Annotated in this window: 74 protein-coding genes; 43 read left to right on the top strand and 31 right to left on the bottom strand. The window is 73.0% G+C overall.

The genetic code is table 11. The annotated features are described in order from the left end of the window. From CUT83_RS13780 to CUT83_RS13790, 3 genes are all read left to right on the top strand, one after another. Positions 1-889: Hsp70 family protein (locus CUT83_RS13780; RefSeq protein ID WP_158239009.1), on the top strand; the 889-nt coding region annotated here is incomplete at its 5' end. Between the two features lie 223 nt (positions 890-1,112). Next, positions 1,113-3,323: a SpoIIE family protein phosphatase gene (locus CUT83_RS13785; protein WP_240957661.1), complete on the top strand. Its 2,211-nt coding sequence runs from the start codon at positions 1,113-1,115 to the stop codon at positions 3,321-3,323. A 165-nt stretch (positions 3,324-3,488) separates the two neighbouring features. Then, positions 3,489-4,610 carry an NADH:flavin oxidoreductase gene (locus tag CUT83_RS13790; RefSeq protein WP_101256135.1) on the top strand — a complete coding sequence of 374 codons (1,122 nt, stop codon included), beginning with the start codon at positions 3,489-3,491 and terminating at the stop codon, positions 4,608-4,610. A gap of 77 nt (positions 4,611-4,687) precedes the next feature. Here CUT83_RS13790 and CUT83_RS13795 read toward each other — a convergent pair whose 3' ends face one another. Beyond that, positions 4,688-5,059 (bottom strand): cupin domain-containing protein, encoded by a 372-nt coding sequence (locus tag CUT83_RS13795; RefSeq protein WP_101256136.1) that lies wholly within the window; start codon positions 5,057-5,059, stop codon positions 4,688-4,690. A gap of 105 nt (positions 5,060-5,164) precedes the next feature. Then, the gene (locus CUT83_RS13800; RefSeq protein ID WP_101256137.1) at positions 5,165-5,872 is read right to left on the bottom strand and encodes a formylglycine-generating enzyme family protein; all 708 of its coding nucleotides are present in this window, start codon (positions 5,870-5,872) and stop codon (positions 5,165-5,167) included. A gap of 245 nt (positions 5,873-6,117) precedes the next feature. On the opposite strand from CUT83_RS13800, the gene CUT83_RS31595 reads away from it, so the two are divergent. The 3 genes from CUT83_RS31595 (at position 6,118) to CUT83_RS13815 (ending at position 8,145) form a co-directional block, all read left to right on the top strand. Next, positions 6,118-6,426 (top strand): con-10 family general stress protein, encoded by a 309-nt coding sequence (locus CUT83_RS31595; RefSeq protein WP_093850261.1) that lies wholly within the window; start codon positions 6,118-6,120, stop codon positions 6,424-6,426. Between the two features lie 241 nt (positions 6,427-6,667). After that, positions 6,668-6,925: an acyl carrier protein gene (locus tag CUT83_RS13810; RefSeq protein ID WP_158239010.1), complete on the top strand. Its 258-nt coding sequence runs from the start codon at positions 6,668-6,670 to the stop codon at positions 6,923-6,925. Continuing rightward, the gene (locus CUT83_RS13815; protein ID WP_101256192.1) at positions 6,922-8,145 is read left to right on the top strand and encodes a beta-ketoacyl-[acyl-carrier-protein] synthase family protein; all 1,224 of its coding nucleotides are present in this window, start codon (positions 6,922-6,924) and stop codon (positions 8,143-8,145) included. Before CUT83_RS13810 ends, CUT83_RS13815 begins: the two co-directional genes overlap by 4 nt. A gap of 98 nt (positions 8,146-8,243) precedes the next feature. Here CUT83_RS13815 and CUT83_RS13820 read toward each other — a convergent pair whose 3' ends face one another. Genes CUT83_RS13820 through CUT83_RS13835 form a run of 4 tightly spaced genes read right to left on the bottom strand, consistent with a single transcriptional unit; the run spans position 8,244 to position 12,497 of the window. After that, positions 8,244-8,924: a sterol desaturase family protein gene (locus CUT83_RS13820; protein WP_101256139.1), complete on the bottom strand. Its 681-nt coding sequence runs from the start codon at positions 8,922-8,924 to the stop codon at positions 8,244-8,246. Then, the gene (locus CUT83_RS13825; protein ID WP_101256140.1) at positions 8,921-9,955 is read right to left on the bottom strand and encodes an NAD-dependent epimerase/dehydratase family protein; all 1,035 of its coding nucleotides are present in this window, start codon (positions 9,953-9,955) and stop codon (positions 8,921-8,923) included. The genes CUT83_RS13820 and CUT83_RS13825 overlap by 4 nt, the downstream gene beginning before the upstream one ends. After that, entirely contained in the window at positions 9,952-11,274 is a 1,323-nt protein-coding gene (locus tag CUT83_RS30115) for an N-acetyltransferase (protein WP_158239011.1), read from the bottom strand. Before CUT83_RS30115 ends, CUT83_RS13825 begins: the two co-directional genes overlap by 4 nt. Further along, on the bottom strand, positions 11,271-12,497 hold the full coding sequence (locus CUT83_RS13835; RefSeq protein ID WP_101256141.1) for an aminotransferase class I/II-fold pyridoxal phosphate-dependent enzyme: 1,227 nt from the start codon (positions 12,495-12,497) through the stop codon (positions 11,271-11,273). Before CUT83_RS13835 ends, CUT83_RS30115 begins: the two co-directional genes overlap by 4 nt. 409 nt (positions 12,498-12,906) lie before the next feature. On the opposite strand from CUT83_RS13835, the gene CUT83_RS13840 reads away from it, so the two are divergent. From CUT83_RS13840 to CUT83_RS13850, 3 genes are all read left to right on the top strand, one after another. Beyond that, positions 12,907-14,331: a wax ester/triacylglycerol synthase domain-containing protein gene (locus CUT83_RS13840; protein WP_101256142.1), complete on the top strand. Its 1,425-nt coding sequence runs from the start codon at positions 12,907-12,909 to the stop codon at positions 14,329-14,331. A gap of 29 nt (positions 14,332-14,360) precedes the next feature. After that, entirely contained in the window at positions 14,361-14,753 is a 393-nt protein-coding gene (locus tag CUT83_RS13845) for a DUF2267 domain-containing protein (RefSeq protein ID WP_101256143.1), read from the top strand. A 176-nt stretch (positions 14,754-14,929) separates the two neighbouring features. After that, positions 14,930-15,577: a hypothetical protein gene (locus CUT83_RS13850; RefSeq protein ID WP_101256144.1), complete on the top strand. Its 648-nt coding sequence runs from the start codon at positions 14,930-14,932 to the stop codon at positions 15,575-15,577. A gap of 48 nt (positions 15,578-15,625) precedes the next feature. Here the strand turns inward: CUT83_RS13850 and CUT83_RS13855 are convergent, their stop codons facing one another. Continuing rightward, a complete protein-coding gene (locus CUT83_RS13855; protein WP_101256145.1) occupies positions 15,626-16,081 on the bottom strand; it encodes a tellurite resistance TerB family protein in 456 nt (151 codons plus the stop codon). A 407-nt stretch (positions 16,082-16,488) separates the two neighbouring features. Here CUT83_RS13855 and CUT83_RS13860 point away from each other — a divergent pair, with 407 nt between their 5' ends. Then, positions 16,489-17,841, top strand: coding sequence for a hemolysin family protein (locus CUT83_RS13860; RefSeq protein WP_101256146.1), 1,353 nt, complete (start codon positions 16,489-16,491; stop codon positions 17,839-17,841). After that, complete coding sequence (locus CUT83_RS13865; RefSeq protein ID WP_101256147.1) at positions 17,838-18,860, top strand: hemolysin family protein; 1,023 nt, start codon at positions 17,838-17,840, stop codon at positions 18,858-18,860. The genes CUT83_RS13860 and CUT83_RS13865 overlap by 4 nt, the downstream gene beginning before the upstream one ends. A gap of 96 nt (positions 18,861-18,956) precedes the next feature. On the opposite strand, the gene CUT83_RS13870 is transcribed toward CUT83_RS13865, so the two are convergent. The 6 genes from CUT83_RS13870 to CUT83_RS13895 all read right to left on the bottom strand — a co-directional run bounded on the left by CUT83_RS13870 (position 18,957) and on the right by CUT83_RS13895 (position 24,372). Continuing rightward, positions 18,957-19,415, bottom strand: a complete 459-nt coding sequence (locus CUT83_RS13870; protein ID WP_101256148.1) for a hypothetical protein — start codon at positions 19,413-19,415, stop codon at positions 18,957-18,959. Between the two features lie 81 nt (positions 19,416-19,496). Further along, positions 19,497-20,348 (bottom strand): hypothetical protein, encoded by an 852-nt coding sequence (locus CUT83_RS13875; RefSeq protein WP_240957660.1) that lies wholly within the window; start codon positions 20,346-20,348, stop codon positions 19,497-19,499. Positions 20,349-20,595: 247 nt separating this feature from the next. After that, entirely contained in the window at positions 20,596-22,053 is a 1,458-nt protein-coding gene (locus CUT83_RS13880; protein WP_101256150.1) for a serine/threonine-protein kinase, read from the bottom strand. Then, positions 22,050-22,799, bottom strand: coding sequence for a hypothetical protein (locus CUT83_RS30975; RefSeq protein ID WP_101256151.1), 750 nt, complete (start codon positions 22,797-22,799; stop codon positions 22,050-22,052). Before CUT83_RS30975 ends, CUT83_RS13880 begins: the two co-directional genes overlap by 4 nt. A 231-nt stretch (positions 22,800-23,030) precedes the next feature. Further along, entirely contained in the window at positions 23,031-23,477 is a 447-nt protein-coding gene (locus CUT83_RS13890) for a hypothetical protein (RefSeq protein ID WP_143688551.1), read from the bottom strand. Between the two features lie 82 nt (positions 23,478-23,559). Further along, positions 23,560-24,372, bottom strand: coding sequence for an inositol monophosphatase family protein (locus CUT83_RS13895; RefSeq protein WP_101256153.1), 813 nt, complete (start codon positions 24,370-24,372; stop codon positions 23,560-23,562). Positions 24,373-24,668: 296 nt separating this feature from the next. Here CUT83_RS13895 and CUT83_RS13900 point away from each other — a divergent pair, with 296 nt between their 5' ends. The 15 genes from CUT83_RS13900 (at position 24,669) to CUT83_RS13970 (ending at position 39,767) form a co-directional block, all read left to right on the top strand. Continuing rightward, the gene (locus CUT83_RS13900) at positions 24,669-25,310 is read left to right on the top strand and encodes a DUF4352 domain-containing protein (RefSeq protein ID WP_101256154.1); all 642 of its coding nucleotides are present in this window, start codon (positions 24,669-24,671) and stop codon (positions 25,308-25,310) included. 130 nt (positions 25,311-25,440) lie between these two features. Continuing rightward, positions 25,441-25,830: a hypothetical protein gene (locus CUT83_RS30545; RefSeq protein WP_206606926.1), complete on the top strand. Its 390-nt coding sequence runs from the start codon at positions 25,441-25,443 to the stop codon at positions 25,828-25,830. Positions 25,831-25,966: 136 nt separating this feature from the next. Further along, on the top strand, positions 25,967-26,518 hold the full coding sequence (locus CUT83_RS13910; protein ID WP_143688552.1) for a hypothetical protein: 552 nt from the start codon (positions 25,967-25,969) through the stop codon (positions 26,516-26,518). Positions 26,519-26,744: 226 nt separating this feature from the next. Next, entirely contained in the window at positions 26,745-27,140 is a 396-nt protein-coding gene (locus CUT83_RS13915; RefSeq protein WP_241524795.1) for a nucleotide pyrophosphohydrolase, read from the top strand. A gap of 109 nt (positions 27,141-27,249) precedes the next feature. Then, positions 27,250-27,798: a DUF6099 family protein gene (locus CUT83_RS13920; RefSeq protein ID WP_240957659.1), complete on the top strand. Its 549-nt coding sequence runs from the start codon at positions 27,250-27,252 to the stop codon at positions 27,796-27,798. A gap of 21 nt (positions 27,799-27,819) precedes the next feature. Then, positions 27,820-28,743: an LLM class F420-dependent oxidoreductase gene (locus tag CUT83_RS13925; protein WP_101256193.1), complete on the top strand. Its 924-nt coding sequence runs from the start codon at positions 27,820-27,822 to the stop codon at positions 28,741-28,743. A 7-nt stretch (positions 28,744-28,750) separates the two neighbouring features. Continuing rightward, positions 28,751-29,761 (top strand): homocysteine S-methyltransferase, encoded by a 1,011-nt coding sequence (gene mmuM / locus CUT83_RS13930; RefSeq protein WP_101256158.1) that lies wholly within the window; start codon positions 28,751-28,753, stop codon positions 29,759-29,761. Positions 29,762-29,830: 69 nt separating this feature from the next. Continuing rightward, the gene (locus CUT83_RS13935; protein WP_101256159.1) at positions 29,831-31,303 is read left to right on the top strand and encodes a 3' terminal RNA ribose 2'-O-methyltransferase Hen1; all 1,473 of its coding nucleotides are present in this window, start codon (positions 29,831-29,833) and stop codon (positions 31,301-31,303) included. Continuing rightward, positions 31,300-33,936: a polynucleotide kinase-phosphatase gene (locus tag CUT83_RS13940; RefSeq protein ID WP_101256160.1), complete on the top strand. Its 2,637-nt coding sequence runs from the start codon at positions 31,300-31,302 to the stop codon at positions 33,934-33,936. Before CUT83_RS13935 ends, CUT83_RS13940 begins: the two co-directional genes overlap by 4 nt. Positions 33,937-33,985: 49 nt before the next feature. Beyond that, positions 33,986-34,291: a hypothetical protein gene (locus tag CUT83_RS13945; RefSeq protein ID WP_101256161.1), complete on the top strand. Its 306-nt coding sequence runs from the start codon at positions 33,986-33,988 to the stop codon at positions 34,289-34,291. Between the two features lie 65 nt (positions 34,292-34,356). Further along, positions 34,357-35,646, top strand: a complete 1,290-nt coding sequence (locus CUT83_RS13950) for an arginine deiminase (protein ID WP_101256162.1) — start codon at positions 34,357-34,359, stop codon at positions 35,644-35,646. A 165-nt stretch (positions 35,647-35,811) separates the two neighbouring features. After that, positions 35,812-36,816, top strand: coding sequence for an ornithine carbamoyltransferase (argF, locus tag CUT83_RS13955; protein WP_101256163.1), 1,005 nt, complete (start codon positions 35,812-35,814; stop codon positions 36,814-36,816). A gap of 136 nt (positions 36,817-36,952) precedes the next feature. Further along, the gene (locus CUT83_RS13960) at positions 36,953-37,654 is read left to right on the top strand and encodes a pentapeptide repeat-containing protein (RefSeq protein ID WP_101256164.1); all 702 of its coding nucleotides are present in this window, start codon (positions 36,953-36,955) and stop codon (positions 37,652-37,654) included. Positions 37,655-37,890: 236 nt separating this feature from the next. Then, positions 37,891-38,907, top strand: a complete 1,017-nt coding sequence (locus tag CUT83_RS13965) for an ATP-binding cassette domain-containing protein (RefSeq protein ID WP_101256165.1) — start codon at positions 37,891-37,893, stop codon at positions 38,905-38,907. After that, a complete protein-coding gene (locus CUT83_RS13970) occupies positions 38,904-39,767 on the top strand; it encodes an ABC transporter permease (protein ID WP_101256166.1) in 864 nt (287 codons plus the stop codon). The genes CUT83_RS13965 and CUT83_RS13970 overlap by 4 nt, the downstream gene beginning before the upstream one ends. 44 nt (positions 39,768-39,811) lie before the next feature. Here CUT83_RS13970 and CUT83_RS13975 read toward each other — a convergent pair whose 3' ends face one another. The 5 genes from CUT83_RS13975 to CUT83_RS30120 all read right to left on the bottom strand — a co-directional run bounded on the left by CUT83_RS13975 (position 39,812) and on the right by CUT83_RS30120 (position 44,003). Beyond that, positions 39,812-40,711 (bottom strand): hypothetical protein, encoded by a 900-nt coding sequence (locus tag CUT83_RS13975; protein ID WP_143688553.1) that lies wholly within the window; start codon positions 40,709-40,711, stop codon positions 39,812-39,814. Between the two features lie 123 nt (positions 40,712-40,834). After that, on the bottom strand, positions 40,835-41,386 hold the full coding sequence (locus CUT83_RS13980; RefSeq protein WP_240957658.1) for a SigE family RNA polymerase sigma factor: 552 nt from the start codon (positions 41,384-41,386) through the stop codon (positions 40,835-40,837). 79 nt (positions 41,387-41,465) lie between these two features. After that, a complete protein-coding gene (locus CUT83_RS13985; protein ID WP_101256168.1) occupies positions 41,466-42,275 on the bottom strand; it encodes an isocitrate lyase/PEP mutase family protein in 810 nt (269 codons plus the stop codon). 262 nt (positions 42,276-42,537) lie between these two features. Beyond that, positions 42,538-43,344 carry an ArsR/SmtB family transcription factor gene (locus CUT83_RS13990; protein ID WP_101256195.1) on the bottom strand — a complete coding sequence of 269 codons (807 nt, stop codon included), beginning with the start codon at positions 43,342-43,344 and terminating at the stop codon, positions 42,538-42,540. 86 nt (positions 43,345-43,430) lie between these two features. Continuing rightward, the gene (locus CUT83_RS30120; RefSeq protein ID WP_158239012.1) at positions 43,431-44,003 is read right to left on the bottom strand and encodes a hypothetical protein; all 573 of its coding nucleotides are present in this window, start codon (positions 44,001-44,003) and stop codon (positions 43,431-43,433) included. 131 nt (positions 44,004-44,134) lie between these two features. Here CUT83_RS30120 and CUT83_RS14005 point away from each other — a divergent pair, with 131 nt between their 5' ends. The 4 genes from CUT83_RS14005 to CUT83_RS14025 all read left to right on the top strand — a co-directional run bounded on the left by CUT83_RS14005 (position 44,135) and on the right by CUT83_RS14025 (position 49,143). Continuing rightward, positions 44,135-44,839, top strand: a complete 705-nt coding sequence (locus tag CUT83_RS14005; protein WP_101256170.1) for a response regulator transcription factor — start codon at positions 44,135-44,137, stop codon at positions 44,837-44,839. Beyond that, positions 44,836-46,290, top strand: coding sequence for a sensor histidine kinase (locus CUT83_RS14010; protein WP_101256171.1), 1,455 nt, complete (start codon positions 44,836-44,838; stop codon positions 46,288-46,290). Before CUT83_RS14005 ends, CUT83_RS14010 begins: the two co-directional genes overlap by 4 nt. A gap of 120 nt (positions 46,291-46,410) precedes the next feature. After that, positions 46,411-48,015, top strand: a complete 1,605-nt coding sequence (locus CUT83_RS30475; protein ID WP_206282576.1) for a CAP domain-containing protein — start codon at positions 46,411-46,413, stop codon at positions 48,013-48,015. A gap of 306 nt (positions 48,016-48,321) precedes the next feature. Continuing rightward, entirely contained in the window at positions 48,322-49,143 is an 822-nt protein-coding gene (locus tag CUT83_RS14025; protein ID WP_101256173.1) for a hypothetical protein, read from the top strand. An 81-nt stretch (positions 49,144-49,224) separates the two neighbouring features. On the opposite strand, the gene CUT83_RS14030 is transcribed toward CUT83_RS14025, so the two are convergent. Continuing rightward, on the bottom strand, positions 49,225-50,727 hold the full coding sequence (locus CUT83_RS14030) for a SulP family inorganic anion transporter (RefSeq protein WP_101256174.1): 1,503 nt from the start codon (positions 50,725-50,727) through the stop codon (positions 49,225-49,227). 364 nt (positions 50,728-51,091) lie between these two features. On the opposite strand from CUT83_RS14030, the gene CUT83_RS14035 reads away from it, so the two are divergent. The 4 genes from CUT83_RS14035 (at position 51,092) to CUT83_RS14050 (ending at position 55,966) form a co-directional block, all read left to right on the top strand. Continuing rightward, positions 51,092-51,475 (top strand): MerR family transcriptional regulator, encoded by a 384-nt coding sequence (locus CUT83_RS14035; protein ID WP_101256196.1) that lies wholly within the window; start codon positions 51,092-51,094, stop codon positions 51,473-51,475. A 129-nt stretch (positions 51,476-51,604) separates the two neighbouring features. Next, positions 51,605-53,290, top strand: coding sequence for a ribonuclease J (locus tag CUT83_RS14040; RefSeq protein ID WP_101256175.1), 1,686 nt, complete (start codon positions 51,605-51,607; stop codon positions 53,288-53,290). A gap of 57 nt (positions 53,291-53,347) precedes the next feature. Next, positions 53,348-54,100, top strand: coding sequence for a spermidine synthase family protein (locus CUT83_RS14045; RefSeq protein ID WP_101256176.1), 753 nt, complete (start codon positions 53,348-53,350; stop codon positions 54,098-54,100). 264 nt (positions 54,101-54,364) lie between these two features. Next, complete coding sequence (locus tag CUT83_RS14050; RefSeq protein ID WP_101256197.1) at positions 54,365-55,966, top strand: peptide chain release factor 3; 1,602 nt, start codon at positions 54,365-54,367, stop codon at positions 55,964-55,966. A gap of 146 nt (positions 55,967-56,112) precedes the next feature. On the opposite strand, the gene CUT83_RS14055 is transcribed toward CUT83_RS14050, so the two are convergent. Together CUT83_RS14055 and CUT83_RS14060 are read right to left on the bottom strand one after the other, a co-directional pair. Next, positions 56,113-57,387, bottom strand: a complete 1,275-nt coding sequence (locus CUT83_RS14055; protein WP_101256177.1) for an McrC family protein — start codon at positions 57,385-57,387, stop codon at positions 56,113-56,115. Beyond that, positions 57,384-59,231 carry a DUF4357 domain-containing protein gene (locus CUT83_RS14060; protein ID WP_101256178.1) on the bottom strand — a complete coding sequence of 616 codons (1,848 nt, stop codon included), beginning with the start codon at positions 59,229-59,231 and terminating at the stop codon, positions 57,384-57,386. The genes CUT83_RS14055 and CUT83_RS14060 overlap by 4 nt, the downstream gene beginning before the upstream one ends. A gap of 372 nt (positions 59,232-59,603) precedes the next feature. On the opposite strand from CUT83_RS14060, the gene CUT83_RS14065 reads away from it, so the two are divergent. Further along, a complete protein-coding gene (locus CUT83_RS14065; RefSeq protein ID WP_101256179.1) occupies positions 59,604-62,168 on the top strand; it encodes a hypothetical protein in 2,565 nt (854 codons plus the stop codon). A 422-nt stretch (positions 62,169-62,590) separates the two neighbouring features. Here the strand turns inward: CUT83_RS14065 and CUT83_RS30480 are convergent, their stop codons facing one another. Further along, on the bottom strand, positions 62,591-65,005 hold the full coding sequence (locus CUT83_RS30480; protein ID WP_101256180.1) for a hypothetical protein: 2,415 nt from the start codon (positions 65,003-65,005) through the stop codon (positions 62,591-62,593). 207 nt (positions 65,006-65,212) lie between these two features. Between CUT83_RS30480 and CUT83_RS14075 the strand changes: the two genes are divergently transcribed. Further along, a complete protein-coding gene (locus CUT83_RS14075; protein ID WP_101256198.1) occupies positions 65,213-65,806 on the top strand; it encodes a hypothetical protein in 594 nt (197 codons plus the stop codon). A 517-nt stretch (positions 65,807-66,323) separates the two neighbouring features. Here the strand turns inward: CUT83_RS14075 and CUT83_RS14080 are convergent. The 3 genes from CUT83_RS14080 to CUT83_RS14090 form a co-directional block, all read right to left on the bottom strand. After that, positions 66,324-66,707: a hypothetical protein gene (locus CUT83_RS14080; protein WP_101256181.1), complete on the bottom strand. Its 384-nt coding sequence runs from the start codon at positions 66,705-66,707 to the stop codon at positions 66,324-66,326. Positions 66,708-66,801: 94 nt separating this feature from the next. Further along, entirely contained in the window at positions 66,802-68,019 is a 1,218-nt protein-coding gene (locus tag CUT83_RS14085; RefSeq protein WP_143688555.1) for a S1 family peptidase, read from the bottom strand. A gap of 259 nt (positions 68,020-68,278) precedes the next feature. Next, positions 68,279-68,839, bottom strand: a complete 561-nt coding sequence (locus CUT83_RS14090; protein ID WP_240957655.1) for a TetR/AcrR family transcriptional regulator — start codon at positions 68,837-68,839, stop codon at positions 68,279-68,281. 283 nt (positions 68,840-69,122) lie between these two features. On the opposite strand from CUT83_RS14090, the gene CUT83_RS14095 reads away from it, so the two are divergent. Further along, positions 69,123-69,452, top strand: a complete 330-nt coding sequence (locus tag CUT83_RS14095) for a hypothetical protein (RefSeq protein ID WP_101256183.1) — start codon at positions 69,123-69,125, stop codon at positions 69,450-69,452. Positions 69,453-69,664: 212 nt separating this feature from the next. On the opposite strand, the gene tyrS is transcribed toward CUT83_RS14095, so the two are convergent. Beyond that, positions 69,665-70,933 (bottom strand): tyrosine--tRNA ligase, encoded by a 1,269-nt coding sequence (tyrS, locus tag CUT83_RS14100; protein WP_101256184.1) that lies wholly within the window; start codon positions 70,931-70,933, stop codon positions 69,665-69,667. 130 nt (positions 70,934-71,063) lie between these two features. Between tyrS and CUT83_RS14105 the strand changes: the two genes are divergently transcribed. Beyond that, positions 71,064-71,459 carry a hypothetical protein gene (locus CUT83_RS14105; RefSeq protein WP_101256185.1) on the top strand — a complete coding sequence of 132 codons (396 nt, stop codon included), beginning with the start codon at positions 71,064-71,066 and terminating at the stop codon, positions 71,457-71,459. Here CUT83_RS14105 and CUT83_RS14110 read toward each other — a convergent pair. Together CUT83_RS14110 and CUT83_RS14115 are read right to left on the bottom strand one after the other, a co-directional pair. Beyond that, positions 71,434-71,922 (bottom strand): ATP-binding protein, encoded by a 489-nt coding sequence (locus CUT83_RS14110; RefSeq protein ID WP_101256186.1) that lies wholly within the window; start codon positions 71,920-71,922, stop codon positions 71,434-71,436. The two genes, CUT83_RS14105 and CUT83_RS14110, sit on opposite strands and share 26 nt — an antisense overlap. Positions 71,923-72,136: 214 nt before the next feature. After that, positions 72,137-72,517: a hypothetical protein gene (locus CUT83_RS14115; protein WP_240957654.1), complete on the bottom strand. Its 381-nt coding sequence runs from the start codon at positions 72,515-72,517 to the stop codon at positions 72,137-72,139. A 320-nt stretch (positions 72,518-72,837) separates the two neighbouring features. Here CUT83_RS14115 and CUT83_RS14125 point away from each other — a divergent pair, with 320 nt between their 5' ends. The 5 genes from CUT83_RS14125 (at position 72,838) to CUT83_RS14145 (ending at position 76,940) form a co-directional block, all read left to right on the top strand. Further along, the gene (locus tag CUT83_RS14125; protein ID WP_093850304.1) at positions 72,838-73,371 is read left to right on the top strand and encodes a DUF6879 family protein; all 534 of its coding nucleotides are present in this window, start codon (positions 72,838-72,840) and stop codon (positions 73,369-73,371) included. A gap of 15 nt (positions 73,372-73,386) precedes the next feature. Further along, positions 73,387-74,235 carry a helix-turn-helix domain-containing protein gene (locus tag CUT83_RS14130; RefSeq protein WP_093850305.1) on the top strand — a complete coding sequence of 283 codons (849 nt, stop codon included), beginning with the start codon at positions 73,387-73,389 and terminating at the stop codon, positions 74,233-74,235. Positions 74,236-74,456: 221 nt separating this feature from the next. Continuing rightward, on the top strand, positions 74,457-75,578 hold the full coding sequence (locus CUT83_RS14135) for an adenosylhomocysteinase (protein WP_101256188.1): 1,122 nt from the start codon (positions 74,457-74,459) through the stop codon (positions 75,576-75,578). A gap of 190 nt (positions 75,579-75,768) precedes the next feature. Continuing rightward, the gene (locus CUT83_RS14140) at positions 75,769-76,125 is read left to right on the top strand and encodes an NUDIX hydrolase (RefSeq protein WP_338154111.1); all 357 of its coding nucleotides are present in this window, start codon (positions 75,769-75,771) and stop codon (positions 76,123-76,125) included. A 368-nt stretch (positions 76,126-76,493) separates the two neighbouring features. Continuing rightward, positions 76,494-76,940: a hypothetical protein gene (locus CUT83_RS14145; RefSeq protein ID WP_240957651.1), complete on the top strand. Its 447-nt coding sequence runs from the start codon at positions 76,494-76,496 to the stop codon at positions 76,938-76,940. A 90-nt stretch (positions 76,941-77,030) separates the two neighbouring features. Here CUT83_RS14145 and CUT83_RS31525 read toward each other — a convergent pair whose 3' ends face one another. From CUT83_RS31525 to CUT83_RS14165, 3 genes are all read right to left on the bottom strand, one after another. Next, positions 77,031-79,898, bottom strand: a complete 2,868-nt coding sequence (locus CUT83_RS31525) for a DNRLRE domain-containing protein (RefSeq protein WP_101256190.1) — start codon at positions 79,896-79,898, stop codon at positions 77,031-77,033. A 662-nt stretch (positions 79,899-80,560) separates the two neighbouring features. Further along, complete coding sequence (locus CUT83_RS14160; RefSeq protein ID WP_338154112.1) at positions 80,561-80,806, bottom strand: beta/gamma crystallin domain-containing protein; 246 nt, start codon at positions 80,804-80,806, stop codon at positions 80,561-80,563. A gap of 18 nt (positions 80,807-80,824) precedes the next feature. After that, positions 80,825-81,571, bottom strand: coding sequence for a transposase family protein (locus tag CUT83_RS14165; RefSeq protein WP_101254054.1), 747 nt, complete (start codon positions 81,569-81,571; stop codon positions 80,825-80,827). Between the last annotated feature and the right edge of the window lie 144 nt (positions 81,572-81,715).

Genomic DNA, 81,715 nt, shown 5'->3' on the forward strand with positions numbered 1-81,715 from the left:
CGGCAAGGAGGCGAACAAGGGCGTCAACCCCGACGAGGTCGTGGCCATCGGCGCCTCGCTGCAGGCCGGTGTCCTCAAGGGCGAGGTCAAGGACGTCCTGCTGCTGGACGTCACCCCGCTGTCCCTGGGCATCGAGACCAAGGGCGGCATCATGACCAAGCTGATCGAGCGCAACACCACGATCCCGACCAAGCGCTCGGAGATCTTCACCACCGCCGAGGACAACCAGCCCAGCGTGCAGATCCAGGTGTACCAGGGCGAGCGGGAGATCGCCGCGTACAACAAGAAGCTGGGCATGTTCGAGCTGACCGGGCTGCCGCCGGCGCCGCGCGGGGTGCCGCAGATCGAGGTCACCTTCGACATCGACGCCAACGGCATCATGCACGTGTCGGCCAAGGACCTGGGCACCGGCAAGGAGCAGCGGATGACCGTCACCGGCGGCTCGGCGCTGCCCAAGGACGACATCGAGCGGATGATGCGGGAGGCCGAGCAGTACGCGGAGGAGGACCACCGGCGCCGGGAGGCGGCCGAGACCCGCAACCAGGCCGAGCAGCTCGTCTACACCACCGAGAAGTTCCTGACGGACAACGCCGACAAGGTGCCCGGTGATGTGAAGTCCGAGGTCGAGGCGTCGGTGGCGGATCTGAAGGAGAAGCTCAAGGGCGATTCCGCCGAGGGCGACAACACAGCCGCCATCCGCGAGGCCTCCGAGAAGGTGGCGGCCACCAGCCAGAAGCTGGGCCAGGCCCTGTACGCGGACGCCCAGGGCCGGCAGGCCGCGGGCGGCGCCGAGGCCGGCGCCGGTGCCAGGGCCGGCGGCGCGGACGAGGACGTGGTGGACGCCGAGATCCTCGACGAGGACCGGGACGACAGGGGCAGGGCCGCGTAGCCGCCGGTCCGCCCGAACGGGTGCGGGCGCGCGGCGCGGACGGCCGAGGTCCTTCGGCATTTGCTGGACTTACCGCACCTCGTGCCGGAGCATCGAAGTACCGCCCGTTCGAGGCGGCCGGGCCCGGGGACGGACCCGGCCCCGCGCCAGGAGCCGGCAGGGGCCGGCCGGGACGAGTGGGCCGGGGCTCACAGCGAAGTGGGGAACGCCGATGAAGGGACAGGTGACGCGGACGACCGCCGTACCGTTCGGGGCCACCGCGGCGTCGGTGGACGGGGCGCGCCCCGTTCCGCCCGCCGCCGACGACATGCGCGGCCTGTTCCGTGCCTCCGACGCCGTCTTCGCCGAACTGTCGGGTCCGCGCCACGTCGTGGAGACGGCCAACCCCGCGTTCTTCCGGGCGCTGGGCCGGAAGGAGGCCACCGGCGTCCCCCTGGCCGAGCTGGCCCCCGAACTCGTCGAGCAGGGGATCATGGACCTGCTCGACGGCGTCTACCGCACCGGCCGCCCCTACACCGCCCAGGACGCCAGGGTCCTGCTGGGGCCGCCGGAGGCGATGAACGAGGCGTACTACGACTTCACCTACGAACCGCGCCGGGAGCCGGGCGGCCGGGTGGCCGGCGTCACCGCCCTGGGCGTGGACACCACCGCCGTCCGGCAGGCCCGGCAGCTCGCCGCCGAACAGCGCGCCCTGCTGGAGCAGATCGCCCTGGACGCGCCCATAGGGGACGTCCTGCGCGCCATGACCGCCGCCATCGAGGAGCTCGACCCCGGGGTCCTGGTCTCGGTGCTCCTCGCCGACGCCGACGGACGCCATCTGCGGCACGGCGCCGCGCCGAGCCTGCCGGACTTCTACAACCGCGTCATCGACGGCGTCGCCACGGGCGAGGGCGTCGGCTCGTGCGGCACCGCGGCCCACCGCCGCGAGACGGTCGTCGTCGCCGACATCGCCACCCACCCGTACTGGGAGAAGTTCCGCGAGCCGGCCCTGCGGGCGGGACTGGCCGCCTGCTGGTCCACCCCGATCACCGGGACGGACGGACGGCTGCTGGGCACCTTCGCGATGTACCACCGGGTCCCGCTCATGCCCCGCGAGGCCGACCTGGCCCTGGCCGCCGCCTTCGCCCGTACCGCCGCCCTGGCGGTGGAGCGCCACCAGACCAAACAGGCCCGCGAGCGGGCCGAGGCCAAGGAGCGGGCCGCCCGGCAGGACCTCGCCTTCGTCCTGGAGGCCAGCACCCGCATCGGCCGCGACCTGGACTTCGACGACAGCCTGCGCCGGCTGGCCGAGCTGAGCGTCCCGGCGCTGGCGCCGATGAGCGCGGTGGACGTGCTCGACGGCGGACGGCTGAGGAGGGTCGCCGCGTTCGACGCCGGGGACCGCGGCGGGCGGTGGGCGCGGGAGGCCGGGCGGACCGGGCTCTGCCCGGACGGCGAGACGGTCGCCCGGGTGCTGGCCACCGGGGTGACGGAGGTCGCCCGCCGTGTCCCGCCGTCCCCGGGACCCTGGCGGGAGCTGGGCGTCACCGGCTACGTGTGCGTACCGCTGAGCTGGCGAGGGGGTCCCTTCGCCGTGCTGACCCTGCTGTTCACCGGGGACCATCCCTTCCAGGGGCGCACGGTGGCCCTCGCCGAGGAGCTCGCCCGCCGCACCGCCGTCATCGCCCACAACGCACGCCAGTACACCGAGCGCGTCGAGCTGGCCCGCGACCTCCAGGCCGGCCTGCTGCTGCCCGAGCCGCCCGCCGTCCCCGGGGCCGAGGTCGCCACCTGCTACCGGCCGGCCGGCGAGGGGCTGGACGTCGGCGGCGACTTCTACGACGTCTTCCCGCTGGGCGGCGGCCGCTGGGCCTTCATGATCGGTGACGTGTGCGGGCGCGGGGCGTCGGCCGCCACCGTCACCGGGCTGGTCCGCCACACCGCCCGCGCCGTCGCCCGGCTCGTCGACGATCCGGCCCGGACGGTCGCGGAGGTCAACACCGCGCTGCTGGAGGGCGTACGGCACGGCAGCGCCTTCGTCACCCTCGTCTACGGCCGGATGACACCGGGCAAGGACGGGCTGGAGGTCGAACTCGTCCGGGCCGGCCACGTCCCGCCCCTGGTGCGGCGCGGCGGCCGGCGGGTGGAGGAGATCACGGCCGGGGGCATGCTGCTGGGCATCGTCCCCGATCCGGCCGTCCGCACGGTGCGGCTGACCCTGCGGCCGGAGGAGACCCTGTTCCTGGTCACCGACGGCTTCACCGAGGCCCGCTCGGCCGACGGCCGGTTCCTCGGCGAGGACGGCCTGGCCGCCGCCCTCGCCCGCGCCGGCCGTGAGGACGGCGCGGGCGCCCGGGAGCTCCTGGACGAGGTGGTCGCCTCCGTCGACCGGTTCTCGGACGCCGCCGCGCCCAGCGAGGACGACAGCGCGGCGCTGGTCATAACCGCCCGCTGACCGCCCGCCCGCCACCCGCCACCCGCCGGCCGTCGGCCGGTCCCGTCCGGCGGATGTCCGAAAACCCCTCCCGGCCAAGGGAATCGACCGGTGCCGGCATCGGTTGCACGGACCGTGCCGCGCCCCACCCGGACGTGGCCTTCCGACGACCGAAGGCGTATTTCCATGACCGACGACAGCCCGTCCGCGCGCGCCCGGAACACCCTCGGCCGCCCCTTCTCCCTGGGCGGCCTCACCCTCCGCAACCGCATCGTGATGGCGCCGATGACCCGCCAGTTCTCGCCCGGCGGCGTCCCCGGCCCGGACGTGGCCGAGTACTACGCCCGCCGGGCCGCCGCCGAGGTGGGCCTGATCGTCACCGAGGGCACCTACGTCGACCACCCGTCGGCCGGCACCAGCGACCGGGTGCCCCGTTTCCACGGCGAGGACGCGCTCGCGGGCTGGGAGAAGGTGGCCGACGCGGTCCACCGTGCGGGCGGGGCGGTCATGCCGCAGCTGTGGCACGTGGGCATGGTGCGCGCCGCCGGGGCGCCGCCGTTCCCCGACGCCCCGCGCACGGGCCCCTCCGGCATCCCCCTGGAAGGCACTGAGACCGGCCGTGCGATGACACGTGCCGACATCGACGACGTGATCGCCGCGTTCGCCGCCGGAGCCGCCGCGGCCGAGGCCCGCGGCTTCGACGGCGTCGAGATCCACGGCGCCCACGGCTATCTGGTCGACCAGTTCCTGTGGTCGCACACCAACCGGCGCACCGACGCCTACGGCGGTGACCTGGCCTCCCGCGTCCGCTTCGCCGCGGAGATCGTGGCGGCCTGCCGCGAGGCCGTCTCCCCGCACTTCCCGATCAGCTTCCGCACCTCCCAGTGGAAGGCGGGTCACTACCAGGCCAGACTCGCCGAGACGCCCGAGGAGCTGGAGGCCGTCCTGACCCCGCTGGCCGAGGCGGGTGCGGACGTCTTCCACTGCTCCACGCGCCGCTACTGGCTGCCGGAGTTCGAGGGCTCCGACCTCAACCTGGCGGGCTGGGCGAAGAAGCTCACCGGCCGCCCCACCATCACCGTCGGTTCGGTCGGCCTGGACAACGAGTTCTTCGCCGCGTTCCAGGGAGCGGACGGGAACCTCACGGACATCGACGCCCTGCTGGAGAGGCTGGAGCGCGACGAGTTCGACCTCGTGGCGGTCGGCCGCTCCCTGCTGGGCGACCCGGAGTGGGCGGCGAAGGTGCTGGCCGGCCGCTTCGGCGACCTGCGTTCCTTCGACGCGGCCGGGCTCTCCGTGCTCCACTGAGGTCCGCGGGCGCGGGCCGGGCCAGGAGGGGGCCGGGCCAGGAGGGGGCCGGGTGGCGGCCGGGTGGCGTTCCGGCCTCACTCCCGCGGCGGCAGCGCGTAGCCGGGGACGGAGGGCCAGCGGACCGTCAGCAGCGTCGAGTCCTCCTCGGCGACCCAGGAGTGGTCCACGCCCCGGCCCCACACCACGTAGTCGCCCCGCTCGGCCAGGACGACGCCGCGGCCGGGGAACTCGACGCGGAAGCGGCCCTCGATCAGCACCTGGAAGGTGGTGCGCTCCTCGCCGCGCACCCACTGCCGCCGCCGCTCGCCGCGCGGGTGGACACCCCACTTGATCTCCAGTGCCTCGCTGTGCCGGAGGTCGCCCGCGCCCTTGAAGTGGCCCAGCAGCCAGCCCCGGTCCAGCGCCGCGTCCGGCCCGGCGTTGCCCGTGTACACGTTGTCGTCCATGTGCTCGGACGCTAACACCCGCACCGGGCGGGCCGGTTCTCCATCACTTTCATAAAAAGTGTGCCAAGCGGTTTGTAGTACTGCCATATCCAGGTCCGGCCGGCGTCAGCGCGGAAGGGAGCGGGCGAGGCGGAAGCCCACGTCGTCGATCCGCAGGGTCGGATGGCTGCGGCGGCGCACCGAGGCCCGGCAGCTCCAGGGCTCGTCGAACCACCCGCCGCCGCGCAGCACCCGATAGGGGCCGTAGACCTCGGGGTCGTAGCGGTCCCAGCACCACTCCCAGACGTTGCCGAGCATGTCGTACAGGCCCCAGTCGTTGGGCCGCCTGCCGCCCACGGCGCGGACGCGCTCGCCGGAGTTGCCGCGGTGCCAGGCGATCTCGTCCAGCGGGCCGTAGCGCGGGCCGGTCGTGCCCGCGCGGCAGGCGTACTCCCACTCGGCCTCGGTCGGCAGCCGGTACCCGTCGGCGCGCTCGTCCCACTCGACGCCCGTGCCGTCGCCGTACCCGCCGTCGCCGTCCCCGTCGTCCGGGGGGAGGCGGTAAGCGGGAGCCAGCCCCTCGTGCAGGGACAGGGCGTTGCAGAACCGGACCGCCTCCAGCCAGGAGACGCCCTCGACGGGCAGTCGGCCGCCGTGCGCGGCCTCGGGCGGCGAGCCGGTGACCTGCGCGTACCGGGCCCGGGTGACGGCAAGGGCCGCGATCCGGTAGGGCGCGAGGTCGACCGGCCAACTGCGTTGTGTGCGGCGGTCCGACAGCGTCACCCGCCCCGGCGGGACGGCGATCAGAGCGCCGTCCCCGGTGTCGGTGTCCATGGGCGGGCGAGCCTAGCAAGGTGCTTGGGGAGGGCCGGTGTTCCAACGGATGCCGCGCACCGGTTTCGGCCGTCGCTCACCACGGGACCCCGGGTCCCGTGTATCGCAGGGGAGTTGACGGCATGTGGGAGGCGGCAACCCTGAAAACGACCACATTTAATGTTGTTTGCGGTGATTACTCCCAGATGGGTCGGGCACCCGATGTTGCGAAGGGACCTGCAAGACAACGAGTGAAGGGAGCAGTCATGGCTGCGTCCAGCAACTCCAACAACCCCGGTAACTTCGCCAACGACCGTGAGAAGGCCTCCGAGGCGGGCCGCCAGGGTGGTCACGAGAGCGGTGGCAACTTCGCCAACGACCCGCAGCGTGCCGCGGAGGCGGGCCGCCAGGGTGGTCACGAGAGCGGCGGTAACTTCGCCAACGACCCGCAGCGTGCCGCGGAGGCGGGCCGCCAGGGTGGTCACGAGAGCGGCGGTAACTTCGCCAACGACCGTGAGAAGGCCTCCGAGGCCGGCCGCAAGGGCGGCCAGAACAGCGGCGGCGGGCAGCGGTAGCTCCCGCCCCGCGCGAACCGCGCCCCGGGCGCGGACGCACACCACGGCCCCGGTTCCTCCGGCAGAACGGAGGGGCCGGGGCCGAGCCCGTGTGCGGCGGGGGCGCGGCCCGCTGCCTCGTACGGGTGAAATGCGCTTTGCGGGCCGCTCCGCTCCCGGCCCGGCCGTGCCGAGCCACAAGGATGGGGCGCGGAAGGGGGCCGGTTCCGGCCGGTCCGAGTTGAGCGCGCGAGGAGGCCCGATGGGCAAGGCATACGGCGTCGTTGCGGACATCCTGGTCGGCAAGTTCCAGTTCACCGAGGGCGAGCTGTCGCCCGGCGCCACGCTGGAGGAGATCGACCTGGACTCGCTGGGGCGGGTCGAGTTCGCCCTGACCCTGCGGGAGAGCACCGGCGTGCCGTTCGCGGACGACCAGATCACCCTGGACACCACGCTGGGGGAGATCGCCGACGCGGTCGAGGCCGCGTGGGGCGCGGGTACGGCGGTGGCTCCGCGGTGACCCGCCCCGACATCGCGGTGACCGGCCTGGGGGCGGCCACCCCGGCCGGGGCCGGGGTGGAGGAGACCTGGCGCCGGGTCTGCGCCGCCGAGCCCACGGCCTCCCGGGACGGCGAACTGGCCGGTCTGCCGGTGGACTTCAGTTGCCGCGTCCCCGAGGTGGAGGTCGCCGACCGGGCGCGCCGGCGGCAGTTGTGGCGGCAGGACCGTTTCACCCGGATCGCGCTGGCGGCGGCCGACGAGGCGCTGCGGGACGCGCGGCTGGACCCGTCCTCCTGGGACGGCGCCCGGATGGGCACGGCCGTCGGGTGCAGCCTGGGCGGCGCCGCCACCTGGGAAGCGGAGTTCGGCCGGATGCGGCGGGAGGGGCCCGAGGCGGTGTCGCCGGTGGTCATCCCGAGGCTGCTGCCGAACATGGCGGCCGGCGAGGTGGCGCTCGCGCTGGGGGCGCGCGGTCCGAGCATGGCGGTCTCCACCGCCTGCGCCTCGGGGGCCAGCGCGCTGGCGGTGGCCCGCGACTGGCTGGCCGCCGGTCTGTGCGACGTCGTCCTGGCGGGCGGTACGGAGGCCGCGGTCACGCCCCTGGTGGTGGCCGGGTTCCAGCGGGCCGGGGCCCTGTCGTCGCGCACCGGTGATCCGGCGGCGGCCTCAAGGCCGTTCGCGGCGGACAGCGACGGGTTCGTGATGGCCGAGGCCGCGGCCGTCCTGGTGCTGGAGCGGGCGGCGGACGCGCGGGCGCGCGGTGTGCGCCCGCGCGTCCTGCTGGCCGGCTGTGGCACCAGCACCGACGCGCTCCACCCCACCGCACCCCACCCCGAGGGCCGGTTCGCGGGGCTGGCGGTGATCGCGGCGCTGGCGGACGCGGGCCTGGAGCCGCGGGACGTCGACCACGTCAACGCGCACGCCACCTCCACTCCGCTGGGCGACGCGGCGGAGGCGAGCATGATCGCCAGGGTCTTCGGCCACGGCCCGAGCGTGACCTCGGCCAAGGGCGTCCTGGGGCACTCGCTGGGTGCCGCGGGCGCGGTGGAGGCGGTGCTCACGGCCTTGAGCATCGAGCGGTCCGCCGTGCCGCCGACGGCCAACACCGACGCGCCCGCGCCGGAGTTCGACATCGACCTGGTGACCAAGGCGGTGCGCGAGCAGCGCGTCGGCGTGGCCGTCAGCAACTCCTTCGGGTTCGGCGGCCACAACGTGTCCGTGGTACTCCGGGCCGTCTGAGCCCGGCCGGCTTCCGGGTCTCCGCTCCGGCGGTCCGTGTTCCGGGCCCGTGTCCGCCGCCGGGCCCGGAACACGGGCCGGGGGCGGGCCCGGTGTGCTCAGCGCGCCGCCGCCCCGCCCGCCGCCGCGGGCTCCGGGGCCGGAGGCTTCGGCGCGGTGCCGAAGACGTGGTCCCAGTAGGGGCAGCTCACCCCGAAGCCGCGGCTGTCGTCCTGGAAGTGGTGGCGCAGGTGGTGCCTGCGCAGCCGGCGTCCGAGCGCGGTGGGCGGGCTGGGGCGGTGCAGGAGGAAGTGCAGCTCGTCGTAGAGGACGTATCCGGCGGTGAACCCGGCGGCCACCGCGTTGGCCGCGCCGCCGTCCAGGGCCAGGTGGAGGGCGGCGAAGGGGAGGCCGGTCAGCAGCAGGCTGGCCAGGGGCGGCATGACCAGGCGGCGCGGGTCGTCGGGGTGGTCGTGGTGGACGCCGTGCACCATCCAGTGCAGCCGCCTGCCGCGCGCGCCGCGCGGGGTCAGGTGGAAGAGGGCCCGGTGCACCCAGTACTCCGTCAGCGTCCACAGCGCGTAGCCGAGCAGGATGTGCCCGGCCAGGGCCGCCCAGTCCAGGCGGGGCGCGGCCAGGGCGGCGAGCAGGACGGCCGGGGGGCCGTACAGGACGGCGGGCACGGCCGGGTGGACGCGGGTGAAGCGGTCCAGGAACGGGGAGCGGAACAGGGGCGGGGAGGCCCGCAGCCGTTCGGCCCGGCCGGTGCGGGGCCGGGTGGGGTGGGGCTGGGTCGTCAAGACGGGTTCCTCTCGGGGACGGGCTCGGGCACGGGAGTGGGTGCGGGCTCGGGCGCGGGGCGCAGGGCGTCGGCGAGACCCGCGGGCCAGACGGCCCCGGGGGTGAAGCCGAGGTCGCGGGCGGCCCGTTCGTGGCCGCAGACCCAGGCGGGGCGGGCCAGTTCGCGGACCTTGTCGCGGCAGAGCACCGACGGCCGCCCCCTGATCCGCGCCGCCGCCTCGGCGCACCGGGCGGCGGCGTACGCCAGAGGGAGGGGGAGTGGGACGGCGGCGGGCGGGCGGCGGCCGGTCGCCGCCGCCACGGCCGCCGCGAGGTCTTCGCCGCGGTGCCCGGCGCCGTCGCCGGCGTGGTAGATCCCGCGGGAGTCCTCACCGGGGCCGACGGTCGCGCCGCGGTCGGCCGCGGCGAGCAGCAGGCGGCACAGGTCGTCGACGTGGACCAGCGAGTAGCGGCGGGGCCCGAAGCCGCACACGGGTAGCACACCGCGGCGCACGGCGGCCAGCAGCGCGGGCAGGAAGTCGGTGTCGCCGGGGCCGTAGACGATCGGCGGGCGCACGACGGTGCCGGGCACGGCGCCCGCCACGGCGCGCAGTGCCTCCTCCCCGGCCAGCTTGCTGCGGCCGTACGCCGACACCGGCGCGGGCGGGTCGTCCTCGCGGCGCGGCCGGTCGGGCGGGGAGGGCCCGGCGGCGGCCAGGGAGGAGCAGTGGACCAGACGGGGCGGGTGCGGCAGGGCGGCCAGGGCCTCGCACAGGCGGCGGGTGCCTCCGGCGTTGACGGGGGCGTAGCCGTCCGGACGGAGGGCCCTGACGGCGCCGGCCAGGTGGATCACGCGGTCGGCGCCCCAGGCGGCGGCCCGGGGCAGGCCGCGGCCGTCCGCGAGGTCACCGTCCAGCCGCTCCACCGGTGCCGGGAGCCGGGCCCGGGCGGGATCCCGCACCAGGGCGGCGACGGTGTGGCCCTCGTCCAGCAGCCGGCGCACCAGACGGGTGCCGATGAAGCCGGTGGCGCCGGTGACCAGATATCTCACCGGCGGGCTCCGGAGACGTGCGGGGCGACGGGTGCGGGTACGGCCGTGGGCAGGGTTGTGGACGGGGCTGTGGGCGGGGTCGCGGACGAGGCCGCGGCGGCGGGACGCGGTCCGCCGCCGTCCGCGAGGTCGCGCCGGTAGAGGCGGTGCCTGCGGTGGAGGACGCCGCCGAAGGCCTCGGCGTAGCGGTTGGCGTCGCGGTTGTCCTCCAGCAGCCAGGAGAACTCGCTCTCGGCGTAGCCCAGGCGGAAGGCCGACCGCTGGGCCTCGGCTAGCAGCGCGGCGGTCAGTCCGCGGGCGCGGTGGGCGGCCCGGACGCCGGTGAGGATCACCCGGGCCCGGTCGATGCGCCGGGCGGCCCGGGCCGCGCGCAGCCGTCCCGGGGGCCTTCCCAGGGATCGCCCCAGGGGCGTGTCGCGGGCGGCGTGCAGCGCCTGGTTGACGTCGGGCAGCCAGAAGGTGAAGGCGGCCGGTTCGCCTCCCACCTCGGCGAACCACACCAGCTCCGGCCGCACCAGCGGGCGCAGCCGGTCCATCGCGTGGGAGAACTCGCGGCCGGTCATGGGGACGGAGGCGTAGTTGCCGGACCAGGCGTCGGTGTAGATGTCACGGACGACTGCCAGGTCCGCCTCCCGGCGGCAGGGGTCCAGGTGCCGCAGCCGTACGTCCGGCGCGTTCGCGGCCCAGCGGGCCGCGCGGGCGGCGGCCCCGGGCGGCTCGCCGCCGGGCGGCGCGGGGACGCGCCAGGACAGCAGGTCCTTGGCCTTGGCCAGCCCGCAGGCGGCGTACAGGGCGGGGTAGTAGGCGGGGTTGTACGGCATCATCACGGTGGGCGGGCCGTCGAAGCCCTCGACGAGGACCCCGCACTCGTCGTGGACGGAGAATCCCAGCGGGCCGAGCATCGTCTCCAGGCCGCGTTCGCGCAGCCAGCCGGCGGCCGCGTCGAAGAGGGCGGAGGCCGCCTCGGGGTCGTCGGCGCACTCGAAGAGGCCGAACAGGCCGCCGCGCGCGTCGTGGAGGGCCTGGTACCGGGAGTCGACGGCGGCGGCGATCCGCCCGACCGCCCTCCGCCCCCGGCGGGCGAGGAACAACTCGGCCGTGCCGACCTCGAAGAACGGGTTGCGCCGCCGGTCGACCAGGGAGCGCTGATCGCTCCTGGAGGGCGGCAGCCGGTACGGGTCGCCGCGGTGCAGGACGCGGGGGAGGGCGGTGAAGGCGGCGGTGTCCGCGCGCCCGCGCACCGGACGGACGGTCAGGGGCGCGAGTGCGGAGGTGGAGGCGGCTGCGGTGCGCGCGGGGAGCGAGGGGGAGGCGGTCACGCCACCACCGCCTCGGTGCGCCCCGGCCCGCCCGGCGCCGGCAGGAGCGGGCCCAGCCCGCGCCGTACCCGGGCGAAGGCGTCCAGGACGCGGGTGATGTGGTCGTCGGTGTGGATCGCCTGGGGGGTCACCCGGATCAGCGCCCGGTTGCGGGCCACGGCCGGCGCCACCACGGCGTTGGTGAACACCCCGGCGTCCAGCAGTTCCTGCCACACCCGCAGGCACAGCCGCGAGTCGCCCACGTACACCGGTACCACCGGGGTGGTCGAGTCGCCGGTGTCCCAGCCCAGCGACCGCAACCCGGCGAGCAGCCGCCGGGCGTGGCCGAACACCCGCTGCCGGCGCTCGGGTTCGGATTCGATGATGTCCAGCGAGGCCAGGGCGGCGGCCGCCGAGGGCGGTGGCATCGCGGCCGAGAAGAGGACGGAGCGGGCGCTGTGGCGCAGGTGCTCGACGACGGAGGCGGGGCCGATCAGCATCCCGCCGACGGAACCGAAGCACTTCGACAGCGTCCCGGTGACCAGGTCCACCTCGCCGGTGAGCCCGAAGTGCTCGGTCACGCCGCGTCCGCCGGCGCCCAGCAGGCCGATGTCGTGGGCGCCGTCCACCACCAGCCGGGCGCCGTGGCGCCGGGCCAGCTCCACCAGGCCCGGCAGCGGGCACAGGTCGCCCTCCATGGAGAACATGCCGTCGGTGACGATCAGACGGCCGCGGCCGGGATCGGAGGCGGAGGCGGCCAGCAGACGGCCCAGGTGGCCGAGGTCGCGGTGGCGGTAGCGGTGGTGGGCGGCGCCGCCGAGCCGGACGGCGTCCACCAGCGAGGCGTGGTTGGACATGTCGGCGAAGACGGCGTCGCGCTCGTCCAGCAGGGCGGCGAGCGCGAGGTTGGCCTGGAAGCCGGTGGTGGTCACCAGGGCAGCCTCGCCACCGACGAACGCGGCCAGCCGGTCCTCCAGTTCCTCGTGGAGGGCGAGCGTGCCGTTGAGCACGCGCGAGCCGGAGCAGGAGACGCCGTGGCGGCGCAGCGCGCGGGCGGCGGCCTCGGTCACCCGGGGGTCGGCCGACAGCCCCAGATAGTCGTTGCACCCGGCCATGACCACCGTGCGGCCGTCGATTCCGACCTCCGCACCCCGGGAGGAGAGAGGGCGGTAATAGGGCCGGGAGGTGCTCTGCGCCGCGAGGCGGTGGAGAGCCGACCGTTCTTTTCCGAAGACATCCGCCATGCTGTTCCCCGAGGAGTTCGCGTCGAGAGGGTTGCGTCGGTTTTCCGATGGGTGTTCGTGTTCTTGTGCGTCCGGCGTCCGGCGTCCGGCGACCGGAATCCGGCATCCGTGATTTCACGGGAAACGGCTCCGAGTTTCCTCCGGTGGGTCCGTGGACCGGGTTCGGCGCGGCGGCGGGCGGCTTCCGCGGTACTGTCCCGGCTGCGCTCTCACCGGTCCGGTCACCAGGCCGGTCACCGGTCCGGTCGCTGCGCCGTCCGGGGCCGGACGGGCGTCGGTCCTTTTTCGCCGGGCGTTCCGCCAGAATACTGACACAGGATCAGAAGAGGCGCGGACAGGTGACTCGTGTGTTTTCCGGGTGCGCCGTCGAAGGTTTGCGCGAGTTCTCGATGAGTGAGCGAGAAGGCGTATGGAGACGAGTACCGCCCTTTCACCGGTGGAGGAAGTCCACTGCGGTGCGCGGGGAGTTCCCGAAACGGTCGGAATGGCGGCGCTGTTCACCGGCGAACCGCCGGGGGCGGACGCGCTGCGGGCCCGGGTCGCGGAGCGCTGGGGCGCCCTTCCCCGGCTGCGGCGGGTGCTGCTGCCCCCCGCGCCGCCGGCCCGGCTGCGCGGACACCGCTGGCTGCCGCTCGACCGGTTCGACGTCCGCCGCCACGTCACCGCCGTCAACACCGCCGTCAACACCGCCGTCGCCACCGCCGACAGCACCGGCAGTGGCGACGGCGCCGCGTTCACCGCCCTGCTCGGCCGGCTCGTCACCCGCGCCCTGCCCGCCGGGCTGCCGCCCTGGCGGCTGACGCTGGTACGGGGGGCGGGCCGGGGGCGGTTCGCCGTCGTGCTGACCGCCCACCACGCCCTTCTGGACGGCCGGTCCCTGGAGATCCTGCTCAGCCGCCTGTTCGACGGCACCCCCGGGCGCGGCGCCCGCAGGGGCACGGGCGTGCGGGCGGTGGGAGCGCTCGGGGCGGCCGGCCCGGACCGCCCCGGCCCGCCCGCGGCGCCCGGCGCAGGATCCGGCCGGGCCCTGCCGCAGCCCCCGGGCCTCCGCCCGCGGCCGGACCTGGCCTGGACGGAGGTGGACGCGGACGCGGTACGGGCCGCCCGCCGCGCCCTGCCCGGCCTGGGCGCCACCCTCAACGAGGTGCTGCTGGCCGCGGCCGCGGGCGCCCTGCGCACCGTCCACGGGGACCCGGACCGCTGGCCCGGCGCGCCGCGCCCGCTGTACGGCTCCTTCCCGGTGGACCTGCGCACGCCGCGGGAGGACCGGATGCTCGGCACCGCCGTCTCGGCGGTGCGGGTGCCGCTCCCCGTGACCGCCGCCGACCCCGCGGAACGGCTGGCGGCCTGCCGGGGCGTGCTGGCGGCCTTCGGCCCCCTGCACGGCGGCCCGGACACCGTCCGCCGCACGGTCGCCGCCGCCGCGCGGCTTGGCCCCTGGGCGGTGCGCCTGCTGGCCTCGCTGAGCTGCGCGCCGGGCTTCTGCCCCGTGACCTGCCTGGCCTTCGGCTGGCCGCGCGGCCCGTGGTCCCTGGACGGGCGGCCGCTGGAGCGGATCGTCCCCCTGCCGCCCGTACTGGCCCCGGGGGCCGTCTGCCTGGCCCTGACCGACTACGCGGGCGCGTACACCCTCACCGCGGTCACCCACACCCTCCCCGGCGGGGCCCGGCCGCTGGCCGGCGCCCTCACCCGCGAACTGGCCCTCCTCGCCCGCCGGCCCGAGCCCGCGCCCGGCGCACCGGGCGGCCCCGCGGGGCCGGGCCCCGCGCGAACGTCCCGGGCCGGGCGGTTCGCCGGCGCGATCCGTGGAACGCGGAACGGGCCGCCGAGGTGACATCCGCCGACCGACGAGGAGGGGTGGCGATGAGGTACGACGAGTTCCTCGCCCGGGTTCGCGAGCTGGGGGAGTACGGGAACCGGCGGGAGGCCGAGGAGGTGACCACGGCCGTGCTGGAGGTGCTCGCCTCCCGGATCACCCCGGGGGAGACCGAGGACCTGGCCGCCCAGCTGCCCGGCCCGCTGGGCGACTTCCTGCTGGAGAGCAGCCCGGAGAGGCCCGAGACGTACGGCGTGGAGGAGTTCTGCCGCCGGGTGGGGGAGCGGACCGGGTCACGGCCCAGGACCGCGGAGTGGGACGCCAGTGCCGTGCTGTCCACCACCGCCGGGGCGATCTCCGGGGGCGAGCTCAACCAGGTTTTGAGCCAGCTGCCCTCCGGCTACGCCGTGTTGTTCGGCAAGCCGGAGCTGAGCGATTGAGCCCACCTGGCTGCGGACCTCGGGTGCCGGGCCGCCGGAGTCGGGAGGTGAGAGGCGGCGGAGTCGCGGCGCGACGGCGCGCGCCGCGCGCCGCGCCACCTCCCGCCGCACACAACAACCGCATTCGCTCTGCGTAATCACTTGTCACGCTGAGCTATCGGGGTCACCGTGGGGGCGTGACGAACGAACCCGCGACTCCCCCCGTCCGCTCCGGCCGCCCCGCCGGGTCCGTGCGGCATCTGCCGTGGCCCGGTGCGCGCCCGGCCGTGCCCGGTCCGGCGCGGGCCGTGCTCCGTCCGGGCCGGTGGGACGGGCGTGTGCGCGCCTACCGGGCCGACGTCACCGCCGAGGGGCCGGTGGACGGTGTCCCCGTCGCCGTACTGCTGGGCAGGTACACCGGCCCCAGCGGCGGTCTCGCACTGCGGTGGCTGCGCGGGCAGGCCCGCCGGATCGCCGACGGGCTCGACCCCGACCCGGTGACGGCCCGCTGGGCGGCGCGGGGCACGCTCGGCCGTGTGCCGGACCGGCCCGGACGGAGCGCCGACGTGCCCGCCGAGCTGCGGCGGTGGTGCGCGGACGAGGAGTCGCAGGAGGCCGCGGCCGAACGGCTCGCCGAGGGGCTGTCGTTCCGGCTCACCGCCACCGACCACACCGGGAGTTACATGCTGCGGGTGTGGCCCGTCGGCGTGGTCGTCCCCCGGTCGGGCGCGTCGCCGTTCACCTATGTGCGGTGGCCCCATCAGCTCCCGCCCTGGTCGCCGGAGCCCCGTCCCGCCGCGGCCTCCCCGCACCGGGCGACGGGATCGCGCCTCCGCTCCCGGTGACCGGGGCGGGCCCGGCGCCGGGCCCGCCCCGGGGGTGAGGCGGGCCGCTCAGAGCCCGAACTCGTGGAGCGGCAGGTCGAGCAGGTGGCAGACCTCGCGGACCACCACCAGCTCGGCCGCGTCGAAATAGCCGTCGGCCCCGCCGACGGCTATGCCGATACGGACGACGGCGCGGGCCTCGGAGGGCCTGCGCGCGGCTTTGGCGACCTCGCGCAGGGCCTCGGCCCGATTGAGGTCGAAGTCGGTGGTGAGCCGGTCCAGCCAGCCCTCGAAGCGGCCGCGCAGTTCGCCGGCGGGGAAGCTCCTCAGTACCTCGTCGTGCTCGATCAGCTGGGCGACGCGGCGGCGTTCGGCCGGGTCGATCGTCCCGTCCGCCGCGGCGACCAGCGCGCACATCGCCATGCTCGCGTCACGGAAAGCGCCGCCCGTCAGCGTGTTCCTCTTCGCCGCCAGCCGGCCCCGCGCCGTCCGGGCGGACTCCGCGAGGCGGTTCCACAGGGGCATGAACACTCCGGGTGTCGGGAAGGGGCCGGGCCGCGCCGACGCGGTCGGACGGAAATCGTAGGGGCTCGGCCCCGTCCCGCGTCCTCGCTTCCGATGTTTCTACAGAATCGTAGAATCAGGAGGGTGTCACGCTGCCGCGGGGGTGCCCCGAGGGGGCGGGGCGCACTCCAGGGCGCCCGGGACCTCGGTGCCGGGGCGGGGTCGGCGTCGAGGGATGGGCGGGCTCCGGCCCCGCGGTGTCACTTTGCCAATCCTTTACACTTCATCGGGAGGCCTCGGCCCGACCCGAGGTACCCGGACCCGAACCGACACAGAAGGAGCAGCACACCCGCCATGGGCGAACCTCCCAGTACCAGCCGTGCCATCCGCGGCCGCTCCGCGACGACCCCGGGAGCGGGGGTGGCACGGTGATCGAAGTCCTGCTCCTGCTGGCGGCCCTGGCCCTCGTTCTGGCCTGCGGGGTCTTCGTGGCCGCCGAGTTCTCCCTGACCACCGTCGAGCGCGGCGAGCTGGAACGCGCCGCCCGCCAGGGGGAGCGCGGCGCCGAAGGCGCGCTCAGGGCCGTCCGGCAGCTCACCCTCCAGCTCTCCGGCGCCCAGCTGGGCATCACCGTCACCTCGCTGGTCATCGGCATGCTCGCCGAGCCGTCCCTGGCCGCGCTGCTGCGCGGACCGCTGCGCGACGCCGGACTGGGCTCCGCCGCCTCCACGGTGGCCACCGTGCTGGGCGTGGCCGTCTCCACGGTGGTGTTGATGGTGGTCGGCGAGCTGGTGCCCAAGAACTGGGCCATCTCCAGCCCGCTGGCGGTCGCCCGCGTCGTCGCCGGCCCGCAGCGCGGCTTCACCACCGTCTTCGGGCCCTTCATCCGCCATCTGAACGGCACCGCGAACAGCTTCGTGCGCCGCTTCGGCCTGGAGCCCACCGAGGAGCTGGACTCCGCCCGCAGCCCGGACGAACTGGTCTCCCTGGCCCGCCGCTCCGCCAGGGAGGGCGCGATCGAGGAGGACTCCGCCGAGCTGTTCGTCCGCACCCTCCACCTGAGCGAGCTGAGCGCGGAGAACGTGATGACGCCGCGTGTGGACGTCCGCGCCCTGGAGGCGCACGCCACCGCCGCCGACGCCGAGAACCTCACCCTGGCCACCGGCCTGTCGGTCTTCCCCGTCTACCGCGACACCCTGGACGAGGTGATCGGCACCGTCCACATCCGCGACGTGCTGGCCCTCCCGGCCGGTCGGCGCTCCGCCACCCCCGTCACCGATCTGCTCGGCGAACCGCTGCTGGTCCCCGAGACCCTGCCGGTGGACCGGCTGCTGGAGCGCCTGCGGGCCCGCCGCACCATCGCCGTCGTCATCGACGAGTACGGCGGCACCGCCGGAGTCGCCTCCGTGGAGGACATCGTCGAGGAGGTCGTCGGCGAGGTCCGCGACGAGCACGACCCACTGGAGGAGCCCGACCTGCGCCCCACCGCCCCCGCCCCCGACGGGCGGGCGCGCTGGGAGGCCGACGGCGGCGCCCGACTGGACGAGCTGGCCGCGATCGGGCTGGCCGCCCCCGAGGGTCCCTACGAGACCGCCGCCGGCCTGATCGCCGCCCGTCTGGAGCGCATTCCCGCATCCGGCGACACCGTCGAGGTCGACGGCTGGGAGCTGCGCGTCCTCGGCGTCGAGCACCACCGCGCCGACCGCATACGGATCACCGCCCCCGAGGAGACCGTCTCCGCCGGGGCGGCCGGCCGCGCCCACCGGGAGGACGCCCGATGACCGCCCTGCAACTGACCCTCGGCGCCCTGATGATCCTGGTGAACGCCTTCTTCGTCGGCGCCGAGTTCGCCCTGATCTCGGTGCGCCGCAGCCAGATCGAGCCGCACGCCGAGAAGGGCGTCAGGCGCGCCCGCACCACCCTGTGGGGCCTGGAGCACCTGTCGGCGATGATGGCCACCGCCCAGCTGGGCATCACCGCCTCCTCCCTGGTGCTGGGCGCGGTCGCCGAACCGGCGATCGCCCACCTGCTGGAGCCGCCTTTCGAGGCCGTCGGCGTCCCCGGCGCCCTGGTCCACCCGATCGCCTTCGTCATCGCACTGGCCCTGGCGACCTATCTGCACATGCTCATCGGCGAGATGGTGCCCAAGAACATCGCCCTGGCCGCCCCCGTGCCCGCCGCACTGCTGCTCGGACCGCCGCTGGTCGCCCTCACCAGGGCCCTGCGGCCGGTGATCTTCGGCATCAACGCCTTCGCCAACGCCCTGCTGCGCCTGCTCAGGGTCGAGCCCAAGGGCGAGGTCGCATCGATCTTCACCGACGCCGAACTCACCCGCATGGCGCGGGAGGCCAGCGAGGCCGGACTGATCGAACCGGGCGGTCACGAGCGGCTGCGCGAGGCCCTGGAGCTGGGCAGCCGCCCGGCGTCCGAGGTGCTGGTGCCCCTGGCCGAGATGCACACCGTCGGCCACACCGTCACCCCCGACCAGCTGGAGCGCACCGCCACCACGGTCGGCTTCTCCCGCCTGCCGGTCACCGGCCCGGGCGGTGCGGTACTGGGATATCTGCACGTCAAGGACGCCATCGGCGTCGTGCACCGCGACCGGCCCTTCCCGCCCGAGGCGCTGCGCGCCGTCGTACGCGTCGGAGCCGACACCCCGCTGGACGACGTCCTCACCACCATGCGCGCCGGCGGCACCCACCTGGCCGCCGTCACCGGAGACCGCGGCGAGCCGCTGGGCTTCGTCACCATGGAGGACGTGCTGGAGAAGCTGGTCGGCCCGGCCCCGGCCGCGCACTGAGCGTCCGCTTTGGCCGCCCTCCGGCGGGGCCGCACGAGGAAGCACCGCCGCGCGGTCCGCCGGTACGGGACCGGTGGACCGCGCGGCCGGCCGGGCTCAGGTGAGGAAGCGGGAGCAGCTGTTCACCCAGCGGTGGGACGAGATCCGGTTGTCCACGATCTTTCCGGTGGAGAACCGGTTGTCGCTCAGGTCGTCCGCGTAGAGCTCACCCGGCGAGAGGCAGGTGTAGCCGCCCCCGTAGCCGGCCAGCCGGTAGAAGGCGACGATGTCGTTGCTGCCTCTGTAGCCGCTGTTCATCACGGACGTCGCCCGGTTGTCGTCCGATCCCTGGAAGGGGCCGGAGCTGTTGCCCCAGTCCGAGTCCCAGGACTGGGTTCCGCCGAGGTAGATGCCGGAGCAGTCCTTGAGCTGCCAGGCACGCACCATGCCGTCCCGGTTGTTCTCGCCGGGCCACTTGTCGTTGCAGACCGGACCCGCGTGGGCCGTGGTCGCGCCGGCTGAGACGCCGAGCATCGCCAGCCCCACAGCGGCGATCGCAGCACCCGTTCTACGCATGTTCATCCTCCTGTGTCCGCCTCTGGCGAGGCATGCTGATCCACGGCGGGACCGCCGCGGAAGCCGGTGGAAGCCGGCGGTTCACGGAACCGGTCGGGACCGAGCGCCGACGATCTTCCTGGCGCGGGCGAGCGCGTCCCGCTGGATCCGCCCGGCGGTGTCCAGGGCGGTGCCGTACTCGCCGCGCAGCTTGTCGATGTAGTGGGCCTCGCGCTCCTCGGCGACGGCCCTGAGCGAGGTCTCCCGGGCACACGTGGCATCCGCCGCGGCGATCTTCCGTTCCGCCTCGAACGCCTCGTCACGCGGTATTTCTCCGGCCTGCTGCCGCACCGCTTCCCGGGCCTCGCCCGGGTCGGCGTAGTGATGCCCGGCACGCTTCATGCACCGTGACCACTTCCCGACCACCGTGGTGAACCTCTTGTCGGCCAGTACGTCCCCCACGTAGAGGCCCTGGAGGTTGTCGGCCACCTTGTCGGCCGTGAACCAGGTCCCGAGATCGCCGTACAGCTGTTCCTCGGCCTCTCCCGAGCAGCCTCCCACCCGCTTGCGGATCGTGCCGCCCCCCGGCACCTCGGCGGAGAGCACCTTCGCCTCCTTGCCGCCGTTCAGGGCTCTGGCGTAGGCCCTGCTCCGCTTTGCGGACAAGGTCTTCCGGTAGGCGGCGTTGGGATTGTCCAGCCGGGCCCGGTTGCCCTTCTCCAGAATGCGGCTGCCGTACCCGTGCTTGCGGGCCCAGCCGACGTCGTCCTGCACATAGCCCACCGGGCGCTGTTCCTCCGGCGTCAGCCCTCCGCTCCTGTAGTAGGGGAAGCCGAGACGTGCCATGCAGCGCTTGATCAGCAGGTGCTCGGCGTCCGACAGCAGGAGTTCCTCGCGGTGGTTCAGCCTCCGAAGCCGCTCCTCCGGCCCGGTGGCGGCGGTGGTCGCGGTCACGCCGGTGTCCTGCGTGCAGCCGGCCGCGCCGACCGAGACAACCGCCGTGACGACCGCGCACGCGGCAGCGTACGCACGCTTCATCCCGTGTCACCCCCCTGATGGTGCGCCGCCCTTCCGGTGGCGCCCTCACACCATGGCCCGCGCCGGGGCCCGGGGGTACCTCGTACATCCGAGGACGGCCGGGGACGGGCGGGGACGGGCGGGGACGGGCGTGCGGGAGGGGGTGAACGGCGGGGCGGGCGTGTCAGCAGGTGTCGGCCCAGACGTGGGACAGGAGCAGGACCGGCGCGGGAAAGTCCTCCCTCGTGCCGACCTCGACGCAGCCCCGGCGGCTCCTCAGCCCGGCCTCCGCGTAGTAGACGACGTGCACGAACGTCTCACCCGTGCTGGTGTCGTGACCGTTGTTGAAGACGGACCGGGCGTGCTCGCGCCCCGCCCAGCTGCAGCGGATCTCTCCCCGCGGCCAGTTGGTGTCGTCGCCCTCCCAGGCGCACATGTCACCCTTGCCGCCCTTCTCGGTGAAGAAGCACACGGAGCCGGGAAGGCACCGGTCGTATCCGGTGGGTGTGGCGGACGGCCGGGCGACGGCCGTCTCACCGCCTCCGGTGCCCGGGCGGTCGTGCGCCGCACCTGTCCGGGACCCCGGGCCGGCCGCTTCGCCGTCGTTCGTCAGCGTGTGCACGCCGAAGCCGAGACCGGCCAGCGCGGCCACCGCCGCGGTCACGGCCAGCGGGACGCGGGCCCGGGAGCGCCGCCGGAACACCGGACGCCGCGGCGGCCTCGTGGTCCCGGTGGTGCCGGCCGCCTCCCCCACACGCCGCAGCAGGGACGCCGCGTCGTGCGCGGCACGGTCCTGGTGGGTGCGGGCCAGGCAGTCGGTGATGATCTCCCGCCATCGCTCCGGCAGTTCCGGGGAGAGGCGGAGTTCCTCCGTGCCGCGGGCGTAGCCCACCACCGCGTCCCTGCGGGCGGACGGGACGCTGCCGGGCAGCGGATGGGCGCCGGTGAGGACGAGGTGGGCGAGGACACCGAAGGCCCAGATGTCGGCGGTGGTGCGGATCTGCATCCCGCGTTCGCCGATCTCGGACCAGAGGAGTTCCGGCGGGGCGAAGTCGGGGGTGGCGAAGGCGGGGGAGTAGGCGTGCGTGCCCTCCAGTTCGGCCGCGAGGTTGAAGTCGCCCAGCCGTACGGAGCCGTCGGGCATCAGCAGCACGTTGCCCGGTTTGAGGTCGCCGTGCACCCATCCGGCCCGGTGCAGCTGCTCCAGTCCTGCGCAGATCTCGGCCAGCAGCGCGGGTCCGCCGGGCAGCGGACACCCGGGCGGGGTGTGTTCGAGCAGGACGCCCAGCGATTTCTCCGCGCGCTCCAGTACGAGGACGGTGGCCCCGTCGAGTTCCGGATGCTCCGGGTCGTCCACCGTCAGCGCCTCGTACATCCGGATCAGCCGCGGGTGCCGCAGGCGGCTCAGCAGGTCCACCTCGCGTTCGGCGAGCTCCCGGAGATGGCGTAACTGGCGCGGCGTACGGGTGCCGGTGGGGAGGAACTTCAGGGCCGCTTCGGAGGGCAGATCGGTGGAAGGGCCCGTGCGGCGGGCGGTGTACACGCTGCCGAACGCCCCGGAGGCGATCGGTGCGCGCACCTCCCAGACGCCCACCCGGTAGCCCTCCGGTACGGAGAGGAGGTGCCGGTCCCGGCCGCTCACCGGGCTCCCCCGTCCAGTAACGCCAGATCGTCCTCCCGCACGAGGTCGAAGCGCAGGGCGAGCGAGACCAGGCTCTCCTTCTTGTTGTTGAGCCGGGGACCGCCGTCCGGTGCCGTGTGGGGTGCCGGTTTCAGGCGCAGCTTGACGGCGAGGTAGTCGATGTTCCACTGCACCGAGGTCCGGGACGCGGTGGGACAGCTCGCGCGCAGCCGGTCGACGATCTGGTCGACGGTGGGCAGCGGGGCGTGCGGTTCGCCGCGCAGCCGGGGCGCGCACAGGGCGGCCAGGACGAGGAAGTAGCGCTTGCCGCGGTCCAGCGGGAAGGCGGGCGCGGTGGGCGCCCCGTCGCCTCCCGTGCCGTCGTGACCGGCCAGATAGTCGTGGCGCGGGGCCCAGACGTCGAAGCTCAGCAACTCGTTCCCGGCAGGCAGCACCACGCGCGAGAACTCGAAGGGGATCGGCGCCTGCACCCGGCCCGGCGCGATCTTGATGTGCTCTCCCGCGCCCTCCGGGTTGTCGACCACGTACGTCAGCGAGCGGCTCAGATTGGTCAGTGCCCAGTGGGCACCTGTCGCCGTGACCTCGCCGGCCGTCCGGGACACCCCTTCGTGCGGGATCACCAGGTGGCGCCCGTCGCTCGGCCCCCCGGGCGCCGTACGCCCGAAGCCCATGGATTCGCCGGGTGTGAGACGGATGTGGTCACGGGAGCCGGTGTGCCCGGCGGGTACCACGACGATGCTGTACAAGATCGTTTTCCTCCCCCGAGAGAACGCCCTCAGCGTAGGACGTGCGGCGTGTTCGCCCACAGGAGTACACGCCGGTGCCCACGTGCGGGGAGCCGGAGCCGCGCCCCCGCGTGAGGGAGAGCGGCCCCGCCCGCCGGTGGGTCCGTGCCGGGCGCGGGCCGGGCACGGGGAAGCGGGGCAGGACGTGGCGGGCAGGGCGCGGCGGGCAGGACGTGGGGGCCGGGCCGGCGTCTACCCCTTCCCTGTCCTCTCCGCCTCCTCGTCCCCCTCGTCCCCCTCGCCCCCCTCGTCCCCCTCGTCCCCCTTGTCCAGGTCGTTCCACTTGGCCACGTAGACCAGCGCATGGCCGTAACCGGGCCAGACCGCGGGGCAGGGCGAGCCGATGTGGACCTCGGTCGTGATGTCGGACCGGCCCTCGGGACTCCCCATCAGGAGCATCTTCAGTTCGGAGACGATCTCCTGCAGGTTCTGCGCGGCCTCGGGCGTCTCCCGGGAGACCGCCGCGTGGATGACGACCTCGCCGGGGCGCGGCTCCACCGACAGCCCCAGGACGTCCCCGCCGACGCGGCCCAGCGCGGCCTGGCAGGTCCGCAGGAGGAGTTGGTCGCGGCGGAGCAGTGCCCGTACCTCGTCGGACGGCAGACTGGGCGCGTAGTACAGCTCAGCGGGGTGGCGCATGCGCGTACGGTAGGGGCTCGCCGGGTGCTCCGCCATGGGAACGCCCGCATCCGTATCGCACTGTCACCGGGCCCGTACCCGGCTACCGGATCCGGGCCCGGCACAGGGCGGCCAGCCCCCGCGCCAGCGGCCCGTTCCCCGCCACCAGGACCGGGGCGCCGAAGGCGTACGGCCGCCCGTCGCCGTCCAGCACCGTCCATCCGCGGCGGCGCAGCAGCGCCACTCCGGCGGCCACGTCCCACGGCTTGGCGCCGACGCACACACAGGCGTCCAGCCAGCCCTCGGCCACGCCGATCAGGTCCAGGCTCATGCAGCCCTGCATCCGTACCCGGTAGGCCTTGTCCAGCAGTGCGGCCAGCAGTCTCCCGGACGGGGAGTCGACGCCCCCGGCGCCCGTGACGCCGACCACCGCCCGGGACACCTCCCGGGCGCCTTCCCCCGCCTCTTCCGCGCCCGGGGCCTCTTCCGTGTCGGGGCCCGTGCTCCAGCGGCGGTTCAGGGCGGGGGCGTGGAGCACGCCCAGCGCGGGCTCACCGCCGTCCACCAGCCCCAGGGAGACGGCGTACAGCGGGGCGCCGCGGGTGAAGTTCATCGTGCCGTCGATCGGATCCAGCAGCCAGCAGCGGGACGGTACCGAATCCCCCTCCTCCCGGTCGGTCTCCTCGCCGACGACCGGGATGCCGGGCGCGTGCTCCCGCAGCACCCGCGTGATGCGCCGCTCCACCTCGGCGTCGGCGTCCGTGACCTCCTCGCCCGACGCCTTGAACCTCCGTTTCGACCACTCGTCCCCCGCCTCCGCGAGCCACCCGACCCCGGCGTCGACGGCCGCCTCGGCGGCGCCGAGCAGACGGGCGAGCGGCTCACGGTCGGATCCCACATCAGGTTCGGTGCGCATTCCCCCAGTGTTTCCGAGGACCCGTCTCCCATCCTCGGCGGGCGGGCCGTGCGAGGGGAGGGGCCCGGCATGCGGCCGCACGTGCGCACAACGGGCATGCGTCCCTTTGGTTGACGCTGCATGACGTCTCTGTTGTTGTGAACTTAGTTTCCTTGTTCTATGCTCCTTCGTGAAGCGCACGCCCGTTGCTGTCGGCCGAACCGGCCGGGTGGGGTGTACCGGGGTCCGGCCCCGGCCGAGCGCCGTGTCTCTGAGGTCCGGAGGCAGAAGCACAGACAGGAAGAGGGGGTCCTCCGATGACCCAGCACAATCCCGGCCCGCAGTACCAGCAGTGGGGGCCCGGTCAGCCGCAGCAGCCGCAGCAGCCGATGCCGCCCGCGCCGCGGAAGAAGCCCGGCGCGGGGAGGATCATCGGCTTCGGCTGCCTCGGCGTCATCGCCTTCTTCGTCGTGATCGGCGTCATCGGCGCGGCTCTCGGCGCGGGCGGTGACGAGGGTGACGAGGGCGCGGAGAAGCCCGCCGCGTCGGCGGCGCCGAAGGAGCCCGGCGGCGAGGAGAAGAAGGAGAAGGACCAGGAGAAGCCGCGGGAGGAGCCCGAGGAGGAGGCCCACGCGCCGATCCAGGTCACGGCGGAGGCCACCGACTTCCGGCCCACCATCCTCGCCGACGGCGAGGATCACACCTCCGTGCTGGTCACGGTCGTCAACAACGGCGCGGAGGAGGTCGGCGTCAACCCGCTGTACTTCGAGGTCACAGCCGCGGACGGCTCCAAGTACGACGTCGAACTCGCCGCGGACGAGCGCCAGATCGACACGGTAGAACTGGCCGGGGGCGAGAAGGTCACCGGCACCGTCACCGTCAAGGGGAAGATCGAGCCGAAGACGGTCACCTTCACCGACGGCCTCTTCGGAGAGTCGATCAGGGCGGACGTCGGATAGCGGCCGAGCCGGGCCGCAGGTGCCCGCCCTCGCCTCAATGTCCTTTCGCCCAGCGCGGCTTGTACGGTGGCCGGAGGCAGGGGCGGCCGGACGGGAGCGCGGAGTGGGGCGGCGGGCGAGGGCGTACGCGGTGACGGCGGCGCTCGTGGTGGGCGGGGCCGGATACACGGCGACGGAGATCCTCAACCACAGCACCCGGTACGTCCCTCCGCCCGAGCCGGCCCCCACCGCCGACGGCGACCTCTACGGCGGGAGCGCGCGGTGGAGGGCGCTGTGCGAGGGGAAGGCGACGCTGGGGCCGGAACCCGGCCCGGACTCGAACTCGGAGCCCGGTCCGGCCCCGGCCCCGAGACCAGCCCCGACCCCGGCCCCGAGACCGGACTCGGACATGCAGCCGGACCCGAGCCCGGACCCGAGCGGCGACGGACGAGCGGGGCGGGAAATGGTGGCGGACACGCTGGTGTTGTTGTGCTCCGAGGGGCCGCTCGACTGGGAGGACCGCCTGGGGGAGTGGCGCTGACCGGCCGCCTCGCACGGCATCCCGGCGCCGCCGCGGCGGACAGCGCGTACAGCACCGCCCGCGGGCGCGTACACCACCTCCCTGGACGTGCGTGATCGCTTGTCCCTCCACGGTGGCGGCAGCCACCGTGGAGGGCGTGATCGACGTTTTCGGACCATCTGCCCGCACCGGCCGCCTCGCCGGGGCCGCGGGGAACTTCTCCTGGCGCGGCGCGCGCCTGGTCGTACGCGACTTCGCACGGACGGCGGGCCGTTCGGGCCGCCGGGGCCACACCGGATGCGGGGGAGACGGGGGAGGCGCCCGGCTCCCGGTCTACCGGGCCGAGGTCGTCGCCGTGGGAGCGGTGCACGGCGGCACGGTCGCCGTGCAGCTCGGCGCCTGCGAGGCGGCCGACCGCCGCCGGGTGCTGGGCTGGCTGCGCGGACAGGCCCGCCGGATCGCCGACGGGCTCGACCCCGACCCGCGAACGGCCCGCTGGGCGCCGGGCGGTGCGCTCGTCCCCCTGCCGGACGGGCCCGCCGGGGCGGCCGACGCGCCCGCGGAACTGCGCTGGTGGCACGAGGACGAGGAGCGGCAGCGGGCCGCCTGCGAACTGCTGGCACGGGGAGCGCCGTTCCACCTCGCCGTCGCCGACCGCACCGGCACGTACGTGCTGAGCGCCAGGCCCGTCGGCACCGACGCCCCGTAGGTCCGCCGCCCCGCCGCCCCGCCGCCCCGCCGCCCCGCCGCCCCGCCGGGTCGCCGGGTCGCCGGCGAGGCGGTGGGGGAGGCGTCCGCGGCCCGGCTGGTAGACCTGGAGCGTGAACGACGGACGGATGCACGCAGGCGGCGGGGACGGCGGCGACGGTGGGGGCGCCGAGGACGGCCGGGGGAGGGGGCACCACCCGGTGCCGTACGGACGGCCCGAGGGGAAGGTGGGCGAACTCCAGTGCAGGCTGGCCGAGTTCGCGGCGGCACGCCGCTGGGGGCCATACCACACGCCGAAGAATCTGGTGATGGCGCTGAGTGTGGAGGCCGCCGAACTGGCCGAGATCTTCCAGTGGCTCACCCCCGAGGAGTCGGCGCGGGTGATGGATGACCCGGGCACGGCGGGACGGGTCGCGGACGAGGTCGCCGACGTCCTCGCCTACCTGCTGCAGTTCTGCGAGGTGCTGGGGATCGACGCGCCGGCCGCGCTGGAGGCGAAGATCGAGCGGAACGAAAGACGCTTCCCCGTCACGGAGAGTGGCGGAAGGGTTGGTGGGGGAGTCGATGAGACGGACGGCCTCGACGCTGCTCGGGGAAAGGCCAATCGTCACTCTTCGGAGTGATGGCGTTCTCCACAGTGTCGAGTTTTTCCACAGTTTTCCCGAACCCCCTAGCCAAGCGCGGTCATGGGTATCACGCTGGGTAGCGAATGGTTGCGGAGGGAAAAGGTGGATGGATGCGGTATCACTCATTGAGATCACGCGGCGGGCGCTCGCACACAGTGAGGAAGCGGCTGACGTCGTTACCGAGGCGTGGCAGGCGCAGGCGCTCGCGGAAGCGGTAGGAGTCCACCTGGCCACGGCGGGCCCGCCCGAGGTGCGGGCCCAGGCCGGGGGGTTGCGGGAGGCGAGCGGACGCGCCTGCGGTTCGCTGCGCGGCCCCGGGCAGCGGTCCGACGGGGCGCGCGCCGCCCGCCTGACGGAGATGAGCGACCCCCTCTCGGCCCTGCACGAACTGGGCGGCCTGCTGGGCGAGGCCGGGGGCGCGCTGGTGCTGGTGGCGGTCGATGCGGAGGAGGAAGGGCTCTACTGGAGGTGCATCGAGGGCATCGACGCGGCCGACGAGTGCGGTGACAGGGTGACGGCGATCCTCAGACGGCTCGCCCTCAGGCCCCGGCCCTTCCACCGGGCTCCGCCGGCGGGCGAGGCCGGGGCCCCGCCGGTGTGCGAGGGCGCCGCGCCGGTGTGCGGTGACGGCCCGCCGGTGAGGGAGGAGGCGTAACGAAGGTGCAGGATGGAGGGCATGGATCTGCGCATCTTCACCGAACCTCAGCAGGGCGCCTCCTACGAAACCCTCCTCACGGTCGCCAAGGCCACCGAGGACCTGGGCTTCGACGCCTTCTTCCGCTCCGACCACTACCTGAAGATGGGTGACGTCGACGGGCTCCCCGGCCCGACGGACGCCTGGATCACCCTGGCGGGCCTCGCCCGTGAGACCAGGCGCATCCGGCTGGGCACCCTGATGACCGCGGCCACCTTCCGGCTGCCGGGCGTCCTGGCCATCCAGGTGGCGCAGGTCGACGCCATGTCGGGCGGGCGGGTCGAACTCGGTCTGGGGGCCGGTTGGTTCGAGGCCGAGCACACCGCGTACGGCATCCCGTTCCCCCGGCAGAAGTTCTCCCGGCTCCAGGAGCAGCTGGAGATCGTCACCGGGCTGTGGGCCACCGAGCCGGGCAAGACGTTCTCCTACGACGGTGCCCACTACCAGCTCACCGATTCGCCCGCGCTGCCCAAGCCCGCACAGGACAGGGTGCCCGTCCTCATCGGGGGCATGGGAGCCAAGCGCACCCCGGCGCTGGCCGCGCGCTTCGCCGACGAGTTCAACGTCCCCTTCGTCTCCGTCGAGGACAGCGAGCGGCAGTTCGGCCGGGTGCGGGCCGCCGCCGAGGAGCACGGCCGCGCCGCGGACGACCTGGTCTACTCCAACGCCCTGGTCGCCTGCGTGGGCCGGAACGACGCCGAGGTGGCACGGCGCGCGGCGGCCATCGGCCGCGAGGTGGACGAGCTGAAGGAGAACGGGCTGGCCGGCTCCCCGGCCGAGGTGGTCGACAAGATCGGCCGCTACGCGGAGGCGGGCTCCTCCCGGATCTACCTGCAGATCCTGGACCTGCACGACCTGGACCACCTGGAGCTGATCTCCTCCCAGGTGCAGAGCCGGCTGGGGTGAGCCCGGCATGAGCCCACCGCCCGCGCCGCCGCCCGGTCCCGCGTCCACGCCCGCGCTTCCGCTCGCGGACGCCCTGGCGCGCGGCCCCCTCGTCCTCGACGGCGGGCTGTCCAACCAGCTCCAGGCACAGGGCTGCGACCTGTCCGACGAGCTGTGGTCGGCCCGGCTGCTCGCCGACGACCCCGCCCAGGTGGAGGCGGCCCACACCGCCTATGTGCGGGCGGGGGCGAGGGTGCTCATCACCGGCAGCTACCAGGCCTCCCACCCCGGCTTCGCCCGGCGCGGGCTGGGCCGTGCGGAGACCGACGCCCTGCTGCGCCGCAGCGTGGCCCTGGCCCGCGCCGCGGCGGGCGCGGCCGGCTGGCCGGTGTGGGTGGCCGCCTCGGTCGGCCCGTACGGCGCGGTGCTCGCCGACGGCGGCGAGTACCGCGGCCGTTACGGCCTGACGGTCGCCGAGCTGGAGCGCTTCCACCGGCCCCGGATCGAGGCGCTGGCGGCGGCCGCCCCGGACGCCCTGGCCCTGGAGACGGTGCCGGACGCCGACGAGGCCGAGGCCCTGCTGCGCGCGGCGGCCGGCTGCGGGGTGCCGGTGTGGCTGTCGTACACCGTCGCCGGGCCGCGCACCCGGGCCGGGCAGCCGCTGGCGGACGCCTTCGCCGTCGCCGCCGGCAACGACCAGGTGATCGCGGTCGGCGTCAACTGCTGCGATCCGCGCGACACCGCGCCCGCCGTACGCCTGGCGGCGCGGACCACGGGCAAGCCGGTGGTCGTCTACCCCAACAGCGGCGAGGGCTGGGACGCGGCGCGCGGCGCCTGGACGGGCGAGGCCGCCTTCGACCCGGCCGCCGCCCGCGCGTGGGTGCGCGAGGGCGCCCGGCTGGTCGGCGGCTGCTGCCGGGTGGGCCCGGCGGAGATCGCCGCCCTGGCGGCGGAACTCGCAGCGGGTGCGGGGCGGGAGACGGGGCGGGAGACGGGGCTGGGGGCAGAACCGGGGCCGGGACCGGGGCCGGGAGGATAGTCGTACCAGCGCCCCGTGCCGGTGGAAAACCGGTGGGGTGGACCACCTGAAGGGGTCATACTCGCTCAGGTGTTCCTGACGATGACCACCACCGGCAGCGCCGAACGGCCCGCCACCGACCTCGGGTTCCTGCTGCACAAACACCCCGACCGGGCGCAGGAGTTCTCCACCTCCCACGGCACCGCGCACGTCTTCTACCCCGAGGCGGGGCCCGAGCGCTGCACCGCGGCGCTGCTGCTGGAGGTCGACCCCGTCGCCCTGGTCCGCCGCGGCCGGGGCAAGGGGCGCGGCGGCGCACCGGACTCGGCCCTGGCGCAGTACGTCAACGACCGCCCGTACGCGGCCTCCTCGCTGCTGGCCGTGGCGCTGGGCGCGGTGTTCTCCAGCGCGCTCAAGGGCCAGTGCCGGGCCCGGCCCGAACTGCCCGAGCGGAGAAGGCACCTGCGGATCGAGGTGCCGGCGCTGCCCGCCCGCGGCGGCCCCGAGCTGGTCCGCCGCCTCTTTCAGCCGCTGGGCTGGACGGTGGGTGCCCAGCCGGTGCCGCTGGACGCCCGCTTCCCCGAGTGGGGCGACTCCCGGTATGTGTCGCTGGTGCTGGAGGGCGAGGTACGGCTCGCCGACGCACTGCGCCACCTGTACGTCCTGCTGCCGGTGCTGGACGACGCCAAGCACTACTGGGTCGCCCCCGACGAGGTGGACAAGCTGCTGCGCGCCGGGGAGGGCTGGCTGGAGCACCACCCCGAGCAGGAGCTCATCGCCGGCCGCTACCTCACCCGCCGCCGTCGCCTCACCCGCGAGGCCCTGGAGCGCCTGGAGCTCGCCCGCCTGGCCGAGGCCGACGGCAGCGAGGCCGAGGAACTGGACGACGCCGTGGACGAGGGCGCCGACACCGACGAGCGTCCCGCCCCGCTGGCCGTCCTGCGCCGCGAGGCGCTCCTGGCCGCCCTGCGCGAGAGCGGCGCCTCCCGCGTCCTGGACCTGGGCTGCGGACAGGGCCAGCTGGTGCAGGCGCTGCTGAAGGACACCCGCTTCACCGAGATCGCGGGCGTGGACGTGTCGATGCGCGCCCTGCACGAGGCACGGCGCAGACTGCGCCTGGAGCGGATGCCCGAGCGGCAGGCCGCCCGCGTCACCCTCGCCCAGGGCTCGCTGACGTACACCGACCCCCGGCTGTCCGGCTACGACGCGGCCGTGCTCAGCGAGGTGATCGAGCACATCGACCCGCCGCGTCTGCCCGCGGCCGAGTACGCCGTCTTCGGCGCGGCCCGGCCGGGGACGGTCGTGGTCACCACGCCCAACGCCGAGTACAACGTGCGCTGGGAGACCCTGCCCGCGGGCCGGGTGCGCCACCACGACCACCGCTTCGAGTGGACCCGTGAGGAGTTCCGCACCTGGGCCGTGGGCGTGGCCGAACGGCACGGCTACACCGTGGAGCTCCGGCCCGTCGGCGAGGACGACCCTGAGGTCGGACCGCCCACCCAGCTCGCCCTGTTCCGCCTGGCCGCCGAGGCCCCGGCCGATGTGAAGGAGGAAGTCGCATGACGGACTGCACCCCGGCGCCCGCCCCGGCGCCCGCCCCGGCCGGTACGGCCGACTCCGCCCCGGCCCGTACGACGGCCCTCGCCGTGCCCGACCTGTCCCTGGTGGTGCTGGTCGGCACCACCGGCGCGGGCAAGTCCACCTTCGCCCGCACCCACTTCGCACCCACCCAGGTCGTCTCCTCCGACTTCTGCCGCGGCCTGGTCGCCGACGACGAGAACGACCAGAGCGCCAGTTCCGACGCCTTCGACGTGCTGCACTACATCACCGGCAAGCGGCTGGCCGCCGGGCGCCTGACGGTGGTGGACGCCACCAACGTGCAGACCGAGGCCCGGCGGCAGCTCGTGAGGCTGGCCCGCGAGCACGACGTGCTGCCCGTGGCGATCGTCCTGGACGTGCCGGAGCGCGTCTGCGCCGAGCGCAACGCCGCCCGACCGGACCGCGCGGACATGCCCGCCCACGTCATCCCGCGCCAGCGGCGCGAACTGCGCCGCTCCCTGCGCTCCCTGGAGCGCGAGGGCTTCCGCAAGGTGCACGTCCTGCGCGGGGTGGAGGAGGTGGCCGCCGCCCGGATCGAGCTGGAGCGGCGCTACAACGACCTGCGGCACCTGACCGGCCCGTTCGACATCGTCGGCGACGTCCACGGCTGCCGCGCCGAACTGGAGGCCCTCCTGGGCAGACTCGGCTACGCGGTCGAGCGCGACGCGGCCGGCCGCGCGGTGGACGCGAGCCACCCCGATGGGCGCACCGCCGTCTTCGTCGGCGACCTCGTCGACCGCGGCCCGGACAGCCCCGGAGTGCTGCGCCTGGTCATGGGCATGGTCACCGCCGGGCACGCGCTGTGCGTCCCCGGCAACCACGAGAACAAGCTCGGCCGGCACCTGAGAGGACGCAACGTCCGGCACACCCACGGACTCGCCGAGACGATCGAGCAGATGGAGAAGGAGACCGCCGCCGACCCGGGATTCCCCGCGCGGGTGGGGGAGTTCATCGGCTCGCTCGTCAGCCACTACGTCCTCGACGGCGGCGCGCTGGTCGTCTGCCACGCCGGACTGCCCGAGAAGTACCACGGCCGCACCTCCGGCCGGGTCCGCGGCCACGCCCTGTACGGCGACACCACCGGCGAGACCGACGAGTTCGGCCTGCCCGTGCGCTACCCCTGGGCCGAGGACTACCGGGGCCGGGCCGCCGTCGTCTACGGCCACACCCCGACCCCGCGCGCGACCTGGCTGAACAACACCATCTGCCTGGACACCGGCTGTGTCTTCGGCGGCGCCCTGACCGCCCTGCGCTGGCCCGAGCGCGAACTGGTGGACGTCCCGGCCGAACGGGTCTGGTACGAGCCGGTGAGGCCGCTGACGGCGGACGCGCCCGGCGGGCACGAGGGCCGCCCGCTCGCCCTGGCCGACGTGCACGGCCGCCGCGTGGTGGAGACCCGCCACGCAGGCCGCGTCGCGGTGCGCGAGGAGAACGCCGCCGCCGCGCTGGAGGTGATGAGCCGCTTCGCGATCGACCCGCGCCTGCTGCCCTACCTCCCGCCGACGATGGCGCCCTGCGCCACCTCGAAGCTGGAGGGCTACCTGGAGCACCCGGCCGAGGCGTTCGCCGAGTACCGGGCGGCGGGCGTGGCGAAGGTGGTGTGCGAGGAGAAGCACATGGGCTCGCGCGCCGTCGCCCTGGTCTGCCGCGACGCGGACACCGCGGCCGAGCGGTTCGGTGTGACCGGCGGGGAGACGGGCGCACTCCACACCCGTACCGGACGCCCGTTCTTCGACGACCGGGCCGTCACCGAGGAGGTCCTCGCCCGGGTGCGCGCCGCCGCCGACGGCGCCGGGCTGTGGGAGGAGCTGGACACCGACTGGCTGCTGCTGGACGCCGAGCTGCTGCCCTGGTCACTGAAGTCGGCCGGGCTGCTGCGCCGGCAGTACGCGGCGGTCGGCGCGGCGGCCAAGGCCGCCTTCCCCGGCGCGCTGGCCGCTCTGGAGGCGGCCGCCGCCCGGGGCTCGAAGGTGGACGGGCTGCTGGCGCGGCAGCGGGAGCGCGCGGCGGACGCGGCGGCGTTCACCGAGGCGTACGGCCGCTACTGCCGGCCGGTGGACGGGCTCGACGGCGTGGAGCTCGCGCCCTTCCAGATCCTCGCCGTCCGCGGCCGCAGCCTGGCCGCCGTACCGCACGTCGAGCAGCTCGCCTGGCTGGACAGGCTGGCCGGCGCCGACGGCACCGGGCTGCTGCGCCGCACCGGGCGCCTGGTGGTGGACACCGGCGACGAGGCGTCCGTCGCGGCGGGCACCGACTGGTGGCTGGAACTGACGGCGGCCGGGGGCGAGGGCATGGTCGTCAAGCCGCTGGACGCCCTGGTGCGCGGCCCGGACGGACGGCTGGTCCAGCCGGGCGTGAAGTGCCGGGGGCGGGAGTACCTGCGGATCGTCTACGGTCCGGAGTACGCCCGCGAGGAGAACCTGCGGCGGCTGCGGGAACGCCATCTGGGCCACAAGCGCTCGCTGGCCCTGCGCGAGTACGCCCTCGGCCTGGAGGCGCTGGACCGGCTGGCGGGGGGCGAGCCGCTGTGGCGGGTGCACGAGGCGGTCTTCGCCGTCCTCGCCCTGGAGTCGGAGCCGGTCGACCCCAGACTCTGACCGCGGCTCCGGCCTGCCAGGATGGCCGCAGCCGACGGGAGGAGGGCCCATGGGAGGGGACGGACAGCGGCCGGAGGGGGCTTGGCGGTGCGACCGGTGCGGCCACGAACCGGGGACGCGGCAGGCCGAGGAGATCCTCGCCCGGGCACGGCGCCGCGCCGGGGAGATCGTCCTGGCGGCGCATGAGGAGGCCGAACGGGACCTGGCCGCACTCACCGAGCGCAGGGATCGGATCGAGGAGAGCCTGCTCAGGACCCAGGAGATGGTGCGGGTCCTGACCGAGGCCGCCGAACGGGCGGACCCCCCGGCCCGGCCCCGGCCGTGGGAGCGGCTGCTGCGGCGGCGACGGCGGTGACCGCCGGCCCGGGGCCGGACGGTGTGCCGGGGTGTAGCCGCCCGGCTCGGGGTGAGGATGGTGGCATGGGATTCCACGTCGACTCCGAGACCGGGCGGCTGCGCCGCGTCATCCTGCACCGCCCCGACCTGGAACTGAAACGGCTCACCCCGACCAACCGGGACGACCTGCTCTTCGACGACGTGCTGTGGGTGCGGCGGGCTCGCCAGGAGCACGACGGCTTCGCCGACGTCCTGCGCGACCGGGGCGTGGAGGTCCACCTGTTCGGCGATCTGCTGGCGGAGTCGCTGGAGGTCCCCGCCGCCCGCGCCTTCGTCCTGGACCGCACCTTCCACGAGAAGGAGTACGGGCCGCTGGCCGCCGACCACCTGCGGGCCGTCTTCGACGAGATGTCCGGGGCGGAGCTGGCCGAGGCGCTGGTGGGCGGGATGACCAAACGGGAGTACCTGGAGCGGCACCCCGAGCCGGTCTCGGTGCGCTTCCATGTGATGGACTTGGACGACTTCCTGGTCGCCCCGCTGCCCAACCACCTGTTCACCCGCGACACCTCCGCCTGGATCTACGACGGGGTGTCCATCAACGCCATGCGCTGGCCGGCCCGGCAGCGCGAGACGATCCACTTCGAGGCGATCTACCACCACCACCCGCTGTTCGCCCCCGCCCCCGCCCCCGGCGCGCCCGGCGCCCAGGACCCCCAAGCCCCGGACCTTGGCGTACCCGGGGGCAGGGGCTTCCACGTCTGGTCCGAGGGCCAGGGCGCCTACCCCTCCACCATCGAGGGCGGGGACGTGCTGGTCATCGGAGGCGGCGCGGTGCTCATCGGGATGAGCGAGCGCACCACCCCGCAGGCGGTGGAGATGCTGGCCCGGGGCCTGTTCGCGGCGGGCTCGGCCCGCACCATCGTGGCCCTGGACATGCCCAAGAAGCGTGCCCTGATGCACCTGGACACGGTGATGACGATGGTCGACGGCGACACCTTCACCCAGTACGCGGGCCTGGGCATGCTCCGCTCCTACACCATCGAGCCCGGCGCGGCCGAGTCGGAGCTGAAGGTCACCGACCACCCGCCCGAGCACATGCACCGCGCCATCGCCGCGGCCCTGGGCCTGGACGGCATCCGGGTGCTGACCGCGACCCAGGACGTGCACGCCGCCGAGCGCGAGCAGTGGGACGACGGCTGCAACGTGCTGGCCGTCGAGCCGGGCGTGGTCATCGCCTACGAGCGCAACGTCACCACCAACACGCACCTGCGCAAGCGGGGCATCGAGGTCATCACGATCCCCGGCAGCGAGCTGGGCCGGGGCCGGGGCGGGCCGCGCTGCATGAGCTGCCCGGTCGAGCGCGACGCGGTGTAGGCGCGGGCACAGAGCGCGGACGCGACAGGGGAGGGGCGCGGGGGCGGGCGCCCGTAGGGGTACGGTCCGGGATGGGGACACCCCTCTCTGCATAGAGATGCGATTGTTCGTATAGACTTCCGGCTTCCCTGCCGTATCCGACGCGACAGTCCCCAGGAGACCCCCATGGCGATCGATCTCACGGGCCGCCACTTCCTCAAGGAGCTGGACTTCACCCCCGAGGAGTTCCGCCACCTGATCGAGCTGGCCGCCGAACTGAAGGCGGCCCGGCGTGCGGGCGCCGAGGAGCAGCGGCTGCGGGGGCGCGGCATCGCGCTGATCTTCGAGAAGACCTCCACCCGCACCCGCTGCGCCTTCGAGACCGCCGCCGCCCAGCAGGGCGCCCACACCACCTACCTCGACCCGTCCGGCTCCCAGATCGGCCACAAGGAGTCGGTGCGCGACACCGCCCGGGTGCTGGGGCGGATGTACGACGCGATCGAGTACCGGGGCAGTAGCCAGGACGCGGTGGAGGAGCTGGCCGCCCACGCCGGCGTCCCCGTCTACAACGGGCTCACCGACGACTGGCACCCCACCCAGATGCTCGCCGACGTGCTCACCATGACCGAGCACTGCGACAAGCCGCTGACGCGGACCGCCTACGCCTACCTCGGCGACGCCCGCAACAACATGGGCAACTCCTACCTGGTCACCGGCGCCCTGCTCGGCATGGACGTGCGTATCGTCGCGCCGCGGAGCCTGTGGCCCGAGGAGCCGGTGGTCGCCGCCGCCCGCTCCCTGGCGAGGACCACCGGCGCCCGCGTCACCCTCACCGAGAAGGTCGAGGAGGGTGTGCTGGGGGCCGACTTCGTCGCCACCGACGTGTGGGTGTCGATGGGCGAGCCCAAGGAGGTCTGGGAGGAGCGCATCGAGCTGCTGCGGCCGTACGCCGTCACCATGGACGTTCTGCGCGCCACCGGCAACCCGCGCGTCCGCTTCCTGCACTGCCTGCCCGCCTTCCACGACCTGGGCACGGCCGTGGGCCGGGAGATCCACCAGCGGTACGGCCTGGAGTCGCTGGAGGTGACGGACGAGGTGTTCGAGTCGGAGCACTCGGTCGTCTTCGACGAGGCGGAGAACCGCATGCACACCATCAAGGCGGTCATGGTCGCCACTCTCGCGGGGGCATAGGCGCTGCCACCCCCGCGGGGGCGCAGACGCCGCCGCCCTCGCGGGGGCATGGTGCTCACCGCGGGCGCACGGGCATTGTCAGAGGGTGCGCCTAGGGTTCGAGGCGACACCCGCCGTCCGGCCCGGAAGGCCCCCCATGCCCGCCCAGCGAACCCCGCGCCCCCGTCGCACACCGCCCGCCCCGCCGGCTCCACGGGAGCTGGCCGACCTGCCCTACGCGGAGTACCTCCAGCCGTTCGACGGCGGGCGGCTGGAGCGGGAGCGCACCTACGACACCGTCCACTTCGACGGGGACGGCTTCCACGGCGCGGACGCCGGCGGCGCCGGCTTCGTGGAGTCCGCCTTCACCTCGGTCGGGTTCGACGGCGGGCGCTACCGGCGGGCGCGCTTCAACGACGTGTGGCTGCACACCGTGCGATGGGTGGGCGCCGACCTGGCCGAGACCGACTGGACGGACACCGAGGCCGTCTCCGGCGCCCTGGCCGGGGTGGAGGCGTTCGAGGCGCGGATGCGCCGCGTGACGTTCTTCAACTGCAAGCTCGACTCGGTCAACCTCCGCGCCGCGCGCCTGCGCGACGTGTACTTCGTGGACTGCCTGCTGCGCGATGTGGACTTCGGCGAGGCGGCCCTGGAGGGCGTGGCGTTCCCCGGCTCGGTCCTGGACGGGGTGCGGCTGGAGAAGGCGAGGCTCACACGGGTCGATCTGCGCGGCGCGGCCGGGCTGGGGATCACGGCGGGCCACGACTCGCTCAGGGGCGCGATCGTCGGCCCGGCGCAACTGCTGGACCTCGCCCCCGCGCTCGCCCGGGCGCTGGGCATCGAGGTCCGCGACGACTGAGGACGACCGAGGACGACTGAGGACGACCGAGGAGACGCACCGTGCCCGCACATCCGTTACGACCCCGCCGACCGGTGAGACCCGGCACATCAGGGAGACCCGGCACATCCGGGAGCCCCGGGAGACCCGGGGCATCCGGTGGGGGAAATCCCCGGGAAGCGATGAGTCCAGTGCCCCCGGACGGTCCGAAGGACGAGGGAAGCCGCACAACCGACGAGCGACGAGGACGACGGAACATGGGCGAGAGCGCATCCGGCCTGGCGATCGAGACATCCGGGCTGGTCAAGGTGTTCGGGGAGACCCGTGCGGTGGACGGCGTGGACCTCGCCGTCCCGGCGGGCACGGTCTACGGGGTCCTCGGTCCCAACGGGGCGGGCAAGACCACCACGGTCAAGATGCTCGCCACCCTGCTGCGCCCCGACGGCGGCCGGGCCCGGGTCTTCGGGCACGACGTACTGCACGAGGCCGACGCCGTACGCGCCCGGGTGAGCCTGACCGGGCAGTACGCCTCGGTGGACGAGGACCTGACCGGCGCGGAGAACCTGATCCTGCTGGGCAGGCTGCTGGGCCACCGCAAGCCCGCCGCCCGGCGGCGGGCCGAGCAGCTGCTGGAGGCCTTCGGGCTCGCCGAGGCGGCGGGCAAACAGGTCAAGAACTACTCGGGCGGCATGCGGCGCCGCATCGACATCGCCGCGTCCATCCTCAACACCCCCGACCTGCTCTTCCTGGACGAGCCGACCACCGGCCTGGACCCGCGCAGCCGCAACCAGGTGTGGGACATCGTGCGGGCGGTGGTCTCCCGGGGCACCACGGTGCTGCTGACCACCCAGTACCTCGACGAGGCCGACCAGCTCGCCTCCCGTATCGCCGTCATCGACCACGGAAAGGTCATCGCCGAGGGCACCAAGGGCGAGCTGAAGGCCTCGGTGGGCGCCGGCGCGGTGCATCTGCGGCTGCGGGACGCCGAGCGGCGGCCCGAGGCCGAGCGGCTGCTCGCCCGCGTCCTGGAGGCACGCATCCAGCTCGATCCCGACCCGGTGGCCCTGACCGCCCGCGTCGGCCTGCGCGGCGACGGCGCGGGCGCGGCCGAGCAGGCCTCCCGGGCGCTGGCGGAACTGGCCCGCTCCGGCATCACCGTCGACACCTTCTCGCTGGGCCAGCCCAGTCTGGACGAGGTCTTCCTCGCCCTCACCGACCGCCCCGCCGCCCGTACCGGCGCCCCCGCGAACGAGGAAGAGGAGATCCCGGCATGAGCACCGCCACGACCCGCGGACAGCACACCGGTGAGGCCGTCGAGCCGGCCCCCGCGGCGGCCGAGACCCTGGCCGGCCTGCTGGTCTCCGGGGAGCGCCCGCCCCGCCCCAGCGCCTGGGCCGCCTCCGCCGCCTTCGGCTGGCGGGCGGTGCTGAAGATCAAGCACGTGCCCGAGCAGCTCTTCGACGTCACCGTCTTCCCGGTCATGATGGTGCTGATGTTCACCTACCTCTTCGGGGGCGCACTGGCCGGATCGACCGACCAGTACGTGCAGTTCCTGCTGCCGGGCATCCTGGTGATGAACATCGTGATGATCACCATGTACACCGGGGTGGCGGTCAACATCGACATCGCCAAGGGCGTCTTCGACCGGTTCCGCACCCTGCCGATCTGGCGCCCCTCGGCGATGGTCGGCTATCTGCTCGGCGACATGCTGCGCTACACCATCGCCTGCGCGGTGATGCTGGCACTCGGCCTGGTGCTGGGCTTCCGCCCGGCCGGCGGCGTGCCCGGAGTGGCGGCCGGGGTGGCACTGCTGATCGTCTTCGCGTTCGCCTTCTCGTGGATCTGGACGATGTTCGGCCTGATGCTGCGCACCGAGAAGTCGGTGATGGGCGTCAGCATGATGGTGATCTTCCCGCTGACGTTCCTCAGCAACGTCTTCGTCGACCCGTCCACCATGCCCGGCTGGCTCCAGGCCTTCGTCAACAACAGCCCCGTGACCCATCTGGCCTCGGCGGTGCGCGGACTGATGGCGGGCGACTGGCCCGCCACCGAGATCGCCTGGTCGCTGGGGTGGGGCGCGGTGCTGGTGGCCGTCTTCGGAACGGCCACCATGCGCCTGTACAACCGCAAGTGAGCGCCGGCCGGGGCCGGGGCCGCCCACTCCGGCCCCGGCCGTGTTCACGGAAGGCGGCCCGTCTGGTTGGTGTCGCCGGGCGCGGGACGCAGGGTGAGGTCCCTGTACGGCGCCAGGGCCTTTGCCGCCTCCACGACGTCCGGCGCCACCCACTGGTTCCAGCGTGAGCTGGTCACCACGGCCCGCAGTGCCTCGAAGGACAGCGGAGGACGGGAGGCCAGGACCGGCCCGTCCTCCAGGTCCCAGCCGTTGGAGGTGCCGACGACGATCCGGGTGCCGTCGGTGCGCAGCAGGTCGGCGTGGCGGCGGATCAGCAGGCCGGAGCGGTCCTCGTACGCCATGAGCACCGAACCGTCGTCGAGGTTGGCGACGGTGCAGGCCGTCATCCTGCCCTCGCCCCTGTTCTCGTCGCAGGAGTAGAAGCGCTCCAGATACTCCGTTCCCCGTGCGCCGCGGTCACGGCCGAAGCCGCCCTGCACATTGACCGTCACCTCGGCCCGGCCGACCCCTGTGGCGACCTTCAGACTTCCGCTGGTGTCGATGTATGTGAGGTCGGGAGGGAAACTGTCCTGACCTTCGTAGTACGAGGTGCCGGTGCCGGCCGGCAGTAGCTCCCGGAGCGTGTGCACGGTGGCGCGGCCCGTCAGAGCGACCTTGTCCTCGGGCGGTTCGGGGTCGCGCGGCAGATGCGAGAAGTCGGGGAAGTCCACCTCGTCGGAACCGCCGGCCGGCGCCTCGGGCAGCGCCTGCACCACGGTGCCGCTCCCCATGGTCGGCAGATACGCCCCGAACACCGAGACACCCGCGGTCAGTGCGGCGGCCACCGCGCACAGGGAGACCGCCTGTGCGGCCCGCCGCCGTCTGCGCAGGCGGAGGCCGCGGACCGTCGCGCCGTCGACCAGCGACGGCAGGGGCGGCCGCACACCGCCCACGGTTTCCTTCATCACGGCCGACAGTCGCCGCTCATCGGGTTCCACGGGAAATCACCGGCTTTCTCCGTACGGGCATGGACACACAACTCATGGATCGGGATGGAAGAGCGCGGGAGGGGCGACCGGTGTCGGTGCTCATCCGCTCGCCAGCGAATCGAGCTCGCCGCCCAGCGCATCGCGCAACCGTGCCAGGGCACGCATGCTGCGGTTGCGGACCGAGCCGGCACTCACGCCCAGCTCGGTGGCGGTCTGCTCCACGCTGCGGTCCTCCCAGTAGCGCAGCACCAGTACCGCCCGGTCCTTGTGGGGCAGCTCGCCGAGCACCCGCAGCAGAGTCACCCGCAGCGCGGGGTCGGAGCCGCCGGAGGCGACCGCTTCGGGTACGGCCTCGACCGGCCGTTCGCCGCTGCGCCGCAGTCGCCGCTGGGAGATGTGGGCGCGGATCATGATCGTACGGACATAGGCGTCGGGGTCGTCCGCGCGCCGCACCCGCCGCCAGGACGCGAACGCCCTGCCGAGCGCGGTCTGCGTCAGGTCCTCGGCCTGGTGCCAGTCACCTCCGGTCAGCAACAGCGCGGTACGGAACAGCCGACTGCCGGAGCTGCTCGCGAACTCCCGGAACTCCTCCAGGCGTTGCGTCGGTCTCTCCACCACGGTGTCCCTCTCGCCGTCCGTCTCCGCCGTCACCCCGTAGGACGCTTCGGGGGAGAGGTTCTGTCACAGAGGTTCTGCGGAGGCTCCGCGGCGAACCCGGAAAGGAGAAGTCTCAGACCCTGTCCGCCCAGGGGGCGGACAGGGCGCAGGTCTCGTCGTAGGTGGGCAGCGGCGGGGGCGGGGCGGCCGGGTCGGCGAGGGAGGCGGCCAGTTCCACGGCGCGCTGGAGGGCGGCGCGGAACAGCAGCGATCCCAGGCTGATCCGGGCCGCGCCCAGTTCGGCCAGCCGCTCGCGGGTGGGGCCGCCGGGGGAGTACAGGACGTTCAGCGGGGCGTCCAGCTCGCCGGCCAGCGCCCGGATGCCGTCCTCGTCCGCGAGGCCGGGCACGAAGACGCCGTCCGCCCCGGCCTCCCGGTAGGCGCGGGCCCGGCGGTACGCGGCGGCCGTGGTGGGGTCGGCGGCCAGCCAGTGGGTGTCGGTGCGGGCGTTGACGAACAGCGCCGGGGCGGCCTCCTTGACGGCCGCGATCTTCTCCGCGTGGTGTGCCGGGTCGGCCAGGTGCCCGCCGGGCAGCCCGTCCTCCAGGTTCACCCCGGCCACCCCCGCCTCGGCCAGTTCCCGCACCAGACGGGCGACCTGCGCGGGGTCCTCGGAGAACCCGCCCTCGACGTCCACGCTGACGGGCACCGGCAGCCGGGCCAGCCGCCGTCCCAGCGCCAGGGTCCGCTCCCGCGCGGCCCCCGCGGCGTCGGGCAGTCCGGCCGCGGCGGCCACCCCCAGGCTGCTGGTCCCGACGGCGGGGAAGCCGTGCGCGGCCAGGGCGGCGGCCGAGGCGTGGTCCCAGGCACAGGGCAGCAGCAGCGGCCGCCCGCGGCGGTGCAGCGCGCGGAAGGCGGCGGACGCGGCGGACGTGTTCACCACGGACGGCTCCCCTCTCCTCCGACGCCGGCTCGATGACCCCCTCCACGATCTGCACCCGGTCCCCCCGGATGTGCTGGATCGCGTACTTCAGCGCTGTTTCCGGGTCGGCGGCTGCATACGAGTGCGGCTGGGCGCTCATCGGTCCTCCACGGACGGTGTGGGTGCAGCATGACGACATTCCCGGGGCTACCGCAATCCGGGACGGCCCGCCGCTTCCCGGTCCTCGTGTCGCCCGTACGGGGGAACCCTCCGGCGGCGGTCCTCATGCCGTGGCCTCCGCCGTCTCCGCCGTACGGGAAGTGCCCGCCGGCTCGTCGCCGAGGTCGGTGCCGGTCAGGCCCAGCAGTTCGCGCAGGGCGTGCCGCCCGGCATCGGTCACGCGCAGCGCCCGCCGGGTGCCGATCCGCTCGCACCAGCCGGCCTCCAGGGCGTGCCGGCACAGCGCGGCCCCGGCGGCGCCGGCCAGGTGGGGGCGGCGCTCGGTCCAGTCCAGGCAGGCGCGGGCCGCCGGGCGGCGGCCGTACGGGCGGGCCCTCAGGTCGATGCCGAGCCCGCCGAACCACCGCAGCCCGGCACCGGTCACCGCGAACCCGGCCTCCTGCCGCAGCAGCCCCCGCTCCAGCAGGGCGTCGGTGAGCGCGACCCCCAGGCGTCCGGCCAGGTGGTCGTAGCAGGTGCGGGCCCGGGCCATCGCCGTGTTCGCGGAGGCCTCCCGCAGGGAGCGCGCGGCGGGCGGGGGCCCCGCGTGCGCGGCCAGCTCCTCGACCAGACGCGCGGACGAGGGGTCTGCCAGCCGCACGTAGCGGTGCCGGCCCTGGCGCTCCTGGGTCAGCAGGCCCCCGGCCACCAGTTTGTCCAGGTGCTCGCCGGCCGTGGACGGCGCGACGTGGGCCAGCCGGGCCAGCTCGCCCGCCGTCCACGCCCGCCCGTCCAGCAGCGCCAGGCAGAACAGGGCCCTGGTGTCGTCGGCGAGCAGCCCGGCGAGCCGGGCGAGGCCGGAGCCGGCGTGCCCGGGGCGCCGTGCGGAAGGGGACGGGCGGGTTCGGCGGGTGCGGTCGGGGGAGTCCATGGCGCCCATCATGCGGGCCGGTCGTTTCGGCGGGTACCGAAACGACCGGCGGTACCCCGGCAGTACCCCGGCAGTACCCGGGCCCCTCAGACGGTCGACTCCCTGACCGCCACGTTGTAGCTGGAGGGCGTGGGCGAGGTGACCTCGATCTGCGAGCGGAAGGAGTCGCCGGTGAAGACCACGGTCAGTTCCCTGGGCCCGCCGCGCCGGGTGGCCGCGGTGAAGCCGCCGGCGGGCAGCGCCGAGACCAGGCAGGCGCCGCTGCTGCCGAACCGTATGGACGCCCGTCCTCCCGTGGTCTGGAAGGTGCGCACCTCGGCGCCGGCCGTACGGCAGCCCTCCTCGCCGCCCTCGGTGTTCGCGGAGGGTGACGGGGTGGGGCGGGTGACGGGGCGGGTGGTGGGGGAGGCCGTCGGCTTCGGCGCGGGGGCGGGGGAGGAGGCGCGCCGGGTGGGCGAGGGGCTGGGCGTGGGTGTGGGGGACCGGCTCGGCTCGGCGCTCGCCGTCGCGGAGGAGACGACCGTCCCCGGGGTGTCGCGGGCGACGGGCGGGGTGGGCCGGGTCGTCCCGACCACGAACTGGACGGTGAGGCTCACCGTCGTCACGCTGAGGGACGTGCACGACAGCCACAGCAGTACGTAGCGCAGGTAGCGGGGCACCGCCCCATACTGCCCGACCGCCCGCGGCGGCCACCGCCAGGGCCCGCGAGACCCGCGAAGGGCCTGCGAAGCCCCCCCTGACGGGACGCTGGTTGCGGACGCGGCGGCGGCACCCGTTACCGTCCCTGGCCATGGCATCGGTACTTCTGGTCGAGGACGACCCCGTGATACGGGCCAGGCTCATCGACGTCCTGTCCCGGCACGACCACGTGGTGCGCAGCTCCCCCTACGGCTTCGAGGCCCTGCGGGAGGTGACGCGGCAGCCGCCGGACGCGGTGGTGCTCGACCTGGGGCTGCCCGACCTCGACGGCGTCGACGTCCTGCGCATGCTGCGCAGCATCTCGCAGGTGCCGGTGTTGGTGGCCACCGCGCGCGACGACGAGGCCGAGATCATCCGGCTGCTCAACGCCGGCGCCGACGACTACCTGGTCAAGCCCTTCTCCGGCGGGCAGTTGGCGGCCCGGCTCGGGGCGGTGCTGCGCCGCTCCGCCGCGGTGGAGCGCCCGGGCGCCCCGGAGGCGGCGCCCCGGGACGGCGCGATACGCGTGGGCGGCCTGACCATCGACCGGCAGGCCCGGTCGGTCTCCCTGGACGGCAGCGAACTGCGCCTGACCCGGCGGGAGTTCGACCTGCTGACCTATCTCGCCGAGCGCGCGGACCGGGTGGTGCCGCGCCGTCGCGTCCTGGCCGACGTGTGGCGCCAGTCCTACGTCGAGGAGCAGACCCTGGACGTGCACGTGTCCTCCCTGCGCCGCAAGCTCGGCGAGCGGGCGAGCCGGCCGCGCTATCTGCACACCGTGCGGGGCGTGGGCATCAAGCTGGTGACGCCGCGATGAGACGGACGCTGGCCGGCGTCGCACTGGCCGTCACCTCCATGGTCGCGCTGTCCTTCCTGATCCCGCTGGCCCTGCTGGTCAAGTCCGAGGTGAGGTCCCGGGCGATCACGGTGGCCGAGCAGCGGGCGGCGGCGCTGGCCCCCGTACTGGCCCTGACCACCCGCCCGGACGAGGTGCAGCAGGCCGTGGCCGAGGTCGACGACACCGGCCGGCTGGGCGTCCACCTGCCCGGCGGACGCCTGGTGGGCACCGCCTACGCGCCCGCCGACGCATGGCGGCGGGCGGCCCGGCAGCAGCGGACCTTCGCCCAGGACACCGAGGAGGGCTGGGTCCATCTGCAGCCGGTGGTGCTGGCCAGGGACCGGGTGGCGGTGGTCGAGTCCTTCGTGCCGCGCGCCGAGTTCGAGCGCGGCGTGGGCACCTCCTGGATGGTGATGTCGGCCCTGGCGCTGGCCCTGGTGGCGGGGTCGGTGCTGGTCGCCGACCGGCTGGCGGCACGGGTGGTGCGCGCCTCACGGGACCTCTCGCGCGCCGCCAACGCCTTGGGCGAGGGGGATCTGGACAGAAGGCTGGAGCCGAAGGGCCCTCCCGAACTGCAGGAGGCCGGCGCCGCGTTCAACACCATGGCCGACCGCGTCGTCGAACTGCTGGCGATGGAACGCGAGCTGGTGGCCGACCTCTCGCACCGCCTCAGGACTCCGCTGACGGCGCTGCACCTGGAGTCCGAGCGCATCGCCTCCGGCCTGCGGCGGGAGGACGCCGACCGGCTGGAGACGGCCGTCACCCATCTGGAGGAGGAGCTGGACTCCATCATCAAGGCGGCCCGCACGCCTCTGTCGGCGGCCTCGTTCGCCCCGGCCTCACCGGAGCCGGGGGCCTCGTGCGAGGCGGCGCGCGTGGTGTCGGCGCGGACCGACTTCTGGTCGGTCCTGGCCGCCCAGCAGGGCCGGGACTGCGCGGTGACGGTGACGGACGAGCCCACCCCCGTGACGCTGCCGGAGGAGGACCTGGCCGCGGCCGTCGACGCCCTGGTCGGCAACGTCTTCCGGCACACCCCGGAGGGCACGGCCCTGGCGGTGGGGGTGCACCGCACGGCGCACGCGGTGGTGGTGACCGTGGACGACGCCGGACCCGGCATCCCCGACCCCGAGCGGGCGCTCGCCCGGGGCGCGAGCGTCGGCGGCTCCACCGGCCTGGGCCTGGACATAGCCCACCGCGCCGCCGACACCGGCCGCGGCCGGCTGGAGGTCGGCCGCGCGCCGCTGGGCGGGGCGCGGGTGCTGATGGAGCTGGAGCTGGCGCCCGAGCGCTCCCCGGGCGGCGAGCGCGCCTCCCACGGGCGGCGGCGCCGGTCCTGGCTCCGCCTTCCCCGGCTCTCCCGCCTGTGCCCTCCCCGTCCCCGCAGGGGGCGGACGGAGGCGGGCAGGCAGGGGGCCGACGGCCCGCCTTAGCTGTTCCTTAGCTGTCCCTGAGGGCACTTTGAAACCCGCTCACCTCGCTGATCTGCGGCGATAGCGTCCCCTCGGACGTCGACCCAGGGCGATCCCCCCACGAGTGAACGGAGCGGATCTGTGAAGGTGAAGCAGCAGCGAGGACGGCGGGCGCGCAGACGGCCGATGGTGCTGAAGGCGGCCGTCGGCGCCGCCGCCGCGTCCGTGGCGGCCACCACGTTCGTCGTGCTGCAGCCCGAGGCGGACGCCATCCCCGCGCCCTCGCTCCTCAGCGCGGCCCAGGCGAGCACCCTGGCCCACCGGCTGGAGTCGAAGCTCGGTGAGGAGGCGGCCGGGTCCTACTACGACCCCGCCGGGAAGAAGCTGGTCGTCAACGTCGTCGACGGCGGCGACCTGACGGCGGTCCGCAAGGCGGGAGCCGTGGCGAAGGAGGTCGAGCGCACCACCGAGGAGCTCGCCAGGGCCAAGTCGTCGCTGGACCGCAGCACCCGTACCCCGGGCACCTCCTGGGCCGTGGACCCCCGCACCAACAAGGTGCTGGTCACGGTGGACTCGACCGTGACCGGGAAGAAGTGGCGCGAACTGCGGGAGAAGGTCGCGAAGCTGGGCGGCAAGGCCCGAATAGAGCGGATCGAGGGCGTCTTCGAGCCCTTCGTCGCCGGCGGGGACGCCATCACCTCCGGCGGCTCCCGCTGCTCGGCCGGCTTCAACGCCCGCAAGGGGGACGAGTACTTCATCGTCACCGCGGGCCACTGCACGCAGAAGGGCGCCACCTGGAGCAGCGGCGACTCCTCGCGGCAGCGGGTGGGCAAGGCCGTGGAGAGCAGCTTCCCCGGCGACGACTACGCGCTGATCCGCTACGACGACCCCGACGTGCCGCGCCCCGCCGCCGTGAACCTCTACAACGGCAGGAGCCAGGAGATCACCGGCGCCGGCGAGGCGTTCGTCGGCCAGCGCGTCCAGCGCAGCGGCAGCACCACGGGCCTGCACGGCGGCACCGTCACCGGGCTGAACGCCACGGTCAACTACCCGCAGGGCCGGGTCCACGGCCTGATCCGCACCAATGTGTGCGCCCAGCCCGGCGACAGCGGCGGAGCCCTCTTCTCAGGCAGCATCGCCGTCGGCCTGACCTCGGGCGGCAACGGCGACTGCAGCAGGGGCGGCACCACCTTCTTCCAGCCCGTCACCGAGGTCCTGGACAAGTTCGGCCTGACCGTCGACCTCGGCTCGAAGCCCCCGGCGGACGGCGAGCCCGGCACCCCGCGGCCCACCGCGCCGGAGCAGACCCCGACGCCCGAACCGACCGCCTCCCGGCCCGCCGAGCCGGAGCCGGAGCCGGACGGTGCGGCCGCGCGGCGGGTGCTCCAACTGGTCAACGCCGAGCGGGCCAGGGCCGGCTGCCGGCCGCTGACGGTGGACGAGAGGCTGGCCCGTGCCGCTCAGGCCTACGCCGGAACCATGGCGGAGCGCGGCGTGCTCTCCCACGTCGGCCCCGACGGCTCCACCATGGCCTCGCGGGTCGAGGCCGCCGGATACTCCTGGTCCGCGCTGGCGGAGAACATCGCCAGGGGCCAGGGGACCCCCGAGCAGGTGATGAACGGCTGGATGAACAGCCCCGGCCACCGCAGGAACATCCTCAACTGCGCCTACCAGGACATCGGCATCGGGGTGAGCGAGAAGGCAGGCGGCCCCTGGTGGGTCCAGAACTTCGGCAAGCGCCGCTGACCGGCTGATCCCCGCGTCCGCCGTCCCGTCCCGCCCCGCCGCGCCGGGGGCGGGGCGGCGGACGCAGGCGGCGAGGGCGGCGAGGGCGGCGAGGGCGGTGGGGGCGGTGGGGGCGGGGGTTTCACGGGCCGGATCCGGGATGATCACATCACCGTCACGATCGAACGCCGGTCCGAGGCTTCCCGTCTGTGCCGCGGCGTGGACTCCTAGAGTTGGCCCGTCACAGGGACCTGTGGCGGGCCGGTGCCGGACACGCCCTCCGGGCGGCGGCGCCGAAGCCCGTCAGCGGAGCAGAAAGAGCACACGATGCGATCCACCGCCGTACGCCGTACCGCCCTCGCCGCCTCCGCGGCCTGCCTGGCCCTGCTGGCCACCGCCTGCGGCGGTTCGGACTCCGGCGGGAGTGACGCGGAGAAGACCAAGGGCGGTAAGTCCGAGAAGTCCTCCTCCGCCGGGCCGGCCGCCGGGGTGAAGACCTCCGACGAGCTGGAGAAGCTCGTCCTCGCCGACGGCGACGTCGAGGGCCACAAGGTCGAGGAGCTGGGCGCCGGGGACAGCGTCTCCGCCAAGGAGGTCTCCTCCGACAAGGACGAGTGCACGCCCCTGGCCCACGCCCAGCTCGGCGTGCCGCTGGGCGACCCGGCGGCGACCGCCCAGCGCATGGTCACCCAGGAGCCCGGGAAGCCGGCCGACGGCGGCACGGGCGGCTCCGAGGAGCTGACCGAGGAGGACCTGGAGAACTTCGAGGACGCGATCAAGGGCGCCCTCGACGCCACGACGACGATGCTCACCCTCGCCTCCTACGAGGACGGGGGAGCACAGAAGGCCCTGGCCGACCTGCGCACCGCCGCCGAGTCCTGCTCCGGTGGGTTCACCGGGGGCATCAAGGGAGACGGGCAGAAGGTGACCGGCATCGAGGAGGAGAAGGTCACCGGCGGCGAGGAGGCCGCCGCCTGGACGGTGACCACCGAGCAGGACGGCGAGCGGATGCCGCTCAAGCTGGCCGTGGTGCGCCAGGGCGCCACGCTGGCCGTCTTCTCCTCCTTCAACATCGCCTCCGCCGGCAGCGGTGAGGACTTCGACCTCCCGACCGCCGTCATCGAGGCCCAGGCGGAGAAGCTCGGCTGACACCCCGGTACCGGCCTGCGCACCGGCCCTCCGGCGCGAAAGCGCCGGAGGGCCGGTGCGGTTCCGGGAGCGTCCCGCCGGTCAGTGGCTGTCGGCGAGCTGTCCGGCGAGCTTGCCGTGGATGGCGGCGCTGGCCTTGTTGAGGCCGACGATGGTGACCTTCTTGCCGCGGGCGGCGTACTTGGTCTCGATCGCGTCCAGGGCGGCCACCGAGGAGGCGTCCCAGATGTGGGCGTCGGACAGGTCGATGACGACGTCGTCGGGGTCGCCGGCGTAGTCGAACTGGTAGACCAGGTCGTTGGAGGAGGCGAAGAACAGCTCGCCGGTGACCGCGTAGACGGCCTGCCTGCCGTCGGGGTCCACGACGCCGGAGACCTCGGCGAGGTGGGCGACGCGGCGGGCGAAGATCACCATGGCGGTGATGACGCCGGCGACGACGCCGATGGCGAGGTTGTGGGTGGCCACGACCACGGCGACGGTGACGGCCATCACGGCGGTCTCGCCGACGGGCAGCCGCCTGAGCGTCCTCGGCTGGACGGAGTGCCAGTCGAAGGTGGCGAAGGAGACCAGGATCATCACCGCGACCAGGGCGGCCATCGGGATGGTGGAGACGACGGGGCCGAAGGTGACCACCAGGACCAGAAGGAAGACGCCGGCGAGGAAGGTCGACAGCCGGGTGCGGGCGCCGGAGGTCTTCACGTTGATCATGGTCTGGCCGATCATCGCGCAGCCGCCCATGCCGCCGAAGAGGCCGGTGACGACGTTGGCGATCCCCTGGCCGATGGACTCGCGGGTCTTGTTGGAGTGGGTGTCGGTGATGTCGTCGACCAGCTTGGCCGTCATCAGCGACTCCATCAGACCCACCAGGGCGAGGGCGAACGCGTAGGGGGCGATGGTGACCAGGGTGTCGATGGTGAAGGGGATGTCGGGCAGGCCGGGGACGGGCAGGGCCGAGGGCAGCTCGCCCTTGTCGCCGACGGTGGGCACCGCGATGCCCGCGGCGATGGTGATGACGGTCAGGATGACGATGGACACCAGCGGGGCGGGCACGACCGTGGTGACCTTCGGGAAGAGCACCATCAGCGCCAGGCCGCCGATCACCAGCGGGTAGACCGCCCAGGGCACGTCGGTGATCTCCGGCACCTGTGCCATGAAGATCAGGATGGCGAGCGCGTTGACGAAGCCGACCATCACGCTGCGGGGGACGAACCGCATCAGCTTGGCCACTCCGAGCGCCCCGAGCGCGATCTGCATCAGACCGCCCAGCATGACGGCGGCGACCAGGTAGCCCAGGCCGTGCTCGCGGTTGAGCGGGGCGATGACCAGGGCGATGGCGCCGGTGGCGGCCGAGATCATCGCCTTGCGGCCGCCCACGACCGAGATCACCACGGCCATGGTGAAGGAGGCGAACAGGCCGACGGCCGGGTCCACCCCGGCGATGATCGAGAACGAGATCGCCTCGGGGATCAGGGCCAGGGCGACGACCAGGCCGGCCAGCACCTCGGTGCGGAGGACCTTGGGCGAGGCGAGCCAGTCGGGGCGGGAGGGACGCAGCCGCCAGGCTGCGGAGGTGTCAGCGGACATGCATCCGTTTCCGTATCGGGCGCGCAGGCGTCGGGCATGCGCGCGCGGCGTGCGCGACTCCGGGTGGGAGCGGGAAGGGCCGGTCTGCCGCGGCCGTCGTCGGCGACGGGGGCGCAACCGGGGATCGGCGGACGTGGGGGGCCGCCGGTCGGGCATCATTGCCCGACGGGATTGGGGAGGGCGGTGTTCCGTCCGAAAACGAACTCTACCCTGACGTGAGGGATGGTTGCGGCCGGGGTCCTGGAAATCGCAGGTGAACACCGTGCGGGATCCTGTGATTCATGTCACGCGATAGGGTTGGGATTTACGAATCCGAAAGTGTTCGGGCATCAGAGGGGAATCGGCAGTGACGGACGAGCAGCGGATGCAGATCGGTGAGGTGGCCGACCGGACGGGACTGTCGCTGCGCACCATCCGGCACTACGAGGAGGTCGGCCTCGTCATCCCCTCCGCCCGCACCAAGGGGGGCTTCAGGCTCTACACCGCCGCCGACGTGGACCGTCTGATGGTCATCCGCCGGATGAAGCCGCTGGACTTCTCCCTGGAGGAGATGCGGGACCTGCTGTCCGTCACCGACCGGCTCTCGGCCGACGAGCCGCTGGAGGAGGCGGAGCACAAGCGGCTGCGGGAGCGCCTGGACACCTACCGCAAGGTCGCCGACGCCCGCTGCGAGACCCTGCGCGCCCAGCTCATGGCCGCCGAGGACTTCGCCGCCACCCTCCGCCGCAGACTCGGCCCGCAGGGCTGAGCGTCCCGCCCGCCGCCCCGCCTCCGCCCCTCCGCCTCCGGTCCCGCCGCCCGCCTCCGCCGTGCGACGCGAAGCGGCTGGTGGGAGGGGCGATGGGACAGCCCGGCCGCCCTCGGATAGCGTCAGGGTATGAGTCATCCACACCCTGAGCTGAAGCCCGCCCCCAAACTGCCCAAGGGAGGGCTGAGGGTCGTAGCCCTGGGCGGCCTGGGGGAGATCGGCCGCAACATGACCGTCTTCGAGTACGGCGGCAAGCTGCTGATCGTCGACTGCGGCGTGCTCTTCCCCGAGGAGCACCAGCCCGGCGTGGACGTGATCCTGCCGGACTTCACCTCCATCCGCGACCGCCTGGACGACGTGGTGGCCGTGGTGCTCACCCACGGCCACGAGGACCACATCGGCGGCGTGCCGTACCTGCTGCGCGAGCGGGCGGACATCCCCGTCGTCGGCTCCAAACTGACGCTGGCCTTCCTGGAGGCCAAGCTCAAGGAGCACGGCATCAAGCCGCGCACGGCGCGGGTGCGCGAGGGCGACCGGCGGGGCCTGGGCCCCTTCGACTGCGAGTTCGTCGCCGTCAACCACTCCATCCCCGACAGTCTGGCCGTCGCCATCCGCACCGGCGCGGGCCTGGTGCTGCACACCGGCGACTTCAAGATGGACCAGTTCCCGCTGGACGGCCGCATCACCGACCTGCGCGCCTTCGCCCGGCTCGGCGAGGAGGGCGTCGACCTCTTCCTCACCGACTCCACCAACGCCGAGGTCCCCGGTTTCACCACCGCCGAGGCCGATCTGAACCCCGCGATCGAGCAGGTGATGCGCACCGCGCCCCGGCGGGTCATCGTCTCCAGCTTCGCCAGCCATGTGCACCGCATCCAGCAGGTGCTGGACGCCGCCCACGCCTACGGCCGCAAGGTCGCCTTCGTGGGACGGTCGATGGTCCGCAACATGGGCATCGCCCGCGAGCTGGGCTATCTGAAGGTCCCCTCCGGCCTGGTGGTCGGCATGAAGGAACTGGAGAAGCTGCCCGACCACAAGGTCACGCTGGTGTGCACCGGCTCCCAGGGCGAGCCGATGGCCGCGCTGTCGCGCATGGCCAACCGCGACCACATGATCCGCATCGGCAAGGGCGACACCGTGCTGATGGCCTCCTCCCTCATCCCCGGCAACGAGACCGCCATCTACCGGGTGATCAACGGGCTGACCCGCTGGGGCGCCAACGTCGTCCACAAGGGCAACGCCAAGGTCCACGTCTCCGGCCACGCCAGCGCCGGCGAACTCGTCTACTGCTACAACATCGTCAAGCCCCGCAACGTCATGCCGGTGCACGGCGAGTTCAAGCACCTCAGGGCCAACGCCGACCTGGCCATCCGCACCGGCGTCGACCCCGACCGGGTCGTCGTCGCCGAGGACGGCGTCGTCGTCGACCTCGTCGACGGACGCGCCTCCATCACCGGCAAGGTGCCCGCGGGCAACGTCTACGTCGACGGCATGGAGGTCGGCGGCGCCACCGAGGCGTCCCTGAAGGACCGGCTCACCCTCGCCTCCGAGGGCGTGGTGACGGTCGTCGCCATCGTCGACGCCGACACCGGGGCGCTGGCCGAGCCCCCGGACTTCCTGGCCCGCGGCTTCGTCCACGACGAGGAGACGTTCGCCTCGGCCATTCCGGTGATCGAGAAGACCCTGGCCTCGGCGGCCGAGGAGGGCGTGGGGGACGCGCAGCAGCTCGAGCAGCTCATCGCCCGCTCGGTGGCCTCCTGGGCCTTCCGTACCTACCGCCGCAAGCCCCTGGTCATCCCCGTCGTCATCGACGCCTGACCGGACCGCACCGCAGCGCACCGCACCGCGCCCAGGACCGCACCGGAAGGCGACCGTATGAGCAAGCGCTTCGAGGAGATCGACTGGCGCCCCACCCCGATGGGCGACATCAGCCTGCGCCGCCGCCGGGACCCGGTGACCGGCCGGGAGGTGTACGAGGTCAAGCTCGGCGACGAGTTCCTCATGTCCAGCCTCTTCACGGCCGGTGAGACCGAACTGGCCCGCCTCGGCCTGGCCGCGCTCCCGGACGGCGGCGCGGGTGCCGGGACCGGCGCCGGGCTGGACGTGGCCGTGGGCGGGCTCGGCCTCGGCTACACCGCGCGGGCCGTGCTGGAGGACTCGCGGGTGCGCTCGCTGGTCGTCGTCGACGCCCTCCCCGACGTCATCCGCTGGCACGAGGAGAAGCTGGTGCCGCTGGGCGAGGCACTGGTGTCGGACGGGCGCTGCCGGCTCGTCCGGGGGGACTTCTTCGAACGGGCCGCGGGCACCGAGGGGCTGGACCCGCGGCGGCCCGGCGGCCGCTTCCACGCGATCCTGCTGGACGTCGACCACTCGCCGCGCCATGTGCTGCACCCCGGCCACGCCCCGTTCTACGAGGAGGCCGGGCTGCGCGCACTGTCGGAGCACCTCCACCCCGGCGGCGTCTTCGCCCTGTGGTCCGACGACCCGCCGGACGAGGACTTCACCGCCGTACTGGCGCGGGTCTTCGCCACCGCCAAGGCCCACGTCGTCCGCTTCGACAACCCCTACCGGCCGGGGGAGGAGTCGGCCAACACCGTCTACGTGGCCGGGAGGGGCGCGGGGACGTAGCAGCGGGCGGAGGCCGGGCCGGCCCTTGGATATCTACCCTTACGTCAAGGTAGGTTTGCGTGCGGCGAGGTCCGCGGAGTCCGGGGGCTGCGGGCTCCGCGGGGCCGGCGGGTCGACGCCCGATGCCGGCGGAGAGGCACGCGACGCACACGACGCACACGAGGAACCGCACACAAAGGAACTGGTGAAACGGTTGCGCAGGTACAGGGGCGAGGCGGACGCGCGGTGCGGGGCACCGCGCCGGGAGCCGGCGCGGTGAGCGCGGTGAGTGCGAGGGACCGGCAGGCGGCCGGCGAGGCGGCCCGGCGGCGGACGTTCGCGGTGATCAGCCACCCGGACGCGGGCAAGTCGACGCTGACCGAGGCGCTGGCCCTGCACGCGCGGGCGATCACCTCGGCCGGCGCGGTGCACGGCAAGGCCGGCCGGCGCGGAGTGGCGTCGGACTGGATGGAGATGGAGAAGGCCCGCGGCATCTCGGTGACCTCGGCGGTGCTGCAGTTCGCCCACCGCGACGCGGTGCTGAACCTGCTGGACACCCCCGGCCACGCGGACTTCTCCGAGGACACCTACCGGGTGCTGGCCGCCGTGGACTGCGCGGTGATGCTCATCGACGCGGCCAAGGGCCTGGAGGAGCAGACCCGCAAGCTGTTCGACGTCTGCCGCCACCGCGGCATCCCCGTCATCACGTTCGTCAACAAGTGGGACCGGCCCGGCCGCGACGCCCTGGAGCTGCTGGACGAGATCGAGTCCGAGTTCCGCCTCAGGCCCACCCCCGTCACCTGGCCGGTCGGCGACGCCGGCCATCTGCGGGGGCTGATCGACGTGCGCGAACCGGAGCGGATGCTGCGCTACACCCGCGCCCCCGGCGGCGCCCGGGCGGCGGCCGAGGAGGTGGTCCCGGCCGGGCAGGCGGCCGCCGAGGAGGGCGCCGACTGGGCCAGGGCCGTCGAGGAACTGGAGCTGCTGCGCGCCGACGGCGCCGAGCACGACCAGGGCTCGTTCCTGGCCGGCAAGTCCACCCCGGTGTTCTTCGGCGCGGCCGTCTCCAACATCGGGGTACGGCTGCTGCTGGACGCCGTGGTCGACCTCGCTCCGCCGCCCGGGGCGCGCGAGCTGGCCGGAGGGGGCAGCCGGCCCGTCGACGCGCCGTTCTCCGGCCTGGTGTTCAAGGTGCAGGCCAACATGGACCGCTCCCACCGCGACCGCATCGCCTTCATGCGGGTGTGCTCCGGGGTCTTCGAGCGCGGCACGACCGTCATCCGGGCCGCCTCGGGCAAGCCGTTCGCCACCAAGTACGCCCACAGCGTCTTCGGCCAGGACCGCTCCTCGGTCGATGTCGCCTACCCCGGCGACGTGGTCGGCCTGGTCAACGCCACCGCCCTGCGGGTGGGCGACACCCTCTACACCGGCGAGCCCGCCGCCTTCCCGCCCATGCCCACCTTCGCCCCCGAGCACTTCGCCGTCGCCCGCCCCGCCGACATCGGCCGCTCCAAGCAGTTCCGCCGCGGCATCGCGCAGCTGGACGAGGAGGGCGTGGTCCAGGTCCTCGCCTCCGACCTGCGCGGGGAGCAGGCGCCGGTGCTGGCCGCGGTCGGACCCATGCAGTTCGACGTGGTCGCCCACCGCATGGAGCACGAGTTCTCCGCCCCCGTGCGACTGGAGCCGCTGCCCTACCACGTCGCCCGGGCCACCGACGCCGCCGGCGCGGACGCCCTCAACCGCACCCGGCTGGTGACGGGGGAGGGCCTGGTCCGCAGCCGGGACACCACCCACCTCGCGCTCTTCCCCAGTCGCTGGCAGGCCGACTCCTTCGCCCGCGAGTTCCCCGGCGCCCGCCTGGAGACGCTCATCGCCGCCCACACCTGAGGGGCGGTCCGAGGGGAGGCGGGCCCCAGGTGGAGGCGGCGACCCTCGGAACCTACCCTTACGTGAAGGTGGGCCGGGAAGCCCGGGGCGAAGGCGGGCCGGGGCACGGGGGCGCTCCCCCCGCCCCGCCATGCGGCGTCCGGCGGTCAGGGACGCGGCGCGGAGCCGGCCAGATGCCGGGCGATCTCCCGCAGGGCCGACAGCAGCTCCTCCGGCTCGCGCGAGAGGTCCAGGCCGTGCCGGTACAGCCGCACCCCCCGCCCGTCCGGCCCGGCCGCCGTCCCGCGCACCTCGTGGAAGCGAGCGGGCAGCGCCCCGCCCGCGTACACCAGGTGCGCCTCGCGCAGACCGAGCACGGTGGCGTACGCCAGCGCCTGGTACAGGTCGGAGCCGGGCGGCCCGCCGGCCTCCCCGACGGCCTTGTACTTGGCGTCGGCGACGGCGAGCGGGGTGCGGCCGTCGCCGCCGCGCACGACGAGGTCGGGGCGCATCCGCACCAGACCGGCGGCGTCGAGGTGGTGGGGGTCCTGCAGGCGCGCGGTCAGGCCGTGTTCCCTGAGGGCCTCGCGCAGGGCGACGGTCACGAAGTCCTCGAACAGCCGGTTCATGTCGAGCAGGAAGCCGTCCACGGCCAGCGGTTCGGGCCCGGCGGGCCGGTGCTCGGGCGAGGAGCCGCGCAGTACGGCCTCGGCCAGCCGCAGCGCGGGCCGGTAGCGGGAGTTCAGGCGCGAGGGCCGCCAGCGCGGCGGCTCCTGCCCCCGTGTCAGCGGGGCGGCGCCCGCCAGACGCAGACGCTGGTGGGCCAGGCGCCGCCGCACGGGCCCGGGCACCTCCGGCAGCCGCAGCAGCCGCTCGGCGGCGGCGCGCAGGAGGCGGTTCTCGGCGATGTCCTCGGTGTACGCGTCGTAGGCGATCTCCACGGGCGGGGTGCGGCCGAAGTGCCGACGGATCTGCTCGGCCTCGCGTATCCGCCCGCGCACCACCAGCGCGGACTCCTCCACCTCCCGGTAGCCCTGGAGGACCCCGCGCCGCAGCGCCGCGTCCACCCGCCGCTCCACGGCGTGCGCGAGCGCGGGGACGACGTCGTCGTACGCGCCGGTGTCGACGGTGCCCTCCCGGCCGTCGCGCCAGGCACGCTCCGGGTCGAGGCTGAAGCCGAGCAGGAAGAACAGCCGGCGCACCGGCGTCTTGGGCGCGATCCGCAGGACCGGGCCGCCGGGTACGCGCACGGCGCCGACCCGGCTGCCCGCACGCAGCAGCCAGTGCCCGTCCCGGCCGGGGTCGGGGGTCGCGCTGTGCAGGACGCCGGAGGCGACCAGCGCCCGCCCCACCGCTGCGTCCAGGGGGACGGAGACGGCGGGCCCGTACTCGCGCAGCACCACCTCGCGCGCCGGCCCGGATGCGGTCGAGTCCGCGTTCACGGGTGCTGCCCGCGCAGCGCGTCGAGGCCGTAGCGGGCGGCGACGTCGAGCCCGTCGCCGTAGTGGTGCTCCTCCAGCAGCGGCAGGATCTTGGTGCGCCAGGTCCGCTCCAGCCCGCCCTCGCGGTACACCCCCGGCTTCATCAGGTACGAGGGCCCGATGGCGAAGTCGGGGTCGTCGACGAGGGAGTTGAGGGCGTCCAGCAGGCGGGCGGGCTCCGCGTCCCGGCCCTCGCGCTCCAGCCAGCGCGCGAGTAGCCCGGCGGTCGGCTCGGTGCGCGGGGACAGCTCCACGAACGCGAAGCGGCGCCGCATCGCCGCGTCCACCAGCGCGATGGAGCGGTCGGCGGTGTTCATCGTGCCGATGACGAAGAGGTTGGGCGGCAGCGCGAAGTCGTCGCCGGAGTAGGTCAGACGGACGGACCGGTCCCGGTACTCCAGGAGGAAGTACAGCTCGCCGAAGACCTTCGCCAGGTTGGCGCGGTTGATCTCGTCGACGATCAGGAAGTGCGGGACGTGCCGGTTCCCCTCGCGGGAGGCGAGGTCGGCCAGCTCCCGCAGCGGTCCGGCCGTCAGACGGAAGGCCACCTCCCGCGTCTCCGGGTCCGCCGCGGGACGGAAGCCCTCGAAGAAGTCCTCGTAGGCGTAGGAGGGGTGGAACTGCACGATCTTGACCTGTTCCGGTCCGCCGCCGAAGTGCTCGGCCAGCTTCATCGCCAGATACGTCTTGCCCGTGCCCGGCGGGCCGTAGAACACCAGCTGCTTCTCGTCCAACAGCAGTTCGCGCACCTCCTCCAGCCAGGCCCGGTCGTGGACGAGGAGGTCGGCGGCCAGCTCCGCGGTGACCTGCGGCAGCGTCAGCTCCCGCTGCGCCGGCCGCTCGCCGGTGCCCCCGGCCGCCGACGGCTCCGCGCCCTCCGTCCGCCCGGCGGGCCCGCCCGGCCCGCCCGGCGCGTCCAGCCCGTCCAGCCCGTCCAGCGCCTCCAGGACACCGGTCAGATCGACCAGGTCGTGCTGCACCGACAGCTTCTGCTGCACCTCCCCCGGCAGCTCTTCGTACGGGTGGCCGCCGGGCCGCCAGGCGACGGTCCGCCGCAGGTTGGACAGCCCGCCCGGCGAGGCGGTCTGCACGGCCTCCCCGGTGATCCGCCCGGTGTACAGCCGGTCGTCGTCGAAGGTGGCGACGGTGTCGCCGACGCGCATCTGCGTCAGGAAGGCGTGCAACTCGTCGACCAGGCCCTGCTTCTGGTGGTACGAGGCCGCCCCCTCGTACCCCTCCTCGACGAAGCGGCGCAGCGCGCTCCTGGTCGGGTCGCTCTCCTCCAGCGGCGGCAGGTGCGCGCCGGAGAGCGAGACGACCCCCTCTTCCAGCCACAGCCGCCGCACCAGGTTGTGCCCCGAGACGTTGGCGCCGCGCACCAGCCACGCCTTGCGCGGGGCGCGCCAGGCGGTGGACAGGTAGTCGGCCAGCGGATGGCCCTCGTCGGTGCGCCAGGACTCCGGGCCGGAGACGTCGTAGCCGTACACCAGCGCGGCGGCGGCCGAGGAGGAGTTGCACTCGATGTCCCGGGCCGCCACCCAGCGGGGCGGCCCCTGCGGCCGGCCGGGGTCGGCGGGCGCGTCGACGAGCCCGCCGCCCGCGCGCAGTTCGGCACGCAGGCGGCGCGCGTGGTCGCCGAGCCCGGGGGACGCCTCGGCGGTCACCTCCGACCCCTTGAGCAGGAGGAACTTGTTCGTGCCGTTGCCGCCGAACTCGGTGAGCAGGCAGCCGCGCGCCTCGCCGCCGTCCCTGGGCAGCCTGATACGGAACTCGGGCGCGCCGGGGAGGCGTTCGGGCTGCGGCATGGGAGGACCCTCCGGGTAGAGCGGCACCTGCGTGAACGCCCCACACTCTACTTGTTGACACAGTCAAGCAAGGTTCGGGTGTGAGTGATTGATTATGGCCAGCATGTTGACCGTGTAAACAACTCAACTCTAAAGTGTGGGTGCTCCCGCTCGGCCCTTCCCGACGAACCGGCGCTCGGCCGCCAGGCGGGGACGTTGGGGTGGGAATCGGCGTATGGGATCGAACGGCATTCGGCTGATGCGGAATTACCGGCCTGGCCAGGGCTTTCCGTATGTGCGACATACGGCGTGCCCGGCGCGCTCGTACGGGAGCCCGCTCCGCCCCCTGTTCCATGAAGCAGCCATCCCGTGCGTCCACCGGAGGATCGGAAGTTGAGACAGATCGACACCCGTCTCATCCAGACCGCGGTCATCGGAGGCCCTGACTCGGACCAGCCCGTGATCCTCCCGGAACAGCCGCACAACCTGGACGAGTTCCTCCGGCGGTTCGGAAGGAGGGACTTCTGGTGCGGCACGCTTCTGGGCGGCTGCGGGGAACCGCTGCGAGCCATGCGGTGTGTGACGAGGGTCTGTCACTTCGCCCACGAACCGAACCCCGGCCGCGGGGAATGCCACCGAACCACCCACAGCGCTGACAGCGCCGACCACCTGTTCATCAAGGACCATGTCACCCGCTGGCTGGCGGCACAGGGGTACGCGGCCCAGGGCGAGCTGCGCAGCCACGGGCACTGCCACGGCGACGCCGTGGAGTTCCGGCTGCGCCGCACGCAGACGCATCTCCGCTTCGAGCTCCACCCGGAGAGTTATCCGGGCTGGCTCAAGGTGGCGGAAAGCCTGAGTGCGAGGGAGAGCCGCATCGAGTGGGTCTTCGGCCGGGAGGAGGACGCGCTCACGCGTGACATGGTGGCGCGTCGGGGATACGCGCTGTGTGTGCGGTGCGAGACCGAGGACAACGACCGCCGTGCGCTCATCGGCACCGTGGCCGATGGAAGGAGGACGGTCTGGGAGCCTCTGGAGGAGTGCCGGATGACCGCCAGTGGCCTGGTCACGCCCGCACTTGAGCAACTGCGGTCCAAGGGCACGGTCCGGGACGGCGGCATCGACCAGGATCCGCTTCCCGGCAGCATGCCCATCTCCGGTAAGAAGGTCGTGTTCGCGGTGGACCCCCAGGCGGCACCCCTGACCTCATCACCGCTCGCTACCACCGGCCGCTACCTGGTCCCCGGCTTCGTCAAACCGGCGGGAAGCCGCATCGTCCGGGCTCATCTGTCCCTGCCCGATACGGTGCCGACTCCCACGGAGCAGTACGTCTACCGATTCGCGGGCCCAGTCCGACTGCTGGTCACGGACGCAGTCGAGGGAGCCGGTTCCCTGTGGGCGGTCCACGCCGACGGTCTCATACCGCTCAACGGCCTGGACGCGGAACGCACCGGCCTGTGGCGCCCCAGCGTCGCCCTGGACGAGAAGCACGCCCCGGCGCCCCGTGCCTCCGACATCTGCGAGCGGCCCCCGCTCGCGGCTCCCGCCCCCGGCGAGCCGGAAAAGCCGGAAGCCGCCTCGGGGCAGACGGTCCGCGCGCTGCGGAAAGTACTGGAAGAGGCCGCGGCGAAAGGCGCCACGGTCACATGGAGCGAGCTGACCGAGCGGCTCGGCAGGTGGGTCTTCGACCTGCCGAACCCCAAGCGCCTGGAACTGCTGGTCAAGGTGGACGAGTCGCGGGTGCCCGACCGCCCGATGCTGAGCGTCCTGATCGTCACCCACCTGGGAAGGCCCCTTCCGTATCTGGGCCAGCTGCTGAGCCGGCTCGGGGCCGCCGAGCCGGCCTCGGAGTTCGCCCTGCAGCAGTGGGCGGCGGCCGAGATCAGGAAGACGCACGAGGCGTACGGGGGCTTGCCGGCGCGCACGCCGGCCTCTCCGCTGTCCGGTGCGAACCGGCCGGCCGTCAAGGAGCAGGAGCCCTCCGAGAGCGACCTGCGCCAGGCGCACCGCAGACGTGAGGAGATCCGGGAAAAGCTGGAGCAGGCCGTGGAGATCCGAGCCAGGGAGAAAGGAGGGACGATACGTGCTCAGCGCCTGTCACAGGCGATCCGGCAAGGGGAGACACATCTCCGCAGGTACGAGGAGGTCCGCCGTCGCAGACAGGATCTGCGTGACTGGCTGACGGCCGGCTACCGGGTCCTGGGCGACCTCGGCCGCCTGATCGGCCGTCCGATCACCGTCACCTCCCCCAAGAAGGAACGGCGTACCGCTGTCGCCGAATCGAAAAAGGCCATAGCCCCCGGGCCGAAACCGGGCAAGAAGGACCCGCGTCTCAGGAAGGTTCGCCGCCTGATGGGCGAGCTGGGCCGGATTCACAAGACCGGGCCCACCCAGGAGATGCAGCGGCTGCTCGACGAGATCGAAAGTCATCGGGCTCAGCTCGCCCAGCCGCTGTCCGCCGCGGAGGCCAAGCAGGTCGAGCGGTGGCAGTGCGTGCTGGAGGACCGCAGGGCCTCCGAGCGCTCTGCCCGGACGGCGGCCGCCTCGCGGAACACACTCCCGGAAACGCGCCGTCCCGCTCAGCCGCCGCAGGAGGGCCGGCTTCCGGCCGAGAGGATCGGCAAGCTGGCCGTCATGGTCCGCGGCATCCTCCAGGAACTGGCCCGAGCCGACGCCACCCCCCTGAACTGGGGAGACCTCCGCCGCAGGGCGGGTGGGCAGCTGCCGCCCCTGCATCCCGACGACCAGACCGCGCTGTTCGTCGCGGTGGACCGGGACACACCGGCTGACGAGCCGCTGCTGTCCACGCTGGTCAACACTTCCGACGTCTCGCCGCACCGGCTCTACCGACAGGTGCGCCTCGGCCTCGGTCGGAAGCCCGTCTCCAACGAGGGGCTTGATACCCACCGGGCGATGGAGGTCCTGCGGCTGCGGCAGATCTGGCGCCATCGGCGTTGAACGGGCCGTCGGGATGACGCCTGCGGCACAGCGAGGTAAGCCGCGCGCGTCATCCCGGCGGTCTGCGTCGGGGCACTGCCCGGGCGGCCCTGCGGTCTCCCGTCACCGGCGCTACTGAGCCTGGGGAGCCGACGCCGCCGCCCTGCGTGGAGAGGTGCTGCGGGACCGCTGCCGCAACCGGCTGCCGGGGCGCCTGCGGGAGTCGGCCGACCCCGGCGAGGGTGCCTATGGCCCGCGGGTTCACCGGTCCGGCCATCTGCCGGCCGCGGCGGGAAACCTGGACCACGTCACCACCGGAGAGGACAACCGACCGGGCAGCGGTGGATATGAGCATATGAGGGGCCCCTCCCCGGCACGAGCGGTGGGGAGGGGCCCCTTCGTGAGGCTGCGGCTGCGGCTGCGGCTGCGGCTGCGGGCCGGCCTCAGCCGGTGGCGGCGTTCGCCCTGCGGCGGCGCATCCACCACGTCAGCGCTCCGCCCGCCGCGACGGCTGCGGCGGCGATGGCGCCGATCAGACCGGCCGGGGTGTCCGATCCGGTGTCGGCGAGGTTGCCGTCAGGGTCCTTCGCCGGGGGCTGGGCGGGCTTGCCGGTGTCACCGGGACCCGGGGTGGTGGGATCCGGCGCCGGGGTCGACGGGGCATCGGTCGGCGCCGGCTTCCCCGTGTCCGTGGGCGTGGGCGTGGGCGTCGGCGTGGGGGTGGGGTCGGGCTTGCCGTCGTCGGTCCTCGCGGCCCCGCTCCCGCCGAGGAACGTCACATCGGCATCCCGCGCGGAGGTCTGCGCCCGCACGCTGTCCTTCGTGGTCCGGGGAAGGTGCTGGTGCCGGAGCCGGAATTCCGCGGAGTCGATGTTGCGCTTGGGGGCCTCGGAGAAGTCGACGCCGCCCACGAAGAAGGTGTAGACGCGTCCGTCGCCGAGGGGCCACTCGTACGTGAACTCGCCCTCGGTGAAGGACTTCACCATCTCCTGCCACACGGTGCGCTTGTCCCAGTCGGCGTTCTCGCCGCGCAGCGGCCACCGCTTGAGGTCGTTGCTGTCGATGATGGGCCGGAAGTCGGTGGCCTTCTCGGCGTCCTGCTGCCTGATCCACTCGGCGGCAACCCGGGACTTGTAGACGCGGCGCAGGTCGGCGTACTTCTTCTCGGTGTTGATCTGCTTCTCGACGTGCGGAACGAGATGGCGGGTGATCAGCTGGTGGCTGCGCTCCTTCTCCGCCTCGGTGAGGTTCTTCGAGCAGTCCTCGCCGTGCACGGGGGTGTCGAAGTCCATCGCCGCGTGGTTGACCTTGAGCGGGGCGTCGAGGATGTAGATGCCGCCGTCCTGCTCGCGGACCTTCGCCCGGCCGGGGACGATCCAGTTGCGGCCGGGCCCCCAGCAGGGCACCCCGTCGACCTTGGGCGCGGCGTTCATGAACTCCTTGCCGGGGGACTTCCCGGGGTCCATGGCGCGGGAGAAGTCCCGCTTCATCTCCATGTCGGCTTCGAGGAGGACGCGTCCGGCGTCGGTCTTCCCGAACCCCTCGTCCATGATCTTGTCCGGCTGGTCCGGGTTCAGGTTCACCCACTGTCTGTCGGGGGTGAGGGCCAGCCATGTGAACAGGGCGTCCGAGGCCAGCTCGAGTTTCGCCTGCCCGCCCCAGCCGGGGTTGTCGTCCTCGTCGGGCGTGAAGTCGGCCTTCATGCTGTAGTCCAGCGCCTTGCCCTTGACGGGGTTGCCGACGTACTGGAGTTCCAGGGTGGAGAAGTCGACGCCGCCGGGACCGCGGCCGAGGGCGCCGCGGGTGTTCATCTGGTTGTGCTGGTTCTGGATCTGCTTCGCCTGTGCCGGGTTCTTCCCGGAGCCGTAGGCGATGGAGCCGACCGGGCCCTGGGTGCCGGTGTTCGGCCGCGGATTGAACACCGGGTAGGTCTTGGTGTACTTCGTCTGCGGCCACAAGCCCTTCGCCGTCGCCCGCCGCTCCGCGATCCGGATCGGGTTGTTGTTCGCCCCTCGTTCGCCGCGGAGCCTGTTGTTCTCCGCCTTGTACTCTCTGAGGGTGGTCTTGTTGGGCTTCTCCCCGGCGTACATGGTGAACTTCGACTTCGTGAAGTCGTGCTTCGCGTCCTTGTGGCGAAGGATGATCTTGTCGTTCCTGAACTGGTCGGGTTTCCGCTTGCCGTCGGCCTTGAACTCGCCCAGGTCGCCGGTGCGCCGGTTGTAGGCGTCGTAACGCCGGGAGGCGATCTTCCTGCCGTCCTTGTCGAAGATCTCGACCTTCACCTCGCACAGCCAGTCCGGGCCGACGAGGTTGAAGTCCTGGACGGTCTTCCGCTCGAAGACGCCGCCCTTCTCCCGGGAGTGCTGGGCGCCGATCAGGTTCTGCGGCACCCACTTCCCGAACGCCTTCGGGGACGGTTTGCCCTGGATGTACCGGGCGTAGCGGGCCCAGATGGCGCGCTTCATGTCCTCGGGGTCCTTCGACGCCCGGTAGGCGGCGTCCCACTTCCTGACGTCGGCGTCGGTGTTGCCGACGCTGTTCAGATCGGCGCGGGTGGGTGCGGGAACGTCCTCGAAGCCCTTGAACTCGAGGTTGAAGTAGTACTCCTCGTCCGGACCGCTCCTGGTCCAGTGGTGCCGGCCGGTGGGGGCTCCGGAGTTGTCCGGGGTGCGCGGGAAGGTCTTGCCGAGGTGCATCTTGTCGCACCGTCCACCGGAGGTGACCTTGGCGTAGTCGCCGGGCGCCGCGTTCGCGGCGCCGGGGAGGCCGACGAGCACCATCCCGGCCGCCGAGGCGATCGCGAGGCAGGAGGCCAGGCGTCGCCGGAGCCGGGTACGGATGGGTATCTGTGTCCTCATGCGTGTCCCTGATCATGGGGGGCCACGGGACTTCGGGTGATGTGGGCGGGCGGCTGGTAGGGGCCCCCGTGTCAGCTTCTCGCCGCCTGTCGGCCCACACACTAGGGGTCCCCAACACCCCGCATCCAAAGGTTTGTTGGGCGATTCGGGTATCGGCTTGGCGGCGCTGGAGCGGTGGTGCCGACGGTGTCCGCTACCGTCGGCCGCATGACCGGATCCGACGAGACGTACGACCCGACCCGGCACCCCGACCTGCTCAGGTGGATCGCTGAGCGCCGGGACGCCCACGAGTGGTGGGCCGCGCAGACCTCCTTCGCGGACGCGCTGGACTTCACCCCGGCCTCCCTGGGGACCCTGGACGATCTGGTCAGGGAAACCGCGAACAGCATGGAGGAGCTCACCGACCTGCGCATGACGCCCTTCGTCCAGGGCGCGATCTGGTACGTGGGGGAGGTGTTCCGCCGCCACCGGGAGATGGTGTGGAAGTACATCCCCGACATCGTCAGCGGGGAGCTCGAGCCGTTCTTCGGTGCGGCCGGGGAGACCTCCGCGCTCGACCACCCCTGCGTCGGCGCCCCCGGTGATCCGGAGAGCTATCTGTACCCGCTGAACATGCTCCGCCGGATCCTCCTCACCGAGGACGAGGTCGGCAACCCGGTCGAGGAGACGCTGCCGTCGATCTTCGCCGACCCCTTCGACGACCCCTTCGACGAGAACGACGAGAACGACGAGGACGACGAGGACGACGAGGACGACGAGGACGACGAGGAGGAGCCGGACCCGGCCGGCGGCCGGGGATGACCCCGGCCCGCACGCCGGCGCCGCCCACCCCCCGCCGCGAGCGGGCCGGTGGTCCGGCAGGGCCGATAGCAGCTCTTCCGGCTCGCGCGAGAGGCCCCAGGCTGTGCCGGTACAGCCGCAGGCACTCCCCGCCCGTCCGGCCCGGCCGCCGTCGCGCTACACCCCCGGCTTCATCGGACAGGAGGGTCCGACGGCGAAGCCGGGTTCGTCGACAAGGGAGTCGAGGGCTTCCAGCAGGCGGACGGGCTCCGCCTCCCGGCCCTTCCGGACGGAACCGGCGCTTGGCCGCCGGGTGGGGCGCCGGGGTGGGAACCATGCCGTGCTCCCCGAGCCGGAGAGCTCTCCACCGCAGGACGGATGGGCGTCCGCCACTCCTGCGTGCCGACGGCCGGACCGCGCGGACGGGCTGGAAACCGGACTCCTCCACCCCCGGAGGCGTGAAGACACCCCGTGCCGGAACAGCGCGGTCGGTAACCGTTGTTCGAGGGAGGTCGGCGCGAACGAAACCACGCGAGATCTAGCGCGAGGCGGCAGGTTCGGGCTTTCGGCGCAGCAGCGCCGGAAGAGCTGATACCGCACCCAGGAGGGCGAGGAAGGGGCCCACCCCCAGGCGCGGAGCGACGGCGGGTACGGGTCCGTCGAAGAACGCGGAGGCGTTCTCGTGGTCGAGCATGAAGTACACCGCGAATCCGACCGCAGTGAGCGCGGCGCCGATTCCGATCGCCTGGGCTGTGCGCGTCCCGAAGAACACGCACGCACACAGCAGGGCGGCACTGCAGACGTAAACCAGTGAGGCGGGGGCGCTGTACACGTGGAAGTCGGTGTCCCCGTAGTGCACCCACGGCACGGCGAGCGACCCGAGTGCGGCGAGCGCGCCGATCAGCGCGGAAGCTTTGCGCATGCTGAGGCTCCTGCCGGCGGGCCCGCGGTCCGCGGGCCCGCCGAGTGTTAGGAAGAGGTCTGGACCGAGACGCCGAGCAGATCCGCTGCGGGGATCACCTCGGTGAAGAGCAGGTACTCATAGGAGACACCCTCTTCCACCGGCGTGTGGCGGCGCTCACGATACCGCGAGCGACCAGGCCGCCCTGAGAGTGAGTCGACCAAACCGGTCCGCCGCTGTCGCCGTGAGCGACGGCGTTGCATCCGGCGCACTGCCGGGCCTCTACGCCTTGACGTGTCTTTCCTGAGTCGTCGGCCCACTCGACCAGCTCGTTGACGACCTGGATCGTGCAGCGGTTCGGGTAGCTCGTGTAGCCGCTCTGGCACACGTACTCCCCGTCCCAGGAGAGGGCGGTGGTCCTCACGTCGAAGACGTAGTCGTCGTTCACCCACACGCCCGCCTGACTGTTGAGGCTGATCAGGGCGCTGTCGGTGATGTTGTTCTCACGCTCGACGCTGCCGATGTTGTCGCCGTTCATGTCCTCGATGCCGTCGCCCACGTCATAGCAGTGTTCGGCGGTGAGAAGGTACTCGTCACCGGACGATCCACGGACGCCGAACGCGGCGGTGCAGGTGTACCCGCTGGCATACCAGTCCCATCGAATGGGAATTCCGCCCGGGTAGGGCGCGGACGGGTTCTCGCGACTTACGTTGTGGACCGGCTGCCCCTTCACGTAGTCGATGTCGTCGGCGGAAACCGGTGCCGTCCGCGGTCGATCCGCCGCGGCTCGGGCAGGGTCGTCGGTGCGGACCTCAAGCCCGGAACCGTCGCTACGGAGGACGATCGAGTGGATCTCGGATCCACCTGTACGCTGCTTCTTTTCCGCCTCCCATATCTTGGCGCTGGCGGCCCTCATGTCGGCACGGGAGTACTTGCTTTTCCGGACCTCAACGACTACTTCGCCTGCCTCGTTGCGGACCTTGGCCGTTGCTGCCTTCCCCTGGCCCGACATACGACGGCCTTCTGACGGATCGGTCGCATAGAGGATGACCTTGTTCCCAGCCGGTTCGACGCGTATACCGGAGAACTCGTCGCTGTACTTCGTGGTCTTGCCCAGGCGTCCGATGGCGTCGGCGACCTGACTGGCGGCAGAGTCGCTGTTGCCCCGAGCGCTCTGTTTCGACGGGTCCGCTTCGGCACGTTGGGTGATGCCGCTGGGCGATGGGGGCGCGGTACCGGGACCGAGGTCTCCCGGCACCGCGTGGGCAGGAGTTGAAGCGACCAGAGCGCCGGCTGCTGCGGCGATTGCTAGGGTCCTGAATCTTCCACTCACCAAGAGTTCCTCACCTTCTTGGTCGGAACAGGACGCAGGCAGGCTTCAATACGCGGACTTGATCGCGTGAATCGGCAACTCTCCTGCAGCAGCAGGCAACTTATGTAACGTGATCGGGAAGGTCAAGGGTGCGTAAAGCGCTGGCTGAGCGCATGGCCGGATCCGGACCGTCGCACTTGCGCCCCGGTGCTGTCGGTACGGAGGTCCACGCCTTCGGCCCCGCCGTCCTGCTCGCGGACCTCTCCCCGGCAGGGCCGGCTCAGGCCCGGTCGTCCTCGCGCCGACCGCTTTCCGCGCCGCCCGCCGGGGCCGGGGACAGGCAGCGGCGTACCAGTGCCAGGGTGCGGTCGGTCACGGAGTCCAGCGGGGCGCCGCGCTCCACGGCGGCCAGGGCCGTGTGCAGCATCCCGGCGATCAGGTCGGCGGTCAGCTCGGGGTCGGGGGCGCCGATCTCCCGGACGGCGGCGCGGAACGGTTCGACCTGCTCCAGGTGGAGTTCCATCAGCCGCTCCTGGCAGGCGGGAGGCAGACCGGCGCTCATGAGGGCGGCGGCCGGCCGGTGCGCGCCCTCGGCGCCCAGGCGCAGGCTCTCCCGGAAGAACGCCTCGACGCGCTCGACCGGGCCGCTCGCCGCGGCCATGGCGCCGGTGAGCGCCTCGTTCGACCGCCGGAAGGCCTCCTCGGTGATGGTCGCCAGCAGGGCCGCCGAGGAGTCGAAGTACTGGTAGACGCTGGAGCGGGCCAGGCCCGCCCGGGCGCCGACCGCCGCCGGGGTTGACGACGTATGCGACCGGCAGGTCCGCCTCCGGCCGTCCGGCACACCCTGGTCGCAGGCGAGCGGGAACGGACGCCGTGGCCGTGCCCCTCCCGGGCGCGGCGGACCGGACGGGGGTCGGCGATGTACGGGCGGTCCGGCCCGGCGAGGTCCGCCTCACCGGCGGTGGCGAACTCCGCGGCCTCCGGCGGACTGTCCGGCCGGCACACGGCGAGCACCGGGAGACCGGGGATCTCCTTCTTGCCGCGAAGTCGCGGAGCGGGCACCGTTCGGCCGCTGTCCGGACACGGGAAGTGGCAACACCGACACCGGAAGGCATAACACCGACATGCTGGCGTGTGGCTGTCTGAACCCGATCGACATCGCGGCGACCCTGGCCGGATACGGCCTGGCGGGTATCGCGGTCCTCGGCGTCGCGATGCTGTGCCTGACCGGCCTGCTGCTCGGCGGGCTCGCCCTCGGAGGGAACCTGGTCCTCCGCCGGTGGGGCGCCGGCGCGGAAACCGGCGCGGAAACCGACGGCACACCGGCCGGTCTGGCCTCGTTCACCTGGGAGGACGCGCCGAGGACCCCGCGGCGCCCCCGGACCGCGGGAAGGAACGCGGCCGGCCGGCCACCCCGCCGGGGAGACCCCGGCGGTGACAGCCGCCCCCGGTGACCCCACGGAGATAGCGCGGAAACGGCGCGGAAACGGCACAGCGGACCGGTCGCCCGGCCACCCGCCGGAGACGACCCGGCGGCACCGACGCCCAGCGCACGATGCTCGGCGAACCCCCCGGCCCCGCCGCCCCCGGAGAGCCGGACGCGCGAACGCGGCGGCCCGGGGCAGTCGCCCCGGGCCGCCGCGTTCTCAGGCCGTGTCAGGCCGTGTCAGGCTCCGGTGACCTCGACGGCCGCCAGGTTCTTCTTGCCGCGCCGCAGCACCAGCCAGCGCCCGTGCAGCAGCTGGTCGGCCGTGGCGACGGCGTCCTCGGCGGTCACCTTCACGTTGTTCACGTAGGCGCCGCCCTCCTTCACGGTGCGGCGGGCGGCCGACTTGCTCGCCACCAGGCCGACCTGCGCGAACAGGTCGGTGATCTGGCCCAGCTCGCTCACCTTGGCGTGCGGGAGCTCGGAGACCGCGGCGGCCAGCGTCGCCTCGTCCAGCCCGGCGAGATCGCCCTGACCGAACAGCGCCTTCGACGCGGCGACCACGGCCGCGCACTGGTCGGCGCCGTGCACCAGCGTGGTCAGCTCCTCGGCCAGGGCGCGCTGCGCGGCACGGGCCTGCGGCCGCTCCTCGGTCATCCGCTCCAGCTCCTCCAGCTCCTCGCGGGAGCGGAAGGAGAGGATGCGCATGTACCGCGAGATGTCCCGGTCGTCGGTGTTCAGCCAGAACTGGTAGAACGCGTACGGCGTGGTCATCTCCGGGTCCAGCCAGAGCGTGCCCGTCTCCGTCTTGCCGAACTTGGTGCCGTCCGCCTTCGTCATCAGCGGCGTCGCCAGCGCGTGCACCTCGGCGTGCGGCTCCAGGCGGTGGATCAGGTCCAGGCCGGCCGTGAGGTTGCCCCACTGGTCGCTGCCGCCGGTCTGGAGGGTGCAGCCGTAGCGCCGGTACAGCTCCAGGAAGTCCAGGGCCTGAAGCAGCTGGTAGCTGAACTCCGTGTAGGAGATGCCCTGGTCGGAGGCCAGACGCTGGGCGACCGACTCCTTGGTGAGCATCTTGTTCACCCGGAAGTGCTTGCCGACGTCCCGCAGGAAGCCGATCACGGACAGGCCCGAGATCCAGTCCATGTTGTTGACCATGACCGCCGCGTTGTCGCCCTCGAAGGAGAGGTACGGCTCGATCTGCGCGCGCAGCCGGGCCACCCACCCGGCGATGGTCTCGGAGTCGTTCAGGGTGCGCTCGGCGGTCGGCCGGGGGTCGCCGATGTGGCCGGTCGCACCGCCCACGAGCGCCAGCGGCCGGTGCCCGGCCTGCTGGAGCCGGCGGACGGTGAGCACCTGCACCAGGTGCCCGACGTGCAGGCTGGGCGCGGTCGGGTCGAAGCCGCAATAGAACGTGACGGGGCCGTTCGCCAGAGCCTTGCGCAATGCGTCCTCGTCGGTGGACTGGGCGAGCAGCCCGCGCCACCTGAACTCCTCGACGATGGCCGTCACGGTCCTGTGTCTCCTTGGGTTGTGTTCCGGTCTGGCGGCCAGTGTAGTGCGCCGGCCCTTTCCCACCGTTTCCGTCCTGTGGACGGCTGACGCTCCCGGCCCTCCGGCCGCCACCGGCGATACTGGGCGCGTGGAGCCGACGACCGCCGCCGCGTGTGCCGAGGTGCTGCGGGACCGCTACCGCAGCCGGCTCCCGCAGCGCCTGCGGGAGCCGGTAGGCCCCGTCGAGGGGACCGTCGACCTGCCGCTCCACATCGCCTGGTCCGGACGCACGAGCTACAGCCTGGACCGCCCGAAGTCCCGCATGACGCTCTACCGGACCGTCCTCGCCGAGGGCTTGCGCGAGGACCTGGAGAGGTTCCTCCACCACCGGCTGCTCGCCGAGCAGTGGCCCGTTCTGCGCCGCCTGGTCAGCCCGCACGTCCGCGAGGTCTGGGAGGAAGCCTTCTCCGAGCTGCCCCGCACCGCCCAGGCCGACGCGGCTGCCGCCGCACCGCGCCTCACCCCTCGGTGGCCGGGGTGGTGAGGACCGCGCGGACGGTCTTGCCGCCGGGCGGGTGGGGGACACAGTCCCAGTGGTCGGCGAGGGCGGTGACGAGGGTGAGGCCGTGCCCGCCGGTGCGGAGCGGCTCGGCCTCGGCGTCCGGCCCGTCATCCGGCCCGGCGTCCGGTCCGGCGTCCGGCGCGGGGACGCGCGGCTCGCACTCCCCGCGTGCGTCGGTCACCTCGACGGTCAGGCGGCCGGCCGTCCGGTCGTAGGTGAGCGCCAGGCGGAAGCAGCGGCCGGGCACGTGCCCGTGGAGGACGGCGTTGGCGGCCAGTTCCGCGACGACGAGTTCGGCGCGCTCGGCGAGATCCTGCGGCACCTCCCAGGAGAGCATCTCGGTCACGGTCAGGAGCCGGGCCAGACGGGCCCCGCGCCGCGTGGACGACAGAAGCTGTGTGAAGGCGGCGAGGGCCTCTCCGGCCTGCGGTGTCGCTCGGTTCATGCGGGCCAGGGTGGGGGTCGCGCGGGGGCGCGAACGAGTGCGCGGCCGTGTACGCGGAGTCCGTGTACGAGCGCTTCGGGTGGACGGTACGGAAGTGCTCCGTCACGCCGGCCGGTGACCGCGAGCGCCGTCGGCGTCCGTCGCGGTCCGGGCATGGGGCACGGCGGACGGACGGCACCGGCGGGGCCCGGCCGCCGGGCCCCGCTGCCCGTCCTCAGCAGGTTATGCGGCGCTCGGCGCTCTCGTAGGAGGCGAGGTTGTAGTCGACGCCCACGACCGTCTTGTAGGTGTAGGTGCCGGAACCCGTGCAGTTCCACCACGCCATGCTGGAGCCGCTCTCCAGCGGGGTCCAGTCCAGCTCCTCCCAGCCGTACCAGCGGTGGCGCAGGAGGGAGACCGTGGCGTCCGAGCAGCCGCTGCTGGTCTTGCTGGCGGTGCCGATGACCTCACTGATGCCCTTGTAGGGGGTGGAGATGTTGTAGCAGCTCCGGTCCCAGTCCGCGGCGGCGGCCGGTGTGACCGGCATCAGCAGCGTGGCCGAGGCGGCCAGAGCGACGGTGAGGCACGACTTACCGGCAAGTCCGAGAGTGCGCATGACAAAGTTCCTGTCTGTGGAGACGTGTGGGATGCGGGGCCCGAGAACACTTTCACGCGGCCCGAGCTAGATCAACTCATATCTTCGCACTGCCAAAACCCTTCATCAGCAGGGGACTTGGCGTCGAACGCACCCACCGCCCGAAGTGGTGCGGCGCGGGGCGGGCGTGGCTTGGACGGGGCCCGTGACGCGGGCGGCCGGACACGTCCGGTCCGCAGGGGCGGGCAGTCAGGCACGTGAGGTCTTGGTGGGAATCCCCGCCCATGAGACGGTGATCCGCGTCCCCGCCCGCATGGTGCCGATTCCGAGGGAGGCGTGTGATGTCGCGGAGCGGCGTGCCGAGCTTCGCTGAGCTGCTGTCCGGTACGTGCCGCAGCGCGGTGCACCTGGAGATGCGCGATGCGTACGGCGTCGGTGACGAGGTTGAGGAGTTCGAGCATTTCAAGCGCACCGGCCACGTCGACCTGGACCCGACGGCGCGGTGGTGGCCCCAGTGGCTGGGCCTGGTGCGGGAGGCCGTCGGCCGTGGTGTGGTGATGCGCCGGGCCCGGATCGTCTCCGAGCCCGTGACGGACTACATCCGGTGGGAGCACGCCGCCACCCCGCTGAACATCGGGGCGGGTGAGCTGGTGCGCTGGCTGCCCCGCCGGCGGGCCGTGGACATCGCCCTGCCCGGAGCCGACTTCTGGCTGTTCGACGACCGCCTGGTGCAGTTCAACATCTTCACGGGAGACGGGGACTGGGCGGTTCCGCCCAAGGAGTTCAGTGAGGATCCCGCCGTGGTCAAGCTCTGCTCCGACGCTTTCGAGGCCGTGTGGGAGCGTGCCGTCGACCACGAGAAGTACACCGTCTGAGCATTACGCGCACCGATGCCCGCTTCCCCCTCCTCCAGCGCCCAGGCGGCCCGCGAGGCGCTTGCCGTCCGCCTGACGCACCTCCGCAAGGACGCCGGCCTCACCGGGAAGGAACTGTCCGCCCGGTGCGGCTGGCACCCCGCGAAGACCACCCGCATCCAGAAGGGCGAGGTCCAGCCCACCGACGTGGACATCCGCGCCTGGTGCGCCGCCTGCGACGCCGTCGACCAGGCCGAGGACCTGATCGCCACGGCCCGCACCGTCGACTCGATGTACGTCGAGTGGCGCAGGAGCCACCGGACCGGCATGCGCAGGACCCAGGAGGACTTCTACGATCTCTACGCGCAGACCGGCGTCACCCGCGCCTACGTCTCCAACGTCGTGCCCGGTTTCTTCCAGACCCCCGCCTACGCCACGGCCCTGATGCAGGCCATCACCGACTTCCAGGGCACTCCCGACGACGTCTCCGAGGCCGTCGCGGCCCGCGTCGCCCGGAGTCGGTTCCTGTACGAGGGCGGGCACCGGTTCGTCGTGCTCATGGAGGAGTCCGTCCTGCGCTACCGGGTCGGCGACACCGAGACGATGGCCGGACAACTGAGGCATCTGCTGACCGTGATGCCGCTTCCTTCCGTCTCCTTGGGCGTCATACCTTTCGGCGCACGCCGGACCATGTGGCCGCTGGAGGCGTTCTACCTCCATGACGGCACACGCAGTGTCGTGGAAACCCTCACAGCCGAGATCAACGTGGTGCGGCCCAGCGAACTCGCCGACTACCGCAAGGCGTTCGGGGAGCTGATGAAGATGGCCGTCCACGGCGGCGCCGCCCGCGCCCTGGTCAACGCGGCGATCGGCTCGCTCGGGTGACATTCCGCAATTCCCCGCAATTTCTTTGAGGTGCAACTCACTTTCTCCGTACGGTCGTTGAAGTCGCCGGGCGGAGACCGGGCTCCCTTCGGCAGCAGTGAAGGAGGATCCCGCCCGTACACCTCGCCCGCAGCCGGCCGGCCGCTACCTGGACGCCCGTACCCGTTGAACCCGGTTCTTCCCGCACGGCCCTGGACGGACAAGGATGAGAGGGAACCGCCATGGAGACCTTCGAACGCGCCCGGCTGGACGCCTACTTCGCCCGGATCACCGCCCGGTTCGCGCCGGGCGAGCAGACCGCGTCGTTCCTGATCACCCATCTGTTGCCCGAGCGTCCCTCGTTCGTCCGCGCCGTCGCCGCGATGACCCGGCCGGCAGCGGTGCTGCCCAAGCCGAAGTCCGTCCACCCGGCCGCGAAACGCGAGGTCGAGCGGACGATCCCGGTCGACACCCTCACCCGCGACCTGTTCACGGACCAGGGCACCGCCCTGGACTACTTGGAGTCCCGGGCCGCGGGCGAGACGGTCTGCCTGCTGGACGTCGGCGGCTACTTCGCACCGAGCCTCGCAGAGGTCCACAGCCGCTTCACCGGCCGCCTCGCCGGGGTGATCGAGGACACCGAGAACGGGCACCGCCGCTACGAGGACCTCGACAAAACCCCCTGCCCCGTCATCTCCGTGGCCCGCTCACCACTGAAGGACCCCGAGGACTTCCTCGTCGGCCAGTCCGTGGTCTTCTCCACCGAGGCCGTCATGCGGGACCGGGGCGACATCCTCCACGGCCGCCCGGCACTGGTGATCGGCTTCGGCAAGCTCGGCAGCTCGATCGCCAGGCTTCTGCACGCCAAGGGCGTCCAGGTCACCGTCTTCGACATCGACCCGGTCCGCCGCACCCAGGCACTGTCCCAGGGGTTCACCGTCGCCCGCGACCGTGAGACAGCCCTGACCGGGGCCGGCCTGGTGCTCTGCGCGACCGGCGCCGTCTCCCTGCGCGGCGAGGACTTCTCCCACCTGCGAAACGGCGCCTACGTCGCCACCGTCACCTCCAGCGAGGACGAACTCGACCTCGCCGGACTCCCCGACGTCTACACCCGCACCCAGGTCGGCGACCACGTCACCCGCTACCAGACAACCGGCCACTACTTCTATCTGGCGAACGGCGGCAACGCCGTCAACTTCATCCACGGCGCCAGCGTCGGGCCGTTCATCTTCCTGGTCCAGGCCGAGATCCTCGCCGCGATCAGGATGCTCACCCGCGGCGACCTCACTCCCGGCATCCACGAGGTCCCCGCATCCGACCGCGAAGCCATCGCGGCGACCTGGCTCTCCTACTTCAACAGGTGATCACCTTGGCCATCACGGCAGAGCACATCCGCACCACCATCGCCGCCTACCTCGAAGAACACCCGGGGACAAGCGCGAACTCGGCGCCGTCCTCGATCTGATCGACGGCGGCGGCGACCTCACCAGCCGCAAGACCCTGCCCGGTCACGCCACGGCCGGCGCGATCCTCGTCGGCCCCGACGGCCGTGTCCTGCACGTCCTCCACAACGCGACCCGGAAGTGGCTTCTGCCCGGCGGCCACCTCGAGCCCTCGGACGAGACGCTCCCGCAGGCCGCCGGCCGCGAACTCACCGAGGAGACCGGCATCCCGCCCCACGTCGTCACCCCGCACGGCGAGATTCCGCTCCACATCGACATCCACCCCATCGACGCCAACCCCGCCAAGGGCGAGCCCGCCCACCGGCACTTCGACTTCCGCTTCCTCTTCCGCACCACGGCCGGAATCGGCGAACTGCAGACAGAAGAGGTCAGTGCAGCCGCCTGGCGCGAGGTGGAGAGCCTCCACGACGAACGCCTCAGGCATCGCATTGCCCAAGCCCTCCGCTGAGCCACAACCGGCTGCCCCGCAACCGGGTTCCTCACCGCGGGCGGGCAGCCGCCCACCAGCCCGGGCGGGAACGTGTCCGACGCCCCTCACGGCGCTGCGGCGGTTCCGCCGTGGACGCACCTCGTCGTCGGCGGGGGAGTGGTCCGGGATGCGGTGTTGCTCGGGGCGTGCGGGGCGAGGTGGGGACGCCTCGTCAGCCGAGAATGCTCAAGCAGCCCTGGCGCGTTGGACGGGAGAGACACAAGTGATTCACTTTCCGGAAACTCCCTGTCGTTTGCGAACCGACTGTCGAGGTGAGAGCACCGTTGAGTAGGCTACTGGATGCCTTTGAGACCGTGGTAAGCCCTGGTTACCGCCTGTTTGGGCTGGTGGACACAGCACTCGACGAACATGTGCCGGAGGCGGATCGTTCGAAGTGGCTGCTGTCCGCGCCCGGCATGGTTCACCTGCGGGTGCCACCCCAGGTTATCGAGGTGGCCGTTCGGCTGGAGAGCTGGTCCGCCCCCCCTCCGCGAAATGATGCCCAGTGGTTCGGCCAGGAAGAGGTGGAGGTAGAACTTCCCGGGGGTGACCTTGCCATCGAGACCATAGACGGCGGGCTGACAGATGTCCCCTTGAGCCTGCCTTCGCCCGGGCTTTACACAATGCGATGGCAGTGGATTTTCCACGGGGACAGGGGTGTGTTCACTTCACCGCTGCGGGGAGGGGCGGCCCCTTTGCCGATTCCTCCGGGGGAGAGGGACGAACTGAACGGCAAGGATCAGTACTGTCTTGTGCAGATCTGGCGCGTGCCCGCCGACGTCGAGGGGGAGTGACAAGTCTGCGGAGCCGGCATGATGAGCCGGCCCCGCAGCTTTGCTACTCCCGGAAACACATTCCGGCCGGTTGGTCAGCCGGCCGGCTGCTCAGTTCCCGATCACGATGATGAAGGGGTCGTGGTTGAGGATCCGGTCGTTGTCGTACCAGGCGTTGAGGCGACGCCCGGCTTCTTCGTTCTCGTCCGCGTCGACATAGCGCACGGAGAAGGCGTTGATGTACTGATCTCCTTCGTATTCGCTGCGTGCTGCGCCCTCATACGTGGAGGCCATGGGGAACTCGTCGCACTGGAGGTCGTCGTCCGGGCCGGGCTTGCCCGGCATGGCGCTCCCGTCGCAGGTGGAACGGACTCGGTAGCGATTGGCGTTGTATCTGCTCAGCTCGTCCGCCCCGGCCGCTTTTGCGAGGCGATGCATCGGCTGCAGGGCTTCTCCGCCGGGCAGTTCCTTGTCGGCCTTCGGCGGGTAGGTGTTGCCCGGGTCTTCGAGGGCGTCTCCGACGTGTTCCGCGACCGCGGCCACTCCGAAGTATTCCTCTCCGGGAGCATTGGGATCGCTCGTGTCACTCCTGTCGTAGCGGAGGGCGGGTGTGGCGTCAGGGAAGACGGAACCCAGTTGAGAGCGCCGGTTGTAGGCGGCACTGTCGAAGCGTACTTCCCCCTGCTCGCCTTCAGCGGGGATGATCTGGTCATACCCGGGGACGGTGAACTCGAGGATCGGGGTGAACAGTCCTGTGGCGACCTGATCGCCGTGGGCGACGTCGGGGGCCTCCGGGGCAGTCGACCACAGGTCGAACTTGGTGTCGCCGTCGGCCTTCCACTGGCTCGGATGGTCGTCCCGGCCGGAGGAGAGTCCGGTCTCGCACGCTTCCTCGTCCCTGGCTCCCGACGGCACTCCAGGTGCCCAGTTCCCTTCGCACTCCAACTTGACTTCGAGCTTGGAGCCAGCCTTGTTGAAGTCCCCGCTGGAGACGAAGACGTCCACATTGAAGTCGAATTCGACGAAGCGGGTGTATGGGCTAGCGACAAGGCCGCCTATCTTCCCGTACCCGATGAGCGTGTTCTGGGATATGAAGAATCCCTGCAGATAGCATCCGGGCGGCCACAGCCCGCACTTGACGGCGGGCATCACCGTCAGGGTCTCCTGGCAGTAGGAGAAACGATTCTTGATCCATCCGGACTGGTTGTCCGAATCATCGGCGTCGACGCATTCGTCGACGTCGGCGATGTACTCGTACTTGTCGAAGCCTGAATTCTCTGGCTTACGGCCTCGGGGGAATCTCGTGCTGGGAACGGTATAGGTGCGCTCCCAGACGGCGGCTGTTCCGACGGATTCCTGGGTGGACGGGCCGCCGCGGGGACGCACGCCGAGTGCCTCCAGGTTGCCGTCCCTGTTCAGGGTTTCCTCGACCAGTGCCGGGTTGTCGATCAGCTCCGGGTCGTTGATCGTGTAGCTGTCGCCGGGCTGCAGGGTGGTGGGGGTGCCGGCGGCCGCGGTCTCCACGGCGAAGGTGGCCCACGGCGACCAGCCGAGGTTGTAGTGCGTTCCGTCGTAGGGGTTGGTGCGGAACTTGTACATCTTGCCGTCGACCAGCTGGCCGTCCGGGACCCGCACCGTCGCCCATTCCCCTGGGGCGACGTAGTCGGAGACGAGTACGCCGTCTCCGGCCGGTGTGGTGATGGGCGTGTCGGTCTCCGCGTCATAGACCTGGAAGGCGGCGCTGACCGTGTCGCCGTCCGCGTCCTCGAACTTGTCCCTCAGCGTCGGGGTGAGGGTGTTGACCCCCCACACGCCGTTGTAGGAGGTGAACGGCGGACCGGCCTGTTGGGCTGTCCCGTCCTGCGGACGGTAGTTGTAGGTGACCGTCAGCTTGGGCTGGTTGGAGGTGGCGTTGCCGGAGTTGACGCGCTTCCAGGCCCGGGTGTCGTTGGTGGTGGTGCGCAGGCCCATGTGGCCGCGGGTGGCCTGGGCGGAGGCCCAGGTCTGGACGAGGGTGTCGACGTCGGCGTTGATCCACCCGTCGGGCTGGCTGTCGGTGCAGCCGGGGTTGCCGCGGGTCTGGGTGGAGGAGTGGTACTGCTGCTTCCAGGTGGGCTGGTTGGTCCAACGGGAGGACGTCGAGGAGGCGGTGGTGTCCCAGACCGTCCATTCCTGGGCGGAGCAGTCGGTGTTGCCGGAGTGGAAGTTGTAGAGCGCCAGGTTGGTGTCGACGACCAGCGCGTCTTGGATCGGTGTGGTGTTCCAGGTGATGAAGGAGCGGGCGCTGCGGTAGGTTCCGTCGGGGTTGGTGGTGCCCGGGTTGCCCATGTCGAGTTCGACGTCGTTGGACCAGTCGACGGTCTCGCCCTGCTGGACGTAGGTGTCGAAGGTGGCGGACAGGGCGGAGGTGGAGGGGTCGACGGTGACCGGGTACTGGGTCTTCGGGTCGGCGAGGAAGTCGGCGCTTGGGGTGATGACCAGGTCGATGCGGCCGCTGCCCTTGGTGACGACCTTCATATCGACGCGGGCCCGGCGGGTGTGCTTGCCGGATATCTCGTCGACGGAGGCGTCCCACATCACCGGGGCGGGCATGGTCGCGCGTGCGGCACCCGTCCTGGCGTCGGTGAACGTGACGGAGCCGTCGTCGTTGGCCCTGGCCTCCAGCCCCTTGGCCTTGACCGGCAGGGTGTACGAGTACGCGCCCTCGGGCCGCTCGTGGATCTCGACGAACTGCTCGAAACCGGTCCGGGTGGCCTCGACGATGACATCGGCGCCGGGCACGTGCCCGTGGAGGACGGCGTTGGCGGCCAGCTCCGCGACGACGAGTTCGGCGCGCTCGGCGAGGCCCTGCGGCACCTCCCAGGAGAGCATCTCGGTCACGGTCAGGAGCCGGGCCAGCCGGGCCCCGCGCCGCGTGGACGACAGCAGTTGCGTGAAGGCGGCGAGGGCCTCTCCGGCCTGCGGTGTCGCTCGGTTCATGCGGGCCAGGGTGGGGGTCGCGCGGGGGCGCGAACGAGTGCGCGGCCGTGTACGCGGAGTCCGTGTACGAGCGCTTCGGATGGACGGTACGGAAGTGCTCCGTCACGCCGGCCGGTGACCGCGAGCGCCGTCGGCGCCCGTCGCGGTCCGGGCCCGGAACACGGCGTCCCTGGTCATCGTTGCCAGGACCCGGCCGACTCTCGTCCGTGGCCCTGACGCCCTCGATACCGCGCAGTTGGTGCACGAGTCCGTACCGCGCGCGTCCGGCAACGCGCCGCCCGGCCCTGAGGCACGACGAGAACCCGCCCGGGCGACAGGACCGGGCGAAGGCGGTCACGCGCGGCCGGACTCCGGCCCTTCGGCCGTGTCCGGCCGCGCGGTGTCTCCTCGTATCACCGCGTCCCGCCACTGCCTGTCGCGGAACCCACGGCACGCATCACGCCTTCGCGGGTGAACCCGGCCTTCTCCGAGGATCGTTGCTCGGCGACGGGAGAGTGCGTGAACAGGTGGTCGACGAGGAGGTGCTGCGCGGCGGTGCCGATGCCCCGGCCGCGCGCCCCGGGCCGCGGTTGCGCGCCGACGTTCCGGTACGGGGTGCGCCCCGCGCCGGTCCGGCGTCAGGCGACGATCCCGAGCGCGCCGCCGCTGAGCATGCCGGTGTCTCAGAAGATCTGAATGGATGTGATGTTCGGCGGCCGGTTGGGGTAGGTCACGATGTTCCAGCGACTGATCCTGATGGTGTCGCCGTTGGCGTCGTTCATCTGGATGTCGTTGTTCCCGGTGGAGATCTTGTCCACCCAGGCGCCGCCTCCGAGTCCCATGGTTCCCGCGTTGGCGGCGCAGAATTCGAAGGGACCGGAAGGGCCGACAATGAGCGGACGGTCGTAATGGCCCCATATGTGCAGCAGGTCGTCAGTGAACGCTTCTCATCCTGAGCGCCAGGCGATCTCGATGGCGTGAACGGCGGCGACCGTGCGACCGATGCGGTTGGTGCTGCACCGGGCCTTGCGGAGGATCCGCCATTGCTTGAGGCGGGCGAAGGCGCGTTCGCCCGGGGCGCGCAGCCGGGCGTGGTCGCGGTTGTACTGCTGGTAGTGCTCGGGCAGGTCGCGATGACCGTAGTAGGGGGTGCGGACGGTCGCGCCGGCGCCCTGGTAGGCGCGGTCGGCCAGGACGAGGAGCTGACGGGACAGGCAGGCTTGGATCACACCGTGGGCGCGGGCTGCGGTCAGGTCGTGCGTGCGGCCCGGTGTCGCGCGGGAGAACCAGAGCGGGGTGCCGTCCGGGCGGGCGATGACCTGCACGTTCATCCCGTGGCGGCGGTGCTTCTGCGAGTAGTACGGCTCGTCCGCCGCGATGCGGTTGGTAGTGATCAAAGTGCCGTCGAGGATGACGAACCCCTCCGGCGGCAGCTCGCGCAGGGCCTCGTGCAGGCTCGGGGCGCGCTCGGCGAGGAGGTCGACCGTTTCGCTCACGTACCGGCCGGCGGTGGCGGTGGAGATGCCGAACCCCGCTGCGGCCTGGGCCAGGGTCTCGTTCTTGCGCAGGTGCACCAGGACCAGCAGGGCCTGGCGGAAGCAGCCCAGCTTCCGCCAGCGGGAGTTCAGCTCACGCCTTCGGGCGTAGATGAGCCAGGAAACGTGCTCCACGACTTCGTGGGGGACGTCGAGCATGGCACGATACGGGACCAACAGGGCTCCTGTGTCGAGACGTTGGCGAGTGAGATCACCAGCCGCAACGACCAGGAGCCCTGCCGCGTTACGGCCCCCCGACCACCAGCCGCCATCACCCACGAACCACAGGATGAGAAGCGTTCA

Source organism: Streptomyces barkulensis, assembly GCF_002843305.1.
Taxonomy (GTDB): Bacteria; Actinomycetota; Actinomycetes; order Streptomycetales; family Streptomycetaceae; genus Streptomyces; species Streptomyces barkulensis.

Coding starts and splice junctions, on each gene's coding strand:
- CUT83_RS13790 (WP_101256135.1), top strand. CDS start 3,489: ATGACCGACGACAGCCCGTCCGCGCGCGCCCGGAACACCCTCGGCCGC.
- CUT83_RS13795 (WP_101256136.1), bottom strand. CDS start 5,059: ATGGACGACAACGTGTACACGGGCAACGCCGGGCCGGACGCGGCGCTG.
- CUT83_RS13800 (WP_101256137.1), bottom strand. CDS start 5,872: ATGGACACCGACACCGGGGACGGCGCTCTGATCGCCGTCCCGCCGGGG.
- CUT83_RS31595 (WP_093850261.1), top strand. CDS start 6,118: ATGGCTGCGTCCAGCAACTCCAACAACCCCGGTAACTTCGCCAACGAC.
- CUT83_RS13810 (WP_158239010.1), top strand. CDS start 6,668: ATGGGCAAGGCATACGGCGTCGTTGCGGACATCCTGGTCGGCAAGTTC.
- CUT83_RS13835 (WP_101256141.1), bottom strand. CDS start 12,497: ATGGCGGATGTCTTCGGAAAAGAACGGTCGGCTCTCCACCGCCTCGCG.
- CUT83_RS13840 (WP_101256142.1), top strand. CDS start 12,907: ATGGAGACGAGTACCGCCCTTTCACCGGTGGAGGAAGTCCACTGCGGT.
- CUT83_RS13845 (WP_101256143.1), top strand. CDS start 14,361: ATGAGGTACGACGAGTTCCTCGCCCGGGTTCGCGAGCTGGGGGAGTAC.
- CUT83_RS13855 (WP_101256145.1), bottom strand. CDS start 16,081: ATGCCCCTGTGGAACCGCCTCGCGGAGTCCGCCCGGACGGCGCGGGGC.
- CUT83_RS13865 (WP_101256147.1), top strand. CDS start 17,838: ATGACCGCCCTGCAACTGACCCTCGGCGCCCTGATGATCCTGGTGAAC.
- CUT83_RS13870 (WP_101256148.1), bottom strand. CDS start 19,415: ATGCGTAGAACGGGTGCTGCGATCGCCGCTGTGGGGCTGGCGATGCTC.
- CUT83_RS13890 (WP_143688551.1), bottom strand. CDS start 23,477: ATGCGCCACCCCGCTGAGCTGTACTACGCGCCCAGTCTGCCGTCCGAC.
- CUT83_RS13895 (WP_101256153.1), bottom strand. CDS start 24,372: ATGCGCACCGAACCTGATGTGGGATCCGACCGTGAGCCGCTCGCCCGT.
- CUT83_RS13900 (WP_101256154.1), top strand. CDS start 24,669: ATGACCCAGCACAATCCCGGCCCGCAGTACCAGCAGTGGGGGCCCGGT.
- CUT83_RS13920 (WP_240957659.1), top strand. CDS start 27,250: ATGGATGCGGTATCACTCATTGAGATCACGCGGCGGGCGCTCGCACAC.
- CUT83_RS13925 (WP_101256193.1), top strand. CDS start 27,820: ATGGATCTGCGCATCTTCACCGAACCTCAGCAGGGCGCCTCCTACGAA.
- mmuM (WP_101256158.1), top strand. CDS start 28,751: ATGAGCCCACCGCCCGCGCCGCCGCCCGGTCCCGCGTCCACGCCCGCG.
- CUT83_RS13940 (WP_101256160.1), top strand. CDS start 31,300: ATGACGGACTGCACCCCGGCGCCCGCCCCGGCGCCCGCCCCGGCCGGT.
- CUT83_RS13945 (WP_101256161.1), top strand. CDS start 33,986: ATGGGAGGGGACGGACAGCGGCCGGAGGGGGCTTGGCGGTGCGACCGG.
- CUT83_RS13950 (WP_101256162.1), top strand. CDS start 34,357: ATGGGATTCCACGTCGACTCCGAGACCGGGCGGCTGCGCCGCGTCATC.
- argF (WP_101256163.1), top strand. CDS start 35,812: ATGGCGATCGATCTCACGGGCCGCCACTTCCTCAAGGAGCTGGACTTC.
- CUT83_RS13960 (WP_101256164.1), top strand. CDS start 36,953: ATGCCCGCCCAGCGAACCCCGCGCCCCCGTCGCACACCGCCCGCCCCG.
- CUT83_RS13965 (WP_101256165.1), top strand. CDS start 37,891: ATGGGCGAGAGCGCATCCGGCCTGGCGATCGAGACATCCGGGCTGGTC.
- CUT83_RS13970 (WP_101256166.1), top strand. CDS start 38,904: ATGAGCACCGCCACGACCCGCGGACAGCACACCGGTGAGGCCGTCGAG.
- CUT83_RS13975 (WP_143688553.1), bottom strand. CDS start 40,711: ATGAAGGAAACCGTGGGCGGTGTGCGGCCGCCCCTGCCGTCGCTGGTC.
- CUT83_RS13990 (WP_101256195.1), bottom strand. CDS start 43,344: ATGGACTCCCCCGACCGCACCCGCCGAACCCGCCCGTCCCCTTCCGCA.
- CUT83_RS14005 (WP_101256170.1), top strand. CDS start 44,135: ATGGCATCGGTACTTCTGGTCGAGGACGACCCCGTGATACGGGCCAGG.
- CUT83_RS14010 (WP_101256171.1), top strand. CDS start 44,836: ATGAGACGGACGCTGGCCGGCGTCGCACTGGCCGTCACCTCCATGGTC.
- CUT83_RS14025 (WP_101256173.1), top strand. CDS start 48,322: ATGCGATCCACCGCCGTACGCCGTACCGCCCTCGCCGCCTCCGCGGCC.
- CUT83_RS14030 (WP_101256174.1), bottom strand. CDS start 50,727: ATGTCCGCTGACACCTCCGCAGCCTGGCGGCTGCGTCCCTCCCGCCCC.
- CUT83_RS14035 (WP_101256196.1), top strand. CDS start 51,092: ATGCAGATCGGTGAGGTGGCCGACCGGACGGGACTGTCGCTGCGCACC.
- CUT83_RS14040 (WP_101256175.1), top strand. CDS start 51,605: ATGAGTCATCCACACCCTGAGCTGAAGCCCGCCCCCAAACTGCCCAAG.
- CUT83_RS14045 (WP_101256176.1), top strand. CDS start 53,348: ATGAGCAAGCGCTTCGAGGAGATCGACTGGCGCCCCACCCCGATGGGC.
- CUT83_RS14060 (WP_101256178.1), bottom strand. CDS start 59,231: ATGCCGCAGCCCGAACGCCTCCCCGGCGCGCCCGAGTTCCGTATCAGG.
- CUT83_RS30480 (WP_101256180.1), bottom strand. CDS start 65,005: ATGAGGACACAGATACCCATCCGTACCCGGCTCCGGCGACGCCTGGCC.
- CUT83_RS14075 (WP_101256198.1), top strand. CDS start 65,213: ATGACCGGATCCGACGAGACGTACGACCCGACCCGGCACCCCGACCTG.
- CUT83_RS14080 (WP_101256181.1), bottom strand. CDS start 66,707: ATGCGCAAAGCTTCCGCGCTGATCGGCGCGCTCGCCGCACTCGGGTCG.
- CUT83_RS14095 (WP_101256183.1), top strand. CDS start 69,123: ATGCTGGCGTGTGGCTGTCTGAACCCGATCGACATCGCGGCGACCCTG.
- CUT83_RS14110 (WP_101256186.1), bottom strand. CDS start 71,922: ATGAACCGAGCGACACCGCAGGCCGGAGAGGCCCTCGCCGCCTTCACA.
- CUT83_RS14115 (WP_240957654.1), bottom strand. CDS start 72,517: ATGCGCACTCTCGGACTTGCCGGTAAGTCGTGCCTCACCGTCGCTCTG.
- CUT83_RS14125 (WP_093850304.1), top strand. CDS start 72,838: ATGTCGCGGAGCGGCGTGCCGAGCTTCGCTGAGCTGCTGTCCGGTACG.
- CUT83_RS14130 (WP_093850305.1), top strand. CDS start 73,387: ATGCCCGCTTCCCCCTCCTCCAGCGCCCAGGCGGCCCGCGAGGCGCTT.
- CUT83_RS14135 (WP_101256188.1), top strand. CDS start 74,457: ATGGAGACCTTCGAACGCGCCCGGCTGGACGCCTACTTCGCCCGGATC.
- CUT83_RS31525 (WP_101256190.1), bottom strand. CDS start 79,898: ATGAACCGAGCGACACCGCAGGCCGGAGAGGCCCTCGCCGCCTTCACG.
- CUT83_RS14165 (WP_101254054.1), bottom strand. CDS start 81,571: ATGCTCGACGTCCCCCACGAAGTCGTGGAGCACGTTTCCTGGCTCATC.